The organism is Rhizobium vallis, assembly GCF_003985155.1.
Classification (GTDB): Bacteria; Pseudomonadota; Alphaproteobacteria; order Rhizobiales; family Rhizobiaceae; genus Rhizobium; species Rhizobium vallis.
Window position 1 is genome coordinate 1 of sequence record NZ_ML133701.1, and the last position, 109,289, is coordinate 109,289.

Annotated in this window: 88 protein-coding genes and 15 pseudogenes; 66 read left to right on the top strand and 37 right to left on the bottom strand. The window is 58.4% G+C overall.

Translation table 11 applies throughout. The annotated features are described in order from the left end of the window. Positions 1 to 198, top strand: a pseudogene (locus EFQ99_RS30450) (transposase); the annotation flags it as partial. 489 nt (positions 199 to 687) lie between these two features. Here EFQ99_RS30450 and EFQ99_RS30455 read toward each other — a convergent pair. Next, entirely contained in the window at positions 688 to 1,455 is a 768-nt protein-coding gene (locus EFQ99_RS30455; RefSeq protein WP_004671535.1) for an SDR family oxidoreductase, read from the bottom strand. Positions 1,456 to 1,589: 134 nt separating this feature from the next. Between EFQ99_RS30455 and EFQ99_RS30460 the strand changes: the two genes are divergently transcribed. The 8 genes from EFQ99_RS30460 (at position 1,590) to EFQ99_RS30495 (ending at position 8,935) form a co-directional block, all read left to right on the top strand. Beyond that, positions 1,590 to 2,099 (top strand): flavin reductase family protein, encoded by a 510-nt coding sequence (locus EFQ99_RS30460; RefSeq protein WP_004671533.1) that lies wholly within the window; start codon positions 1,590 to 1,592, stop codon positions 2,097 to 2,099. A gap of 72 nt (positions 2,100 to 2,171) precedes the next feature. Then, positions 2,172 to 2,579 (top strand): carboxymuconolactone decarboxylase family protein, encoded by a 408-nt coding sequence (locus EFQ99_RS30465; RefSeq protein WP_004671531.1) that lies wholly within the window; start codon positions 2,172 to 2,174, stop codon positions 2,577 to 2,579. A 60-nt stretch (positions 2,580 to 2,639) separates the two neighbouring features. Next, positions 2,640 to 3,761 carry an LLM class flavin-dependent oxidoreductase gene (locus EFQ99_RS30470; RefSeq protein ID WP_011053356.1) on the top strand — a complete coding sequence of 374 codons (1,122 nt, stop codon included), beginning with the start codon at positions 2,640 to 2,642 and terminating at the stop codon, positions 3,759 to 3,761. 123 nt (positions 3,762 to 3,884) lie between these two features. Next, positions 3,885 to 5,054 (top strand): ABC transporter substrate-binding protein, encoded by a 1,170-nt coding sequence (locus tag EFQ99_RS30475; RefSeq protein ID WP_004671529.1) that lies wholly within the window; start codon positions 3,885 to 3,887, stop codon positions 5,052 to 5,054. Next, positions 5,054 to 6,349, top strand: a complete 1,296-nt coding sequence (locus EFQ99_RS30480; protein WP_011053357.1) for an LL-diaminopimelate aminotransferase — start codon at positions 5,054 to 5,056, stop codon at positions 6,347 to 6,349. Before EFQ99_RS30475 ends, EFQ99_RS30480 begins: the two co-directional genes overlap by 1 nt. 11 nt (positions 6,350 to 6,360) lie before the next feature. Next, entirely contained in the window at positions 6,361 to 6,759 is a 399-nt protein-coding gene (locus EFQ99_RS30485) for a GFA family protein (RefSeq protein ID WP_010029274.1), read from the top strand. 360 nt (positions 6,760 to 7,119) lie between these two features. Then, positions 7,120 to 7,638 (top strand): NAD(P)H-dependent oxidoreductase, encoded by a 519-nt coding sequence (locus tag EFQ99_RS30490; protein ID WP_004671524.1) that lies wholly within the window; start codon positions 7,120 to 7,122, stop codon positions 7,636 to 7,638. 16 nt (positions 7,639 to 7,654) lie between these two features. After that, complete coding sequence (locus tag EFQ99_RS30495; RefSeq protein WP_170967834.1) at positions 7,655 to 8,935, top strand: bifunctional 3,4-dihydroxy-2-butanone-4-phosphate synthase/GTP cyclohydrolase II; 1,281 nt, start codon at positions 7,655 to 7,657, stop codon at positions 8,933 to 8,935. Between the two features lie 236 nt (positions 8,936 to 9,171). Here the strand turns inward: EFQ99_RS30495 and EFQ99_RS30500 are convergent, their stop codons facing one another. Together EFQ99_RS30500 and EFQ99_RS30505 are read right to left on the bottom strand one after the other, a co-directional pair. Further along, positions 9,172 to 10,278 carry an NAD(P)-dependent alcohol dehydrogenase gene (locus EFQ99_RS30500; RefSeq protein ID WP_004671520.1) on the bottom strand — a complete coding sequence of 369 codons (1,107 nt, stop codon included), beginning with the start codon at positions 10,276 to 10,278 and terminating at the stop codon, positions 9,172 to 9,174. A gap of 364 nt (positions 10,279 to 10,642) precedes the next feature. After that, positions 10,643 to 11,272 (bottom strand): 2,3-bisphosphoglycerate-dependent phosphoglycerate mutase, encoded by a 630-nt coding sequence (locus tag EFQ99_RS30505; protein ID WP_004671516.1) that lies wholly within the window; start codon positions 11,270 to 11,272, stop codon positions 10,643 to 10,645. 255 nt (positions 11,273 to 11,527) lie between these two features. On the opposite strand from EFQ99_RS30505, the gene EFQ99_RS30510 reads away from it, so the two are divergent. The 10 genes from EFQ99_RS30510 to EFQ99_RS30555 all read left to right on the top strand — a co-directional run bounded on the left by EFQ99_RS30510 (position 11,528) and on the right by EFQ99_RS30555 (position 25,763). Then, positions 11,528 to 12,616 (top strand): substrate-binding domain-containing protein, encoded by a 1,089-nt coding sequence (locus EFQ99_RS30510; protein ID WP_004671515.1) that lies wholly within the window; start codon positions 11,528 to 11,530, stop codon positions 12,614 to 12,616. Positions 12,617 to 12,671: 55 nt separating this feature from the next. Then, on the top strand, positions 12,672 to 14,201 hold the full coding sequence (locus EFQ99_RS30515) for a sugar ABC transporter ATP-binding protein (protein WP_170967833.1): 1,530 nt from the start codon (positions 12,672 to 12,674) through the stop codon (positions 14,199 to 14,201). A gap of 12 nt (positions 14,202 to 14,213) precedes the next feature. Further along, a complete protein-coding gene (locus EFQ99_RS30520; RefSeq protein WP_004671512.1) occupies positions 14,214 to 15,155 on the top strand; it encodes an ABC transporter permease in 942 nt (313 codons plus the stop codon). A 5-nt stretch (positions 15,156 to 15,160) separates the two neighbouring features. Then, a complete protein-coding gene (locus tag EFQ99_RS30525) occupies positions 15,161 to 16,159 on the top strand; it encodes an ABC transporter permease (protein ID WP_026188838.1) in 999 nt (332 codons plus the stop codon). Between the two features lie 58 nt (positions 16,160 to 16,217). Next, complete coding sequence (locus tag EFQ99_RS30530) at positions 16,218 to 17,321, top strand: NAD(P)-dependent alcohol dehydrogenase (protein ID WP_004671507.1); 1,104 nt, start codon at positions 16,218 to 16,220, stop codon at positions 17,319 to 17,321. Positions 17,322 to 17,333: 12 nt separating this feature from the next. Beyond that, complete coding sequence (locus tag EFQ99_RS30535; RefSeq protein ID WP_004671505.1) at positions 17,334 to 17,645, top strand: putative quinol monooxygenase; 312 nt, start codon at positions 17,334 to 17,336, stop codon at positions 17,643 to 17,645. Between the two features lie 62 nt (positions 17,646 to 17,707). Further along, the gene (locus EFQ99_RS30540; RefSeq protein WP_004671504.1) at positions 17,708 to 18,973 is read left to right on the top strand and encodes an NAD(P)/FAD-dependent oxidoreductase; all 1,266 of its coding nucleotides are present in this window, start codon (positions 17,708 to 17,710) and stop codon (positions 18,971 to 18,973) included. Between the two features lie 296 nt (positions 18,974 to 19,269). Next, a complete protein-coding gene (locus EFQ99_RS30545) occupies positions 19,270 to 20,235 on the top strand; it encodes a helix-turn-helix transcriptional regulator (protein ID WP_097603313.1) in 966 nt (321 codons plus the stop codon). Between the two features lie 292 nt (positions 20,236 to 20,527). Then, entirely contained in the window at positions 20,528 to 22,789 is a 2,262-nt protein-coding gene (locus tag EFQ99_RS30550; protein WP_008534399.1) for a methyl-accepting chemotaxis protein, read from the top strand. Positions 22,790 to 22,964: 175 nt separating this feature from the next. Continuing rightward, positions 22,965 to 25,763 carry a sensor domain-containing protein gene (locus tag EFQ99_RS30555; protein WP_097603312.1) on the top strand — a complete coding sequence of 933 codons (2,799 nt, stop codon included), beginning with the start codon at positions 22,965 to 22,967 and terminating at the stop codon, positions 25,761 to 25,763. A gap of 747 nt (positions 25,764 to 26,510) precedes the next feature. Here EFQ99_RS30555 and groEL read toward each other — a convergent pair. Then, positions 26,511 to 26,733 (bottom strand): annotated as a pseudogene (groEL, locus tag EFQ99_RS35715) (chaperonin GroEL); the annotation flags it as partial. Between the two features lie 294 nt (positions 26,734 to 27,027). Between groEL and EFQ99_RS30565 the strand changes: the two are divergent. Next, a complete protein-coding gene (locus EFQ99_RS30565; RefSeq protein ID WP_004673402.1) occupies positions 27,028 to 27,948 on the top strand; it encodes an ArdC family protein in 921 nt (306 codons plus the stop codon). Positions 27,949 to 28,058: 110 nt separating this feature from the next. Here the strand turns inward: EFQ99_RS30565 and EFQ99_RS30570 are convergent, their stop codons facing one another. Next, the gene (locus EFQ99_RS30570) at positions 28,059 to 28,241 is read right to left on the bottom strand and encodes a hypothetical protein (RefSeq protein WP_016737443.1); all 183 of its coding nucleotides are present in this window, start codon (positions 28,239 to 28,241) and stop codon (positions 28,059 to 28,061) included. A 768-nt stretch (positions 28,242 to 29,009) separates the two neighbouring features. After that, positions 29,010 to 29,381, bottom strand: coding sequence for a hypothetical protein (locus EFQ99_RS30575; RefSeq protein WP_004673403.1), 372 nt, complete (start codon positions 29,379 to 29,381; stop codon positions 29,010 to 29,012). Positions 29,382 to 29,479: 98 nt separating this feature from the next. Between EFQ99_RS30575 and EFQ99_RS30580 the strand changes: the two genes are divergently transcribed. From EFQ99_RS30580 to virB11, 13 genes are read left to right on the top strand one after another with little or no spacing between them, the layout of a single operon-like run. Next, positions 29,480 to 30,016 (top strand): hypothetical protein, encoded by a 537-nt coding sequence (locus tag EFQ99_RS30580; protein ID WP_040111786.1) that lies wholly within the window; start codon positions 29,480 to 29,482, stop codon positions 30,014 to 30,016. A 3-nt stretch (positions 30,017 to 30,019) separates the two neighbouring features. Continuing rightward, complete coding sequence (locus tag EFQ99_RS30585) at positions 30,020 to 30,688, top strand: lytic transglycosylase domain-containing protein (protein ID WP_097603311.1); 669 nt, start codon at positions 30,020 to 30,022, stop codon at positions 30,686 to 30,688. Next, positions 30,685 to 30,984: a TrbC/VirB2 family protein gene (locus EFQ99_RS30590; protein WP_040111788.1), complete on the top strand. Its 300-nt coding sequence runs from the start codon at positions 30,685 to 30,687 to the stop codon at positions 30,982 to 30,984. The genes EFQ99_RS30585 and EFQ99_RS30590 overlap by 4 nt, the downstream gene beginning before the upstream one ends. Before the next feature lie 5 nt (positions 30,985 to 30,989). Then, positions 30,990 to 31,328: a VirB3 family type IV secretion system protein gene (locus EFQ99_RS30595; RefSeq protein ID WP_040111789.1), complete on the top strand. Its 339-nt coding sequence runs from the start codon at positions 30,990 to 30,992 to the stop codon at positions 31,326 to 31,328. Next, the gene (locus EFQ99_RS30600; RefSeq protein WP_097603310.1) at positions 31,321 to 33,687 is read left to right on the top strand and encodes a VirB4 family type IV secretion/conjugal transfer ATPase; all 2,367 of its coding nucleotides are present in this window, start codon (positions 31,321 to 31,323) and stop codon (positions 33,685 to 33,687) included. Before EFQ99_RS30595 ends, EFQ99_RS30600 begins: the two co-directional genes overlap by 8 nt. Continuing rightward, positions 33,684 to 34,385: a P-type DNA transfer protein VirB5 gene (virB5, locus tag EFQ99_RS30605; RefSeq protein ID WP_097603309.1), complete on the top strand. Its 702-nt coding sequence runs from the start codon at positions 33,684 to 33,686 to the stop codon at positions 34,383 to 34,385. Before EFQ99_RS30600 ends, virB5 begins: the two co-directional genes overlap by 4 nt. After that, positions 34,382 to 34,615 carry an EexN family lipoprotein gene (locus EFQ99_RS30610; protein ID WP_008537008.1) on the top strand — a complete coding sequence of 78 codons (234 nt, stop codon included), beginning with the start codon at positions 34,382 to 34,384 and terminating at the stop codon, positions 34,613 to 34,615. Before virB5 ends, EFQ99_RS30610 begins: the two co-directional genes overlap by 4 nt. 2 nt (positions 34,616 to 34,617) lie before the next feature. Further along, entirely contained in the window at positions 34,618 to 35,550 is a 933-nt protein-coding gene (locus tag EFQ99_RS30615) for a TrbL/VirB6 family protein (RefSeq protein WP_011053372.1), read from the top strand. 41 nt (positions 35,551 to 35,591) lie between these two features. After that, positions 35,592 to 35,873, top strand: coding sequence for a hypothetical protein (locus EFQ99_RS35720; protein WP_081278376.1), 282 nt, complete (start codon positions 35,592 to 35,594; stop codon positions 35,871 to 35,873). 1 nt (position 35,874) lies between these two features. Next, positions 35,875 to 36,546 (top strand): VirB8 family type IV secretion system protein, encoded by a 672-nt coding sequence (locus EFQ99_RS30625; protein ID WP_064820016.1) that lies wholly within the window; start codon positions 35,875 to 35,877, stop codon positions 36,544 to 36,546. Continuing rightward, on the top strand, positions 36,543 to 37,400 hold the full coding sequence (gene virB9, locus EFQ99_RS30630) for a P-type conjugative transfer protein VirB9 (RefSeq protein ID WP_064820017.1): 858 nt from the start codon (positions 36,543 to 36,545) through the stop codon (positions 37,398 to 37,400). Before EFQ99_RS30625 ends, virB9 begins: the two co-directional genes overlap by 4 nt. 8 nt (positions 37,401 to 37,408) lie before the next feature. Next, a complete protein-coding gene (gene virB10 / locus EFQ99_RS30635) occupies positions 37,409 to 38,581 on the top strand; it encodes a type IV secretion system protein VirB10 (RefSeq protein ID WP_064820018.1) in 1,173 nt (390 codons plus the stop codon). A gap of 8 nt (positions 38,582 to 38,589) precedes the next feature. Further along, complete coding sequence (gene virB11 / locus EFQ99_RS30640; protein WP_097603308.1) at positions 38,590 to 39,618, top strand: P-type DNA transfer ATPase VirB11; 1,029 nt, start codon at positions 38,590 to 38,592, stop codon at positions 39,616 to 39,618. Positions 39,619 to 39,661: 43 nt separating this feature from the next. Here virB11 and EFQ99_RS30645 read toward each other — a convergent pair whose 3' ends face one another. From EFQ99_RS30645 to EFQ99_RS30655, 3 genes are all read right to left on the bottom strand, one after another. Next, the gene (locus tag EFQ99_RS30645) at positions 39,662 to 40,240 is read right to left on the bottom strand and encodes a PIN domain-containing protein (protein ID WP_097592260.1); all 579 of its coding nucleotides are present in this window, start codon (positions 40,238 to 40,240) and stop codon (positions 39,662 to 39,664) included. Then, positions 40,230 to 40,751, bottom strand: a complete 522-nt coding sequence (locus EFQ99_RS30650; RefSeq protein WP_064820043.1) for a MerR family transcriptional regulator — start codon at positions 40,749 to 40,751, stop codon at positions 40,230 to 40,232. Before EFQ99_RS30650 ends, EFQ99_RS30645 begins: the two co-directional genes overlap by 11 nt. Before the next feature lie 438 nt (positions 40,752 to 41,189). Next, a complete protein-coding gene (locus tag EFQ99_RS30655) occupies positions 41,190 to 42,380 on the bottom strand; it encodes a DUF1173 domain-containing protein (protein WP_064820021.1) in 1,191 nt (396 codons plus the stop codon). Positions 42,381 to 42,689: 309 nt separating this feature from the next. On the opposite strand from EFQ99_RS30655, the pseudogene EFQ99_RS35725 reads away from it, so the two are divergent. The 6 genes and pseudogenes from EFQ99_RS35725 to EFQ99_RS35225 form a co-directional block, all read left to right on the top strand. Next, positions 42,690 to 42,947 (top strand): annotated as a pseudogene (locus EFQ99_RS35725) (toprim domain-containing protein); the annotation flags it as partial. 324 nt (positions 42,948 to 43,271) lie between these two features. Further along, positions 43,272 to 44,212: pseudogene (locus tag EFQ99_RS30665) on the top strand (DUF2493 domain-containing protein). An 84-nt stretch (positions 44,213 to 44,296) separates the two neighbouring features. After that, positions 44,297 to 44,563, top strand: coding sequence for a type II toxin-antitoxin system Phd/YefM family antitoxin (locus EFQ99_RS30670; RefSeq protein ID WP_004676093.1), 267 nt, complete (start codon positions 44,297 to 44,299; stop codon positions 44,561 to 44,563). After that, positions 44,560 to 44,958: a type II toxin-antitoxin system VapC family toxin gene (locus EFQ99_RS30675; protein ID WP_008536014.1), complete on the top strand. Its 399-nt coding sequence runs from the start codon at positions 44,560 to 44,562 to the stop codon at positions 44,956 to 44,958. The genes EFQ99_RS30670 and EFQ99_RS30675 overlap by 4 nt, the downstream gene beginning before the upstream one ends. 606 nt (positions 44,959 to 45,564) lie before the next feature. After that, positions 45,565 to 45,888 carry a DUF736 domain-containing protein gene (locus EFQ99_RS30685; protein WP_004676095.1) on the top strand — a complete coding sequence of 108 codons (324 nt, stop codon included), beginning with the start codon at positions 45,565 to 45,567 and terminating at the stop codon, positions 45,886 to 45,888. Positions 45,889 to 46,230: 342 nt separating this feature from the next. Continuing rightward, positions 46,231 to 46,398 (top strand): hypothetical protein, encoded by a 168-nt coding sequence (locus EFQ99_RS35225; RefSeq protein ID WP_004676096.1) that lies wholly within the window; start codon positions 46,231 to 46,233, stop codon positions 46,396 to 46,398. 80 nt (positions 46,399 to 46,478) lie between these two features. Here EFQ99_RS35225 and EFQ99_RS30690 read toward each other — a convergent pair whose 3' ends face one another. Further along, on the bottom strand, positions 46,479 to 46,784 hold the full coding sequence (locus tag EFQ99_RS30690) for a WGR domain-containing protein (protein WP_004676097.1): 306 nt from the start codon (positions 46,782 to 46,784) through the stop codon (positions 46,479 to 46,481). Positions 46,785 to 47,286: 502 nt separating this feature from the next. On the opposite strand from EFQ99_RS30690, the gene EFQ99_RS30700 reads away from it, so the two are divergent. Together EFQ99_RS30700 and EFQ99_RS30705 are read left to right on the top strand one after the other, a co-directional pair. Continuing rightward, positions 47,287 to 47,769 (top strand): hypothetical protein, encoded by a 483-nt coding sequence (locus tag EFQ99_RS30700; protein ID WP_004676098.1) that lies wholly within the window; start codon positions 47,287 to 47,289, stop codon positions 47,767 to 47,769. Between the two features lie 154 nt (positions 47,770 to 47,923). Beyond that, positions 47,924 to 48,193: a type II toxin-antitoxin system prevent-host-death family antitoxin gene (locus tag EFQ99_RS30705; RefSeq protein ID WP_008536018.1), complete on the top strand. Its 270-nt coding sequence runs from the start codon at positions 47,924 to 47,926 to the stop codon at positions 48,191 to 48,193. 8 nt (positions 48,194 to 48,201) lie between these two features. Here EFQ99_RS30705 and traG read toward each other — a convergent pair whose 3' ends face one another. Genes traG through EFQ99_RS30720 form a run of 3 tightly spaced genes read right to left on the bottom strand, consistent with a single transcriptional unit; the run spans position 48,202 to position 50,628 of the window. Continuing rightward, the gene (traG, locus tag EFQ99_RS30710) at positions 48,202 to 50,121 is read right to left on the bottom strand and encodes a Ti-type conjugative transfer system protein TraG (protein WP_097603307.1); all 1,920 of its coding nucleotides are present in this window, start codon (positions 50,119 to 50,121) and stop codon (positions 48,202 to 48,204) included. After that, the gene (locus EFQ99_RS30715) at positions 50,118 to 50,351 is read right to left on the bottom strand and encodes a conjugal transfer protein TraD (RefSeq protein WP_012490309.1); all 234 of its coding nucleotides are present in this window, start codon (positions 50,349 to 50,351) and stop codon (positions 50,118 to 50,120) included. The genes traG and EFQ99_RS30715 overlap by 4 nt, the downstream gene beginning before the upstream one ends. Beyond that, on the bottom strand, positions 50,341 to 50,628 hold the full coding sequence (locus EFQ99_RS30720; protein ID WP_012490308.1) for a TraC family protein: 288 nt from the start codon (positions 50,626 to 50,628) through the stop codon (positions 50,341 to 50,343). The genes EFQ99_RS30715 and EFQ99_RS30720 overlap by 11 nt, the downstream gene beginning before the upstream one ends. A 178-nt stretch (positions 50,629 to 50,806) precedes the next feature. Between EFQ99_RS30720 and traA the strand changes: the two genes are divergently transcribed. After that, positions 50,807 to 55,504, top strand: coding sequence for a Ti-type conjugative transfer relaxase TraA (gene traA / locus EFQ99_RS30725; RefSeq protein WP_097603306.1), 4,698 nt, complete (start codon positions 50,807 to 50,809; stop codon positions 55,502 to 55,504). 105 nt (positions 55,505 to 55,609) lie between these two features. Here the strand turns inward: traA and rctB are convergent, their stop codons facing one another. Together rctB and EFQ99_RS30735 are read right to left on the bottom strand one after the other, a co-directional pair. Then, positions 55,610 to 56,080, bottom strand: a complete 471-nt coding sequence (rctB, locus tag EFQ99_RS30730) for an SMa0974 family conjugal transfer regulator (protein ID WP_097592257.1) — start codon at positions 56,078 to 56,080, stop codon at positions 55,610 to 55,612. Between the two features lie 163 nt (positions 56,081 to 56,243). Then, positions 56,244 to 57,257 (bottom strand): class I SAM-dependent methyltransferase, encoded by a 1,014-nt coding sequence (locus EFQ99_RS30735; RefSeq protein ID WP_097603305.1) that lies wholly within the window; start codon positions 57,255 to 57,257, stop codon positions 56,244 to 56,246. A 289-nt stretch (positions 57,258 to 57,546) separates the two neighbouring features. Between EFQ99_RS30735 and EFQ99_RS30745 the strand changes: the two genes are divergently transcribed. From EFQ99_RS30745 to EFQ99_RS30760, 4 genes are all read left to right on the top strand, one after another. Beyond that, positions 57,547 to 58,398 (top strand): helix-turn-helix domain-containing protein, encoded by an 852-nt coding sequence (locus tag EFQ99_RS30745; RefSeq protein WP_210293994.1) that lies wholly within the window; start codon positions 57,547 to 57,549, stop codon positions 58,396 to 58,398. 71 nt (positions 58,399 to 58,469) lie between these two features. Next, complete coding sequence (locus tag EFQ99_RS30750) at positions 58,470 to 59,726, top strand: MFS transporter (RefSeq protein WP_097592254.1); 1,257 nt, start codon at positions 58,470 to 58,472, stop codon at positions 59,724 to 59,726. 2 nt (positions 59,727 to 59,728) lie between these two features. Next, positions 59,729 to 61,135 carry a hypothetical protein gene (locus EFQ99_RS30755; RefSeq protein WP_016737467.1) on the top strand — a complete coding sequence of 469 codons (1,407 nt, stop codon included), beginning with the start codon at positions 59,729 to 59,731 and terminating at the stop codon, positions 61,133 to 61,135. Between the two features lie 379 nt (positions 61,136 to 61,514). Continuing rightward, positions 61,515 to 62,000 (top strand): helix-turn-helix domain-containing protein, encoded by a 486-nt coding sequence (locus tag EFQ99_RS30760; protein ID WP_018247165.1) that lies wholly within the window; start codon positions 61,515 to 61,517, stop codon positions 61,998 to 62,000. A gap of 71 nt (positions 62,001 to 62,071) precedes the next feature. Here EFQ99_RS30760 and EFQ99_RS30765 read toward each other — a convergent pair whose 3' ends face one another. The 4 genes from EFQ99_RS30765 to EFQ99_RS30780 form a co-directional block, all read right to left on the bottom strand. Continuing rightward, entirely contained in the window at positions 62,072 to 63,307 is a 1,236-nt protein-coding gene (locus EFQ99_RS30765; protein ID WP_004668595.1) for a CapA family protein, read from the bottom strand. Between the two features lie 81 nt (positions 63,308 to 63,388). Next, positions 63,389 to 64,231, bottom strand: a complete 843-nt coding sequence (locus EFQ99_RS30770; protein ID WP_011053397.1) for a transporter substrate-binding domain-containing protein — start codon at positions 64,229 to 64,231, stop codon at positions 63,389 to 63,391. A 57-nt stretch (positions 64,232 to 64,288) separates the two neighbouring features. After that, positions 64,289 to 65,038: an ABC transporter permease gene (locus tag EFQ99_RS30775; protein ID WP_016737468.1), complete on the bottom strand. Its 750-nt coding sequence runs from the start codon at positions 65,036 to 65,038 to the stop codon at positions 64,289 to 64,291. 4 nt (positions 65,039 to 65,042) lie between these two features. Beyond that, on the bottom strand, positions 65,043 to 65,708 hold the full coding sequence (locus EFQ99_RS30780) for an ABC transporter permease subunit (RefSeq protein WP_016737469.1): 666 nt from the start codon (positions 65,706 to 65,708) through the stop codon (positions 65,043 to 65,045). Positions 65,709 to 65,950: 242 nt separating this feature from the next. Between EFQ99_RS30780 and EFQ99_RS30785 the strand changes: the two genes are divergently transcribed. Beyond that, a complete protein-coding gene (locus EFQ99_RS30785; protein ID WP_042120104.1) occupies positions 65,951 to 66,862 on the top strand; it encodes a LysR family transcriptional regulator in 912 nt (303 codons plus the stop codon). Between the two features lie 173 nt (positions 66,863 to 67,035). Beyond that, positions 67,036 to 67,213: pseudogene (locus tag EFQ99_RS35730) on the top strand (IS630 family transposase); the annotation flags it as partial. A 209-nt stretch (positions 67,214 to 67,422) separates the two neighbouring features. On the opposite strand, the pseudogene EFQ99_RS30790 reads toward EFQ99_RS35730, so the two are convergent. Both EFQ99_RS30790 and EFQ99_RS30795 read right to left on the bottom strand, forming a co-directional pair. Beyond that, positions 67,423 to 67,533: pseudogene (locus EFQ99_RS30790) on the bottom strand (IS630 family transposase); the annotation flags it as partial. Positions 67,534 to 67,591: 58 nt separating this feature from the next. Continuing rightward, positions 67,592 to 67,786: a hypothetical protein gene (locus EFQ99_RS30795; protein ID WP_010068053.1), complete on the bottom strand. Its 195-nt coding sequence runs from the start codon at positions 67,784 to 67,786 to the stop codon at positions 67,592 to 67,594. 472 nt (positions 67,787 to 68,258) lie between these two features. Here EFQ99_RS30795 and EFQ99_RS30800 point away from each other — a divergent pair, with 472 nt between their 5' ends. The 4 genes and pseudogenes from EFQ99_RS30800 to EFQ99_RS30830 all read left to right on the top strand — a co-directional run bounded on the left by EFQ99_RS30800 (position 68,259) and on the right by EFQ99_RS30830 (position 70,715). Continuing rightward, entirely contained in the window at positions 68,259 to 68,435 is a 177-nt protein-coding gene (locus EFQ99_RS30800; RefSeq protein WP_004668584.1) for a DUF3606 domain-containing protein, read from the top strand. A gap of 884 nt (positions 68,436 to 69,319) precedes the next feature. After that, positions 69,320 to 69,529 (top strand): annotated as a pseudogene (locus tag EFQ99_RS35735) (DUF5372 family protein); the annotation flags it as partial. A 98-nt stretch (positions 69,530 to 69,627) separates the two neighbouring features. Beyond that, positions 69,628 to 70,119 (top strand): ATP-binding protein, encoded by a 492-nt coding sequence (locus tag EFQ99_RS30825; RefSeq protein WP_225882825.1) that lies wholly within the window; start codon positions 69,628 to 69,630, stop codon positions 70,117 to 70,119. Between the two features lie 98 nt (positions 70,120 to 70,217). Then, complete coding sequence (locus EFQ99_RS30830; RefSeq protein WP_010005427.1) at positions 70,218 to 70,715, top strand: helix-turn-helix domain-containing protein; 498 nt, start codon at positions 70,218 to 70,220, stop codon at positions 70,713 to 70,715. A 26-nt stretch (positions 70,716 to 70,741) separates the two neighbouring features. Here the strand turns inward: EFQ99_RS30830 and EFQ99_RS35230 are convergent. Next, positions 70,742 to 70,913, bottom strand: a pseudogene (locus EFQ99_RS35230) (IS66 family transposase); the annotation flags it as partial. 435 nt (positions 70,914 to 71,348) lie between these two features. Between EFQ99_RS35230 and EFQ99_RS30835 the strand changes: the two are divergent. Continuing rightward, complete coding sequence (locus EFQ99_RS30835; protein ID WP_010024976.1) at positions 71,349 to 71,804, top strand: phasin; 456 nt, start codon at positions 71,349 to 71,351, stop codon at positions 71,802 to 71,804. 263 nt (positions 71,805 to 72,067) lie between these two features. Further along, the gene (locus tag EFQ99_RS30840; protein WP_016737472.1) at positions 72,068 to 72,367 is read left to right on the top strand and encodes a hypothetical protein; all 300 of its coding nucleotides are present in this window, start codon (positions 72,068 to 72,070) and stop codon (positions 72,365 to 72,367) included. A 341-nt stretch (positions 72,368 to 72,708) separates the two neighbouring features. Here EFQ99_RS30840 and EFQ99_RS30850 read toward each other — a convergent pair whose 3' ends face one another. From EFQ99_RS30850 to EFQ99_RS30860, 3 genes are all read right to left on the bottom strand, one after another. Next, the gene (locus tag EFQ99_RS30850) at positions 72,709 to 72,927 is read right to left on the bottom strand and encodes a lysozyme family protein (protein WP_037147006.1); all 219 of its coding nucleotides are present in this window, start codon (positions 72,925 to 72,927) and stop codon (positions 72,709 to 72,711) included. Between the two features lie 68 nt (positions 72,928 to 72,995). Beyond that, positions 72,996 to 73,301: a hypothetical protein gene (locus EFQ99_RS30855; RefSeq protein WP_004680432.1), complete on the bottom strand. Its 306-nt coding sequence runs from the start codon at positions 73,299 to 73,301 to the stop codon at positions 72,996 to 72,998. Positions 73,302 to 73,827: 526 nt separating this feature from the next. Next, positions 73,828 to 74,799, bottom strand: coding sequence for a leucine-rich repeat domain-containing protein (locus EFQ99_RS30860; protein ID WP_004680431.1), 972 nt, complete (start codon positions 74,797 to 74,799; stop codon positions 73,828 to 73,830). A gap of 130 nt (positions 74,800 to 74,929) precedes the next feature. Here EFQ99_RS30860 and EFQ99_RS36055 point away from each other — a divergent pair, with 130 nt between their 5' ends. Further along, a complete protein-coding gene (locus EFQ99_RS36055; RefSeq protein WP_280952386.1) occupies positions 74,930 to 75,058 on the top strand; it encodes a hypothetical protein in 129 nt (42 codons plus the stop codon). Between the two features lie 456 nt (positions 75,059 to 75,514). Here EFQ99_RS36055 and EFQ99_RS30865 read toward each other — a convergent pair whose 3' ends face one another. Then, complete coding sequence (locus EFQ99_RS30865; RefSeq protein ID WP_004680430.1) at positions 75,515 to 77,542, bottom strand: type VI secretion system Vgr family protein; 2,028 nt, start codon at positions 77,540 to 77,542, stop codon at positions 75,515 to 75,517. Positions 77,543 to 78,091: 549 nt separating this feature from the next. Here EFQ99_RS30865 and EFQ99_RS36175 point away from each other — a divergent pair. After that, positions 78,092 to 78,229, top strand: a pseudogene (locus EFQ99_RS36175) (CoA ester lyase); the annotation flags it as partial. Between the two features lie 105 nt (positions 78,230 to 78,334). Here the strand turns inward: EFQ99_RS36175 and tssG are convergent. The 7 genes and pseudogenes from tssG to tssA all read right to left on the bottom strand — a co-directional run. Next, a pseudogene (tssG, locus tag EFQ99_RS30870) lies at positions 78,335 to 79,306 on the bottom strand (type VI secretion system baseplate subunit TssG); the annotation flags it as partial. Then, the gene (tssF, locus tag EFQ99_RS30875) at positions 79,270 to 81,156 is read right to left on the bottom strand and encodes a type VI secretion system baseplate subunit TssF (protein ID WP_008536039.1); all 1,887 of its coding nucleotides are present in this window, start codon (positions 81,154 to 81,156) and stop codon (positions 79,270 to 79,272) included. The gene tssF and the pseudogene tssG, both read right to left, overlap by 37 nt. Further along, a complete protein-coding gene (gene tssE / locus EFQ99_RS30880) occupies positions 81,156 to 81,659 on the bottom strand; it encodes a type VI secretion system baseplate subunit TssE (RefSeq protein ID WP_004680427.1) in 504 nt (167 codons plus the stop codon). The genes tssF and tssE overlap by 1 nt, the downstream gene beginning before the upstream one ends. Before the next feature lie 86 nt (positions 81,660 to 81,745). Then, positions 81,746 to 82,279 carry an Hcp family type VI secretion system effector gene (locus EFQ99_RS30885; RefSeq protein WP_004680426.1) on the bottom strand — a complete coding sequence of 178 codons (534 nt, stop codon included), beginning with the start codon at positions 82,277 to 82,279 and terminating at the stop codon, positions 81,746 to 81,748. Between the two features lie 115 nt (positions 82,280 to 82,394). Beyond that, complete coding sequence (tssC, locus tag EFQ99_RS30890) at positions 82,395 to 83,882, bottom strand: type VI secretion system contractile sheath large subunit (RefSeq protein WP_004680425.1); 1,488 nt, start codon at positions 83,880 to 83,882, stop codon at positions 82,395 to 82,397. 2 nt (positions 83,883 to 83,884) lie between these two features. Further along, entirely contained in the window at positions 83,885 to 84,439 is a 555-nt protein-coding gene (gene tssB, locus EFQ99_RS30895; protein WP_016737476.1) for a type VI secretion system contractile sheath small subunit, read from the bottom strand. A gap of 35 nt (positions 84,440 to 84,474) precedes the next feature. Then, positions 84,475 to 85,467, bottom strand: a complete 993-nt coding sequence (gene tssA / locus EFQ99_RS30900) for a type VI secretion system protein TssA (RefSeq protein WP_004680423.1) — start codon at positions 85,465 to 85,467, stop codon at positions 84,475 to 84,477. 93 nt (positions 85,468 to 85,560) lie between these two features. Between tssA and EFQ99_RS30905 the strand changes: the two are divergent. After that, positions 85,561 to 85,917, top strand: a pseudogene (locus EFQ99_RS30905) (IS3 family transposase); the annotation flags it as partial. A gap of 1,248 nt (positions 85,918 to 87,165) precedes the next feature. On the opposite strand, the gene EFQ99_RS30910 reads toward EFQ99_RS30905, so the two are convergent. Continuing rightward, entirely contained in the window at positions 87,166 to 89,073 is a 1,908-nt protein-coding gene (locus EFQ99_RS30910) for a hypothetical protein (protein WP_245436852.1), read from the bottom strand. A 1,355-nt stretch (positions 89,074 to 90,428) separates the two neighbouring features. Beyond that, positions 90,429 to 90,976: pseudogene (locus EFQ99_RS30915) on the bottom strand (transposase); the annotation flags it as partial. Between the two features lie 653 nt (positions 90,977 to 91,629). Between EFQ99_RS30915 and tssK the strand changes: the two are divergent. The 8 genes and pseudogenes from tssK (at position 91,630) to EFQ99_RS30960 (ending at position 103,720) form a co-directional block, all read left to right on the top strand. Further along, entirely contained in the window at positions 91,630 to 92,985 is a 1,356-nt protein-coding gene (gene tssK / locus EFQ99_RS30920; RefSeq protein ID WP_016737477.1) for a type VI secretion system baseplate subunit TssK, read from the top strand. Between the two features lie 7 nt (positions 92,986 to 92,992). Then, the gene (locus EFQ99_RS30925; protein ID WP_210256236.1) at positions 92,993 to 94,213 is read left to right on the top strand and encodes a type VI secretion system-associated FHA domain protein; all 1,221 of its coding nucleotides are present in this window, start codon (positions 92,993 to 92,995) and stop codon (positions 94,211 to 94,213) included. Next, a complete protein-coding gene (gene icmH / locus EFQ99_RS30930; RefSeq protein WP_012489524.1) occupies positions 94,213 to 95,502 on the top strand; it encodes a type IVB secretion system protein IcmH/DotU in 1,290 nt (429 codons plus the stop codon). Before EFQ99_RS30925 ends, icmH begins: the two co-directional genes overlap by 1 nt. A gap of 9 nt (positions 95,503 to 95,511) precedes the next feature. Beyond that, entirely contained in the window at positions 95,512 to 99,117 is a 3,606-nt protein-coding gene (gene tssM / locus EFQ99_RS30935) for a type VI secretion system membrane subunit TssM (protein ID WP_097593478.1), read from the top strand. 296 nt (positions 99,118 to 99,413) lie between these two features. Next, complete coding sequence (locus tag EFQ99_RS30945) at positions 99,414 to 101,030, top strand: hypothetical protein (RefSeq protein ID WP_012489526.1); 1,617 nt, start codon at positions 99,414 to 99,416, stop codon at positions 101,028 to 101,030. Between the two features lie 99 nt (positions 101,031 to 101,129). Further along, positions 101,130 to 101,368 (top strand): annotated as a pseudogene (locus tag EFQ99_RS30950) (SIR2 family protein); the annotation flags it as partial. 823 nt (positions 101,369 to 102,191) lie between these two features. Next, a pseudogene (locus EFQ99_RS30955) lies at positions 102,192 to 102,518 on the top strand (carbamoyltransferase N-terminal domain-containing protein); the annotation flags it as partial. 191 nt (positions 102,519 to 102,709) lie between these two features. Beyond that, positions 102,710 to 103,720, top strand: coding sequence for a LysR family transcriptional regulator (locus tag EFQ99_RS30960; protein WP_012489527.1), 1,011 nt, complete (start codon positions 102,710 to 102,712; stop codon positions 103,718 to 103,720). Between the two features lie 209 nt (positions 103,721 to 103,929). Here the strand turns inward: EFQ99_RS30960 and EFQ99_RS30965 are convergent. Then, a pseudogene (locus EFQ99_RS30965) lies at positions 103,930 to 104,487 on the bottom strand (radical SAM protein); the annotation flags it as partial. 2,252 nt (positions 104,488 to 106,739) lie between these two features. Next, positions 106,740 to 107,627: a hypothetical protein gene (locus EFQ99_RS30990; protein ID WP_008536079.1), complete on the bottom strand. Its 888-nt coding sequence runs from the start codon at positions 107,625 to 107,627 to the stop codon at positions 106,740 to 106,742. A 523-nt stretch (positions 107,628 to 108,150) separates the two neighbouring features. On the opposite strand from EFQ99_RS30990, the gene EFQ99_RS35750 reads away from it, so the two are divergent. Then, the coding region (locus EFQ99_RS35750; protein WP_245441610.1) for a transposase at positions 108,151 to 109,289 on the top strand (1,139 nt) is incomplete at its 3' end.

Sequence of the window (109,289 nt, forward strand, 5' to 3'; positions counted from 1 at the left end):
GAGCACCGGGCAAAGCTGCACTCGACGAATCCAATTGAGCGTCTCAACGGCGAAATCAAGCGACGCACCGAGGTCGTCGGCATCTTTCCGAACGACGAAGCCATCGTCCGTCTCGTCGGCGCACTGCTGCTCGAACAGAATGACGAATGGGCCGTTCAACGCGCCAAGTATATGACGCTTGAGACCATGGCCCAAATGAGATGAGCCCCAAATCAGCCTGCCCCGCTGTGGCACGCTGATATCCCCTTCCGACCCATGTCGGGAAAGCACGGCCATCAGCCGCGACCTACACCACCTCCCGGGACACGATCGTATCACCTTGTATTCCGGACTAAACTTATGCCGACAGCGTTGCGATAGAGGGCATTCGGAACCAGCATGCGGCTATTCCGGAAGGTCGGCACTCGCATGACGTCATCTGACCGACATCGTGGGGTTATTCGACAAAAATTGCGAAATGTCCTTGATCCAGTTTCCGCTGTTAGATCTAGTTGTCGCCGGCAGTCCTTCTCCTTCTCTATCATATTTGCTGGAGCGTGCCGCAAGTCCGACAAGAGCTGCGCCTAGGCCAACAGCTCTGTGCTGTCATTGACGGGTTAGGAACACGTCAATGATCAACGAGGCTGGAGCCTTATACCCGGTGTTCCTGCCTCAAATGTAAGGGCATGACGAGTGCCGCCCTTTCCTTCACTTGACCAGGTGGTTTCCGATCGAGGAGCCGCCATCGACCGTCAGAATGCTACCGGTCGCGAACCTCGAACGATCGGACGCAAGAAAAAGCATTGCTTCAGCAATCTCTTCAGCTGTCCCCATCCGATCCATGACGGCACGGGCGTTGAAATCGCTGCGAAGCTTCGCGGGGTCCTTCGCTTCGGCGAAGATTTTCGTGAAGTAAGGAGAGTCGATTGTCCCTGGAGCGACCGCGTTGACACGAATTCCCTCTTTCGCATGATCCATGGCCATCGCGCGCGTCAGCGAAGATATTGCTCCTTTCGATGCTACGTAGGCAGTCCTGTCCGCGATTGCTGAGGTTGCGGTGTAGGAAGTCGTATTGATGATCGAACCTCCGCCGTTCCGTCGCATAACAGGAATGACGTACTTTGAGCAAAGGAAGATCCCTTTGACGTTTACGGACATAATCCGGTCCCAAGTTTCTTCAGGAATGGTCACCACATTCCCCGTCGTTCCGAACCCGGCATTATTGACGAGCACGTCGACCCGGCCCCACTTTGCGGTCGTCTTCTCAACCATGCTTTCCGCGTCCTTGGCGGACGAGACGTCGACGCGAACACCGAAAGCCTTCGAGCCGATCTCGTTCGCCACACGAACCGCGGCGTCTTCATTGACATCAGCAACAACCACATAGGCGCCGTTCTTTGCGAAAAGCTCGGCTGTCGCACGACCAATGCCGCTGCCGCCCCCTGTGACGATACAAACTCTTTGATTCAAATCCATCGACCATCTCCTCATTTTTGGGTGCCTTAGAAGACATTTTAGCAGACAATCTGTCAATTGTGAAAATCCAGTTGACAGATTGTCTGCTGATCTGTTTATCTAGGCTCGATCGAATTTGGCCGTGGGAGGACAATATGGCCGATACCAGCACTGAGGCGCAGTTGACTTTTAAGGCAGCTATGCGTCGGTTCACATCAACCATCTGCTTGATCACGACCGAACTCAACGGGGTCCGTCATGGCATGGCCGCCACCGCGGTCCAGTCGGTTACCGCGGACCCACCAACTGTTCTTGTCTGCATCAACCAATCGGCTTCGGTGAATCAGCCTTTGAAGATCTCCGGGAAGTTCGCCGTGAACATGCTGCATCTTTCACATGCCGATCTTGTGCCGCTGTTCAGTGGGCAATTGAAGGGTGAAGAGCGCTTTCATTACGGCGAGTGGCTGTCTCTCGACGGCATGCCGGTCCTGTCCGATGCGCAGGCGGCGTTTGTCTGCAAGCTAAAAGATGTCGTTCACGTTGGAACGCATGATGTTGTGCTCGGAGAAGTGCTCGAAGCACGGTTCATCGAGTCAATCGCGCCGCTTCTCTACGAAAACGGTCAACTCGTCAGGTCGTCGTCCATCAGTGGATCGGCCGCATAGTAGGTGGCTTTAACCACCAATCACATCACTCATCGAAAGCCCAAGGGCGGCAAGGAGAAAAGCGTGAGCAATATGGCACCCGCAAGAGAAATTCATGGACGTGAAGTCACAGAGCGCTTTGAGCGCGGACTAAAGACCCGGCGCGAAGTCTTGGGGGGGGGCTATGTTGATGCGTCGGTCAGCAAAGCCACCGACTTCAATTGGCCGATGCAAACCCTCGTCACAGAATACTGCTGGGACGCGATTTGGAATCGGCCGGGCCTGGAGCGCAAGCAGCGCAGCATCCTCAATCTCGGGATGATTTCGGCCCTCAATCGTCCGCATGAGCTGAAACTGCATGTTCGCGGAGCAATCAACAACGGTCTTACCAAAGAGGAAATTCGGGAGGTTTTCCTCCAGGTTTCGATTTACTGCGGTGTTCCTGCGGCCATCGACAGCTTCCGCGTGGCAGCGGAAGTTTTCGACGAGATGGGCATCTAGTTATTCAACGCATTTGAGTGGGCTGAGCATCATCCGTTGCCAGCCCGAGGAGGGACTACAGTGACCGCACAAGACGATTTCCGCGCTGCCGGAAACCCAATGTTCAATGATAACAAGCTCAAGCTCGGCGTATTTGGCACGAATTGCTCGAATGCATGCGCGATTACGCTCGCTGAGACAACGTTCGAACCTACCTTCGACCACAACGTCGAGATTGCAAAGAAGCTTGAGGCAGCCGGTTGGGAATGCATGGTGCCGATTGCACGCTGGCGTGGTTTTGGCGGTCCTTCAAACTTCAATGGCGTGAACATGGATACGTTCACCTGGGCGGCCGCTCTCGCGGCGGTCACCACGAAGCTCCAGTTCTTCTCAACGACTCACATTCCGACGCTAAACCCGATTGTTGCAACCAAGATGGCGACAACAATCGATCACATCTCGAAGGGTCGATACGGCCTCAATCTCGTTACCGGCTGGTTCACTCCCGAAATGGAAATGTTCGGAGTTCCTATGATGGAGCACGACACCCGCTATGAATACGCCACTGAATGGATGGATATCGTCGAGACGCTCTGGAAACGCAATGGCGTTACCTTCGAAGGCGAGTTCCTCAAAGTCAAAGACGCCTTCAGTGAACCCAAACCCTACAACAAGGCGGGTCGCCCGCTCCTGATCTGCGCCGGCGCCTCGGGCAAGGGACTGCATTTCACCGCCAAGTTCTGCGACTTCAACTTCGGCTTCATGCAAGACATGGAATCCGGCGCTGCCTGGGTCAAAAAGGTGAAGGACCTGGCGCGTACTGAATATAACCGTGATCTTGGCACATTCACAGCTTGCCCCGTTATCGTTCGCGAAACGGAGAAGGAAGCAAAGGAATACTACGACTACTACGTCAACCAGAAGGGTGACTGGGAGGCATGCGAGAACATCTGTGAAGTTCTGCAGGTGCAATCTCAAAACCATTCTGCCGAAATGTATCAAAAATTCAAGGAACGCTTCGTCGCTGGCTGGGGTGGATACCCGATCGTCGGCAATCCAGAACAAGTCGCCGACAAGCTCGTGGATCTCAGCAATACAGGCGTCAACGGCGCCTTGCTGACAATGGTCGATTACAACGAGGAACTTCCCTTCTTTAACGACCGTGTCATGCCGCTGCTCAAGCAAGCCGGTCTGCGCAACTGAACCAGTCCTCGGGACGGCGATTGCCGTCCCGACACGAACTCTGCCAGATTCTGGCAGGATTTTCGCGGCTGGCGGCCAAAGGGGCCGGCGGTTGAGCGGAACCACAAGGGGAGGAGGCCCTGAATGCTGAAGAAAATCGTTGCAGCGCTTTTTACGCTGTCGAGCCTTTATCACATGAACGGCGTGGCGAAGGCTGACGGCCTCGATTCGTTGCCGCCGGACCAAAAGGCGCTTTACGAGAATATCGATCCCGCCATTCCGCTCGGGGGGACGGTGTACAAAGATTTTGTTCCAAAACGTCCACCGCCGTGGAAAATTGGTTATGCATCCACATATGCCGGTAATACCTGGCGCGCGAACATCCTGGACGAATTCACCAACGTATTGCTTCCGAGATATAAGGAAGCAGGCCTAGTCTCCGATCTAATCGTCACGCAGTCTGACCTCAAAGACGCTGTCCAAATCCAGCAGATGCGGCAGATGGTTGACGACGGTGTTGATGCGATCGTCATTTGCTGCTCGAACATTACCGCACTTAACAAGACCATAGAGTATGCTCATTCGAAAGGCGTGCCAGTCTTCTCAGTCTCGGGCTATGTCACATCACCCTACGCAATCAATGCCACAGAGAATAACACCGACGGTGGCTACAAGGCTGCTGAATGGCTTGCCAAGGAAATCGGTGAAAAAGGCAACGTCCTGATGGTATCGGGCATCCCCGGTTTCGCATCATCGGACAGCTTCGACATCGGCGCGAAGAACGCGTTCGATAAATTCCCCGGTATCAAAATTGTAGGCACGATAGCTGGCAAATGGACCGACCAGGTCGCCCAGGTTGAGGTTCAGAAGTTTCTTGCCACCAATCTTGCTGAGGTTAATGGCATTCTCGTTCAGTCCGCTTCAGAAAACGGTGTCGTGAACGCAGTACAGCAATCCGGCCGCGACATGATGCCTATCGTGCTCGGGGGTGAGGCTTCGGCAGCCTGCTACTGGCGTAAGAACCCTGATTTCATAAGCAAGAGCTTCCATTTCTGGCCGCCGCGGTCTGATGCCCGCCTTGTGTGGGACGTCATGATGCGAACGCTCGAAGGCCAGGGACCAAAGATCCAGTCGATTCTTCGTCCTGCGCTTCCTTACACCATTGATGACGTGAAGGAAGTGCTGAAGGAAGATTGCGATCCCAATTCCACGGATTGGATCGAGCCGAAGAACAACGGCTGGTGGCCTGCAGACGTCGCTGCAAACTACTTCGAACGTCCTGAAGATCCGTTAGCTTGGCGGCCGAAGAAGTAATGAATGTTCTCCGGAAGGAGACCTCCCAGCCTCCCGCGTCGGTTTCTATAATCGGCGCGGGAGGTATCTGCGATTTGATTGGAAATAGTGTGCTGGACTTTCACAGAATTCAACGTTTGCCGCCTTATGTTTTCGAACAGGTCAACCGTTTGAAAGCAAGCGCGCGAGCGGGCGGCGCCGATATCATTGATCTCGGCATGGGAAACCCCGACCTTCCCACTCCTCAGTCGATCGTCGACAAGCTGTGCGAGGTCGTGCAGGATCCGCGCACCCACCGCTATTCCTCCTCCAAGGGCATTCCGGGGCTGCGCCGTGCCCAGGCCGCCTATTATGCCCGCCGTTTCGGTGTCAAGCTCAACCCGGATACCCAGGTGGTCGCCACCTTGGGCTCCAAGGAAGGCTTCGCCAACATGGCGCAGGCGATCACCGCGCCCGGCGACGTGATCCTCTGCCCGAACCCGACCTATCCGATCCACGCCTTCGGTTTCCTGATGGCGGGCGGCGTGATCCGCTCGATGTCGGTTGAGCCGGATGAGAGCTTTTTCCCGCCGCTGGAGCGGGCGGTCCGGCATTCGATCCCGAAGCCGTTGGCGCTGATCCTCAACTATCCGTCGAACCCGACGGCCCTCGTCGCGACGCTCGATTTCTATAAGGACGTCGTCGCCTTCGCCAAGAAGCATGACATCATCGTGCTTTCCGACCTTGCCTATTCCGAGATCTACTTCGACGGCGCTCCGCCGCCATCGGTTCTCGAAGTGCCGGGTGCAATGGATGTGACCGTCGAATTCACCTCGATGTCGAAGACCTTTTCCATGCCCGGCTGGCGCATGGGCTTTGCCGTCGGCAACGAGCGGCTGATCGCGGCGCTCACCCGCGTCAAGTCCTATCTCGACTACGGCGCCTTCACGCCGATCCAGGTGGCCGCGACCCATGCGCTGAACGGCGACGGTTCCGACATTGCGGAGGTTCGCAACGTCTACAAGCGTCGCCGCGACGTCATGGTCGAAAGCTTCGGGAAGGCCGGCTTCGACGTGCCGCCGCCGGCTGCCACCATGTTCGCCTGGGCAAAGATCCCGGAAAAGTTCCGTCATCTCGGTTCGCTGGAGTTTTCCAAGCTGCTGGTCGAGAAGGCCGACGTCGCCGTTGCACCGGGTATCGGCTTCGGCGAAATGGGCGACGACTACGTCCGTCTGGCGCTCGTCGAGAACGAACACCGCATCCGCCAGGCTGCGCGCAACATCAAACGCTGGCTTAGCGGCGACGAGAAATTTGAAATCAACGTAATGAATCAGTGAAAGGATACCCGATGCCAATCTTCGGATCATGCCAATGCAAAGCGGTAACGTACCAGGTTCAGGAAATTGATGGACCCATGTGGAATTGCTTCTGTCAAACATGCCGGAAGTCACACGCCGCTGATCACAATACCGCTGCGAAGGTGAAAAGCGAGCACTTCAAGATCCTTACAGGCCAAGATACGCTTCATAGCTTCGAATCGACGCCTGGAAAGCTGCGGTGGTTTTGTTCGGTATGTGGCTCGCACGTTTATGCGGAGCGGCCGGCCAGCCCGGAGCTCAAAGTCGTTAGAGCCGGCACGTTCGATACCGATCCTGGAAGTGTGCCGATGTCAAACGTGTGGGTATCGCATGCGGAACCTTGGCTCGCCCATGATCCATCGAAGGCAAGCTCACCAGAGTTCCCGTAAGTGACCGGGATACTACCTGTCGTAACTGAGGTGGAGCCACGGCGACCGTATATCAAGCGGCAACGCCTCATTCCGTGTCCAGGAGGTTCTAACGCAAACGTGCTGGGTCGGTAAAAGCGGCAGGGATTGCAGACAGTAGGTGCGCTTGCACGGCGAGCCCACCCATTGAGAGAATAAAGTCGTACGAGACAGAAGACTTCTGCGAAGCAATCCAGCCTTCGAGGTTGGGAAATTACGGGTTGTGAGGGCTCAGGACACCGCAGGACTATTTTTGCCCCCACGGGTCCTCAACGACCTCCATTGCGGTGTGAGTGAAAATTGTAAGATTGTCTTATGCGAGAATGTTGGGAGTCCTGTGACATGAAAGTTGTTGTAATAACGGGGAATTTATCGCGCCCCTCGAAAACCCGGGCCGTAGCAGACTTCATGGTGGATCGGGTGCGCGCGTCCGGCAACGAAGCAAGCTGCTGGGACCTTGTCGACCTTCATCCGCACCTTGGGGCAACAGTGTTGCCCTCCAGCGCCGCTGAGATTGTTAAAGCGGCACTCAACGATATTTTGGCTAGTGACGTGCTAGTTGTTGGTAGTCCGGTCTACAAAGCATCTTACACTGGGTTGCTGAAGCATTTATTCGACCTTGTCGACATGAAAGCGCTTAAGGGCCGCTATGTGATCCCTTTTGCAACCGGTAAAGCATCGAGTCACAAGCCGCTCGTCGAAGCCTCGATGGAAGCCTTATTCGACTTTTTCGAAGCGCAAATACATAGCCGTTTCATTTTCGCTCTCGATGAAGATTTTCAGAACGATGCTCTTTCTGAGAACCTGCGCGCGCTTGTCGACAGAGAGCTCGATGCCGCGCGTCGCGCCGTCAGCCCATAATAAGGAGGAGGATTCCATGTCTTTTTCGAGCATAGATGAGGCGATCGAGGCGATCGAAGCGGGCGAGATGGTTATCGTGGTCGACGACGAAAACCGGGAGAATGAAGGCGACCTAGTCGTTGCTGCCGAAAAAATAACAGCTGAGCACATCGCTTTCATGATGAAATATGCGAGAGGCCTTATCTGCGTGCCACTTCCAGCCGAACGTCTCGACAAACTCGAGATCCCCCTGATGGTCACACGTAATTCGGACTCACTGCAGACGGCATTTACCGTTTCCGTCGATTGCAAACACGGCACAACGACAGGGATTTCAGCCGAAGATCGAGCAGCAACCGTCAAGTCGCTCATCGATCCGCAGACGCGGCCGGAAGACCTATCGCGACCGGGTCACATTTTTCCTTTGCGTGCAAATCGTCTCGGTGTCCTGGGCCGTCCTGGCCACACCGAAGCTGCCGTGGATCTTGCACGACTTGCCGGCCTGGCGCCGGCTGGCGTAATCTGCGAGATCGCCAATGACGACGGAACCATGTCTCGACTGCCAGATCTCGAGAAGTTCGCAATCGAACATGGCCTGCACATAGTAACGATCGACGCTTTGATTGAGTACTGCAGGAGTCGTGATACGAGGGTAAAGCGTTACGCGCAGTCCTTTATGCCAACGCGGTTTGGGGATTTCAAGGCAATTGCTTATCGCGATAGTTTGACGGGAACGGAACACTTAGCTTTGACACTTGGCGAGTTGTGCGAGAAGGAAGACGTTCTGGTACGGGTGCATTCTGAATGTCTGACAGGTGAGGCGTTCCGGTCCATGCGATGCGACTGCGGTCAACAGCTCGAAATGGCTCTTCGGGCGGTCCAGTTAGCGGGCGCTGGTTGCGTGATCTACATGCGTGGGCAAGAGGGGCGTGGCATTGGCTTAGGAAACAAAATTGCGGCTTACAGCCTGCAGGATCATGGTCGTGATACTCTTGAGGCAAATTGGGAACTCGGCTTCGCATCTGATTCCCGCGAATATAACGCAGCGGCGGATATCATCCGCGACCTCGGTATCGGCAGCGTTCGGCTTCTGACCAACAATCCTACAAAAATAGAGGCGCTGCGAACGTCAGGCGTCATCGTGTCGTCTCGCCAGAGTCTGATCGCCGCATCTAGCGCGTCCAACATCACTTATTTTAAGACAAAGCGCGATCGGTTTGGCCACCTGTTGGACCAGGACACGTCAGCTGAACACGTCGGCCGGAGCAACGTCTTTTCAGTGTTTGGCGCGCAGGTGTTCTCTGGACCCCTTGGATAACGGAGCCGCCCTCGCCACTTACCTGCCGGTGATTGTAGGGGGCCGCCTTTGACCGGCAGAGTCCTAGAGCTTTTGCGTGGGCCCTGCCAGCACATCATTCGTGCAGGCCTATCGGAGTGATGTGGCCCGCGATTGCATCGAAAGCAGCGTTCGACCATATCTCGTCTTGAGCACGGCTGTTCCGACGGATCGCATTTAATCGCGGTCCGTCTTGTCTTTCGAAAAGTCTCGCAAAACTAATGCTTCATGCGAAGGATCGGCTTAATGACTTTGCCGCTCTCGGAATCAGCCATCGCCTCGTTGATCTGGTCGAGGTCATAGAACTGAACCAGTTTGTCGAACGGGAAAAGTCCCTGCTGCCAATACTCGATCAACTGCGGGACGAACTCGGACGGAACGCTTTGTCCTTCGACAACGCCGATCAATGTGCGGCCGAAAAGGAAGTTCCCGATATCGATCGTGCCTTCAGTGCCGAGAGCGGACGAGCCAACGAGACCGCATGTTCCCGGCGTACCAAGGCAGTCGACTGCCTGACGGAAAACTCGCGGCGAACTCGTGCATTCCAAGCTGAAATCAACGCCTGCGGGGACGATCTTCCTGATCGCGGCAACGCTGTCCAATTTGCGGGCATTTATCGTGTGCGTCGCCCCGAGTTCGCGCGAAAGTTCCAGCCGTTCATCGTTCAAGTCGATCACGATGATGGTCGCGCATCCGGCGATTTTCGCGGCCATCGTAGCCGCCATGCCAACCGCACCAGCACCGAACACTGCTATTGACGAGCCGGGCTTCGGCTTGAGGCAATTCAGTACCGCGCCAGCACCGGTCTGAAGCCCGCACCCGAGCGGTCCGATCAACTCGAGTGGAACATCCTTTGCAACCTTCACGGCGTTTCGTTCGCTGGCGATGGCGTAGGTTGCAAATGACGACTGCTCGAAGAAGCAGCCACTAATCTGTTTCCCGTGAGAATCATGGATCGGGCAGGTGCCATCCGGACGAGTGCCGCGGAAATTGCGACCGAAGAAGTCCTCGCAGTAGAAAGGTGTACCGGAAAGGCACTTTTCGCACTTGCCGCAATAGGCGTAGCTCAAAGCAACGTGATCACCGGGCACAAGATCTTTAACTGCGCTCCCGACGGCCTCGACGACGCCAGAGCCTTCGTGTCCCAACACAACAGGTTGAGGTACGTCATATCCCTGGTCCCTGACCACCAGGTCGGTATGACATACCCCCGATGCGACGATGCGGACCAAAATCTCGTCTGCACGAGGTTCCTCAATCCCTATGCACTCCAAGATCAAGGGCTTCGCCTTTTCGCGCGAGACCGCCGCATATGCCTGCTTCATGTAACTGTTCCTCCAAGGCTCACAACGCAATTCGCGCGAACGTACTCATCGTCAGACAATCAGTCAATAATTACTCTATTAAATTAGATCAGTTCAACCGGAGCAGGGCTGCATTTTTGCAAAGTCACGAGTGAACGCTGATTTGAAGTGATCAAAGGGTTCCGATGCATGTTCGAAAGGGAGCATGCGTCTTGTCCCGCTTTGGGCTGAAAGATCGGCAGACGAAAATTTAGTAGCAACGTGTGAGGCGAGCCGGATGGCGTCGCTTGCCGACGTCGAGCCGGTTCTGAAGGCTATCGACAGCTTCGAGACACCGGTATTGCCAAGTTCAACCGACTACAAACGATGCTACTGCCAGCCAGGCTTAACAGACAGTACCAACCAGGACGTTAGTCTTCTCGATGATCGAGAGGTCCGACGCAATCCGGTATACAGTTGGCGCGGCGGTCGGTGACTCAATAGCGAGCGTATCCTGGATCGTGAGGCGTTCGATGCCCTGCTTTAGTGACCTGATCGTATTCCCGTGGGCCACCACAAGAACCGATTTCCCTCTCAACAAGGGGGGGAACGCTTCGCTTATCAAAAAGGGCAGAACCCTCGCGCTTATGTCCCGTATGCTTTCTCCCCCAGGTGGTGGAGTGCTGTACGAGCGGCGCCAAACCTGGACAACATCCTGGCCCCACCGCTCACGTGCCACGTTCTTGTTGATGCCGGTGAGCTGTCCGTAGTCGCGTTCGTTCAACTCGGTTCTCCTGATTGGCTCCAGCAGATCGCCGTTGGTTTCGTTCAAAATCGCTCTGCAAGTGTCGACTGTGCGCAAGAGGGCAGAGCTAAACGCAATATCGAACGAGATGCCGAGGTTCGCGAGCAGTGAGCCGGCTCGCCTGCTCTCAGACCAGCCCTCCTGTGTGAGCGGCACGTCGCTCGTACCCGTGAACTCCCCGCGCGCGTTCCCTTCGCTTTGGCCATGCCGGACAATCACCAGAGTGGACATTCATAACCCTCCCATCGATTTAGCGAACACGAATATTGTCGCACTATCGGACAATCCGTCAAGTGCGACTATGTGCAAGTGAAAACAAAACGATGTCGAAAAAACAAACGTCGAAGTTTATATTTATTGACAGATTGTCTGATAGCTCATACCAATGCACTCCGCCGTATTGAGGAGAGTCCGGCACGGCTTGGGAAGGCAAGGCTCTCGCCTTAACAGACAATGCCGCCCAGAGCGGCCGGAGGAGGAATTTTCATGAAGAGACGTACATTTCTACAAGCGAGCGGGGCAATTGCTGTAGCCGGCACGTTCGGAATGCCGGGGATTCTTCGCGCCGACGACGCGATCAGTCTCCTACCTGACACTTGGCCCTCCGAAGGCGCCAACCCAATTGTCGACGCGGGTAAGTTCAAGAAGTCAGGCCCGTGGAAGATCGGACACAGCCACTACGGCCTCGCTGGTTCAACGCATACCTACCAGACGGCGTTTGAAGCCGAATATGAAATAAAAAAGAACAAGGATCGGATCGCTGATTACCAGTTCCGGAGCGCTGATCTCAATGCCTCCAAACAAGTTGCCGATATCGAGGATCTGATCGCCCAGAAGGTCGATGCGATCATCATCGCACCGCTAACCACCGGTTCCGCCGTCGAGGGCATCAAGAAGGCAAAGGCTGCTGGCATTCCAACCGTAGTCTATCTCGGACGCGTCGACACCGAGGAGTTTACGGTTCAGGTCCAGGGCGACGACTTCTATTTCGGGCGCGTGATGGCTCAGTTCCTCGTCGACAAGCTTGGCAACAAGGGCAAGGTATGGGTTCTGCGTGGCGTCGCCGGGCATCCCATCGATGCAGATCGTTATGCAGGCGCCATGGAAGTCTTCAGCAAGTCTGGACTTCAGATCACGTCGACCCAGCACGGAAGCTGGTCTTATGAGGACTCAAAGAAGATCGCCGAAAGCTTGTATCTCTCCGACCCAGATGTCGCGGGCATCTGGACCGATGGAGCCAACATGTCTCTTGGCGTTTTGGATGCCTTGCAGGAGGCTGGCGCCTCAACGATCCCGCCAATCACGGGCGAAGCACTTAACGGCTGGATGCGTCGTTGGAATGACGAAAAACTTTCCTCGATCGGTCCGATTTGCCCACCCGCTCTGTCTACTGCCGCGCTACGGGCCGCCTTCGCCTTGCTGGATGGGAAGCCGATTCAGCGTAACTGGACGAACCGCCCCAAGCCGATCACCGACGAGACGCTCTCCCAGTTCTATCGCGCAGATCTCACTGATGCGTACTGGGCGCCGACCGAAATGCCGAACGAAAAGCTCCTTGATTATTTCAAGGCTTGATGAACTACGGGCACGATCACTCGTGCCCGTATCCCTGTCGAAGATGGAAATTCCCATGAGCACGCTTGTCGAGATGGTCGGCATCAACAAATCGTTTGGTTTCACGAAAGTCCTTTCGGACGTTCGCTTTTCCCTGGAACGTGGCTCCGTGCACGCTCTGATGGGGGAAAACGGCGCGGGGAAGTCCACCCTGATGCGTATTCTGGCGGGGGTATATCAGCCGGGCGCAGGAAGTGTTCGGCTCCGCGGGGAGGAAGTCAATTTCCGTTCCCCTAAGGAGGCACGGTTGGCGGGAGTGTCGACGGTGTTTCAGGAGTTTACCCTGATCCCCAATCTCACCGTTGCTGAGAACATGTTCCTGGGCCACGAACCTCGTCGCATTGACGGTTCGATCGATAGCGTCGAGGTAGTGAAACGCGCTCGCGCTTTGCTGGCTGACGTATTTCCACAGCTCGACGCAACCGCGATCGTCGAGACACTGACTGTCGCGCAGCAGCAGGCAGTAGAGATCGCGAAGGGACTTACGTCGAACGCGGACGTATTCATCTTCGACGAGCCAACGGCGGCGTTGAACTCGACCGATGTCGCGCATCTTTTCAAGGTTATCCGCGACCTTAAGGCTCAACATAAGGCTGTCGTCTACATCTCTCATCGCATGAATGAAGTCTTCGAACTATGCGACACCATCACCGTCATGAAAGATGGCGCTTGGGTAAGGACTGCAAGAGCGCAGGACTTCAACTTGCAAACGCTGGTAGCGACAATGGTTGGTCGCGAACTTCAGAACTTCTTTCCGCCGCGCTCGCAGGCCACCGGAGCGGCAATGCTGGAGGTTTCGGACTTGCGCCTCGACGACAGCAGCTCGACAGTCACTTTCGTTGTCAGAAAAGGTGAAATCATCGGGCTGGCAGGGCTCGAAGGACAGGGCCAGCGAGAGATAATGCGTGCCATTGTGGGCGTTGAATCGCCAAAGGCCATCGCCGTGTGGCGTGCCGGCCCCGACAACAGCATGCACGTGGTGAATGTAGGGTCAGGGTTCGCTCGCGCGGTCGCATCAGGAATCGGTTTTATCCCTGAGGACAGGAAGCAGGAAGGGCTGTTCCTGCGCCTGCCTATCTACGACAACATCGCGCTGGGAAAACAGCTCAATCGGAATATGGCAAGCGTTGCGTGGCGATCGGCGTCGAGGGTCCGCGAGGTGATCAAGTCGTTACGAGTTGCGGCCGCCGATCCCAATGCGCCCGTAGGTAAACTCTCGGGCGGGAATCAGCAGAAGGTGCTGCTGGGCCGCTGGTTGCTCTCCGGAGTGGACATCCTCGTTATTGAGGAGCCCACGCGCGGCGTCGACGTCGGTGCAAAGGCAGAGATTTACAGATTGCTGCGGGACTTCAGTGATCGTGGCGGTGCGGTCGTGGTTTCGTCGCGCGAGCACGCTGAGCTTATAGGGCTCTGCGACAGCATTTTGGTCGTTCATGACAGGAAGATCGTCGGGCAGATGTCCGCAGAGGGGGCGACCGAGGAAAGAATCCTCGAGACTGCGCTGGGGGCGAGTGCGTCACCGGATCCCCGTGCTGCGGTGCATTGAGGAGGATAACTTATGAATTCATTTGCCAGTCGCCTGAAGCTCCCTTATCGCGCGGGAGCGATCGGGCTTTCCATTGGAACGCTCCTGGTGATGGTTGTCGCCTCGGTAATATTATTGCCGGACTTCATGGATCCGGAGAATTTGTCTAATCTCCTGGCGCAATCGACGGTGCTCGTCATCTCGGCTCTCGGTCAGACGTTCGTCATTCTCACTGGCGGCCTCGACGTGTCGGTTGGGTCCGTCATCAGTCTAACGACGACGATCATGACGCTTGATCTTCCTGAGATAACCCGCGTGCTTATCTGCATCGCGGTGGCGATGGGGTTCGGAGTAGCGAACGGTTACGGTGTCGCGCGCCTCAATGTACATCCAATCATCATGACGCTGACAACAATGGGCATCGGCCAAGGTATCGCGTTGATCATTTTGCCAATCCCAGGCGGGCGCGTGCCGGAGTGGCTTTCCGGCTCGGTAGCCGGATCCATCGGCCCCGTACCTAACTCATTGTTTTGGTTGATCACGGCATCGCTCTTCGCATCCTGGATTCTCTATCGTCGTCCCTTCGGCCTCTACCTCTTCGCTTCCGGCGGCAATGACTTCAACGCACGGATGAACGGTGTTCCCGTCGAGCGCACCATCATCAAAGCGTATGTTCTTTCCGCTCTATTCGCATGCGCTGCGGGGATGTTTCTTGCAGGTCGCCTTGCATCGGGTGATCCTAAGGGCGGCGCTTCATTCGGGATTGAGTCTGTAACGGCTGCAGCATTGGGTGGGGTCCACCTCGCCGGGGGCATCGGAAGCATTGTGGGAACCGTCGTTGGCGCGGCGATCCTCGGGACAGTGAATAATGTGATGAATCTGGCCAACGTCTCTGCATTTCTTCAGTCGGTCGTCAAGGGTGTGTTGCTTCTCGTACTCGTCGTTTCGCAGCGACGCAAAACAATCGGACTTTGAAAGAAATGGACTTCTCGATGACCACATCAGACTCGAAAACTGAAGCACCATCTCGCTCATTGAGGGGTAAGAGCGCCATTTCGTGGATACTCGGGCTACCGCCCGCATACTATGTGCTCGCAATCCTGGTTGCGGTTGCTCCAGCAGTGAGCGCCACGCTCATAAATCCCAACTACTGGTTTGTAATCCTCAAGCAGTCAGCGCCGCTCGGGATCGCGGTGCTCGCCCAGTCGCTTGTCATGCGGGTGCGATCCATCGATCTCTCTGTCAGCGGTATTTTCGCGTTCGCGATTTATCTGGCCAGCTCGGGCCAGCTCAACAACTATCCACCGCTAATGACCGTCCTCATGCCTGTTGTGATTGGGCTAGCTGTGGGGGGTGTAAACGGAATACTCGTAGCATACGTGCGCGCTTCTGCCGTTATCTCCACACTAAGTGTTTCGGCCATTCTGATTGGGATCGTCCAATACATGAGCGCCGGCCGCGCGCCCGGTTCAACGCCAAGCTGGCTTCGAATACTTACGAGCGGCAATATCCACGGCCTTTCCTATTCCGTGGTCCTGTGGATCGTCATCGCCGCCCTGATTTCTATCGCATTTCGCTTTCTCATCGTCGGGCGTTACTTCAGGGCCGTCGGCGACAATCCGAGGGCGGCGGAAACTACAGGAATTCCGTTGGCACGTACGATTTTTGTCTCGCACACGCTCGCGGGCGCCCTGACAGGCATCGCGGCCCTGGTCCAGGTATCCGCGTTGGCGGTCGGCACCATCAAGCCAGGCTTCGACACCTTCATGAATGCTCTCGCCGCCACGATCCTCGGCGGTGTGACGTTCGGCGTCGACCGGGGCGGCGTCGCCGGGCCGTTCGTTGCCGTCGTTGCCTTCAGCTTCCTGTTCGCGATGCTGACCGTCTTCGGCATCCAGGAGCCGGGCAAGCTTATCGTCCAGGGCGTGATCATTGCATTTGCCGCAATCATCTACGGTGCGCGCGCGGGTCGCGTCTAGTCCGTCGGGCCGATCAAGTCATTCCCGTAGCAATTGCGGGAGAACGCAGGAGAATATAATGGTGAAAATCACTGCGGCTGTCGCCGTGAAGCCAAAGAGCCCGCTGGAGTTCCGTGAACTCGAACTGGCTGACCCCGAAGGCAACGAGATCCTGGTTCGCACGGTTGCGAGCGGGATCTGCCACACGGACTTGCTGCTTCGCGACGGTATTTTTGGCCCGCCGGCACCGGTGATCCCGGGGCACGAAGGCGTCGGCGTCGTCGAGGCGGTCGGACCAGAAGTTCAGAGCCTCAAAGTGGGTGATCACGTCGCACTGAGCCAGAGCTCATGCGGATTCTGCGCCGACTGCCGCCGTTCTCACCCAATGAACTGCCAAAATTATACCCAGTACAATCTTACGGGGCTTCGTCCGAATGGTAAGAAGGCATTGCTCTGCGATGAAGTTGGCATTGGCAGCAATTTCGTGGGCCAGTCGTCCTTTGCGACGCATATCCTTGCGACTGAAAACAATGCAGCGCTTTTGCCGAAAACAGACCTCGACCTTACCGACGCTGCGCCACTCGGGTGCGGCATGGCAACGGGTGCAGGAACAGTGATAAACGCGATGAAGCCGGAAATAGGGTCGACGATAGCCGTTTTCGGCGCAGGTGCTGTCGGCATGGCCGCCGTGATGGCCGCCAAAGTTCGTCGGTGCAGCAAGATTATCATCATAGATCTGAATCAGCAGAGGCTAGACATGGCCATGGGGCTTGGTGCCACACATGCGATCAACGGCAAAGATCCCGACGTAGTCAACCAGATCCATGCGCTGACGGGCGGCGGTGCCGACTTCGCGATCGACGCAGTTGGCATCATTCCGGTTATTCTGAACTCGATCAAGTGCACCCGTGCCGGCGGGCACGTTGTCTTGCTCGGCCTCGACGCGCTCGGGAACGACATTCCCATCCCCCTCGATCTAATGGTGTTCAATCGCAAGATCCAGGGTGCGATCCTTGGTGATCAGATTCCACAGCTGTTCATTCCGCAGATGATGGATCTTAATCAGGCTGGGCTTTTCCCCTTCCAAAAATTGATCACCAAGTATCCCTTCGAGAAGATCAACGAAGCGATCGCGGACGCCGAAGCCGGGCGAGTGATCAAGCCGGTCGTCGTTTTCAATTAGGAGCCAGCGCAAATGACATCGAAGAAGTCAGAGGAACAGCACCTTGTCGTTGAATTCAAAACCACGTCCCAAAATCGAAATCGCGTAAAAGAACTCCTTCAGGAATTCATTGGACCCGCCCGCGAAGAGTCTGGTTGTCTCTACTACGACCTCTACCAGCGGTCGGACGATCCGAACACTTTCATCATCTTAGACGGCTGGCAGAATGAGGCGGCTGTCGTTGGCCATGGCGAACATCCTAATGTCAAGCGGGTGCTGGAGCCTCTTCTTCCACTGTTGGTGAGTCCACCGTCGATTAATGTAAATACCCGTATCAGCGACTGATCGGGCGCAATGGCCATTTCTACGAGGCGCGCGCCCCGAGCGCGCAGGTTTGGGGAGACGAAATGGATACGCATCGAGTTGTCGTAGTCGGCGGTGGCTTTGCCGGACTCCAGTTAGCGAAGGACCTCAAGTGTCCCGACACTTCCATAACGATCGTCGACAGGCGCAACCATCACCTCTTTCAACCGCTCCTCTACCAAGTTGCCACGACTGTATTGGCAACCTCGGAGATAGCCTGGCCCATCAGAGCATTGTTCAGAGGACGAAAGGATGTATCGACGCTGCTGGGCGAGGTTGTTGGCGTTGATACCGAGGCACGCGTAGTATCGCTCAAGGATGGGAATGCTATTCCCTATGACACGCTCGTTCTCGCGACAGGTGCAAGGCACGCCTATTTTGGCCGGGACGAGTGGGAGCCGTTTGCGCCCGGGCTAAAGGCACTCGAAGACGCGACGACCATCCGGCGGCGGCTTCTTCTCGCGTTTGAGAAGGCCGAATTGGAGGCTGATCCCGAACGGCGGAAGGCAATGCTCACGTTCAGCATAATCGGAGCAGGCCCGACAGGCGTGGAGATGGCTGGGATTATAGCGCAACTGGCCCAACGAACCCTTGTTGAGGAGTTCCGTAGCATCGACACCAGATCGGCGCGCATCCTTCTCATCGAGGCAGGTCCACGTGTCCTACCCGTGTTCCCGGAAGCACTTTCGAGATATGCCGAGCAGTCGCTAATCAAGATGGGCGTCGAAGTGAGAACAGGCATTCCCGTGACGGCATGCAACGAGAACGGCATCGCGATCGGAGATGAGTTCGTTTCAAGCCGGACCGTCATCTGGGCTGCGGGGGTGCAAGCGTCGAACGCCGCCGCCTGGGTCGGTGCTGAAAAGGACAGGGCGGGTAGGGCGGTCGTGCAGCCAGATCTGACTGTTGGCGGTAAGCCCGAGATTTTTATTATTGGAGATACTGCCTCCGTGAAGGCCGCTGATGGAACACCCGTCCCCGGAGTGGCTCCCGCCGCCAAACAGCAAGGCAAATATGTCGCTTCGGTAATTGAAGCACGACGTCTGGGTACACCCACTCCAAGTGCGTTCAGATATAGGCATCTGGGAAACCTGGCTACCATCGGGCCGAATTCGGCTGTTATCGACTTTGGGAAGATCCGGCTCAAGGGCGGAATTGCATGGTGGATTTGGGGGCTTGCCCATATCTACTTCCTGATAGGTACGAGGAGCAGATTGGCAGTGGGACTAAGCTGGCTATGGATCTTTGTTTCCGGCCATCACTCCGCACGTTTGATCACGCAAAAAGAAACCTTAAAGGATGAGGTTTAGTCGCTAGCGCGAGCACGCCCGAGTCTGCTGGGCCGTGAATGGAGACCATCAAAGGCCAGACATTTGGGAATCGGTTGCAAAGCGATGGTTGGCAGCAGGTAACAATTCTGTCGGAGTTCCATATATAACAATGATTGATCTTCGCACTATCAACTTAGGCGACTTCGACTGCGTCGAATTCACGGCGAGGACTGGCCGCGACAAGTCAATTGCCCTGTCCGCCTGTCGTTAGCGATAGGCGGGCCTCATGCTTGAATACCGTTTCGGGAAGGAAGTGATGATGTGGAGAGTTGAGAGTGTCCCCCTCTAAGATTGACCATTTCTCGCTCAAAGGTACCTGCAGCGAGGAACTCGCGGCAGCGCTTTCGAGGCTTTCCCCGCAATCTGAAGCGCATGTACATGGCGATAAGACGATCGCCTACGATGTACATGCGATTACCAATGGTCCGATTGCAGTTATTGCCGCGCACTACGAGGGCGACCTAACCGTCCAGCACCGGGGACCGGCGGAGGCAAACATCATCATGCTTCCACTACATGGGCGATCGGTCGTTACCGTTGACGGCAGACAAATCCCGTCAGAGGGAACGCGGGGCGTTTTCGTGAACAGTATGTCGGCGAGTACGACCCAATTCATTGGGCCCAGGAAACATTTGGGGCTTAGGATCGCCCATGATGAGCTGACGCGCCGTTTGGGATGTCGGCTCAATACGCCAATAAGAGGCAGCCTCGATTTTTCGCCAGAAATCGACCTATCGGTCGGGTTCGGCTCCCTTTTGGTTCAACTGGTACCAGTGCTGTATGCTGGATTACGAGACGGAACCCTCCTTCAATCACCGATAGCACTTCATCACCTCACTGAAACGACGATGGAGCTTTTGATCGAAGCTGCGCAGCATCGCTACTCATCTGAGTTATGCCGCGTTGCTGAATCACCCTTACCCAAGGCCGTTAAGCGGGCGGTCGACTATATGCGTGCCAATGTTACTCGGCCGCTATCTCTTGAGGAAATCGCAACGGCTTGTGGCGTAAGCCGACGCACTCTTCAAAGCGGTTTTCGCAACTTTCGGAATACGACCCCTCTGGCATTCCTGCAGCACCTACGGTTGGAATTAGTGCATCAGGAACTGATGACAGGCGAACCTGGCCTCTCGGTCACGCAGGTCGCTCTGAAATGGGGCTTCGTGCATAGAGGCAGATTTTCTGCGGACTATCGCAAGCGCTATGGGGTACTTCCCTCGGAAACATTGCGTATATCATAAGCAGATTGCGCCGACCGAGCTACGATCAGCCGGCACGCTCGACCGTCCTCAAGGCTTGCAGCAACAGCACTCTCCAGAAAAGCCGACTGCCTCGGCCCAAGATCTGTCTTGCAGATGATCCCCTGAACGCGACGATGTTCCGATCTGCGCAACGCAGTTCAAGACCACTACAGGAGTTAATCTTATAGTAATTATGCCGAGGTCATCTCACACATAGCGGTCAATGTCGCAATGTTCTGGACCGCGTCGCTAATGGAAGCCGGTGTAATTTATAGTCGTCTATGAGGAACATATGTCGAGACTGCCGCTATCTCTACTTTTAATGATTTTGGCAATTATCCCGTTGACGGCGTTCGTAATCATCGGAGTATCAACATCACTGGGATATTACCGAGAATACTCTACCTTCCGCAGCGCACAAACAACGCAGCGACTTGGGCGGGAAGGCGGATTCCTCGCCCAAGCTATAGCGGCGGAAGCGTTTGCAGGCGCCGACGTGCGTCGGGCAAAGCAAGCTGCATCGGACAGGGCTTTTACAGCGGTCTTTTCCGCTTACGACTCTTGGAAAAAGGCATTCGACGATCCGGCCATAGAACGGGCGGTACAGATCATTCGTGAAAGGCGGGACAATATCGATAGCTTCCGCCGGCGCGTCGATGACGGAACGGCTAGCGAGGCGGAGGGAGCTGTTGCTTTGCGCCCAGCTGCCCTTGCGGGCTTGGAGCTCGTCCGTCGCACTGGGGCGACTGTCAATGATTTGGATTTAGCACGCCAAATTACCGGTTTTCACGCGCTCATGCAGATCACGGAAGCTAGTTTGCTGGAGATCAGGCCCGGCCGAGCCTACGTCAAAAATTCAGCCATGTCCGTCGATCTATTTTCGTCCCTCTTACAGTCAAAAAATCTAAAGCAGCTTTATGTGCCTGCGATGCAGGAATTTCTCCCCGCCGATCTCGTCAAATCTTATGACGACTTCGAGGCCAGCGCCGCAGGCAAGTTCATCGCGGGCGTTCGCGATCAGATGTATGCAAACCAGCCGGGCGTTTCCTTCCCCCCCGAGACGTTGGATCGATGGAATGAAATCACCCAACAGCGGGCTGCTTTGTTGACCGCACTCATTATGCGCACCGGCGACGAGTTGGACGAGATGGCATTTCAGCGTTACGCCGATCTTCGCAATGCCTTTATCGGCTACTCCGGCGCCACGCTTCTGATCATGTCTACGGTACTCATTTTGTGCATTTCGGTCGTTCGGAGAATTTCAAGCTCCATTCGGACTCTGACAAGCCGAATGAAGGCACTCGCAGAAGGCGATACGTCGGCGCCGGTGCCCTTGACGATCCGACGCGACGAGATCGGGGACATGGCGCGTTGCCTTGAGTTTTTCCGCGGCGCGGCCATACAGAAAAGTAACCTGGAGACATCCGCGGAAGCTGAGCGCATTCGTTCTGACCAAGAGAAGCTGGATATTCAGGTAAGGGCGGAAAAAGAAGCAGAAGAGCGCCTCATCCGAGCGACGACGGCATTGGCAACCGGGTTGAAGCGGATGGCGGATGGAGACTTGATTTATGAAATTGAGGAGCCGTTAGCGCCACAGTTTGAAAGTTTGCGCAGGGATTTCAACGCTTCCATTCGTCAGCTCCGGGACGTGCTTGTTACCGTCGGCCATTCAGTCGAAACGGTCACGAATGGCAGCTCGGGCGTCTCGGCCGCATCTGAAAATCTTTCAAGACGCACGGAGCAGCAGGCGGCTTCGCTCGAGGAAACTGCAGCGGCGTTGGAGGAGATAACCGTCAACGTTGCATCGACCACGAAGAGGACGGCTGAGGCGCGCGGAGCCGTCCAACAGATGCGAGATCATGCGGAAATGTCCGGTCGGGTTGTACGCGATGCTATCGGCGCCATGAATCGCATTGAAAACTCCTCCAAGCAGATTTCCCAGATCATCAGCGTCATCGACGCGATCGCCTTCCAAACGAACCTCCTGGCGCTGAACGCCGGCGTCGAAGCAGCGCGTGCTGGCGACGCGGGAAAAGGCTTTGCGGTTGTTGCCCAGGAGGTCAGGGAGCTTGCACAGCGCTCAGCGACAGCGGCAAAAGAAATCAAGGATCTCATCGGCAATTCAGCTCTTGCCGTCGACGAAGGCGTAAGGCTCGTGAGTGAAACCGGATCGGGCCTGAGAACGATTGAAGAGCTTGTGCAGGATGTAAATCTTCATATGGACGCAATCGCAACGGCCTCCCAGGAACAATCGTCGGGCCTGCGCGAGATCAACGGCGCGGTTAACCATATGGACCATGCCACTCAAGAAAATGCGAGCATGGTCGCGGAGATGAATACTGCAGGATCGCACCTCGCTCAAGAGAGCCAAAGCCTAGCCGCACTGTTGAAACATTTCCACTTCAAAGACGAGAGCGGGAAGCCACAGAAGGTCACGGGCGAACTTGGGAAGAGCTTCCCGCCCGGTCAGACAATGGTTGACCGCGGAGACTATCCGATGCGCCGTGGTAACCTGGTGCTCGCGCCTTCGAATGATGATTGGCAAGCGTTCTAAATGATATGGGCGGCGTCGCCGACCACATGCAAATACACGTCTTTGATGATTCTGAATGAGAGCGATATCCCGGTGGGGTAGCGGCATGGTACTCCGCCAAATGACTTGTGCGGTCCTAACAAAATGCTGGCTTGACGCATGATTGCTCAGCCACGTGACAAAGCAGGACAGGCACATGAAACACGTACGTCAATCGGAACGCACATCCCGCCCCGAACAGCCTGTGGAAGTGCAGATGCCGACTGATGCTCAAATCGACCAGGGGCGTGGAGCCTTCCGCAACGCGGTCAATGCCAGCGCTCCGCTTGCCACGGGCACGGCCCCGCCATTTTCGGAAGCCTCCGTTGTCCGGCCATCGCACGGTCACGACGCAGATGTCGCAAGTCTGAAGCAACCGTTTGAGAAGGCTTTCCGGGCGAATCCCCGGCATCCTGCGACAAACATCGACTTGCCATTCAACGCCGAAGAGATGTCCAGTGCCGTCGTACTCGACGCGATCCCGTTACCCGTCTTCTTCAAAAACAGAGATGGGATACACCTTGGTTGCAACAGGGCCTTCGAAAGCTTCTCCGGCCGCTCAAAGGGAGATATTATCGGAAAAACCGTTTTCGATTTGGTGCCCGCACCCATAGCCGAGACGTATGCCGCGTTGGACGAGGCGCTTTTTGCAAATGGCGGTGTTCAGCAATATGAAGCAAAGGCCACCACCGAGAATGGTGGTGTCGTTGATCTTTTACTCAGCAAGACCGCAATCACTGATATCGCTGGTAACAGGATCGGCTTGGTTGGCGCGATGTTGGACATCACAGAGCGAAAACGTGCGGAGCATGATCTCAAAGAGGCTCTTGAATTCGCAGAGGGAATTATTGCCGCCATTCCTGACGTTCTGTTCGAGGTAAATGCCGACGGTCGCTACCTGCAGGTCTGGGCAAGGAATCAGGAGATCCTGGCGCAGCGAAAAGAAGTGCTGCTCGGCAAGCTTGTCCGCGATGTGCTCCCTCCAGATCAGGCCGACATCGCTATGCTGGCTCTTGAAGAAGCCGATGAAACCGGCGCCTCCTACGGTCGTTGTGTCCGTATAGCCCTACCAAACGGCGAATCCCGTTGGTTTGAACTGTCGGTCGCAAGGCGACCAAGCAGCAATCACTCAACCGTCACTTTTCTGGTGTTATCTCGCGATATTACCGAACGAAAGCACGCCGAGGGCACGACTATTGAAGCTCGGGCTCGCCTCCTAAGTGTCCTGCAGACCATTCCGGATATGGTATGGCTGAAAGACGTAACAGGCAAATATCTGTTGTGCAATCATGCCTTCGAAGAATTGGTCGGCAAGGCAGAAGCGGAAATCGTCGGGAAAACGGATTATGACCTGTTTACTCCCGAACTCGCCCAGTTTTTTCGTGACAAGGATGAGGAGGCCATGCAAGCCGGCCGTATTCTCATCAATGAGGAACGGTTTACCGCTCACGAGGACGGTCGATCAACGCTTTTGGAGACTCGTAAGGTTCCGGTATTCACGGGGGGAAAGCTGATGGGGATCCTCGGCGTCGCCCGCGATATCACCGAACTGGACACGTCCCGTAAGAAAATCCATCAGATGGCATTCTACGATTCTCTGACCGGCCTGCCTAACCGGACACTTTTCAATGAACGGCTACGCGAGATGATCGGGGACGCGGCTTCGGCGGGCCAGCGAGCCGGGGTGATGCTGATCGACATGGACCATTTCAAAGCGATCAATGACACTATGGGACATCCCGTCGGTGACGAGTTGCTGCGGCAGGTGGCGACACGCATGAAAAAAGGCGTCCGTGCCAGCGACACCGTGGCGAGACTCGGTGGAGATGAATTTGCAGTCTTGCTGCCCAATGTTCAGGACAATGACGATTTGGCTCAAATTGCCAGCAGAATGCTTGCCGCATTCGGCGAACGCTTCATGCTTTCCGACAGGGAGATCTTTGTATCCTGCAGCATCGGGATATCGGTATTTCCAAATGACGGCGACGCTCCCGACGATTTGGTGAAATATGCGGATTCTGCGATGTATTTGGCGAAGCGCTCGGGGCGTAGCAACTTCCGCTTCTACTCAAAGGATCTCACGATTGGGGCTGAAAAGCGCCTAGCGCTAGAATCAGACCTACGCCTAGCTTTGAAACATGAGCAACTTGAACTCCATTATCAGCCAAAGGTCCTATTGGACAACGGAAAGGTGATCGGTTCAGAAGCACTGCTACGATGGCATCATCCGAAGATGGGAATGATCCCTCCGGGAGAATTCATAGGTGTCGCCGAGGAAACGGGATTGATCATCGATCTTGGACGATGGGTGCTGCATGAGGCGTGTTGCACGGCTGCCGTCATGAATGCAGATGGACTGCCCCCGCACAAGATTGCGATAAATTTGTCTCCTAAGCAGTTTCAATGCCCGCGTTTGTCGCAAACGGTGGCGGACGTATTGCAGGAAACCGGTTGTCGTGCGGAGTGGATCGAGGTTGAAATAACTGAGAGTCTCCTGCTCCATAACTGCGAGGGCGTTTCGACGACACTCTCTCAATTGCATGCGAGCGGAATTTCCATAGCGATCGATGATTTCGGCACCGGCTACTCATCTCTGAGCTATTTGGCTAACTTTCCCATTGATACCCTCAAAATTGACCGGTCATTCATCAATCGATCCGACAAGCGAAGTAGAGAACTGGTCAAGGCAATTCTCTCAATTGCGCGCTGCCTAGGGCAAAATGTAGTCGCTGAGGGCGTGGAGACGGTCGATCAAGAAAAATTCTTGGCTGAAAGCGGCTGCGCTGTGGCACAGGGGTTCTACTATAGCAAGCCCATCCCGAAGTCCGAACTTCTCGCTGCAAACGCAGTGCTCGAGTTCTCTCGCGGTGATTCCCATCTTACGCCGATGCCCGCAGAGGAAGGGGTGGCACTCATGCGCTTGCCTCCCGCATCTGTTGGGACCCGAACCGCGTGAAGCCTACGGCTAACAGCGCGCAGGATCCACGCCACCTGCGGCGCTGTTTATACCGCACTCATCCAACGGAAGCCCAAACTACTCTGGGCGATTGGATAAAACGCGGACCAATAGGAACTACTTAAAACTTCAGGTGCTTTGATGTTCCGAAATATGCAGGCCCTGTACCGAATTGCGCGACGAAACATACGTTGACGTGTTTTCGCTTTCGATTGCCATTGCAAAGACTTGCCCAGTACAATCTACTATTCTGCGTCAATATCGTCAAAAGCATAACCGTGCAAAAGCTCATCCCATTTCCCCATCCGAATAGAAGTTCTGCGGATTTGAAAAGTTCAACTGCGAATTCGAATGGCTCCGGACATTTCGACATCATCCAATCGCTGAAATCGGAACTTCACGATTTGGCTAGTGCCGTAAATCAGTTGGAGGCGCTATGTGAGTCATACCGATCCCAAGCTGATACGTGCTCGCAACCTGACTGAACGACTGAGCGTCCGCGCTTGTCATCGTATTCCCTATGACCCTCTCTGGGCGTGGCGGCCAGTGGTTCGTTGAATCTTGCCAAACGTTCCCGGATCCCACCACTTCCCGAACACGGGAGCTTCAATTCGATCAACTCGAAACTTTCGGCCATTTGAACGGGTGGCGGAAAAAAACGCCAGCGATTGCGCCGTGATTTCGTAATGGTTCTGCCTATTTGCTGAAGGCGGTCGGCCGATTGGAATGCTCCATCAGACCTCAACTTACCGGCAGCAAGGACTGCAGGTTCGATAGCTTCTTTTCGTGGATGAGGATATACGGATCCTCGAACTCTACCCGCATCTTGTCCTGGTTGGCGACGAAGTAGGGGCTGAGGTACGGGTCGAATGCATGCGCGCGAAGACTACGAGTTTGGTCTCGGCGGTCTTGGCTTCCTCGACGAAATGGCACTCTCGTTGCTAACCTTCTCCATTGCGTCGACGAGGAACGGCCGCGCAAGGTCGATGCCACGCTTCGGGTCCATCGATTCATCCCGGACGCTCCCGCCTTGCGTAATAGACTGGATTTTTCATTTCTGCCTGGGTTTCAAACCTGTCTCGCCGTGGTGTTGCTGCATCCCGTCCTGCCCCGGCTTTTGGTCCTGCCAGGCTCGCGCTGCCCGCAACGGCTTTGCCGTCCTTCACTTCGTTGCGGCCCTGCGGGTGCTGGCCGCACTTGCAGCCTGGCTTTTGGACCGCCGTAGCAGGTCGCGATGGCCGCGACCTCGAACGGAGGTTCAGAGATGAACAGGCAGCAATCCAATCAACGATCCGATATCTACAGCCGCATCACCACCAAGATCATCGCCGATCTCAAACAGGGCGTCCGTCCATGGACCAAGCCATGGACGACGGGAGGCTGGACAGCCGAGGTCAGCCGGCCACTGCGCCACAATGGCCAACCCTACACCGGCATCAATGCTCTGCTCCTCTGGTCTGAAGCCATCGCCCGCGGCTTTGCATCACCAAGGTGGATGACGTTTCGCCAGGCAATCGAGCTCGGCGGCGCCGTCCGCAGGGGCGAAACCGGCACGACCGTCGTCTTCGCCAGCTCTTTCATCCGCGCCGAGACGACGGAGACAGGCGCCGAAATCGAACGCGACATCCCCTTCCTCAAAACCTACACCGTGTTCAACACCGACCAGATCACCGGCCTTGATGGCCTTGCCCATTCCATCGCGCCTGACCAGGATTGGATGAGCCGCATCGGTGCTGCCGGCCGCTTCTTTGCCAATACCGGCGCCCTGATCCGCCATGGAGGATCGGCGGCCTATTATGCTGCTGCCCGTGACTACATCCAGATGCCGTGCTTCGACGCCTTCCGGGACGATGCATCCTATGTCGCCGTTCTCAGTCACGAGATGACGCACTGGACCGCTGCACCGCGAAGGCTCGATCGGGATCTCAGCCGCTATGCGAAAGACAGGAGCGAACGCGCCCGCGAAGAGCTCATTGCCGAACTCGGCAGCTGCTTTCTCTGCGCCGATCTTGGTATCGTCCCCGAGCTCGAACCACGCCCCGACCATGCAAGCTATCTCGATGACTGGCTCAAGGTTCTCGGCAGCGACAAGCGTGCCATCTTTTCAGCGGCAGCTCATGCCCAGCGCGCGGTCGACTATCTGCATGACTTGCAGCCGGACCTCAACGAGGAGGAGGCGGCGTGAGCCGTCTCCTTCTTAGCCACCCGGACGCCGCCCACTGCCGCGACCCGACGGCCGCAAGCTCCTATCCCGCGAACCGGCGTCTAAAATCGTCAGGCATTGACCTCGCGCAGCTAGTGGGGCGTGTTCACCGGCATATTGAAGTGACGCGCGAAGTATTCCGACGGCGTCGTCATGCGGCCCGTGGTGAGAACCAGCGCATCCCCTCGACCGTCGATGCTGAAAATCACGCGACTGTGCAGGCTTGCAACCTCCTCCGGCAGATCCTCCCTTAGCATCGCGATGGCGGAAGCCATCGTCCGCCGAGGGCGAACGAGAACGATGTCCCGCGCGAACGAGTCGTCGTGCGTAGCATCGAGAGAAGCGTTGATGACAGCGGGTCGTCGGATGATCTATTTGGAACTAGCAAAAAATATTGCTTTGATAAATTTGCGCTGACAGCTTTGGCCGCGGCCTCAACACGAGCGGGTGCCTGCAGCCGCTGGCGCGCATTGGAAAGATGGAGGCGGACGGTTTGAATGGATAAGTTTCAGTCTCCTATGGATAGCACCGTCACTATCGCCGTCGGATAAAAGCTGCAAACAACGTCTTTCCTGTTTCGTCAGATCCTGCCTGGGATTAGCGATCTCTCCGTCCAAACGCGTTGGACCCGTTCATGAAATCTGTTTTCGCTTGGCGCGTAATGCCGGATAGACACTGGAGAGCCAACCATCGGCGCCCTCACCGGTAGGTCATGTTCCAGCCGAGTTCGCCGGTGCGCAACGCGCTCCATATGCTGAGCGGCGACGGAGATAGGGAACGCACGGGCGGGGGCAGTCGGTCCCGCCTCCCTTGACGGCCGCTATGCTGAGGCTCCTGCGGCTGCCCTTGTTCCGCCCTTAGCGTGGCGAGAATTCCCGAAATCCGCCTCACGGCGCCGCTATGCTGATTTCTCCGATACTCTTCATTGTTTGATTGCAACCCGCCTGCGGACGGGTTGCCTGATCGTCCCTGATGACTACCGGCAGCCATGCGATCGGGCTGGCGGATGATTCGCATCTCACTCCATTAAAGCCGAAGATCAGTCAGTTTAACCCCGCCTCCTGGCTGGCGCGGAAAGAGCTCAGCTTGCTCAGGAGGTCCTGAGAGATCTCGAATTGCCGCGCCGTCCCCCGGCCCATGGCGTTCTTCCCCATCGTCTCCACCAGCATTCCCCGCTTTACCAAAAGGTCGACCGTCTCCTTCACACCGCTGCGTGTTAGCTCGGTAATCTCAATTATATTAGAGAGGGTTAGCTTCTGATGGGCCTGAGTCATCGTATAGAGGATCGTCATCATGCCGATCTGCTTCAGCCTCGCCTGCGGGGTCTCGTCCTCCAGCGGATGGTCGAGGATCTCATGGAGAATGAGTCCCGAGAAGGCAAGGTTGTGCCATTGCGTTTTAATCGCGCTTGTCATGTCATTTAACTATGTTATATACGACAGTATAAACGCGGGCAGGCAGATTGAGTCTCCCGAAACGCAATAGGGCGCCATCGTCTCGAAGGATCCTGTTCATGAAAAGCCTTCTCCTGAATTCACTGCTTACGGTCTGCTTCGTTGCGCCACCCTATCTTATTTTCGGCAGTAACGCGCGGGCCGAGGATTGGGGATGCCAGGTTATCCTATGCCTTTCCAATCCCGGCGGGCCGACGCAATATGCCGAATGCCGGCCGCCGATCCAGAAGCTGTGGCGGGAGCTTGCCGAGGGGCACTTATTCCCGACCTGTAGCGGCGTCGGTTTTCAGAGTTCGCGGCCGGGCTATGAACCCTATTATTGCGATGCGGGGTACAAGCTCACGACTGATAGCGGTCGCGGCGGTCGGCAAGCAACCTGCGTGTCGACATCGCCGCAGCCGGTGAGCAACAGCCTCTGCTGGGATGGGAACGACTATACTTCCCGCGACAATTCGGTCCTGTCGCCACATTGGCAGCGCGTGGACGGGCACCGCCAGTGCATGGGCTATCCGATAAGTCGTCCGAATGTGCGATCGCAGCCGCACTATGTCGATGTCACCATCGACGGCGCCGGTAAACAGCGCGTTTGGTACTGACCGATGGGTGCTGCATTCGTCGAAATCGCGCAAACCTGTGCGCCGATGGTTCAGGTCGAGACGCTGGCCGGCATTGTCAGCCTCGAGAGCCGGTTTCAGCCCTTCGCCATCCGCATCAACACGGGCCCGCCGCTGGCCGCTCAACCCGTATCGAAGGCGGAGGCGATCGAGGTTGCCACGTCCCTGATTGCCGATCGCCAGGATATCCAGATCGGCCTTGGCGGCCTTGGCATCGAGCACCTTCAGAAACTAAAGCTATCCGTCGCCGACGCCTTCGATCCCTGCCGGAACCTCAAGGCCACGGCCACGCTTCTCGACGGATACTACCGCGCCGCATTACGCGCGGGGGATCCGGCTCAGGCCGAAAGGGTGATGCTCCAGTCCTATTATGGCCGCGATGATCCATCCCTCGGCGCCATGGCCAAATATGACGAGCAGGTACGCCAGGAAGCAAAGCAGTTATCGCCAACGCTTGCCTCGCTCACCATTGGCGAACGCGCTGACCAGGACGGGTCGGGCGGGCAGCCACAGGATGAGGTGGTACCAGCACTTCCCGAACCGCCTTTACAACCCTCCCAAGCCGTCGAGGCCCCATCCTGGGACGTGTTCAGCTCAAGGCGGCAATCCTCGGTTCTCGTTTTCCAAAATGATCGATCGGAGCAAAGTGAATGATCTTCAAAGCCAGACTTCGCCCCCTTGCCGCATCCACGCTCATGGCGGCCGCCATTGTCATCTGCCTGGTCGAGCCAGCGTTCGCCCAGGCCGCCGGCATCGAAACCGTGCTGCAGAATATTGTCGACATGCTGACCGGCAATATCGCCCGTCTGCTGGCCGTTATCGCCGTCATCATCATCTGCATCGCCTGGATGTTTGGCTACATGGATTTGAGGCGGGCCGGCTTCTGGATCATCGGGATCGGCGGCATTTTCGGCGCCACCGAGCTGGTCAATACCATCGTGGGGAATTGAGCGCTATGGCGAGCATTCCGAGTCTCGAAGACGACACGTTGTTTCTCGCCTGCACGCGCCCGGCAATGATCGCTGGCGTGACGATGGAGGCGATGGGCGTCAACATCATGCTGACGACCATCCTTTACATCACTGCGGGATCAATCGCCTACGCGCTGGTCGGTATCGTTTTCCATGTCCTGTTTCGCGCGCTCGTCAAGCACGACCACAATATGTTTCGGATCCTCATTGCGTGGATCGAAACCCGTGGCCGCTCCCGCAATACCGCGTATTGGGGCGGCGCCACGCTCTCGCCTCTGAAGCTCACCCGGCGTTATGACGAAAGGGATCTCAGCTTTGTCTAACATTGCGACGCTCCGGTCGCGCGAGCTAGGGCCGGAAACCTTCATTCCCTATGTCAGGCATGTCGACGAGACGACCATTGCGCTCGAATCCCGAGCGTTGATGACAATGATCGCTCTCGACGGCGTTTCCTTCGAGACATCAGACGTCAGGAATCTCAACGGCCTGCACCGCAGCCTGAACACGCTCTATCGCAATATCGCCGACGAGCGACTGGCGCTCTGGACGCATATGGTGCGCCGCCGCGACAATGCCTATCCCGAGGGACGCTTCGCCAATCCCTTTTCCGACGGTCTGAACGCGCGATATCGGGAGCGGATGGTGAATGAAGACCTGTTTGGCAACGATCTCTACCTCACCCTTGTCTGGCATCCCGGGCGGGATCCCGCCGAAAAGGCCGCCAAGCTTCTCTCTCGACTCAGCAAGGCGCGCCGATCCGATGCCGAGCTCGACGGGCAGGCTCTGAAGCATCTGCGTGACCGGGTGGCGGATGTCGCCGCCGGCCTGCAGCGCTTTGGGCCGCGGCAGCTTACCCTCCACGAACATGACGGCATCCTTTTCTCCGAGCCGAGCGAAGTTCTCCACCAGATCGTCGGTGGACGGCGGGAGCCGATCGCATTGACGGAGGGACGAATTTCCTCGGCGATCTATTCCGACCGGGTGATTTTTGGGCGCGAAACCATTGAAATCCGTCACGAGGCCGACAGCCGCTATGCCGGCATGTTCGGCTTCAAGGAATATCCGGCGACGACGCGCAGCGGCATGCTCGACGCTATCCTGACCGCACCTTTCGAGCTCATCCTGACGCAGTCCTTCGCCTTCACCTCAAAGGCCGATGCCCGCACGATCATGGGTCGCAAGCAGAACCAGATGGTCAGTGCCGGCGACAAGGCAGCCTCGCAGATCGAGGAACTCGGTGAGGCGATGGACGATCTCGAATCCAATCGCTTCGTTCTCGGGGAACATCATCTTACGCTTGCCGTCTTCGCTCCCTCGGTCAAGGAACTGACCGATCACATGGCGAAGGCGCGCGCCTATCTCACCAGCGGCGGCGCGGTCGTCGCCCGCGAGGATCTTGGGCTCGAGGCTGCTTGGTGGGCACAACTGCCGGGCAATTTCCGCTATCGCGCGCGCTCGGGAGCGATCACGTCGCGCAACTTCGCAGCCCTTGCTCCCTATCATTCCTATCCGGCGGGCAAGAAGGACGGCAACGAGTGGGGACCGGCGGTCGCCATGCTCAAGACCGCGTCCGGCTCGCCCTTCTATTTCAACTTTCACCACGGCGACCTCGGCAACACGTTCGTCTGCGGCCCGTCGGGTGCGGGCAAGACGGTGCTGTTGAACTTCATGCTGTCGCAGCTCGAAAAGCACGATCCGCATATGGTCTTTTTCGACAAGGACCGCGGCGCGGATCTCTTCGTGCGGGCGGCCGGCGGCACCTATCTGCCGCTGAGAAATGGTGTCGCCACCGGCTGCGCGCCGTTGAAAGCACTGGAATTCACTGCGGAAAACAAAGTATTCCTCACCGGTTGGATCGCCAAGCTGGTCCGATCCGGACCTGGCGAATTATCGATTACCGAGTTGCGCGACATCACCTCGGCGGTCGACGGGGTGGCGGACCTGCCGGTGGAGCGTCGCTCCATCGGCGCCCTGCGCACCTTCCTCAACAATACCGATCCCGAGGGCATTGCCGCACGTCTGCGACGGTGGGAGAGGGGCGGGCCGCTTGGCTGGGTCTTCGACAACGAGGCTGACGATATCGGTATCGGCCCCAGGTTCATCGGCTACGACATGACCGATTTCCTCGACAATGAGGAGATCCGCACGCCGTTGATGGCCTACCTGTTCTATCGCATCGAGCAGCTGATCGACGGGCGTCGCATCATCATCGTCATCGACGAGTTCTGGAAGGCGCTGCAGGACGAAGGCTTTCGTGATCTCGCCCAGAACAAGCTCAAGACGATCCGCAAGCAGAACGGTCTCATGCTGTTTGCGACCCAGAGCCCGCGCGACGCCATCGTATCGCCGATCGCCCACACGATCATCGAGCAGTGCCCGACCCAGATCTTTCTTCCGAACCCGCGCGGCGACCGCGCCGACTATGTCGACGGTTTCAAGCTGACCGAACGTGAATTCGAGCTCATCTCGCGCGAGCTCTCCGTCGAGAGCCGCCGGTTCATCGTCAAGCAGGGGCACAACAGCGTTGTCGCCGAGCTGAACCTCAACGGCTTCGACGACGAACTTGCCATCCTCTCCGGCCGGACGGCCAATGTCGAGCTTGCCGATGCTATCCGTTTGGAGATCGGCGAGGGACGGGAGGATTGGCTTGCCGTGTTTCATCAGAGGAGGAAGACAGCATGATCCGAACAGGAACGATGCGGCCATTATTTGTATCGGCCGCTCTTTTAGCGTCGGCGATGCTGGCGTCGGCCCAGGGCATCCCGGTCATCGATCAGACATCGATCGCCAAGCAGATTGAGAGCATCACGCAGCTGAAGTCCCAGCTCGACGCCTTGAACCAGCAGCTCCAGCAAGCCCAGCAGCTCTACGGCTCGCTGAACAAGATCACCAACATGGCCGACGTCGCCAACCTGCTGAACGATCCGTCGATCCGCAAGGCGCTTCCGCAGGACTTCAACGCAATCGAGGGCCTGTTCCAAGGTTCCGGCAGCGGCGTCTTCGGCAGTTCCGCTTCGAAATTCCTTCAGGATAACTCCAGCTATCGCACCGATGCCGACGATTTCTATGCGCAGGAACTGTCGCGCATCCAGAACCAGAACGCCGGGCAGATGAGCCTCGGCCGGCAGATCTACGATGCGGCGACCAAGCGCATCGGCGGCATCGATGAGCTTCGCCAGAAAATCTCCGGTGCTGCCGACGCCAAGGACATCGCCGATCTGCAGGCCCGCCTCCAGGCCGAAACCGCCTTCTTGCAAACCGACGTCTTGCGCATGCAGGGCCTGCAGATGGTCCAGCAGGCCCAGGTGCAGGTCGATGACCAACGCAAGGCCGAGGACTGGCGCAAGCGCATGGACACGATGGGAGCGGCGCTCAAATGAAGTGGCTTCTTTTTAGCGCGGCAATGCTTTTTCTGGCGGCCTGCTCCCCGCAGGCGGAGAAGATTTACACGGTCGATGAGTTCATGGCGGACGATGCTCTGCTCGCGAAAATCATCGGCGAATGCCGTAACAATCCCGGAGAACTCCGTGATACGCCCAATTGCCGCAACGCCGAGGCGGCCGACGGCAAGCTGCGGCTGGAGCGGATGGGCAAATCGTTGGGAGGCTGACGATGTATCAGGTCTTCAGCTTCGTCGACGGGCAGTTCAAGGCACCGCTCGAGAACTTCATTTCGTCGGGCACCTCCAATATCGCCAGCTGGGTCAGCGGCCCGCTGACGGCCGCACTTACACTTTATGTCGTGCTCTACGGTTATCTCGTTCTGCGCGGCTCCGTGCAGGAACCGATCCTCGAATTCGCTTTCCGAGCGATGAAGCTCGCCATCATCGTCATGCTGGTGAGGAATGCCGGCGAGTATCAAACCTACGTCACCAATATCTTTTTCGATGCGCTGCCGCACGAAATCTCGCAGGCGCTGAACTCCGGCGCGGCGCCGAGCGCCTCCACATTCGACAGCCTGCTGGATAAGGGCCAGAGGTGCGCCAAAGAGATATGGTCGCGGGGTTCGTGGCCTATCGATATCGTCACCGGCGTGGGCGGCCTGCTGGTTATCGGCGCAAGTTTTCTTGTCGCGGCGATCGGTTATATAGTTTCGCTCTATGCCCGGCTGGCGCTTGCCATCGTGCTGGCAATAGGTCCGATCTTCATCGCGCTCGCCATGTTCCAGTCGACCCGCCGATTCACGGAATCCTGGATCGGCCAACTCGCCAACTTCGTCATCCTGCAGGTGCTGGTGGTGGCGATCGGCTCGCTGCTGATCACCTGCATCGACACGACGTTTACGGCGATCGAAAGCTATAGTGACGTGCTTATGCGGCCGATCGCGCTCTGCGCCATTTGCGTTGCCGCACTCTACGTCTTCTACCAACTGCCCGGCATCGCTTCAGCTCTCGCGGCGGGCGGGGCGTCGCTCACCTACGGCTACGGCGCCGCCCGCGATGCGCATGAAAGCACGCTCGCCTGGGCGACATCCCACACAGTCAGAGCGGTCGGCCGAGGCGCGCGTTCCGTTGGCCGCCGCCTGACTCCAGGCCGGACCGAATGACGGCCACCAACGCTTCAGACAATTGAACAGGTTTTTTTGGGATGCTCCGTATCGTTTTATCGTTTTTGCTGACCGCCGGTCTCGTAGGCTGCGGTTCGATTTCCCACCCGTTGCCCAAATGTGATGGTTATTCCCGCCGGCCGCTGAACCGCGCCATGTGGCAATGGCAGGACAGTGGAGGCGAGCAGCCGGCGACCCGGGCCGTTCCCGCTGAGCCGACCAGTCACGCCGCCGCCTATGTGCCGGAACCATCTTCAGCCACACCGGCCGCTTTCGCGCATTTCGATGTCGCGGGCTCCTACCGTCCATGCGAGGGCGAATGACATGGTGACCACGAATAACCTCAAAAGTTACTTCGACAAAGCCCGCCGGTTCGATCAGGACCGGATGATCCAGGTCGAGCGTTCCGCCCGCATCGCTTGGTTCGTCGCTGCTTGCGCCGGCACGCTTGCTGCCGTTTCCGTCTTTGCCGTTGCCGGCCTCACTCCTTTGAAAACCGTCGAGCCTTTCGTCGTGCGGGTCGATAATTCCACAGGCATCGTTGACGTAGTCTCGGCGCTGACGTCGGCCGCCGGCACCTACGACGAGGCCGTCACCAAATATTTCGCGGCCAAATATGTCCGCGCCCGCGAGGGCTACGTCTGGAGCGAGGGCGAGGAGAATTTCCGCACCGTCGCCTTGCTGTCGACGCAGCCGGAACAGACTCGATTTGCCGCAGTCTACCGCGGCAGCAATCCCGATTCCCCGCAGAACATTTATGGCCGCAGCGCCACGTCGCGGATCAACATTGTTTCCATCTCGCTGATCAACGCCAATGTGGCATCCGTCCGCTATATGAGGACCGTGACCCGCGGTGACGAGGTGCGCACCACGCACTGGGTTACGACCCTGACCTTCTCCTATGCCAACGCTCCGATGTCCTCGACCGACCGGCTGACCAATCCGCTCGGCTTCGTCGTCAGCGAATATCGCGCCGATCCGGAGGCCATCAATTGAGACTGCACTTTCTCCTTCCGCTCATTCTGACCACCGGGTTTTCGTCTGCAGCGCTCGCCCTCGAGACGCCGCGCGGCGCCGCGCAGGACAACCGCATCCGTTTCGTCGACTACCAGCCCTATAACATCACCAAAGTCGTCGGCACGCTGCGGTCTTCGGTGCAAATCGAATTCGCCGCCGACGAGGAAATCGCTCATGTGGCGCTTGGCAACAGCGTTGCTTGGGAAGTGGCGCCGGCCGGCAACATCCTGTTCCTGAAGCCCAGGGAAAATCAGCCGGTGACGAATATCTCGGTCGTGACGACACGACGGGACGGCTCGACCCGCAGCTACCAGATGGAACTCACTGTCCGCGACGGAAGCGTTGAAGCCGGTCAGAACACCTTTTTCTATGTGAAATATCGCTATCCCGCTGATGAAGCGGAGCGGCACCGCCAGGAAGCAGCTGCGCGCGCGCAGGCGGCGCAGGCCGGTGAGGCCGATCGCGTGCTTGCCCTTCACGAAGCCTATGGACCGCGCAACTGGCGTTATTCGGCGCAAGGATCCCAAGCGCTCGAACCGCAAGCGGTCTATGACAACGGCAAGGTCACGACCTTCGCCTTCGCCGGCAACCAGGAAATGCCGGCGATCTATATGGAAAATTCCGACGGCAGCGAAAGCCTGGTCTCGAAGTCGGTCGACGGCAATCTCGTCCTTGTTCACGCGATCAGCCGCAAGTTCATCCTGCGCCGGGGCGGCGACGTGCTTTGCGTCTTCAACGAAGCCTACGATCGCGTCGGCATCAATTCCGAGACCAACACGACGTCACCGTCGGTCGAGCGCGTCGTCAAAGTGCCGCCCGGCGCGGCGCAATAGGAGGTGACATGGCCGAGGAAGAGATTGCCCAGATTCCGGGCGAGCGGGCCGAGACGGCGGCCGGTGGCCGGCTCGACAATAACCCCACCCTCAAACGCGGCACTGTCGCGTTGGCGATCGTCGTCTTTGTCGCCTTCGCTCTCTGGTCGATGCGAGGGCAGGACAAACCGTCAGACGGTGCCCAGCCGGAGCGCGTTGTCATCCGGCAGACATCGGATTTCGAACCGGCGAAGGAGCCACAGCCGGTGGCGACACCGCCGCAATTTCAGCTCCCGACGCCTGTCGCCGCCGAGCAGGCGCCGACCGAGGATGACAAGCTGCTCGACGCTGCCCGCCGTGCGCCGGTCATCGCCTATGGCGGCGAGAAATCGCCGGCCACGCGGCGGCAGGATCAGGGCGAGGCGTCGGATCAGGCCTCGAATTACGTGCCGCTCGGCGCCAATCCCGGCGGCTTCGCCTCGCAGGGTGAAAACGAAGACCAGCGCTTCAACCGCTTGCTGACGCCGACGCAGTTGCAGGGATCGCGCGCCGGCACGTTGGGCAACCGCGATTTCATTGTCGCAATGGGGACATCCATTCCTTGCGTTCTCGAGACCGCGCTCTCCTCCGATCAGCCAGGGTTCACGAGCTGCGTCATCAACCGGGACGTTCTCTCAGATAATGGCCGTGTGGTGCTGATGGAAAAAGGCACGCAGATCGTCGGAGAATATCGCGGCGGTCTTCGCCGTGGCCAAAAGCGCCTGTTCGTTCTCTGGAACCGGGCGAAGACGCCGAAAGGCGTGATCATCACTTTGGCTTCGCCGGCGACCGATGCGCTTGGCCGGGCCGGCATCGATGGTTATGTGGACACCCATTGGTGGGAGCGGTTCGGCAGCGCAATGCTCCTGTCGATCGTCGGTGATGCCAGTTCCTATGCCAGCAGCCGGCTGCAGGACAGCGACGTCGAAGCGCAAAATACCACCAGCGCCGGTCAGCAGGCCGCGGCGATCGCCGTCGAGCAGTCGATCAACATTCCGCCGACGCTCATGAAACATCAGGGCGAGTTGGTTTCGATCTTCGTCGCACGCGACCTCGACTTCTCAAGCGTTTATCGGCTTCGCGTGACCGAGCCCCGCAATCGCGTCTACGACCGTGCTGTCCTTGGGGATTTCAGCCCCTCCTCGAAGCTCGTGACAAAATAGGTTCGGCAATGACTGAAGCTGCCGACTCCGGCGTCGTGCGCGAACTGCTTTCGCCACTATCACGCTTCCTACGCGACAAGACGCTCTATGAGGTCGTCGTCAACCTGCCGGGACAGGTCGTCACGGAGGGTAGGGACGGATGGCAGACCTATGAGATGCCCGAACTTTCGTTCGACCGGCTGATGCGTCTCGCTCGCGCCGTCGCGAGCTTCTCCGATCAATCGATCGACGAGACGCGGCCGATCCTGTCGGCGACCCTGCCGGATGATGAGCGGATCCAGATCGTCATCCCGCCGGCAACGACGAAGGGAACCGTCAGCATCACCATCCGCAAGCCGTCCTCCGTGTCGCTGACCCTTGAGGATCTCGATCATGGAGGATTGTTCGCCGACGTTTTGCGGGTCGACGGCGACGCGAGCCAATCGGACCAAAGGCTGTTGGAATACTATCGCATTGGCGCCTACAAAGCGTTTCTCCGGGAGGCGGTGTTTGCAAGAAAGAACATCATCATCTCCGGCGCCACCGGGTCGGGAAAAACAACTCTATCGAAAGCGCTGATCCGCCACATTCCGCAAAGCGAGCGGATTATTTCGATCGAAGACACTCCCGAGCTGGTGGTCCCGCAGCCCAACCATGTTCGGCTCCTTTACTCCAAAGGCGGGCAGGGGCTCGCCAAGGTCGGCGCGAAGGACCTGCTCGAATCCTGCCTGCGCATGCGGCCCGACCGCATTTTGCTGCAGGAGCTGCGGGACGGGACGGCATTCTACTACATCCGCAATGTCAACTCCGGCCATCCTGGCTCCATCACCACGGTCCATGCCGACTCGGCCCGCCTCGCCTTTGAGCAGCTGACTTTGCTGGTCAAGGAGTCGGAGGGTGGTGGGGACCTCGAACGGCACGACATCCGCGAGATGTTGACGATCGCGGTCGACATCATCATCCAATGCAAGCGGATCGACGGCCGGTTTCGGGTGAGCGAGATCTACTATCGAGACGCCGCGACTGACCTCGGCCGCTCTTCGTCGGATCGAGCTTAACGGGTTGCGTCCGGGCCTCAAACAATTCTGTCGGTCTCGACCGTCAGTCCAATTGTGCGGCCTTCTCACGCAGGACCACTGAAAACGCGCGGAGCCCCTGATGGTCCAGTGCATCAATGAATTCGTGAACCGCCGGCACCGTCTTCCGTAAATTCAACCGGCCGCGCCTGATGCTGTCGATCAATGCGCTCGAAAACGTGGAATGGAGGCCCACGAGGAAATTGTCTGGCGACACGCAGGCCACCCCATGAGGCCGAAGGTCCGCGGCTGGGAAATCCTTGAGATTCCACGTGACAATCAGAGAAGCCTTTCCGGCGATGGCTGCAGCTAAAACATGACGATCATCCGGATCCGGTAGCGAGAGGTCGGGGATGAGAATTCGGTGGTTGCCGACATCGGCATCGGGCAAAACTTCCTTGATCCGATCACGGGTCGCTTTCAGACGGGCGAAGGGTATATCGGGTGAGCCGATGGCCAGATTGCGAATCCACTCGGCGTGGATGTCGTCGGTCCAGCGTGCGTCGACGAGACCGTCGAAAGCACACTGGACCAAGACATTACGCAAATGGAAAGGGTAGAGGACGCAGGCATCATAGACCGCGACAGGCGGCTTAGAGGCCATGATTGACGATCAGATCCTCTGTGTCCTCGGCCAGCGCGTCGAGGCTTTTCTGGCGAGCATCGAGCTTGTCCTTGAGCGCGAGAACATCCTTCAACTTGGCTCGGCGGTGCTTGCCGACATAGCGGAAGGGCAGATCGCCGCGATCCATGCGCAGCACCACGAGAGGACGTGAGATGCCGAGGATGGTGGAGGCGTCGGTCGGGCTCAATTCCTGATCTTCCGTGAGCACGGCAACACGCTTGCCGCGCAACAGATGATCGAGGAGTGCTTCGACAGGTGCGAGAGCCGAGGCTGGGAGAGAAAGGGTTTGAAGTTGTCCACCTTCACGGCGAATCCGTAGTTCCAGTTGGTCGCCCTCCGCCAGATTTGGCATAGGCGCGACGGCCTTGCGGTCGCGATCCGACAATTTGGTAAATTGAAGAACATGGCTGGTCATGGCGAACACCTCTGACCATGTATATAGGGCAAGTCGCTTATAACTGCAATAACTGAAATATGCTCCGCTTTCCATCTCCGATTTCTGGGTGCCATAGGAGCGCGCGGCGAACAAGCTCGACCCGCCAACTTGAAGCGTGGGTTACCCGCCAACCGCAAGCGCTCCGCTTTCGATGTGGTCATGCAATGCAAAGGGGGCCGCCTCACCAACTATGCAGAAAAATAGGGCCGCTGGAAAACCAGGGCCCTTTAAGGTGTGAAGGTCAATAACCTCCAGAGGGGAACAGCTGATACGATGGCACTGGGAGGAAAACCATCGATTGCATCAACTGGAGGCAATATGCTCATATTTTGACCGCTTGGTAAACATTTTTTGTGCAGTGCAGCTATGCAGAAATGGCAGAGAGTTCTCTGGGCCGATTTGACCGGGATATAGCTTCACGCAGTCGAGATCGCCCGCTCGATGGCTTCCTTTTAGGGCGTCTACGTCGCTGACCAAGGAGGCTGGTGTGGATTATGGCAGCCGCGGCATTTCGCCGTCGGCTACACGCCAGATCCACGGCGTCATCTCGGCTCTCGCGGCGATCATCTCATTCAATGCAACGTCGTAGTCTTCGTCGGCCTTCGTCGGAACGATGAACATGGCGATCGGCGCTGGCCTTGCCTCCGGTAAGGTCACGGAGGCAATCGGCTGGTCGCGCGAAAGATCGAACCGGAGTCCTTTCACGCTCCTTCGCTTCAGGCTGGAGAGCCGCTCCAGGAGACGCTGTTCATGGATGGTTTCGAACGGGATCCAGTTCTCGTTGACCACCATCAGCGCCACTTCCTCGACCGAAGCTATCCCCGCTCCCGAAATGCCGAACGTGGCGATGACGATGAGATGAAACCCCTCGTTGGATCGCCACAGTTCCAGTTCGGTTTCATATCGGGCATTCAACCGTTTCCACGCCCCCTCATCGAGCATGAAGGGGAAAGGCAGGTGGCGCACCAGCATCTTCTGGCCATCGCGCGCTGAGGAAAATTCCTTTACCTCTCCGACGGTCATCATCAGTTTCCGCGGACCGGGACCGGTTAACTGGGCGCCGGCCAACATAGCCGCACGCCGCGCTGAAATCCCCTCTTTGTCGTCCTGATGAAACACTTCCGGGACAAACAAGATATCGCTGAGAGGGCCGCCGCGGACGATCATCTGCTTTGCCGCGTTCACCAGACTGCTGCGCACGCGCCCCCAGCCGCGTTTCCCGGCCCATAGCGAGGTCCATTCCGTCAGCTCCCCCATGTCCCAGAGATAATGGAGCATCGCCCTGAGCGAGAGCTTCTTGGGCTCGCTTCGCACAGTCTCCGACGGCTCCGAAGGCGATGTCGACGTCGATCGGCCCCCTCGTTTCGACAGCGAAAAATTGAGTTTCAGCGTTGCCGCACCGGTCGCCGCGTCGATTTGGATGGCGTTGCCGATCAACGGCCCGAGGCCGGATAGCTCATACGGCGGGTCGTAAGACGAGCAGCCGGGATCATGCTGCCGGCCTGAGAGCGGCATGCGTTTGATCAGGAATTGGCCATCCATCCGGGCAATGTACATCGGCACCGGCGGTTGCCGACACGGGCAAAGTGGCCTGAGCTTCTGTTCGTAAGCGCGTTCGAGCTGCGGCAGAAACTCTGGAGAACTGTCGTCGAACGCCTGGTTGCCGATCAAAAACTGTCGCACGTCGTTCCTCCCTTGCCTGGCCAAAGGCTGATCGAGCCGTAAAAGGAAGGCGTAGCATGAGCTTCGCGGACTTTACTAGCGCAAAATAGTTAGTATGTAAATGTTACGGCCGCTGGGGCCGATTTCAACGCCAAGGCAGGAAAGAAGATACGTGCATTCCAGCCTCCAAAAATTAAAATTAACGATCATGATAATTAGAAGTCAACGGTGCGTTGATTAGAAGTCAGCCGGTCAAAATGTAGAGGCTGCGCCAGCATGAAGTGAGTTCTAATCGCGTGCTACCCAGCCCTTCGAGCCGGCCGGCACTGAACCGCCGATCACCTTGCCGCCTTCCGACTGCCCGATGGCTGCCGGCGTCTCTACATCGCAGCTGACGCCGATGCGGCCGGCCGGCACGTATCGAGGGATTGAGCTACCGCGCCCAGGCGCTGGGGATCCTGCCGCTAGTGCTTGCCCCGGAGTTCGGCGACTTCAACGAGGATCTGCGCCGGCTCAGTCCGGAACGGCTCATCGCTAATCTCAGGGCGCAGCTCGTTCTGAAACGCTCTGGCCTTTCTGCCCGCATGATCGAGCCGGACGGGGAAGGTGAGGGCGTGAGGGCCTACAGGATGGCAGGTCTCTGCCGGTCGCCGCACGGGTAGGCGCCCGCCCGCGGGCCTGCCGAGAGGCGACCCTTACCATGCGGCGGGCGGGCCTTCAGCGGGTCGCTCAGGTTTCTTCCCCTGGCTTGGGCCGCGTGCGGCCCGCCATTCCTGGCACAGCAAGAAACCTCCCTTCCGCCGCCCGGCGCTTCGCCGCGGCGTCAGGCGCCGCGGTTCCGGCCCGTCTGCCGCGTGGACAGGGATCGCCGTCAGGCCGCGAGAGGCGCGGCCCAAATCCGACGGAGACCATCTGAACCTAAGTCTTCCCATCGACGACGCCTTCGAGCCCCGCCCCGCCTCGTCCCCAACCGACCGTTTCATCTACGAGATGCAGATCTACGGCCATCGCCCCTTCCAGGATGAACCGGACCCGCGTCCGCTGCCGGAGGAGCCGGTCGTCCAGTCGGCGCTGACCGCCATGTTCGATGCTCTATTCGAAATGCTCGGCGATACCCGCCTGGAGCCCGATCTCGAAGACCTCCTGTGGTCGACGGTCAATCTCTTCCACCGCGCCGGCGAGCGCATCCAGCGGGAGCTTCAGCGTAATGAGGATAGCCAACGCAACGGTCAGCGCGAGCAGGACGGCTCGGAGGTCAAGAGTGTCGAGTTGGAGCGCCTCGTTGCCGAAGGCATCACGCTGCTTGAGCGCCGCAATGCCTTCGAGTTCATGCGCGCCTATGCGGGCGACCACTTCGAAGCCAATGCGGCTCGGCATGGCGGCCGCGGACGGGCTCCAAGGTCAGCCACGCCAACATGACCGCGGCGATGATCGACTCCAGAGACTTTCCATCCGCCCGCCGGCGCGCCGAGACCGAAGTGCTGATCCCGGCAGGCACCAAGATCGCCTTCGGCGGCGGCATCGACTACAATGATCACGAACGAATCTGGGCGAAACTCGATCAAGCCCTCGCCAAATATCCCGACATGGTGCTGCTGCACGGCGGCTCGCCGAAGGGCGCCGAACGTATCGCTGCCTGCTGGGCAGAAGCGCGCAAGGTGATACAGATCGCCTTCAAACCGAATGGACGAAGCACGCCAAGGCCGCACCGTTCCGCCGCAATGACGACATGCTCTCGGTCATGCCGGCTGGCGTCGTCATCTTCCCCGGCTCCGGCATTACCGGCAATCTTGCCGACAAGGCCCGCCGACTTGGCATCTCCGTTTTGGCAAGCGGCGGGAGATGGCGCGTAAGCGCCATCTGTCCATACGGCTGAAGGAGATGCTTGCATTTCGCAAAAATTGTGTACACATTTGCCGCTGAAACGGAGCTTCGCCATGACCCAATCTCGGCAGCAGATACCATCTCCCCGCCGTGTCGGCGTGCGGGAATTTCGCGGCAACCTGACGTCTTTCCTCAAGCAGGTCGAAGACGGCCAGCGGTTCGTCCTGACGTCGCATCACAAGGTTGTCGCCGAAATCGGCCCGCCGTCAGCCGGCGTCGTCATGCGGAAACCAGGCGCGTTGCGCGGAAAGATCAAAGTTGCCGATGACTTCGATGGTCTGCCGGCGGATGTTCTGAAGTCCATGGAAGACGGGACGTGAGGCTGCTGCTCGATACACATGCCTTGCTGTGGTGGCTGAACGACGACGAGAAGCTAGGGAACCATGCGCGTCGCCTTATTGGCGATCCCGAGAATGATGTCCTCGTCAGTGCTGTCTCCCTTTGGGAAATCACTGTGAAGCTGCGCATCGGCAAACTTGATGCCGATATCGAAGAGATTGTTGCGATTTTGCCGGATCAAGGTTTCGACCGGCTGGATATCTCGGACGCGCATCTTATCGCTCTCGCTGCTCTTCCACTTCATCACCGCGATCCTTTCGATCATCTGCTCATGGCGCAAGCCGTGGCGGAGGGAGCGTATTTGGTTTCGGACGATCAAAATGTCGCGCTTTATGGCATTCCGTTTGTGACTTGCTCCGATCCTGTTGCCTTGTGATCTCACCGAGCTTGGCTCCGCGGATGAAGCCGGCTCAGATCGTTCCGGTTGCGTGTTTGCCAATGGCGATGTACCTGGCGACCCATCGGCGGCTCAGGTGCTTGGGAGCGGGCACGTTTGGGGAAGATCACTCATTCGACGCCCGCGTGAACAGCTTCACCCGGGATTGGAGCACGGTGTGCAGACGGCAATGCGGTGCCGCGGCGACCTCGCCGATCAGCAGAAATGTTATCGAGGTGCTCACAGCCTGCCGCAGCCGGGAGCGGGCGAGGGTATTGTGTTGATCGACATGCGGGCGAAGCGTCCGTGGAGTGTGCGGCCAATATCCCCCAGTGCTTGGACCGGGAGGCCATGGTTTGTTGTCTCCTTCGATTGCCCCGAACCATTCCCGTTTTATATCGCTCGTATAGACGACCGCCTGCTTTGGCGGCCAACCCCTGAAGGGGTAAGACTCGCCCGAAATTTTTGCAAAATTCGATTTCGGTTCGTTTATCCTGGTGGAAAATAGAATTTTGCAAAATTTTCAGGCGAGCTGACCGCAGCAGGTCGGCCGTCTCTTCGTGCGCCATCGGGAATGGTCCCGAGCAACCGAAGGAGACAACAACCATGGCCACCACGATCGCAACGCTCACGCAGAAGACCGACGGCATCCTCGAAGGCGTCTTCGCCACGATCCGGGTCAACGCCCCGATCGCCATCGTCCCAAATGCCAGCAAGGCAAGCGAAGAAGCGCCCGACTACCGCGTCATTCACCGCAAGACGGGCTTCGAGATCGGCGCCGCCTGGAACCGCATCGCGCGGCAGACCGGCGAGGAATACCTCTCAGTGAAGCTTGAGGCTCCCGAGATCGGTGTGATCTTCGGCAATCTCGCACCGGCACCCGGCGGCGATCCTAGCAAGAAGGTGATCCTCTGGAACAGCCCGAACTGAAGAACAAAGCGAGCGGCCCCGAGCAATCGGGGCCGGCTTCGCCGTATCTCAGGTTTTGCGCGCAATAGCGGGATTGAAAGCGGGCATCGAGCCCGCCTTCAATCCTCCTGTCGTGCCACACGAGACCAAGGACCCTGTCTGCTCAGATACTTGAAGTCTGCCGTGAGGCTCGTGCCGCCTCAAGGACTTCGCGGCCCCTCCTATTTTCAGCCGGCGCCCTGAAGGGCACCGTCAGAAAATCGGTTCCTCCGCTCGCCGGCTCCGCCGGTCGCTGACGCGATCCTTGACCCGGCCCGATCCTCACGACCCCGGGCGTCATCTTTCACATTTCAGGAGACGACGATGACGATTGCACTCGAAATTCAGGTTGAGGAACTGCGGGCCGAGCTCAGAAACGCCGATCCGGCTGAGCGCCGCCAGATCGAAGCGGAGCTGGAGATCGCTCGGGCCGAACTGAGGGTAGCGATCGCCGAGCAGGAGGGCGCCATCGACGCCGCGCCACCCTTCTGAGGCGGCGTTTGCCTCCTCGCCTGGGCCGGCACGCCGGATCGACCGGCGCGTCGACCCGAAGCTGCGCTTCACGCCGATAATTACCGGCAAGGACCAGGAAGACTTCCGCGGACAGCCCGGACCATGGGTTCCCGTCCGACATTTGTGTTCGGCCTATAGCCGCGCGCCCGTTTTGATCGGAGAAGTTCGAGGAACATACGGACTGCATCCTCCTCTCTGTCGAAGTGATGCACCATGGCTTGTCCGATCGTTCCGATGCGTCCCCATCGCCGCGTCAGGCATGGTGTGCCGAACAACGTCGGTTCGATTGCGAGCGCGTAGAAGCGCGCCATGTTTTTCGTCGCGTCCCTGCGTTCGATGTAGAGCTGATAGGGTTGAGTGAGCATGACGGAGAGTCGCCTCTTCCAGCTTTTGCGTCTAACGACACTTATGAATCGGTCGGCCCACACCGATTCATTTTTGTGATGATCGTTGAAGCCGAAGATCATGGATTTGGGCGAGCCGGCCAATCGGCGGCCGGGTGCTATTCGCTCCGCTCACGGAGCCCGAACACCGTCTCCGCCTCCGGTCACGCCCCCTCTCGCGGAATGACGTGAGCGAATTGCCCAGCCGCAGGGCGGCGGTTCTATCCTCGACACCTCCTGCCGGCTCACGCCGGAAACGGTCGCGTCCCCTTCGGGTCCGCGGGTCTCTTCTCTCTCTGACGTCCAATTTTACTCCAGCAAATCCGGCGTCAAGGACGGCGCGTCTCCCCCAATTTTTCCGCTGCTGCGTTTCACTGCGCTCTGGAAAAATCGGTTCCCCCGCTTGCGAGCCGCGTCCCGCGGTCCTTGACCCCTCTTTGCAAGAGAGTGGCCGATCTCCGTCATCAACGAAGGAGATCACATTATGACAACCGATCAGAACCTCATACTCTACACCAAGTTTGCCGGCTTCCGGCTCGTCGTCCTGGCAAACCGCTTCGGCTGCGACAGCGATTTTTCGCGAGAGCTTCACGATCGCCTGGTTGAGGGGCTCGACGCGGCAATCGATCGGATCAGCGTCATCATGGAATTGGAACGAAGTGTTCTCATCGGGGAGGATGAATTCGCCGAATATCAGCTGGAGGGCGAGATCGAGATTTTCGGGCGCTTCACTATCAATCTGCTGGACGAACTCGAAATTGATTACGACACGCATGAATTCCGCGTCAACGGCGGCGATTGGATGAGCGCTTGGGCTGCCGACGACACTGGCGTCGATATCAACTATCCTGAGCTCGTTGCGCTGATTGCGGACGAACTCGGCTCGCTGGCGCCGATCATCAAGGATATCACGTTGGCAACTCGCATCCCGGTCTATGCGGGGCGCGTCGTTTGGTCATGGTGGTAGCAGCACCATCTCACATACTGAGAGGCGACAGACGAGGTTGCCTCTCAGTTGCCGATGGCCCTCAAGTGAGCCGAGGAAGGACGGCTGCGAAGTTTCACAACAATCGCAGTAATGTTGTAAATGCTGTAAATTCCAGCGATAGCAAGGAAGCCCAATGCCGAAGCCAAGCGGGACGTATTCAACCAGTGACCTCTCACGTAAATCCGGCGACATCATCGCCGAGGCGCTGCGTCATCCGGTGACGATCACCCAGCGGAACAAACCCCGGCTGGTTCTCCTCAATATCGAAGATTATCAGCAACTGATCAGGCAGGCAGACCGACGCACCGTCGGCACTATCGAAACGATGCCCGATGAGCTTTTTGCCGAACTCGAAAACGCCGTCGACGCCTATGCCGGCGAGGACGAGGTGGGCCGCTCATAAAACCACGATCATAGCACCGGTTTGACGAAACGATTGACCTTCGCTGCCTGATCCATCTCCTTTCGCCGGAAGTAGATCGCCCGGCCGCAGCGGATCGGACTATGCCCCTGGACGATGATGATCTGCTCGTCCTTCCTCATCGACTGGGTGATCTCGTGCGGCATGATCAGCGGCCGGCGCTGGAAGTTGACGTTCTCGGATCTCCTGGATGCATTGTTCTTCGTGTCCCAGCCGATGTTGCGGGAACTGCCCTTCACCTCCACCGTCATCTCGCCACATTGCGCAGAGAGGTTGCGCGCCGTGTCGAGCGCCTTGATCGCTGCGTAAGAGGCGAAAGCGCAGCCATCGATCCATGACGTCGCGCCATCCTTCCCGAAATGCCGCTCCAACTGCCCGACCGACTGGTACATCAACATCATCGAGATGCCGTACTTGCGGCCGCGGTCGCGCGCCTCCTCGAGCACCCTCATGTAGCCGAGCAGATCGACCTCATCGAGCATGAACAGCGCCCGGCGCTGGAAGGCGCCGTCGGCCTGCACCATGGCGTTGATGAGCGAGCCGATGATCACACGAGCGATGCCCGGATAGGAGCGCAAGATCGATGCGGAGATGTTGAGGAAGACGTCCTTCTTGCCCGAAACGATATCGCTCGGTTTGAAGGCATTGCCGCAGACAAGCGCGGCATAACTGTCGAGCGACAGCCACTGCGTATCCTTCGATGCGGTGGAATAGACGCCGCTGAAGGTCTGCTCGGTCATGTTGGTGAAGACACCCAGAGTTTCGCGGATGAAGTCCGATTGCGAGTTCTCCTGAATGTCGCGCAGCATGGCGAGCACCGAGGGCTCCGGCTCCGAGACGATCTCCCTCAAGCTTCGCAGATTCCGCCGGCCGGCATATTCCGGCGACAGCATCACATGAGCAAGCAGCCCCGTCAGCAGATTGTGCGCCTGACTCTGGAAATAGGAGCCCGTCGAGCTTTCGAAGCGCACGCTCTCCGATAGCAGCATATGCGCGATGCCGACAATATCCTCTTCCTTTTGGCGCGACGTCTCTATCCCGTCAAGCACGTTGAAGCCCATGATCGGGTTTGTGGGGTCGAGCACCATCACCTCGCGCCCGAGCGCATGGGTGCGGTGCTCGACGACCATGGGCGCCACCTCGGTGGAGGGATCGAGGCAAATCAGGGGCCCGGTATATCTGAGCGCCGTCGGCACAACGTTGCTGGTCGTCTTGTATCCGCCCGATCCCGCGAAAAACAGCATGTGGGTGGAATCGAAGTCCTGCTTGTATGTCAGCAGCGGCGCCTTGCCGCCCTGTCCCCATGTGCCGCGATCGTTTGCATCGAAGGGGAGCTGATGAACAATTTCCTTGTCGACCCGATAGCGCTCGCCGACGACGATCTCCCCATCGGGCGGAAACAGTTTTGCGGCCGCTGCCATGGACAGCCAGTCGGCGTCCCCGAACGTTCCGCGCCGGGCGCGGTTGATCTCATCCGGCACGACGACGGAGATGCGGGCCGATACCGCCACTGCCAGGAATCCCGCGACAGCGCCGAGGACTGCGACCATATCAAGATAGGATAGCGCTCGATCCCATGTGATGACCCCGGTTTGCACCGAAGGTCCAAGCCGCGCGAATTCGCGCATGGCATAGGAGGCGGAGACGCCCAGATAACACAGAAGGCTTGTCATCGCGACCGGCCTTCGCCGATGCAGCGGCAAGGCCCAGACGGTCAGTAGCCCGGCGAGCGGCCCGAACAGCAGCGCCGGCACAGGTGCGGCTCGCAGGAACCAGTATTCCATCCTTCCCGGCATGCCGGCGGCGAGCCCAGGCCAACGCCAGCCTGCAATGTAGACTGCAATTGCCGTGACCACGACAGGCGCGAAAACGAACAGCAGGCTCGGATGCGGCTTCCCTCTCGCTATCATTCAGCCACCTCCTCGATACGCGACGGAATGCCGTTCAACGAAGTGATTTTGAAAGCGTCTTCGCCGATATGGCTGAGGCGCCGATGCTCGGGCGAGCCCGGCATCAGTCGCGCCAGTTCGATGAGTCCGCCAAGCAGGAACGCCCGATCCGCCTTCGACAGTCCGGCTTTGATGACGATCCCGCCGAGCAGGATTTTCTCGCGTGTGTCGCGTTTGCGTTCAGCCGTCATGTGGAACCTGGCCCTGCGCTCCAGCGCTGCTATCTGCCGGTCGGCGCGTTTGAGGAGCGGGGCCAGCACCCCCTTTCTTTTCCCCTTTGCGAAATCGCGCGGCGATCTCCTCGATGATCCGGTCGACCTCCTCATCGGCGATCTCCATCTCTGCCAAGCCGGATTTCGTCGCGGCGCGGGCAAAACGCTCGGCCGATTTAACTATCAACAGACGTTTGCGTTCGCGCAGCTTCTCGATTTGCGCATCGAGATCGGAAATCGATGATTTGATCGCCATTCCTGGTTCCTTTCCGGTTCAGATAATCGAACACGAAGCGATTATACTAACTAGAAGACGATAGTAAAGTGAGGTACGTTGCAACGGGAAAGACGGCATCGGCCTTGTCAGGCCGATCTGTTTGAGGGCGCAATATACGTCGCTGTCGCGACGTGCTTGGGCCAGTCTGGAGACGCCAGTGGCGATCATGTTCGTCAGAGCGCAGGTGATCAGTAGGGGATCGGGACGCAGCATCGTCTCGGCTGCCGCCTATCGCCACCGCGCCCGGATGATGGACGAGCAGGCGGGAACGTCGTTCAGCTATCGCGGTGGGGCGGGCGAACTGATGTATGAGGAACTGGCGCTGCCGGATGAGATCCCGGATTGGCTGCGGTCGGCGATATCAGGTCAGTCCGTCAGCAAGGCCAGCGAAGTGTTTTGGAATGCCGTTGACGCCTTCGAGACGCGGGCAGATGCGCAGCTCGCCCGCGAACTGATCATCGCGCTGCCGGAGGAGCTGACGCGGGCCGAGAATATCACGCTGGTGCGCGAATTCGTCCGCGACAATCTCACCTCGAAAGGAATGATCGCCGACTGGGTCTATCACGACAAGGACGGCAACCCGCACATCCACCTGATGACGACGCTCCGGCCGCTGACGGAGGAGGGGTTCGGGGCAAAGAAGGTTCCAGTGCTTGGTGAGGATGGTAAGCCGCTGCGCGTCGTCACGCCGGACCGCCCGAACGGCAAGATCGTCTACAAAGTCTGGGCGGGCGACAAGGAAACGATGAAGGCGTGGAAGATCGCCTGGGCGGAAACGGCCAACCGGCATCTGGCGCTGGCCGGACATGACATCCGCCTCGACGGTCGCTCCTATGCCGAACAGGGCCTCGACGGCATCGCGCAAAAACATCTCGGGCCGGAGAAGGCGGCGCTGGCGAGGAAGGGCAGGGAGCTCCACTTCGCGCCGGCCGATCTCGCCCGCCGCCAGGAGATGGCCGATCGGCTGCTTTCAGAGCCGGAGCTTTTGCTGAAGCAGCTCGGCAATGAACGCTCTACCTTCGACGAGAGGGAAATCGCTAAGGCGCTGCACCGTTATGTCGACGATCCCACCGATTTTGCCAACATCCGCGCCAGGCTGATGGCGTCGGACCAATTGGTCATACTGAAGCCGCAGGAGATCGAGGCAGAGACAGGAAAGGTGTCGGAGCCCGCGATGTTTACCACGCGGGAGATGCTGCGCATCGAATACGACATGGCGCAGTCGGCGCGGGTTTTGTCGGAGCGTCGCGGCTTCGGCGTTTCCGAGCGGAATGTGACGGTGGCGATCGAACGCGTGGAGAGCATCGAGAGCGGCGATCCCAAAACTCCGTTCCGGCTCGATGCAGAGCAGGTCGATGCTGTCCGTCATGTCACCGGTGATGGTGGCATTGCCGCTATTGTAGGCCTTGCCGGCGCCGGCAAATCGACGCTGCTTGCTGCCGCACGTCTTGCCTGGGAGGGCGAGGGACGCCGGGTGATCGGTGCAGCCCTTGCCGGCAAGGCGGCGGAAGGGCTGCAAGACAGTTCCGGCATCAAGTCGCGGACACTTGCCTCCTGGGAACTGGCCTGGGCCAATGGCCGCGATACGCTCCATCGCGGTGATGTGCTGGTGATCGACGAGGCCGGCATGGTGGCCTCGCAGCAGATGGCCCGTGTGCTGAAGATTGCCGAGGAGGCTGAGGTAAAGGTCGTGCTGGTCGGCGACGCGATGCAGCTGCAGCCGATCCAGGCCGGTGCTGCCTTCCGGGCAATTACCGAACGCATCGGCTTTGCTGAGCTTGCCGGCGTGCGCCGCCAGCGTGAGGCCTGGGCGCGCGATGCCTCGCGTCTGTTTGCCCGCGGCGAAGTCGAGAAGGGCCTAGACGCCTATGCCCGCCATGGCCATCTGGTCGAGGCAGGGTCACGCGAGGAAACGATCGATCGCATCGTCTCCGACTGGGCTGCTGCGCGCAGAGAGGCAATCGAGCGATCAACGTCTGAGGGCAGGGATGGCCGTCTTCGCGGTGATGAACTGCTGGTGCTCGCCCACACCAACGACGATGTCCGCAAGCTCAACGAGGCGCTGCGTGAGGTGATGGCCGGCGATAATGCCCTCGGCGAAAGCCGCAGCTTCCGGACCGAGCGCGGGGCGCGAAAATTTGCCGCCGGCGACCGCATCATCTTCCTGGAGAACGCCCGCTTCCTCGAGCCGCGGGCCAAGCACTCCGGGCCGCAATATGTCAAGAACGGCATGCTCGGCACGGTCACCGCGACCGGCGACAAACGCGGCGATCCGCTGCTGTCGGTTCTGCTCGACAATGGCAATAAAGTCGTCTTCGGCGAGGACAGTTATGACAATGTCGACCACGGCTATGCCGCAACGATCCACAAATCTCAAGGGTCGACCGTCGACCGCACCTTCGTGCTCGCCACCGGCATGATGGACCGGCATCTGACCTATGTGTCGATGACCCGGCATCGCGACCGCGTCGATCTTTATGCGGCGAAAGAGGATTTTGAGCCGAGACCGGAATGGGGACGCAAACCGCGTGTCGATCATGCCGCCGGTGTCACCGGCGAGCTTGTCGAAACCGGCGAAGCCAAATTCCGGCCCGAGGACGAGGATGCCGACGACAGCCCCTATGCCGATGTCAGGACGGACGACGGAACCGCCCATCGGCTCTGGGGCGTCAGCCTGCCGAAGGCACTCGAGGAGGCCGGCATCCAGGAAGGCGACACCGTGACGCTGCGCAAGGATGGTGTCGAGCGGGTCAAGGTCCAGATTGCCGTTGTCGACGAGGAGACAGGTCACAAGCATTACGAGGAGAGAGAGGTCGATCGCAACGTCTGGACGGCCAGCCAGGTCGAGACCGCTAGCGCACGACAGGAGCGCATCGAGCGGGAAAGTCATCGGCCGGAACTCTTCAATCCGCTCGTCGAACGCTTGTCGCGCTCCGGTGCCAAGACGACGACGCTCGATTTTGAGAGCGAGGCCAGTTACCGCGCACACGCGAACGACTTCGCCCGGCGCCGCGGGCTCGATCATCTCTCGCTTGCCGCAGCCGAGATGGAGGAAAGCCTTACCCGGCGCTGGGCCTGGATTGCCGAGAAGAGGGAGCAGGTGGCCAAGCTCTGGGAGAGGGCAAGCGTGGCGCTCGGCTTTGCCATCGAGCGGGAACGGCGGGTCGCCTACAATGAAGAACGGAGCCAGACGATGGTCGAAGCGACATCCAGTGACGCGCGAACTGCATCCCACTCCGTCTCGGGCGCAAGTGCTGCTGAAACACGCTATCTGATCCCGCCGGCCACGTCCTTTGTCAGCAGCGTCGAGGAGGATGCGCGGTTGGCGCAGCTTGCGTCGCCGGCCTGGACAGAGCGGGAGGTGATCCTGCGGCCGCTGCTGGAGAAGATCTACCGGGATCCGGATGCAGCGCTCGTCTCGCTGAATGCACTGGCGTCGGATATCGGAGTCGCACCCAGCAGGCTCGCCGACGACCTTGCGGCAGCCCCTGGTCGGCTTGGCCGGCTGCGTGGCTCCGAGCTGATCGTCGACGGACGCGTGGCGCGTGAAGAGCGCAATCTCGCTGTCGCGGCCGTGAAGGAACTGCTTCCGATGGCCCGTGCCCATGCGACCGAGTTCCGCAGGAACGCCGTACGGTTCGAACTGCGCGAGCAGACGCGCCGCGCGCATATGTCATTGTCGATCCCGACGCTCTCCGAACGCGCCATGGCGCGTCTTGTGGAAATCGAGGCGGTGCGCAGCCAGGGCGGGGACGATGCCTACAAGACGGCCTTTGCGCTTACCGCCAAAGATCGATCGGTGGTGCAGGAGATCAAGGCGGTGAGCGAAGCTTTGACGGCCCGCTTTGGCTGGAGCGCATTTAGCGCGAAGGCGGATGTGATCGCTGAACGCAACATAGTCGAGCGCGTGCCGGAGGATCTCACGGATGAACGGCGCGGAAAGCTGATGCGGCTGTTCGAAGCCGTGCGGCGCTTTGCCGACGAGCAGCACCTCGCCGAACGTCGGGATCGCTCAAAGATCGTTGCCGGCGCCAGTGTCGATCTGAGGACAGAGACGGAGAAGGGGGTGGGGAAGGAGAACCTTCCCATTCCCCCGATGCTCGCCGCCGTCACCGAGTTCAAGATCCCCGTTGACGACGAGGCGCGATCTCGGGCTCTTGCTTCGCCTCTCTATCGTCAGCAGCGTGTGGCACTGGCGAACGCGGCAACGACAATCTGGCGCGATCCGGCTGAAGTCGTCGGCAAGATCGAGGAACTTCTCCAGAAAGGTTTTGCCGCCGAGCGCATTGGAGCCGCGGTGACCAACAATCCTGCCGCCTATGGTGCCTTGCGTGGTTCGGATCGCCTGATGGACCGGATGCTGGCCTCTGGCCGAGAGCGGAAAGAGGCGACGCGGACCGTGCCGGAAGCTGCAGCGCGTCTGCGCGCGCTCGGTGCGGCCTACACCAATGCGCTCAACTCAGAACGCCAGGCTATCACGGACGAACGGCGGCGCATGGCGGTTGCCATTCCAGCTCTTTCGAAAGCTGCGGAAGAGGCGCTGGTGCGCCTGACGGCCGAGGCGAGGAAGGACAGCAGAAGGCTCGGCGTCTCCGCCGCGTTCCTCGATCCGGGCATTGGCCGGGAGTTTGCGGCCGTCAGCCGGGCGCTCGACGAGCGCTTTGGTCGCAATGCCCTCGTCCGAGGTGACAAGGATCTTGTCAACCGCGTGCCGCCACCGCAGCGCCGAGCTTTCGCGGCGATGCAGGAGCGGTTGAAGGTCCTGCAGCAGACTGTCCGTCTGCAGAGCAGTGAGCAGATCATAGCGGAGCGGCGCCAAAGGGCTGCTAGCCGCGCTCGCGGCATCAACCTCTGAGACTCGAAGAAAAGCGGGGTGACGAAATGGTTGGTAGATTGGAAAAGCACTACGACCTGATTGTCCCGAGATCGATTTTCCTTTGGGTGGCGAAGTTGGACGAAGCTATTGTTCGTCGCTTCCGCAGCGGTCGTTGTGGAGGCGATTGCAGGTCTCACCAGATCGCGTGTCGTCTGCGTGACGCCACTCTATAGCCCCCTCGGACACGGACGTGGCCAGAAACAAGCCTGCTTCCAGCAGCGCGCGGATGCCACAGAAGGTGACGTGGTCTCGCGCTGAGACCCTGAAGAACAAGCTTTCACTTGTCGGCCTTATGATCGCGCCTCCACCTTCGAAAGCTAGAAACCTGTCAGGTCCCACGGAGACGAGGGATTGGTAGAAGTCCTCGATTTGCGTGCAGATCTTGTCGGCAACGTGCTGCGTGCGCGAGATAGCGACACACGCTTCGGCGACGTGTACGCACTTTGGAACATCTTCCTCATCCGCGAATGATGGCGCTCGTGGCAGGACCAGATGCGCGTTGCCCGGCGGACTCAGCTCAACGAAGTGATGGACTTCGCCAATCGATTTCTTCATGCTGTTCCTGCCTGTTTGGAGAAAAAGGGCTTTTCGAGATGGCAAAGCGCTGAGGGCTGCTCAACGTGATGGAGCGCTTTCTGCTGACGCGAACGTTGTTCCAGTTGAGGCTCGTGAAGACGTGACGCAGTTGCGCTCACGCGACGGTGAAGATGAGGAGCCGCTAAAGGGTCCAGGATCGCCCCGATAGCCGCCTTGCTTCGGATTCCGGGTAAAGGCGGTAAGGAAGGTCCGCATAGACATATTCTGCCGGAATCGCGGGTGGGGACAGCTTCGATAGGAACAGGTCGAGATTCTGCTGACTGTTGCTGGAGACAAGCGTGTAGAAATTGCCGCTGTTCCAGGTGACGAATGAGTGTCCAAAGAACCGGCGTAGTGTTTCGCTCATCTCCGAAAGGGTGACTTCGTTTCGATCCATTCGCGTCAGCACCGTCTCTTCCTTCGCGCGAATATCTGACGCGCTGAAGAAGCGAGCTTTGAAGCTATGGTCCTTCTGGCGTTCCCGCCGGCGATATTCCTCGTCGTCTTCATGCCTGAACTTCTCGACGAACATGAAGAGCCCGTTGGTCTTGAGATGCTGCGAGACGAAACGGATCTGATCGAAGCGATTTGGCGAATACATCTGGAAAGTCGTGTCCTCGAGGATGATATCGAAACCGCTGCCAAACTTTCGGAGCTCCACGTCTTCTTGGACCCTTTGCGATGTCAGATGATGAAATGGTCCGTGAAAAAACATGGCATGAGGAGGAACGCCATAGGCATAGAAGCTTCTAAGGTTCTCGACGTTGGGACTGCATGACAGTGTTTCTATCCTGCCCTTGCCAAGTTCGCCGATCACACGAGCCATCGTCCCCTCGGCTGTACCTAGCGTGTAGAGTTGCAGTTGACCCTTTCTGGCCCGCGCGTATTTGAGGATCGCGCCGCCTATGCGGCACTCCTCTTCGAGGCGGTAGGGTATGCTGCTCAAGTAGTGCTTATCGAATGGACCTTGGCGCAGCGGATGAAGGGCTGAAAAGCGCCTGAACGTCATGTCCACTGGGAACAAGCGGCGATCGAGCTCAGGCGGACGGATAGGCATTCCGGCCTCACCGGATGCGGTGGTCGAAAAAAACTCAGAAAGCTCGTTAAGGCGCGGGGCGCAGTCGCACTCCTCAATGAAGTCGGCAAATTCACGCATGCGAAAGCCTGCCTTTCTCTCGCACCATCGCGTTGTTGGGATTCAGGAGGGAAATCGCGCATCCCGAAAAGATTGTGCCGTCAGCGATGATGTCGGCAGAAGATGATCGCGAACGTCATGTTTTCGCATCCACGATTTTGATTGGTTTTCATGAAATTGACATGAAATTCGACCTGAGGTTAAAGCCTGGCTTGTTGACAACTTGGGGTGAGGTAGGGTCGCTAACACACCGGTTTTTCAAGGGAGCAGCTGTCGAGTGGGGATCATTCCATCAATTCACCCCGAGAGGATGAAGAAGTCACAAGGGGAGATCATCCTTCACCAGCAAGGCCATTGGAGCCATGCCCGCGCAGATGTCGTTCGCCGGCGCAGTCTCGGGCGACAGGTTATCGACGTTGTCGCGGATGACCACCTGATCTTCCTCAACATAAGGGGTACGGCGGCATCCGGCGAAAACTTTCTGGACGGACGAAGAGTCGAGTTCAGTCCGCGTCCAGACGGCTCGCTTGTTTACATTCCGCCCGGTTGCCACTGGAGCGGTTGGGATGAAGGGGATGCTGAGGGTTGTTATCTTATGATAACCGTGACGCAGGATTTTTTTTCAAACCTCACGACTAAGCTGCCGCGCGTCGGCACCTTGCGTCCGGAGCTTGGATTTAGAGATCTGCCGATCCAATGCTTGGCGCGGCAGATTGCCGGAGAACTTTCACACGACGATTCCATGGGGAGTGTGATCGTGGAAGGGCATCTCGCGGCTATCTTCGGACTTCTGCAGCGCCGCTCCGGCACATCTGGCAGATTGTCTCGAGGAGGATTGTCGCCTACCGTTCTCAAGCGCGTGATAGGGCGGATTGAAGCTCACATCGATCGACCTCCAAGCGTGCGCGCTCTGGCTGAAGAGGCGGGATTGACCTACGAGCATTTTTCCCGCGCTTTCAAGCAGTCGCAAGGCTCGACGCCCTATGGCTTCTATAACCAACGCCGTCTTGAACGCGTGACCGACCTTCTCCGCACGACTGCGATCAGCGTGACCGAGATCGCCATCGCCTGTGGCTACTCCAGCGGGAGCCACCTCTCGACCAGATTTCGCCGAGAGACGGGATTTTCCCCTGCCGAGTACCGGGCGCTCTGGAAGGAGTAGCCTGGTTCTGAACTAGAGATAATATCAAATTCGTGAAAGCCGCCAGCTCTTCAGAAGAATAGCATGTCCCCATGAACCTGCCAGTAGGGAGTGTGGATGAAGTGGGCGCAACAAAAAGCAGCGGCATAGGGTGTTATGCCTCTCGCGGCATCTATCTCTTCTGTGTTCTGGCGTCGGCCACTGGCCGGAATGTCTACTTCGTGCTGGCGGCATGGGTTGCGACAGATGTCAGCAAGAGCGCGAGCGCTCTCGCCATCCTTTTGGCGCTCGGCAGTGCCGCCGAGTTGCTCACCAGCAACGTTGGCGGCGTTCTAGTTGATCGATTTGATCGTCGCTTCGTCTGTATCGCTTGCGATTTATCAAGGTTGATCCTCATATTTTCAACGGGTATTGGTCTCATGTTCGGTGACCCACTTAGTGTTCTTTGCCTATCGTGGACCATCTTCGCGTTCATCGACAGAACCTATTCGACTGCGCTGCAGGCCATCATTCCAGACATCGTGCGTCCTAAGAACCTCACTTCATTCAATTCGGCGTCTTATATTGCGATGCAGGCGGGCAATCTCATCGCCGCTATCGTCACCGGGTACAGCTTAACCGCCATCGGGATGAATCTGACGTCGATCTTGCCTGGCGCCTTTTTCGGCCTATCACTGTTGGGGCTGCTGGCACTGCTCGGCCGACAGCCGCCTTCTCGTTCTCGATCGGATTTGCAGGCAAAGAGCATTCGTCGGATGGATCTGTTGCCGACGACCTTCGTCGTTCACCCACTGAAGACCATCGCCGTCATGTATGCGTTGACCTATGCGATGGGCATGCTTGTGAGTGTATTGGGCGCCGCATATGTCACTCGCGAACTCAAGGGGTCGGCGCTAGAGTTCGGTTATCTCGAGGCAGGTTGGGCCCTCGGTTCGATTGCGGGCTGTTCAACCCTTCTTCTCAGAAGGGCGCGTTCGCGACGACAAAGCATCCTCTTCCAGGCGGCGCTTGCTGGCATTGTTCTGTTGGGCTTTCCTGTTTTCCAGAGCTTTTTGTCCGCGCTCGTTCAACTGGTGTTGCTTGGCTTCTGCTACAATGTCACGCGGATCCTGATCGATGTACGGGTTCAATCGACTGTTTCGATTGACATGTTGGGGCGGGCGCGAAGCCAGATCCACACGATCTGTGTTTCGATAGGGCTTCTTGCGTATGGCATCATCGGGACGATCGGAGACGCAATTCCACCTTCGGGGATTTTCGGCCTCTTCGGGGCGCTGATGGTGACCGTCGCGCTCTTCTTTCACTTTAACATGGATCGGGGAGCGCCGGTGGAAAGCCGGTGCGTCTGAGGATGGAGACGTCGCCCAATAGCGACCTGGTTTCAAAAGGTGAGGTGTTGACCCTCATTTTTGAATTATTCCCTTGGTTGCGTCAGTTTGAGCAGGCATCGCTGAACGACTACGCAAAGGCGGCTTTCTCGGTTGGATCGGATCAATCGGGCTGCGTCGCGCGAAGCCAGGCAATGTCTCTATTGCGGTCACGCGTGGCGGCCGTCGCGCAACGTCAGGGTTATTCAGCAGGGGCCGTGACGCGCTTTCAAACCGAAATCGAAGTCGCTCCGGTGCTGCAGTGTGGCCCCCACCTCCACCTGTTGATCGAGCCTGACGCCTTTTACACCCATCTGTTCTCCCTGATGGGACTTCGCGCGCATGGCAGGACATCCTATATCTCCTACGCTTGCTCGACAGTGAAGTTCGTGGAACGCGGTCGCAAGGGTCCGGCCTGGCTCCACGTCGATGGCGATGCAGTCAATGTCTTCGGCCTGTCGCGCAGCAAAATGATCCCCTACAGCATTCTTGGCAGAAACGGCTGCTACAGATTCCATCTTCAAAACGTCGACAGGCCCGGTCATGACTCGGAGGCAATTTCCTGCTTGCGAGACCTTTTGCCTCTTGGCGAATTCCAGTCGGCGGCAGAGGCGATCAAAGCGGCAAATCTTTGCCTCTGGAAGCGGTATTCTGACAGCCAGGTGGACTTTCTTCAGCTTGACGATAGCGACGTTGCCGATCTGGTCGCGGACCACCTTTCCGATGGCCGGTCCTGGCTGCGAGCCTCGTTGATCGAGGACCGAGCATTCGCGATGCGCCTCATCCATTGCATCGATCAACTCGCTGACACGGCTTGGCGAGGCTGGCTGAAAAACTCGACGCATTTTTTCTGGGGCTGCATTGAAGGGCGGCTTTTTCCACTTTGGCTGGATGGCAGGGTCCTCCGGTCGAAGGAGACAGATGATGTCTGTGTTGAATTCTCGCCGCCAAGTCTTGTGGAGGCCCTGAGAACTGGCCGGATCGTTCCGAACCTTCTGCTGATGTTCATCGTAACGTCGATCCTGCCTGGCGTGCGTGTCCTGGGTGGAAGTCGGCATACGATCTATTATCCGTTGATGCGCTGGGCATTCTGCGAGGCGTTGAGGAACAACCATCGTGACACACAGCTTCTCAACGCACTGTCAAAGGACGAACGGCCGGGGGTTTGGGGCCATCGCATCATCTCCTCGCCGTGCGAGCCGTTTTCGCTGCTGAATGCAGTTAGCCGCGGGGGTATTGCAACGCTTCTCGAGCAGTTCGGCAAGATGAGCATTATCGACGCTTGCGGGCCCTTTTCCAGCTTCACCCAGGACCCCCTATGGGCGGAGCTTGCGGTGGCATACTCCTCCCGGAGGGTGGGCAGACACTCCTCGCAATGGGCGTTCCGCTGATCGCACCTCCTTTGGTTTTCTGTCCACTTTACCGCCCGAAGCGTGACCTCTCGCTTTTGAGACAAGTGTCCGCGCGTAAAGCGAAGCTATTGAATCTTGTAAAGAATTCGGTTGCGCGGCGGGCGGATTTCAACTAGGTTTCGCAGCGAGGCAGTACGCGCTGCCTTGGGGATTAGAACCCCCTGTTAGCGGTTGGTGTCGGCCGATTCGGCACCACACTCCTTGACCTTCGGTCGAGGAGCCTGTGGCGTATGTCCAGGTTCCTCGGAACTAAAGGCCACAGGGCCGTCTAGCACGGTGTTCTAACTCCCCGATCAGTGGGTTGAGCGAGTTTTCAGCGGGGGCGCACCGCGTGAAACTCTCCATCGGGGTGACCACCATGAAGCGCTATGTAGCAGCCCAGGTTCGGACTTCGAGACCTGCGCAAGCCAAACAGTCGGATGTTGCACGCGAGTCGGTACATCCAGTCGATCGGCATGTCGGACAGCAAATCCGTATCCGCCGAATGCAGTCGAATGTCTCCCTAGGGGATCTCGGCGCCGGCATCGGGGTGAGTTTGCAGCAGGTACAAAAATATGAAAGCGGTAAGAACCGCGTCAGCGCTTCGATGCTCTACGAGCTTGCCAATTGCCTCAAGATCCCGGTTTCGAGGTTTTTCGAAGGCCTTCCAGATCCCGAAACCACTCAGGGCCAGCAATTCATAACAGAGATCGATGGGAAGATTGCCTACATATCCACGGCGGAGGGACGGCGTCTGATAGACGACGTTTTGCTCCTTTCTCCGCGTGTGCGCAGCCGGGTCGTTGCCCTCGTCAGCTCGATTGTCGATGAAGAGATGGAAGAACACAAGGACGTTTCCCCATAAAAAGACCAACAAGAGCGCGGCCGCAAAAATTGGTCAGCGGTTCGTAGAGTTATCGCCGCATACTGCAGGTTCTAAAAAGCGATCTGGCCAACGTTCTTCTCTCGGTCAAGCACAGTGCCAAAACCGGCACTGCGGTCGGCAAGATCGTCAAGGATGTCTGCCGCCATTCTGCCATCGGCGAGCACAGGGAAGGGGAGGCGATCGCGTGCAGGATTCGATAATGCCTCGGTTCCACCGATCACAATCGGACGCAAGCGTACATTTTCCAGCTGTCCGCTAGATCCAAAATTGCAGGTCGCGATGACGCTCCTCCACACTTCCGGCGGGCTCCATTCCTGTTCGTCCTTTTCCGTATGGAAGAGGAAGTTGCCAAGGCCGTAGAAAATTGGCGTATTCCGATATATCTCAACCCCTTGAAGGACCGGAGCGCCATGGCTGACAAAGAGGCCTGCGCCCGCGTTAACGCAATCGTGCGCAAATTCGCGGACCCAGACGGGGACTTGCTGCCAGTTCGGCTCCCAATGGTGATGATGCAAATACACGATGACGAGCGTGTCGCGGCCCGCTTCTTCCGCGATCGCCGAAAGGTGAGCCCTGGCGCTGTGCCGGTCCATGACGATGCGGCGAGCGGTCTCATCTGATCTGCGAAACACGGTTCCATAGAAATCAATTTCGTCTTGGCCATGAAGATCAGGCGGATCCTCTGGCTGGGCATAATTCGCGCGCTCCAAGGGCGAACTTAGAAGACGCTCCTGAATGGAGCGAAGCAAGTTGAATGTTCCCGCTTCCAGGTCGAATACCCTGGAGACTTTCAGACTATTGATGCCGGGCCTTGCTATCCTGCCCTCAGTTGCGTCCTCGGCGTACATGAAAGACGGGCCTGGCCCGGCATCCATGGCAATCAGCGCGACATTTCGGGATCCGAACGTCATTTTCTGTGCCGTGGAAGCATGATGCTTGTTGTGGCCGATGCCGGCATGCAGGAAATTGTGTGCCGCAACCTCCTCCAGCGTCGAGAGGATCCCCGGCGGTCCAAGATCGAAAGCATGGTTGTTCGCCAGAGCCAGGCTATTGAAACCGAGCTCCTTCAACGCCGCCAAGACATCCGGCGCTGCAGCGCCGAAATAGCTGCCTTTGAGCGGCCATCCACCATGACGACCATAGATAGTCGTCTCGAGATTGGTGAAGGCAACATCGCTTGCTTTGAGGATCTCGGCGATCTCAGCGAGCCGTGGATCGCCGATCGTTCGAAGATCATGACGGATGAGCGACTGGCCGGTGACAGCAATGGAAAAGGGTGCGGACATATGGTCTACCTTCGATCTTTGGGACTGCCGACTGCTCACGCACTATGGCTTCGGGGGAAATGCGTGTCGGAAAGCCAGTGTCTAGTTCGATGTCTGCGGCGAAACATCGATCTTGAACCATTGCTCGCTCAGCCGCTTCAGGGTTCCGTCGCTCGTGGCGGCCTCGATGGCGCTATCGAATGCCGCAACCAGTTCGCCGTCATCTTGCCGGAGCCCGACGCCGACACCCGGGCCCCACAGGCCACCGGAGAGCCGCGGGCCGTAGAGCGTCGCAATCCCGCCATCCGTGCTGTCGAGGAAGGCTTTCCAGGTGAAATAGTCGGCAAGACCGCCATCGATGCGCTCAGCCACGAGATCGAGATGCATGTTGTCCTGGGAATCGTAGCTCCTGATCGTCGCGACCTTTCCGAACAGTTCATTGAGCACCGCTTCCGAATTCGATGATCGCAATACGCCCAAAGTTCTGCCGTTGAGAGCGGCTCGAAGCTCCTCGATCTTTGCCTGCTTTTCAGGGTCGATAGTTGTGAGGTCGAGCTCGGCCAACGTATCCGTGGGCGGAAGATTGAGATCTTTGCGTATGACAACTTGGTTGAAACCTCCGGCGTAGGGCTTGGAAAAAGCGATAGATTTCTTCCGCTTCTCAGTTATCGCCATCCCCGACATGATGGCATCGAACTTTCCAACGGTGAGCGCCGGTATGATTCCGTCCCAGTCCTGAGGCACGAAAGTGCACTCGAACTTCATCCTCCGGCAAAGATCGCGGCCGACGTCGATGTCAAAGCCGGCGAGCTCCCCTTGGGGGGTGATGGCATTCCAGGGCGGCGAAGCACCTTCAGAGGCGATTGTCAGTGTCTTCCTGTCCATTGCTCCCGCGTTGTTGGCGCAGACGACAAGAGACAGGGCAAGCAGAAGTGTTCGTTTCACGACGATGTTCCTTTCATTGCTGAGTTTGATTGTTGGCGTCCGGGATGTGGGCTGGCGTCAAGTTTCAGCCGAGGCGAGAGGCGGCTTTCCGTTCGCTCTTCGAGGTACAGGTTGCGCCGGCGGTGGACGGTTTGCCGTCGGCGTCCAACGCGTCTCCAGCATCTGGAAACCTTGCGTGATCAAGAGGGTAAGCAGCAGATAGAAAGCCCCCGCGGCAATGAAGACCTCGTATGGGGCGAATGTCTCCGACACCAGCTGTCGGGCGAGCCCGGTCACCTCAAGCAGCGTGATGGTGCTTGCAAGGGAGCTTGCCTTCAGCATTCCAACCACCTCATTTGCATAGGCGGGAAGAGCGATCCTGAGGGTCAAAGGGAACACGATAAGACGGGCAGTGTGGAAACGGGAAAGGCCCAAGGCTTTGGCCGCTTCAATCTGCCCACGCGGGACCGCCTGGATCCCGCCGCGCAGAACTTCTGTCGTATGGGCGGCGCTGTTCAGGGTGAAAGCAATGAAGGCGCACCAGAACGGCTCTCGCATCACGGCCCATAGAAAGCTTTGGCGGACGAGGGGAAGCTGGCCAATCCCGTAGTAAATCAGGAAAAGCTGAACCAGAAGTGGCGTGCCGCGGAACGCATAGGTATATGCCAGCACGGGCGCGGAAGCCCACGGATTTGATGATGCCCGTAGGAAGGCGAGCGGGACCGAGACGGCGAAGCCTGCGGCAAGCGATGCGAATGTCAGAACCAGAGTGAGAAGAAGGCCGCGGGGAAGGGTGAGAAACGCTTCAAGCGCGATGGTCATGCTCATTGCCTCAACCTTTCATCGCCGGGAGCGAATAGCGGCGCTCCAATAACCGGAACGAAAGAAGGGACAGGCTTGTGAGGGCGAGGTAGATTGCAGACGCTGCGAGATAGAAGGGGAGTGGAGCGCGCAGTGAGCCTGCGCCTATATAGGCGACGCGCATGACATCCGTCAGCCCGACGACGGAAATCAGCGATGTATCCTTTATCAAGGAGATGCAAAGGTTACAGAATGCCGGCAGAGCGATCGGGATCATCTGGGGAATGATGATCAGAAACCAAATCTGCGCGTTCGAAAGCCCGAGCGCCGCTGCAGCCTCTCGTTGGCCTGGTGCAACCGCGTTGATCGCACCACGGAATATTTCCGCGGCGTACCCGCTGAACACGACGGTCAGTGCCGCGACACCGGCCGCAAATGCATTAATCTCGATGTAGCCACCGGCAATCGCGCTCAAAAGGGCGGTTCCGCCGAAATACGTCAGGAGGATGATCAGAAGTTCCGGAACACCCCGGATGATGCCCGTGTAGGCCCGCATGCACGATGAAACCGACTTACGGGTCGAGTTGCGGAGAACGGCAATAAGCAAACCTAATAGGGTCCCGAAAGCGCAGCTCAAGGCAAACACTAAAAGTGTGTTCTTCAATCCAGATAAAAATTGATCTACAAATGCGTACAATGCAAGTCTCCAATATTCTTGCGAGCGCACCGAAATAGGAAAGGTATTCTCCCGACATATACAAAGGGCTTGCCGAGATTTAACCGAGGGTAGATTGGATTCATTAGCTTAACCGGCGCTCTAAGTTTGGCGTATGTCAAAAATATACTTTGACTTGCCGCCGTCAATTTATAAGATTCAGGAAGTTTTGATAAGCGCAGCTTATGAGGCGCGTCGCTCGACCACGATTGAGATTCCCGGCCATGGACGTCACCGACTCCGGAGTGAAGATCCGCCACCTTCAAATATTGCGGGAGGTTATGCGCGCCGGCTCGGAAAGGCTCGCAGCGCAGATGTTGCGAATAACCCAGCCGGCGGTCAGCCAAAACATCAAGCAGCTAGAGGAGACTGTCGGCTTCGCGCTCTTCCGCCGGGAAAACAACAGACTGGTGCCAACCGTCAAGGCATGGGAATTTCTACGCACAATCGACGCGGCGTTTGCCGGACTTGATCGGATCGGACCGTCAATCGACTTCCTGCGGAACAACGATACGCGAATGATCGGCATCGCGGCGCCAAGCGCTTTCTCCTTCGCGACCTTGCCGAAAGTGGTCAAAAGGATTCGGGAGAGAAGCCGCTCTTACGCCGTTCAGGTGAAATCAGGAACTTATGAGCAGATTGCAGATCATGTGTTAAACGGCCGCTCGGATCTTGGCATCTCCCGATTGCCTCTTGATGAGCGCATTCTTGATTGGGTGCCCGTCGGCTCGGCCACCAACGTATGTCTTTTTCCGGCCAACCATCGATTTGCGGCACAGCAGCTTGTCACTGCCGAAGATCTTGCTAGTGAGGCGATCATCGATATCGACCCGCAAATTGCCTCTCACCAAATGAGCGTCAATGCCCTTCGATATATGGGAACCGCTCCTGACATCGCCGTGGAATATGACGCCAATGGCCATGACATTGGCTATGTCATGGCAGGGATCGGCGTTTCGATTACGAACGAGATCATTGCGAGCGAATATGCTGAATTCGACGTTGCATTCCGCGAATTTCAGCCAGGGGCAACATATCACTACGTCGTCGTTTGGCAAAAAGATCGAAAGCTGAGTGATAGCCTAAGATTTGCATTGGAAGAGATAGTCGCGGCTTTGACAGATCGGGCTGCTTGACGATCGCATCGAGGTATGACCCTCGCACCGTAAAACAGATGTTGCGAGTTCATGCTGAACCGCGAGTTGTGCGCGTAAGCTTAGAGCGGGATGATTTTAGGTAGACCCGTGAGAAGGATTCCCTATGACGCAAATCAGATTCATCCTTCTGGCCGGTCAGGAGGCTGAGCTGGATGGCGAGACCTGTTTCGAATAACCGCGAGAAGTTGTAGAAGCGGTGATACAGGAGGGGTGTGGTGCCGGGCGGCGTCCAAGCGCTTCCGCATTGGCATCAGCATCGCGATCGATTGGGTGCGGCGCGTGACGCGACGGACAGCGCAGCCCGGCAGGATGAGTAGCCACAAGCCGCGAACGGCGGTGGCTTACCTAAGCCACCGAGCAGATAGTTGCGCCATATCGTAGAAGAACATCGCGACAATCGGAACTGCGTCGGTTGGCAGAAGCGGACCGGTTGTTTGTGCGATCATTGGTGCCATGTTCTCTTTAAGTGATTCTGCAGTTATCTTAAAATGGCGGATGACACTTCAATTGGACGCAATATCGACTAGAGCAAATCCTGTTCAATCCGGCTCATATCCAGCAGCCCTGAAGTAGTTTGCGCATTCTGTCGGCGTGAAGCGGAGCATCAATGCGCCTAGGACGTCCCATAGAGCATCGATCTTTCGTTCCGCGCCCTCCGTGGTTGACTGCGGCCCCTAAACCGGGACCGCGTGCCGGTGGCGACGGAAGCTATGAGATCACATGCTCAATGCGCTCGAGGTGGTGCTGAGGCACGATCTGAAGGGGTTCCTCGGCCGCTGCGATTTCCTCGACCGTAAGTCCGGTGGCGATGGCCAGGTCCTCAAGGCTGTAGCCCTTCGCAATCCTGGCTTCGCGGCGACGAGCGGCTGCGGAGGTGTTGTCGGCGGTAGCAAATTGATCCATTCCAAACTCCAAATCACGTTGATGTAGCGGCTGAGGGGGATCTGTCCCCGATGGGTTGGCTCCTTCGTGGTGCCGACTCGGTCAGAGGTTAGCCGCAACCTGCCGAGCCGCTTGGTTTCTCTTCGCAGACGACGCTCTTGCGTGGCTTCCGCCGCGATCTTGTTCTGCGTTCGGATGCCGAGCGCTCCTGCATTAGCGCTGTTGTTCTAGTCCTGCTTTCTATGACAATCAATCCATGGGTTTGCTCATAGGCACACGACGAGCCGTACCAACTGCCTGGGAAGAATTGTCCGCTACTGATTAACTGCGGTCGCAGATATGCCTTGCGCGATCTCATCGTCGAAGTGAACCATCTCGCCCGAGGCCATGTGCAGCGCGTCCGCGACATCGCCGAAGCGCGCCTCACCATAACGGAGGCCGGAACTTATTGAATCGGCGCCCGTTCGTAAGGACCGACATTAGGAGGATCTCAGTGGCAACCACATCCAAAGCCCGCAGCCAGGATCGTGCTCGCGTCGCAGGTGGTCAGGATCACGAGGTGAAGTACGAAGCCCGGAAGGAAGGCATTTCCAAGGAAGCGGTGAAGAAGACCGTGAAGAACGTAGGCAACAGTCGCAAGAAGGTCGAAGCCGAACTCGACCGGCACTAATCCGGGTTGGAGAGTTCAACCGTGAGGGTCCGCAGCCATAAAGTCAGCGGCGGAAACAGCCGCTGAAAGTCTGGCTCCGACGGATCATAACGCAGCGGCGGAAGGCGCCTGACTGCAGGAGTTGACGACCCCGCAGGAAGCGTTTCGGAGCAAGGCTATCGAAGCTGCGGGATACAGCGCCGTCGAGCAAAGCCAAAAGTATTGGGACGCCGGAGCGTTTCTTGCAAGGGGCGGAGCCGCATCGCATGAGGAAGGGGCTGGCGAGCGAACCCAACGAGCTCCAAAGTCGCGATACGCGACGGCGTCGGCTGACTTTACCTGCAGAACAGAATTCAGAGGCCCACAGACCGTGGGGCACCGCGTGCGGACGCCGGTCCCGACCGGTCCGTTCAATCGACTTCTAGAAGCTGCCATCCCGTTTTTGGGACCGGCCAGCATCGTCGATCTTCTCGTGCTCACTGCGCTGAATAGGAAGCGCGGTCGGTATTAAGCCATTCTCCCGTAACGCCAAAGGCGAGCGGCGGAGCGCCGATCAATCGCCCGAGTCGGGTCTCCAGTGTTTGAAACGATGCTCAGGGAAGCGGTCGACGTGAACCTCGCTTAAATCCTGCGGAGTATTCCATTGCCGACATGCCAGTCGATCAGATCCCGAAACAGGCTTAGCGAGTGCCACGTGCATCGTCGTCCCGATGTGGACTGTAGACTAGCTTCCTGCATAGGGCGATGCGATCCTGAGTTGCGTTCATGTGTCCTCTCCTTCGCGACGGAGAGACCCTAAGCTATGCCGACTAGGCGGCTGCTATGGTGCCGGAAACGTTGGCAAAGTCGGTTAATCGGCATAGTTTGCTGGTCAGTATAAACGTGCTTTTGCCGCGCGCGGCAAAATGCAGTTTGAAGCAGCGTCGCGATCGTCGCCCAAGTCCTGCCGCCGCCTTCCGAGCCGGGTTCATAATGCCGGATTTCCGACGTTTGAAGCAAGGGTCACCTATCCCTTCCATCCACTGGTTGACCAAACCGTCTTGGTAACCGGCAGCCATGAGCACGAAGGCGTTCACTATCTGCTCATTCTGGCACACGGTGGTTCATTTCAAATTCCGGCATGGATGTTTGATCCTGCGGCAAGTTCGATCGAGATCGTAGCTGCGCCGCGCCTTTCGGCAACCAAACTCGTTGAACTGCGCGCCAAGCTTTGTTGCCTGACTATTCCGTTGCGGTCGCTGCGGTCGCCGATTGCACATTCAATACTCCGGGAAAGGCGGCGCAGCGATATGTTTGTCGCGGCACGTTCGGCGCCATGGCGGTCGGCAACTGTATCGGGTTCGGCGGCATGCGGGTCGATCGGGCCGTGGCGCAGGAGGTGCTCGAGCGATTGCAACCTCCGGGAATCGAGGCGGCCTTGCGGGCAATGGAGGCGCACACGCAGCGTCATAGCGACAATCAACAGCAACTCGAGAACTTAATCAAGCAAGCACAATACGAGGCTGCCAGGGCGCGCCGCCAGTATGATGCTGTCGATCCGGGCAATCGGTTGGTCGCCGGCGAACTGGAGCGGCGCTGGAATGAGAAGCTGATCCTATTGCGTGATCTCGAGGTCCAGTTCGAGATGCTCTCGACCGACCGTAACACGCCTGCTTTATCGGCCGACGACCGTACAAGATTGATGATGCTCGGTAGCGATCTATAGTAAGGCATGGCACAGGTCCCGACGCGTCTATCGAGACACGCCAAAAGATCATTCGGCTGCTGATCAAAGAAATCATTGTCGATACCGTTGACGACACATTGGCGCTCGTCATTCATTGGCAGGGTGGCGATCACACCCGGATGACGGTGAAGAAAAACAAGATCGGCCAGACCCGCTGGGCAGTTAAGGCTGATGTTGTCGATCTCGTTCGCAACTTGGCGAGGCAGTTGCCCGATTTGTCGATCGCAGCGATCTTGAATCGATCCGGCAAGCGGACAGGGCATGGCGCCAGCTGGACGCGAAGCCACGTCTGCAGTCTTCGCAACATCCACGGCATCTCCGTCTATCGAGAAGGTGAACGGGCCGAACGCGGTGAGAGAACCCTCGACGAGGCCGCCGACATTCTAAAGGTGAGTCGAGCTACCGCCTACCGGATGGTCAGCAGCGGTGTCCTTCCCGCTCGCCAGTTATGCACCGGAGCGCCGTGGATCATCCAGCTTTCCGACCTTCAACACGAAACCGTGCGCCGCGAAGCCGATGCCAGGCGATCCCGGCGTCCGATATCTCAGGATCCGGTTCAAAATCCTCTTTTATAGACATCATCAGATGAGGAGTATGTCGCGCCCTCGTCACCTTCAGCAAACAGGCTATTTTTTCTTAACGCCTGGGGCTTGATTGCCCGCTCAACATGTGGAGTCCACTTCGACGCGGCCGTCTTTCAGGAAGCGCTCGAAGATATCGCGGCGCGATATGGAATAGCGGAGAGCTCCGCGAGTTTTGATTTTCCGGGTAACGCCCCTTAGCCACGAACAGGCACATGATCCTTGGCGCGATTTGAAGTCCACGTGAATTCCCTTGTCCCCAGCGCAACCGTCGACATTTCTCGCAAATGTCGGGCATCCGCCACTTTTGTCAGGTTTGTCGTGATTGGAACGTTTTGTTCGCCGGTCTCTCCGTCAAATACACATCAACCTGCCCTCAACCCGCCCATTGATAAAAGAAAATGATCTTCTTGGCGCGTCGGAGCAGTTGGCATGGTGTTTGCTGATCCCTGGTTACAAGCGGCAGAAAGCAGTCTGCATTATGCCGGTTCATGAAACGAACGGAACGGAGGCCACCTGACCGTTCGTCATCGGATCCGCGTTCTACCAAGCGGCCATGCATCCGCCGGCGGAAGGGTCAATCCCGATGTCACAGCTTGCAACCAACTCAAAGAGAAGGAAAATGCAATGACCAAGATTTCCGAAAGATCCTTTGAAACGATCGAAAACCCGGGGTCATCGTCGCTCAAGGTGCCAGATCAGTTCGGCGCATCTGTTGAAAAGGGGAACAAGAAGGTGACAGAGGCTTTTTTGAAATTTGCGTCCGGCGCTGAAGCGACACAGAAAATGCTGCCTCCGATCCTCGAAACGACAAGTCTATTCGGCAACGAATTGTGGTGGAAGACGATCGCTGCACTGCAGGCCGACGCCGAGGCCAGCTTCTCACATTTGCAAGCTTTGCTGGGCGCGAATTCGCCGTCGCAGATCCTCGAACAGCAGTCGACCTTTTTCCGCAAGCGGGTTGAGACAAGTTTGCAGCACGCCAAGGAAGTCCGGGTGCTCTCAAGCAGGGCGGTGGAGGAAATCTCAAAGCCGGTCAAGGATGCTTTTGACAAGGTGCTGACGGACCTCAAGGCGACGTAAAAGCGGACTCGCACTTAAATCGCCTGGACTGATCGGGGGCGGCCTACCTTATTCATGGACGGAAAAGATGGTGACGGGGACCATCAGGTCGGGAGAGAGCTGGAAAGTGTGTCCTGCGATCTCGATAGCTCCAGCTAACAAGCTCCTGAAAACGGATCGCGGGCGGCCGGCGTGACATATTGGACGGTTTGAACTGGCGAAGAACCCACCATCTTGGTATCTAACCGCGTAGGCGGCAGGGGGCAGGGGGCAGGGAAGTGGTAATGGATTCACGCAGGGACATAGCCGAGCGGGTCATCGCGCGTTGGAAGGCGCGAGGAATCCGGATCGATGAAGACCCGGGTTTCATGGAACTGGTCGCTCTTTGGACGGCAGGGTCGATTGCGTCCGGTGAAATGCGCCGCCGGTATTCGGCGCTCCAGCGCGAGCGGTCGCTGTCCAGGTCAAATCCACTTGATGTGTATCCCTGCGACGAAGGGGCGGAGGTCGATCATCGATCGATTGCGATTCCAGACGACGAACCAGATGAACGGGGAGGTCTCGGACTGCCGGCGCAAGGGTGACTCTTACAAAGGGCTCATCACGCACCATTTCCTGGCGAGCGCGAACTTCACGAAACAGCGGGTCGACAAGCGCTGCGTCGCGTTGTGCATATTCTCGGGAAGAGTCCGAAAAATCCTTGCCACGAGCCGCAATGGCTGGCGGCTCAGCAAGGTAGAAGGTGAGGAGCGGCCGGCGGTACTGAGTCGACATCTTTATCAACTGTGGGCGTGTCGGCTCAGGGCATCTTCAAGCATGGCAAGGCGGTCGCTGCCCGCTATACAGGGTGCATCGCTAATGCCGAGCTTGTCGGCACATCTTCAACGCTGAGTCCCTCAGTCTCGTGCGCCCAGCGTCCGACAAGTTATTGTCTTCCATGGGAGTCCGGCTTGCGCAAATTGCCCCCGATGAAGGTTGGTCCGCCCGGGTCTTCCGCATGGAAAACGCGCGTTGCCTCAAAAACGCCGGTGCGCCATGCATAGGTCGTATCGTCGATCATCTGCGGCAAGACCTCCTGGTTTGTCGGACGGCCATACCATTTGGTGACGATGCGGGCGACTTTGGCGACGAGCGCGGTACTCATGCGAAGGTTCGAGTGTGCATCGAACATCTCCGGCGCCAATAGCATCGAGACCTCGTTTGGGCGAAAGGTTATTCCTTTGCTGCAAAGCCTAGCTCAACGCGGCTGACATCTAAGATCGCCCGAAGGACGTCGATGCCGAATTTGAGGCTTTCCACCTCGACATCCAGCGAGATGCCCTCGGTGACTGTGCCTTTTGCGTTAGCGATTACCACCTCCTCCAGGTCTTCGAACCACTGAGGACTGTTCCCTTTGTGAAGCTTCGATAGTTCCGCAATCGCGACACTAAATGCCGATTGGACCGCGATTAGAGCGGCGCCGAGCTTTCGTTCGTCTACACCCGAGATGCAAACAATGGGGCTGTTTTTCTCATCCATGGGCTGTTCCTCTGCTGGCTCGCCACGAAAACTCTATTTCAACTAATAGGCGACAGAGTCGTCGATCGCCGACGAATGCAAATAGGCCCGTAGGCTGGAGTCTCGGGTAGTTAGATCAACGAATACGCGATGCTGGGGGTGGACCATGTGGAAATGGTGGATGCGCTTGAGGCCTGTTGAAATCTGGGTCCAGCTTCCGAACGTTCCAACCGGCGGCAATGCCTCTAGGCCGTACGCGTCGCACCTCCTGGTACGCGATAGCGGGTAATCCTTTGTACGAACTGGCTCGCATGCAAGGTCGCCCGAAGGACACAAGTGCCGAGCCTGGGCTTTCCGGCCATAGTCTTCAGTGAGACGTCTGTTGCTTCCACAACTCAACATATTCCGGCGAGCGGCATAAACCTGCAAACTCATTGTTTTTGATCCGCACGCGTCATACCTGGCCTGCACCCCACCGCCATGGCTTCGGCAAAAGGCCTTTTACTCAAAACGCAGGGACCTAGTTTGGCCCGTTTGTCAGGCAGCATCACAAAAAGATCTGCGGAAGGCTCGTCCCGCTTTGCGCGCTCAGGTGCGCCCGCAGTCGATCTGGCAGCGGATTGTTATTCAGGTACACTTTGCAATGAGGCGGAAGCTGCGACAGAATGTACGGCAGTGCAGTTCGCCCGTCGCCAAGTCCTCTCAGGTTGTTTCCACGAACGCTAAGCTCCTCCAGCCCCCTCGGCAGGTTAGGGGGCAGGTGGGTCAGTTCATTACTGTCGGTGCTGAGCCACTTTAGGGTGGCCGGGAGGTCCTCGGGTAGGCTAGTCAGTTCATTGTGAGGGACTTCGAGCCTCGTGAGCTTTGCAGGAAGGCGCTCGGGCAGGCGAATTATATTATTGAGTTCGGCGCGGAGATCCGTCAATTCGAGGGGGAGATTCTCCGGCAGGTGCGCGATTTCGTTGCGGGTGACATGAAGCTCCCTGAGCTCAGGCGGCAGGTTATCGGGCAAACTGGTCAGCCGGTTGTGGTTGACGTAGAGATACTTTAGTCCGGAAGGAAGCTCGTTCGGCAATCTGGTCAGCCGGTTGCCGTCGACGTAGAGCGTCTCGAGCATGTCCGGAAGAACCTCAGGCAGCGTGGTCAGCTGGTTGTCGCAGGCAGAGAGCTTTCGCAGACCGGGCGGGAGGTTGTTGGGCAGCCTGCCCAACCGGTTGTCATTGGCGTTGAGCCGCTGGAGGCCGGCCGGTAAGGTGGGGGGCAGTGCCGTTAGGGACAGCGATGTTAAGTTCAGGGGGGCACGAAAATTGCGGGTTTCCGTCCAGGCCTCGATCCGTGCCATTGCCTCGTGCCGGTCCTCGTCCTGCTCCTGCTGCCCGTCTTCCGCCCAGGCCAGTAAAATTTCTTTCAGTGCCGCTTCGCCGGACGAGGAGCCAGTCAAGCCTTCAACCCAGTTAAAGGTGTCTTCACCGCCTTGTTCGGAACTATTGCCAACACCCCCCTGCCTTCTGCCGTACATTGCGTCGTTCCTTAGGTCATTGCGTCACTGCTGATGTTACTTCCGTCGCGACCTTTCCTTCCAATACCAAATTCGTATCCCGTTATGCTTCGGGGGCATGGCCAGCGTCCTCCCTCGAGCTGGACAGCGCATGATTTTTATCGCGACGTTGAACAATCCCACCATTGACATGCTGCGCAAACTCGGCCTGACAGGCATGGCCAGCGCCTATCAGGAACTCGAAACGCAAATAGGAGCGAGACACCTTCGAGCATGGTGAAAGGCTTCGACTGCTGCTCGAGGCGGCCACGCTCCGCCAGAAGCGCTTCGAGGCGAGAGCCCGCCCTGCAAAGCAGCGCTGTAACGCCCAGATCGAGAACGCTGATTTTTGCGCCGCCCGCGCCCTGATCGCAATTTCGTGACGCCGAGTGATAAAGGTATTTCATCCACCAGTTTCAGCTTGGTGGAGACCTAAACCAGACGCATTTGGAGCCGCTTGCGGCCGATTTCGCGTGGCAACTCCATCTAACTGAGGCGCAAGTTCCCGGAACAAACGCTCACGCGCGATAACCTTTCCTCATTTTCGGGCAATCTCGCAGTGTCACGTTGATTTGGTAGGTCAGCTTACGACGCCGAAGCCGTTACGCTTTTTCTCTACGCCTGCAGGGCCCTGCCGACTTAAAGGCAACGACTTCCGGACAGCCGAGGCCCAGAACCAGTTCACCTTGACATCGTGTCACTCGGGCGTAACAGGCGGCAGCCCGAGTGTCGCAATAAGCTTCATTATCGACGGCGTGGGTGGACCCGGTGTCGGCGGCGGCATGGAGACGATGGACCCGAGCCGCGGAGGCGTTGCCATAACGCCAATCATCGTGCCGATAATGGCGATCCCATCGCCGCTGATTTCGATGGCCTGCGGGCCGGTTCTGCCCGATACTACAAGGCGGATCTTGTCGGGTGTTACCTCGACGCGGCTACCTAAGGCCGCTGCGGCAGGGGAGTCGGGCGCGGCGCCGCCCGAGGTCAGGAGGAAGTGTCTCTTGACGTCGATGCTGTAGATATTCCCGACCTCGACGGTATGATTCTTCTGGGCCTTCAAATAGACCTCCTCACGGCCCTGCTTGTCCTCAAAGCGCAGTTCATTGTAGGCATTAGCGGCGCCGCCATCGGTATGCGTCCGGAAGGTCGACCGCGTTTTGTCGGTCGGCAGGGTTTCAGGCGGCAGATTTGAGCCATTGTATACGACGCCGGTCACCAGGGGCGTGTCGGGATTGCCGTGGATGAAATCAACCACGACCTCATGGCCGATCCGTGGGACGACCAGGTTGCCAAAACCCTTACCAGCGAAGTTCTGGGCCACCCGAATCCAGCAGGAGCTGTTCTCGTTCTTTCCGCCTTCTCGGTCCCAGAAGAACTGAACCTTCACACGGCCGTACTTATCCGTCGCGATCGACTCGCCCTCGGGGCCCACGACGACGGCCGTCTGCGGTCCGTGAATCAACCGCGCCGGTGTGCGGCGCCTCGGTCGGTACTGGGTGGTCGCGGGGATAATCTCTACGTTGCTGTGATAGAGGAACCGCTCGCCCTTCCCCCCCACGGTGTCCGCAGTGAGATCGTCCCCCACCTCACCGATGACAGTGAAGTCCTGTCCGACTGCCAGAAAGCGATCGGTGGGTTTCGGGCGGGAACCGACCTGGCCGTAGTAGAAGGGATTTGCCGCCTTGAATAATGACCCGGTCGTTATCTGGCGCGCAGTGCTTTCGATCCGCGCGCGATAAGCGTTGCAGGCGAGTTCCTCGGCACGGATGGTGGCGTAGAAATCGCCATCGCTTTTTTTTGTATACTGGCCTGGATACTCGAAGACCTCCCGCATTGCCGTGCAGCCGCTGCTTGCCGACGAGGTCTCGCCCGTTCTGACCGCCACGCTCTCCCGCGGTCGGGTGATGGCGCTTCCCGTGAGCTTGCATGGCGGAATGCCGCCTGTCCTCACGGGAGGAACACGCGCGACAGACGTCAGTTCTGCCATCGGCTTCTCATGGTCATAGTCCCTGAGAACGACCTTGTTCGGCTGTAGCGATACGACCTCGTCCCAATGCAGGATGACATCTTCTTGGTAAAGACTTCGGGCAGGCCTGAGATTGTGGTGGGTCTCTACGATCTCAGGCGTGCAGGCCATGTGACTCGCGGCGTTGTCGACCAGCACCAGGTCATGTTGGTCCTCAGCATGTTCAAAATAGTAGTAGATGCCGTCCTGCTCCATGAGGCGGCTGACGAAGGCCAGATCCGTTTCATCGTACTGGACGCAATATGGGCGCTGTGGGAACCGTCGGGCGGTCTGATTCTTGAAATTGCCTTTATGTTCTCGAAAAATCGTGGTGATGATCTCGATGCTCGTCTTGTTCTGAAAGACCCGACTGTTAGAGCGATGCTCGAGCAATGAAATCCACGGCCGCACCTGCGCCACGTAGTTGAGGTGCTCGGTATCGTCGAGGCCGAGATATTGGAAGCGCGTAACAACACCGTTGAAGAAGCGGGTTTGCGAGTCCTTGAGCTTAAGGCCGATTGTCAGGTTTTGACCGGGGATCGTAGCAAAGTTCTGAACTGGATTGCGGCTGGCGAGCTTCACCTCGTAGAGGAAAGGTTCCCCCAGCCGCTCGGTGCCACTGAGCCGCCGGAGAGAGATTTCATTCAACTCGGACGCGGCCGAAGTGACCGCAACAAAACGATTGTGCCTTAAGAGACTCTCGATTCTTGACTCGACCATGGTGGTGTGTGTTCCGCAGATTTGATGAGAAGGCGCGGTTGCGCCCGATGGCGTGAGTAGGATGCTGCCGAAGCCATCGGCGAAGATGCCGAAAAGCGTTTATTTCGTGCATCGAAATCGCCGACCGTTGCTCAGCCAAGATGTCTTGCTGGCCCGCATCGTCAGAGCCAAGCGGGGGAGGGCGGGGTGAAGAAAGCGTGTGGGTCTCTTGGAACTCACCCACGCTAAATCCCACCCAAATCTCGCCATGCGGCCTTGTAACATCGATGAGTTGGCGGATTCCGGCGGTGCTAGCGACGACGTGTCTCCTGGAAGATTCAACCAGGCCCAGGGCGCAGCGCCCGAGCGGACAACCACGGTGGTCGAGTTTCGCCGCGATCGTCGGCTCGATAGGCCTCTCCGCTGCTGAAGCCTCAAGGGCGTCAAAATGGCGATAACGTTCCAAAGAGGCGTCACGGCGAATTTTGCAAAGGGCCTTGGCGGTCCCATTGCAGTTTGCGTTGAGCTTACTGAAGAGAGTCGAGCTTCCGATGCTTGTCATAACGGGCCTTCCAAGCCGCCGCCCGCCGTGCCGCCGCACTTGGTATCGAGGTTACGTGGGCCATTCACCCGTTCCAGATCGATCTCGCCAAGGAGATCTTCTCCCCGCCCGAAAAGAAGGTCGAGCGGGCCCGCCGCATCATGGATGTCCGTTTCAGGAGAGTGCCATGCGGCAGCCGGTGGGCCCCGGTCAGTCGGGGTAGTTGTCAAGTCATCGGCGTGCTGGCGCGTTTTCCGCTTGCCCATCCAACTGGACCATCCGAGTCTGCCGCAGCGACCCAACTGCACTTCCGGGACCTGCTCCTGACGGAGAACGAGGTTAATCTCCCAGTCAAGTTCATCTCCAAGGTAGTTGCAGATGATCTCCGCTATCGACTTAAGGCCGGGAGCTGCGGGCAGAAGCGATTCGTAATGAGCCAGGCTGAGGGGACCCACAATGAGTCGGAACCGATGGTGCCACACTCTGACCCTCGCACCTGCAATAGCGTTGCTGTTCAGCGTGCCCGTGGCCGGGTCGCGGCCCAGGAGGCAGAGCGATATGCGGGGCAGATCCACCCACTTTGGGACAAATTCACGGATATCAACCGGCGCCTCGACGAAGCTGGCGAGGATGGCAGCGAGCCCCTCGGCGTTGCGGGTGTGTGAGGCGAGACGGCCGGTGAAGTGGAGTTTGGCCAGATCAGGCATAGCATCCCGCGCGCGCAGGGAGGTCATCCCGAAGCCGGCTAGCGCGCCGAGCTGAAGGGCAAATCGATCTTCTTGTGGCCTGTCATAGCTCACGGTCGGTTCGCCCTCCGCCCATGCGCGGAAGAAGAACGAGGCCATTCGATGATGAAAGGTATCAGCAAATCGGATCAGCGTCTCATCCGCGGCGTTGTGCTGCCGGAGAAGGGCGTACTCCGTCAGATGCAATGGGAGGGGACCGTGGGGTCCAAACAAGCCGAAGGCGTAGGTGGAGATTACGGGGTCGTTCTCCTCGTGCGCAGTCACGCCCGCGATCGATCGAGTCGGAAATGCAAGGGAGGGCTGCTGGGCGATCCGCACGCGATCCAGGCTGGGACCGCTCGATTCTCCCAGCCGAGGCCGATCTGAGCAGATTGCATCGATCCGCCGCAGAGCCTGGAAGAAGTCGCAGGCATGCGGTTCGGCCCTGAGCGAGCTTAGGAAGTCGCCGAGTGCCCCCGAAATCAAAGGATCGCCCGGCGGCCGGCCATCGTCGGCCATCGCATTACCTCCCCGCGCTGTAGCGTCGAGACGACCATCTCGGTGAAGCTGTTGATGGATACGTATTTCGCGAAGAACTGGTTGAGCACGGAGGCGAGCGGAAAGATGCCAACGCCTTCGAAGGCCGCTTCGTCCAGGATGATACCAACCTCAATCCCACGTGCTACGGCGGCTTGTCCACCGCTGGACAATCGCCTGACCGCAGGCCTGGACCGAATCTCCCGGATCCCGTCGATCTGCCGTGAGGCGAAGGCATTGACTGGATCGACGTAGAGGCGGAGGAGTTCACGTAGCGCTTCTGCGCCCCGGTGGTCGTTCCTATCGGAATTGCTGATCGAGAGGTAGTTCAGTGAAAGATGGCTAATTAATCGCCAAGTGATATCGCCATTGGCGAAGGAGTGGCGCGGTCGGCTCGGGGGCGATACGCACCGGGTGGCGGTAACTGGAGCGCCGATTTCCAGGGTGAAGTCTGTCTCGTCCCGGCCGATCGGCAGCAGCAGCGCCAGATCCCGGTTCGAGCACAGGCAGTTTACAGACAAATGCCGGAGTTCCGCCGAATAGGGAGCCGCTTGGCGATCAACTAGAGAAACGAACGTTTCGCTGCCGATGTAGCCAGTCCGCGCGCCATTTAGACGCTGGTGCTCCGACATGAGGCGCTGCTCCCGGCGGATCGCGTAGTATCTGGAATGCTGCTCCTCCTGACCGTGCGCGCTGATGCTATAGAACGGGTAGAACCTCACGGGAGCCGCTTCGTTTTTCGCCCCGTCTCCGCTCATCTCGAGGATCGAGTGGACCTCAAAGTCGAGCGGCCTCATCCTGTCAACAATCACATGATGCTCGGTGTTCTTGTCGCTCACGTGGACGAGATCTGCCTGGCGTTCGAAGAGATTAATCGCGGGCGTTGCGAAGAGAACGATATTTTGGGGTCCGAGCTGTCGTTCCAGCCGTGGCTCGACACGTCTGAGTGCGAAGACGATCTCAAGGGTCTCGGCAGTTGACAGGGCTACTGCGTCTGCCAGCCCGCTAACCTCGACGAACAACGTCCGCTCCGCGAGGGCGAAATACTCCTGTAGGAGACGGTACCCGTCGAAAGAGCGTGGCACCTCGGGCAGGAGAGCACAGCTCGGCTCCAAACCGCGTTGCTGCAGCGCATGAACCGGAATCTTTTCCTGCCAAGGGATAGGCCGGCCGACCGGACGGGCTATGATATTGCATGCGTCACCGAGAAGCTGTTCGGCGAGTGCGGCGCCGATGCCACCGGGGCCTGTTAGGTGCAGTGTGAGAGCCTCTAGTCCGAGTTTATTGAACGGCATGCCATTGGTGGTGCGAAGGCGTAGTCGCAAAGCAGCCTTCGCATCTTGCCGGGCCGGAAGATCCAGTGCGGCGATCTGCCCCGGCGTCGAAAAATAATCGGCAGCGCTCACCACAATTGGCCAGAGATGCACATCATGGGCCGTGCGGAACTCGCAATGTGTGACGGCGCCCGGAGCAAGACGGCCCAAAAGCTTGGTTCCCCGCGGCACGAGGTATCCATTTTCAAGTCGTCCGGCATCCTGGTCGGGCTCGAAACGGACGATCGTCATCGAGGGGAGCGGCGGTAGAAAATGCGGATAGACCATCTCCAGGAGGTGCTGGGTGAATTCCGGAAAGCGAGACTGAAGCTTCAATTGCACCCGCGCCGCCATGAAAGCGAAGCCTTCCAGAAGCCGCTCGACGTAGGGGTCGGCGACCTCCGCTGATTCCATCCCGAGCCGGGCGGCGACCTTCGGGAATGCGCGGGCGAACTCGGCCCCCATCTCGCGCATATAAGCAAGTTCGTCGTTGTACAGTCGCAGGAGCCGGGGATCCATCAGCTTATCTCTGTACCGAGATGAACGCGGGCGGATTCGAGCTCGGAATCTACCTCCGTACGCATCACCATTCGCACCGGCAACGGCTGCGCCCACAGATCGGCTTCGATCCTAAAGCGAAAAGTGCCGCAACCCTGACCATCGTCCAGGACCGTGACCTTCAGGGTGTCCGGTAAGAGACGCGGCTCAAAGCGCTGAAGGCTCTCGATTATCGCTTCGCGCAATGCGCTCTTATCCATCCCTTCGCGAATTTGTCCGCTGAGAGGCCAGGCACCATAATTAAGTGCACTGGCCGCTACGTGAGGGTACGCTTGTAGATCTACGGTTGCACCCAATTGATTGGTGTTCAACAACCAGGAAACATCGCGTAGAATCACCTCTTCCAGTTGGCGAACAGAGAAGCTGCGCTTGTCCTGCGCTTCACACGAGCTGCGCGGCTCATCGTCCGTAAGCCGGTCCAGGAGGGATGGTTGCACGAGATCCCGCTTAACATCTCTGCCCATGTTACAATCTCCAGGTGCAATAGCGACGAGTCGATCCGTCGTTTTCGCGCGCAGCCCCGAATATTCCCGGGTTGCCGATGGCCCCATCAGCCGACGAGCCTATTGAAGTCGGTGCTGTTCGCGATTTGGTTCCAGATGCCCTCGCCGGCTTTGGTAAGAGCGCCTTTTTCATCCTGCCTGTAATAAATGACCTTGCAGGCGCCGAACCGGAATGTGATCGTCTCCTCGGGGGCCTCTTCCGCATAGGACCACTCGACCTTCTCGACTACCAGCATGTTGAAACTCCAGTGCAAGAACAGGTTCGATTCTGATGTAGCTTGTCCGCTCCCCGTCGCTTTGAAAAGTTTCAGTTCGACGCTATTGAAGTGGGCGCCGCGACCACAGGCAACGTACAGAGAGGGCGATGACGTATCCACCTGCTTCTTGATAGTGAAGACCTCGAATTCGGCCTTGCCCGCGCCCGCCCCGGCGGTATGAGGCCCAATGTTCAGCTTGTTTTCGAGTGAAAAGCTCCATTCGTCCGCTAGGGTGATACCGTCCTTTAGAATGATAGATTCGCCCTTGGGCAAAATGCCGTCCTTGGACGCTTGCGTGAATTTTATAACCGCGTCGAACGCCATGATGGACTTTCCTTTTCTCGTTGATCTGATTGGGCCTGGATTGCATCGGCCAGCCCGGGGCAGCTATTCCGGAGTTTTGGCGCCGAGAACGGAGCACAATCATCTGCGGGTTTTCTCAGTCCTTGCGGGCGGATGGCAGGCGCGAGACAAGTCTCAAAGAGATGGTTAGGCCTTCGAGCTGGTAGTGTGGCCGCATGTAAAATCTCGCAACGTAATATCCGGGATTATCTTCGACCTCTTCCACCTTGACCTCGGCTGAGGAGAGCGGCTGCTGTGCCTTACTCTCTTCGCTCCCAAGCTCGGGCGAGGGGTGGACATAGCCCTGAATCCATTGGTTGAGCCACTCCTCGACCTCGTGGCGCTCCTTGAACGTGCCAATCTTGTCCCGGACCATACACTTCAAATAATGTGCGAAGCGGCAGGTTGCGAAGATGTAGGGTAGCCGTGCACTGAGTTCGGCGTTCGCTGACGCGTCGGGGTCTTCGTATTTGACCGGCTTGTTAATAGTTTGAGCGCCAATAAATACGCCGAGGTCCGTGTTTTTGCGGTGCAACAGCGGTAGAAGACCGTTTTTGGACAGTTCGGCCTCACGGCGGTCGCTGATCGCGATCTCAGTGGGGCATTTTAGGTCGACGCCACCGTCGTCGCTGCGGAAGGTATGTACCGGCAGACCCTCGACCAGGCCGCCGGATTCGACGCCACGAATTCTGGAGAGCCAGCCATAGAGCTTGAACGAGCGCGTGATATTTACGCCCATGGCGTAGGCTGCGTTCGTCCAAAGGTATTTCTCGCTGTCGCCGCCGTCTGTGTCCTCCTCGAAGGCGAATTCATCGACCGGGTTGGTTTTGGCCCCGTAGGGCAGCCGGCCAAGGGTGCGTGGTAAGGTCAGGGCCACGTACCGAGAGTTCTCGCTCTCGCGGAACGCCCGCCAAGGGGCATGTTCGGGCGTGAGGAAGATTTTTGTGATGTCACGCGGGTTCGCAAGCTCACGCCAAGAATCCATCTGCAGCAGATGTGGTGAGACGGCAGATATAAGCGGTGAGTGGCTCGCCGCCGCGATCTGCGCCAGTCCCGAAAGCAACTCTACGTCCGGTGGGGTATGGTCGAAATAGTAGTCGGCAATCAGGCAGCCATAGGGTTCACCGCCGATTTGGCCGTATTCGTCTTCGTAAATTTTTTTGAATAGCGGACTCTGATCCCAGGTGACACCCTTATATTTCCGCAGAGTTCGGGACATCTCCACCTTTGAAACTGGGAGAACGCGAATCTTCAACGTTTCATCGGTTTCGGTGTTGATGGCAAGGTGATGCAAGCCCCGCCAAGCTGATTCCACGCGCTGGAAATTTTCGTGATGGAGGATCTCGTTGAGTTGTGCAGAAAGCTTCTGGTCGATCGAAGCAATCATTGCTTGGATAGTCGTGACGACATCGTCGCTGATTAGCGACGTGTTTTGAAGTGCCTGCTCGGCCAGTGTTCGGACGGCACTCTCCACCAAGTCACGGGAGTGGTCCGAGCGGATCTTGAACTCGAATCGAAGCATGCGGGTGAAATCGCCGAGATCAACGGTGGCGACCTGTACATCTGTGGCATCTGCAGGCATCATGATCAGTTCTCCTCTGTGTCTGGGGATGGCAATGGCGGAGCGGCAACCAATGCATCAGGCTTCTCAGTCTCGATGCCATTGCCGAGGGCGCTTAGCAGTGCCGAATCCGCGAGGAAGTGGGTGAGCAACTCTTCGGCACCGTTCTTACCGTCCATATAGGCCAGCAGATTGGAGAGCTCCGTTCGCGCCTCGAGCAGCCTGCTAAGGCTGTCGACCTTGCGCGCCACGGCCGCCGGCGAGAAATCTTCGAGCCGCTCGAACGTCAAGTCGACAGCGAGTTGGCCTTCTCCGGTCAATAGGTTCGGCACCCGCATCACCACCCTGGGCCTCAGCGATCTGAGCCGATCATCGAAATTGTCGATATCGATCTCCATCATCTTGCGCTCCGCGACAGGGGCAAGCGGCTCGGCAGCATTGCCGGCGAGGTCGGACATCACGCCGACCACGAAGGGAAGCTGAACCTTCTTCTGAGAGCCATAGGTCTCGACGTCGTATTCGATCTGTACGCGAGGCGGACGAACCCGCGCGATGAACTTTTGACTACTCGCCTTTGTCATGTGTTCCACTCTCCTGATAGGGAAGATTGCGCACGTCACGTGCCCTCGCCGACCGCCAGACCGGCAATCGAACGGTATTGGGCAACCCCTTCTGGCGCCAACTCTTTGATAAGAGCCATGAAGTCCTTCGAGACAAGTCGCTGCGCGCGCTCCAGGAGGGCTGGCAGCGGGCTCGCGGGCTCATTCACCTGGTACCAGTGGCAAATGCGGCCAAGAATTTCGACAACGTCATCGCGGTTGCGGATCACTTCGGGGTAAGAGGCCTTGCTAGAGTCTGGCAATGGAGATGCCGGGGCTGCAGGCTGGGCCCTTTTCCGATGGGCGTCGACCAGATCCTTGGCCTGGGTGAGTAGCACTATCAGAGGGTCGAATCGAACGGCCTCGTCACTCGCGACGTGCTGCCGAACACTCGCGTCTAGATGGGTGGCGGCTGCCAGGCTGGCGTGGAGACCAGTGCTGATCTGCTCGAGCTGCAGTGGATCGGTGTCGATGAAGGCGTGCTCGATGGTCGAACGATCAATTTCCGTAGATTGGGACCGTAGCGCACCAGCCCAATCGCGGAGCGTGAAAGTCCCGAATTGCCTGGAGGAGGTGAGTGGGACTTGGCGTATTTCTGCCAAGAGCCCGGAGAGATCGCAGAGGCTCGCTAGAGCGTTGAGGCGAACGGTCTGATCTTCGTCATCTTCTGGATCCGGTCGCGGATGTAGCTCTGACCAGTAGAGCTCGACATAGGCCGCGAGCAGCTCAAGCCCCCGACTTAGACCAGAGAAGCCGAACTGACTGAGGGCGGATCGTGTGAGCAAGATTCCGACTCTTAGATCCTTAGTGCGGGCAGAAAGGTCGAGGCCAAGCCGCCACACCTCTGTCCAATCGGGAGCCTCCTCGGTGGCGATGGAGTCGCCTATCTGCTGGTGCGGCTTGCCATGCGACGCTATCTCCAGCTCCAGGAAGCTCAAATCGTAATCGAGAGCATCCCCGCATGCGTTGCCGTCGCTGATCGGTTTTAATAGATGATCTGCATCGAGCATGACCCAAATCCCAGTTTTCCCGACATAAAAGATCGTCGCGCCTCTGTTTCTCAATGTTTAGCAATGAGCAGACGCGATTGCTCATGCACAATCGACATTCGTATATGTCGTGAATGCTTGGGGCGTGAATGCCGCCGCTTCGGATCTTGACGCAGCTATGTGCTGCTCAGGCGCGAGGGACACCTTGTGAACAACAAGAAGCTCTTCCGGGTCCATCGGGAGGAGAAGCTCACGATGCGCAAGCGCCGTGGCCGGAAACGAGCGAAAGGCAAGCGTTGGTGTTGATCCCGCTGGCTGCCAATGATCGTTGGCGCGGGTTCAGGCTTCTGATGGTCGTGAGGAAAGCCGGACTCTCGTCGCCGATACTTCGCTCTCCGGCCTGCGGTCGCCTGTGGACTGGATCGGGTTATCGAGGAGCGTGGCAAGCCAAGCACTCTGGCCTCGGCTAACTAACCCTGCAGAGTTCGCCCAGATCGGCAACCCGCGACGTGATGCAGTGCTGCGCAGCCGGAATGGTCTCCGCACCTAAACCCGCCGATGCCGCCGCAGATGCGCAACCCACCGCTGGAGCGAACCCCAAACTGGATAAACTTGACGGTACAAGCTCAGCCAGATTGAATTAACATCGTCGGGCAGTCGTTGCAAAGGGCAACCTGCGGAGTACCGTTGCAAACGTGAGCCTGAAGGCCTCCAACTACGAAGTCTTCGCGCGGCCGCCTCCGCGCCAGTTGCTGCATAAGGTGGATGGCGTCCTCGGCGATCGCTCTTGGGGGTGTCGGCGCCATCGCGCGTGCAGCGACCCGGCGTCAGTGGTAGAACGGCTCGAGCACTTCAACGGCATTATATCTCCTGCGCTCCGCCGGACCGCCGCACGAGGCATATAGGGCGACAATCTGGATGAGATCCGTATTGACCGCATGTAACGATGCTCCCCGAGATTCGCACGTTGCCTCATTCATTTTGCTCCCAGTTGGAGCGAAGGAGTGGGGTGCGGAGATGGCGGGGTTTCGCAGCGGCCGGCCTCCTTCGTGAGCGCCATTGCCGTTTTCGACGGAAGTCGAAGGTTAATAACCATCGTCGCGGTATTTACTTTTGACAATGGGTGTGATGCGGCTTTGCGTGATCTTCTAAAAAGAATCGAGTCCCGCCGCCAATCCCCCGTTCTATCGCGCACCTACCGCATCCCAACGTGACTGTCGACCCTGCTTCCATTAGTCGTGCAGGGCAACCACGCGGTCTCTCGTGCAGATCCCTGCGATTTCGAATTGACGGACACCGACCCCGTTTGACGGTCGTGGAGTGCACGCACTTAGTCACCCTAGCCGCCCGCGCACTGCAACCCCGCTGTAGCGATCCTTCTACCTCTATGCTAAAGAAAGTTTTGGAAAAACTTGCCTCGTCGCCATCGTTCGACGGCGGCCTTGGCGCCAATCTTGCGAGGAGCGGGCTGATGGTCGCAGCGGCATGCGAGCCGACATTCTGCGCTCCCGACCGTCGAAGACGAGGTCGCTCTCGGCGTGTTAGTCAGCCGGAATGCGCCGGCCGTCGTGCCCCTAAATATCGATCTCGAGCCAGGTATTGGCCTCCAGACTGAAGAAAAATTCGGCGCTCTCACATGCTCATGCAATCCCGTGGTGGACAACCAACGCACATGATGGTGCAGTTCCTAGGGAATGTGGTGATGAGTCATGAGCCGTCCTATATCACCTTGAACGCTGCCCTCCTGGCTATCCGTTTCTTCGAGGCACCCACGATTATGGCGGCATCGGCGGCGCTGAGATCGGGATGGGCCGCCTTCAGTGCGTCTGCCCACGCCCCCTTGCTCTGCCCCGGCAGCTGCGGTGTCTGCCTAGCGATTTCGTCCAGCCTCGCCTGGTCCTGGGCCGACACCGTCTGGAACGCCGTCCTCACGGCGATATCGCGCCTTACGGCACCCACGACTATGGCGGCATCGGCGGCGCTGAGATCGGGATGGGCCGCCTTCAGCGCGTCCGCCCACGCCCCCTTGCTCTGCCCCGGCAGCTGCGGTGTCGCCGCCTTGATCTCGTCCAGCCTCGCCTGATCCTGGGCCGACACCGTCCGGAACGCCGCCCTCCTGGCGATATCGTCCCTAAAGGTGCCCAGGATGGTGGCGGCATCGGCGGCGCTGAGATCGGGATGGGCCGCCTTCAGCGCATCGGCCCAGGCCGCATTGCTCCCCCCCTGCCGCGGTGTTGCCGCCGCGATTTCGTCCAGCCTCGCCTGGTCCTGGGCCGACACCGTCCGGAACGCCGCCCTTTTAGCAATATCCTGCTTTATGGCACCCACGATTACGGCGGCATCGGCGGCGCTGAGATCGGGATGGGCCGCCTTCAGCGCGTCCGCCCAGGCCGCATTGCTCTGCCCCGGCAGCTGCGGTGTCTGCCTAGCGAGTTCGTCCAGCCTCGCCTGGTCCTGGGCCGACACCGTCCGGAACGCCGCCCTCCTGGCGATTTCGTCCTTTGCGGCGCCCACGATGGTGGCGGCATCGGCGGCGCTGAGATCGGGATGGGCCGCCTTCAGCGCGTCCGCCCAGGCCGCATTGCTCCGCCCCTGCCGCGGTGTCACCGCCGCGATTTCGTCCAGCCTCGCCTGGTCCTGGGCCGACACCGTCCGGAACGCTGCCCTCACGGCGATATCGTCCTTTAAGGCGCCCACGATTGTGGCGGCATCGGCGGCGCTGAGATCGGGATGGGCCGCCTTCAGCGCGTCCGCCCACGCCCCCTTGCTCTGCCTCGACTGTCGCGGTGTTTGCCTGGCGATTTCGTCCAGCCTCGCCTGGTCCTGAGCCGACACCGTCCGGAACGCCGCCCTTTTTACAATATTATGCTTTACGGAACCCACAATTATGGCGGCATCGGCGGCGCTGAGATCGGGATGGGCCGCCTTCAGCGCGTCCGCCCACGCCCCCTTGCTCTGCCCCGGCAGCCGCGGTGTCTGCCTAGCGATTTCGTCCAGCCTCGCCTGATCCTGGGCCGACACCGTCTGAAAAGCCGCCCTCCTGGCGATAACCCGCTTTACGGCGCCCACGATGGCGGCGGCATCGGCGGCGCTGAGATCGGGATGGGCCGCCTTCAGTGCGTCCGCCCACGCCCCCTTGCTCTGCCCCTGTAGCTGCGGTGTCTGCCTGGCGATTTCGTCCAGCCTCGCGTGGTCCTGGGCCGACACCGTCTGGAACGCTGTCCTTTTAGCAATATCCTGCTTTACGGCATTCACGATTATGGCGGCATCGGCGGCGCTGAGATCGGGATGGGCCGCCTTCAGCGCGTCCGCCCACGCCCCCTTGCTCTGCCCCGGCAGCTGCGGTGTCGCCGCCTTGATCTCGTCAAGCCTCGCCCGGTCCTGGGCCGACACCGTTCGATACGCCGCCCTCCTGGCGATAACCCGCTTTACGACGCCCACGATTACGGCGGCATCGGCGGCGCTGAGATTGGGATGGGCCGCCTTCAGCGCGTCCGCCCACGCCCCCTTGCTCTGCCTCGACTGCCGCGGTGTCTGCCTGGCGATTTCGTCCAGCCTCGCCTGGTCCTGGGCCGACACCGTCCGGAACGCCGCTCGATTGACGAGATCGCCCGTTGAGGCCCCCACGATTATGCCGGCATTCGCGGCGCTGAGATCAGGCGCCAACGCCAGCGGCCTTTGAGCATATAACGTCTGCCTGCGGCTGGGCCTGGGATCTGCGTCCTTCTCAGTAGTCCGCCTCTTGCGCCCGCCACCGGTCGGATCGCTGGGCTCCGCGGGCACCTCGGACATGGCCGAATGCTCCTCTCTTCCACCCGGCACCTCGGTGGGCCCGGCAACCGCTGAGGCTTCTAAATTCCCAAGGCCATGCAGCCCCCCGCGCTGAGGGCCAGTCTCCAGCGGCTGGCCCTCGACGAGGTGAATAGTGCGATCGGCATTATTGTATTCATCTGTTGTCCTCGTGAGGTTGAACGCGGTCTCTGCCGGGACGACCGGAACTCTCGTCAGTTCCGTCATGTCAGCCATCATTTGCGGGGTTTGTTCTTCAGGGCTTTGAAGCTCGGTCGGCGGGCTTGGCTGGTCGACGCTTAGCCTTTCCACGTAACGCAATACCGAATTCTCTTGCCAGATGTCGTCCGAATTGAAGTTGTCGGCCACTTGATCGACACGCGCCACTGAAGACTGCGCTCTTTGATCCGCTGGGTGCCGGCCCTCATCCGGCCGCGAAGAGCCCTGCCCCTTAGTCCGAGGGTCCCTGTCAACCATGCTCACCCCCCTGGGATATGGCCTTCAGGAAACAAGGGGTCAGCTGTCGGGCACCGACTGCTGACGGAAGGTCAGAATTTATCAGGGGCTCAAGCGACTTAACCAGAGTGCAAGGGGCGCGACTGCGACCATCGACCGCTCCAGCTTGCCGAGCCTCGTTCGGACGCCGCTCAATCACCGTGGGTCCCGTTTTTTGCTGTTGTGGCATGGGGCGGCTCTGCGGAATCGAGCTCAGGTGACGGGAGGCCGGCAGATCCCGAAGACATGGCCAGGCCGTTGATAACTGGTAGCGTAAACGCATCATTGCAGCAGAACCTCAAAAACCACGGAGAAGAGCCCGCGATTCAAACTAGCGCAGTCCCGGTATTGGATTGCATGCACAGGTGATATGCTCGCATCCGGTTAGTGAGCGGCTATGGCGCAGCTCCTGCGTGAACCCATAACGACAGCGGCGATCCTTCGAGAGATGCAGCGACGACCCGTTCTCCAGACCGGAGGTCCGTGCTTGATGTGGCGATCGGCTCGGATTGCTATCAACGCTGACGGCCGCCGGTGCCGCGCAAGCCGGTTACGACGAAACATCGACATGATCTCTTCTATGGTGGGATTGGCCCAACGATACCAGGGTAGTGGCAACTGTCGCCAATTGCGGCGCCAGTGAGGTCGGCCTTCGTCTTCGAACTCCTTGCTGGCTTCCGCTAAACAACGCGGCCTTATCACAAAAGGCTGGGAGATCTAACGATGATCCCGGCATCCGGACTTCTGCGCATTGCCGGCCGGTAATAGCGCGAAAGACTTGCAGCAATCGCAGCGCCGGCGGCACCCGTGACTAGTATCCGCACTGCCTGGCCCGTAACAATGCGCTGTGACCAGCGGAAGCCGATCTCGTGGAAAGACAAGGCATGCTGCGGGCTGATATGATGAAAGACGCCGGCAATGGTGCGGCGGACCCGGGACCTGAAACCTCCCACCGAGTGGACGGCGACTTGGACGAATTCGCGGCTCGAATGCTTTACGTTCTCATGCGTAGCAAAGCTCTTGCCAATCGCCATGAACGCCTCACCGCCCATCAGGCAGGTTGCGGTTCGATCCCTTTCGCCGTCGCGCGCCCTGCATGTATCGAAAGGCCTTTTCGGCCCCGTCCAGGCGGTAGACCGTCCGGATCCATTCTCGGTCGCTCACCGAGATGAAAACGGTCGATCTCCACCGTGCCATCTTGCATGTGCTCGCGCGCCAACATGAGGCGCAGCGCATATCCCATTCGCTAGCTATTGGGCATCACCAAATGTGGAAATGCCTATCTTCGCCGCATGAATGATCCATGCCGCCAGGCTGCTATCCCGCACCTGGCGCGAACCGGGACTGCAACCGGTTCGTGGATCGTGTCCAGGAGGTGGTTGTCTAATCGCTAAACTGGTCGTCAAGGTGCTTTAGGGGCGGCGGCGCGTGAAGACGATGTTGGCGGCGGCACTGCCTCAGCGTATTCAGGAACATTTTCGACGAGGCAATGCGCATCACGTGTCACCTTGCCTGTTGCGCTGCTCTTTTGGCCCCGTACTTGCGGCGCCGGGTCTCAAGGCTTCCGGGCGGTCATTTGCGAGATTCATCCCGTACGAGTGACAGGACAGGCGAATTGGCGCGTTGTAGGTCAGTGTGAACATGAACGACCAATAAGGCTCTGAGGGCAACGGGCTACTGAGCGACAGTCTAGATGAGACCCCTTGCTTGTCGCGCTGCAAGGGGGCTCATGACCAATCCTGATGAGCTTCGGCGCTTGCATATCTGAGCTGTCCCGACACGCGATGCCCTTCTACCAGCGCATTGTTGGATATCAGATGTGCATGCAAGGGGGCAGTGAAGCTCTGCTACTTTTACGGAGAAAGCCGTTCTGTCAGGTGGACGCGAGGCGAGTCTTGAATGTCGTGGAATAATAGGGTCGTCTGGTCGGAGGGCTTGTTCCTCCGCCCGCAGCATTTTCAGCAGGCCGATCGTCACGTCGAACAGCTGGTGCGCAGCAGGACGGCGGTTTTGCATGGGTACGGGTGGGGTATCAGCGAGCTGCGGCTCAATCGAGAGCTGCTTGGTCTCGGTAAGATCGCCATCGAAGCGGCTCGCGGCGTCTTGGAGGACGGGATGCCCTTCAGTATTCCTGACGAAGCCAACCAGCCAACTCCCTACGACGTTCCGCCGGATTTTCGAGATTCGCTTATTCACTTGGCGGTACCGTTTTATCAACCCGGCGCTCTTGAAACCGACGCGCAAGCGGGAATTGACGTACCTATCCGCTTCGCAGTCTCCACTGAGGATGTTGTCGACACCAACGCTGGCGAGCGAGGCAGCGCCTCCATCGACGTAGCGAGGCTGGATTTTCGACTGCTGCCGGACGCGGCAGACCGGTCTGGCTACACTTGCATCCCAATCGCCCGTATCATAGAGGTCCGGGCCGACCGACAGATCATTCTGGACGAAACGCACGTGCCGCCAACCCCCGACTGCGCCAGCTCCCGGGTCCTCTCGAACTACATCACTGAGATCACCGGCCTGCTTCACCATCGTGGTGAAGCTCTGGCCACTCGGGTCTCCCAGTCGGGAACGAACCGGGTTGCAGAGCTCGCGGACTTCCTTCTGCTGCAGGCGATCAATCGGTACGAGCCGTACTTCTGCCACCTGTCCAAGGCCGCCGTTGTAAATCCGGAATCGCTGTATGTTCTCATGCTCCAGTTGGCGGGTGAACTAGCCACGTTCGCCCGCGTCGATAAACGTGCCCCGACCCTTGGTGTTTACAAGCACGACTCTCTCGCGGAGGCGTTTTTGCCAGTGATACAGTCGATCCGGGCTTCGCTGGGTGCAGTGATTGAGCAGACTGCGGTCCCCGTACCGCTGCAGCGGCAAAAATACGGTGTCCATGTGGCTGAGGTGGCCGACCGCTCTCTCTTTACGACCTCGAGCTTCGTGCTGGCTGCTCGGGCTGATATTGAGGTCGAGCGCCTCCGGCGCGAGTTCCCGTCTCAGATTAAGATCGGCCCGGCGGAGAAAATCACGGAACTCGTCAATGTCGCACTGCCCGGCATTATCATCAATCCCCTACCGGTCGCGCCGCGTCAGATCCCCTTCCATGTTGGATTCAGCTATTTCGAGATCGATCAAAATAGCCGCTTCTGGAAGGATATGCCCCAATCCGCCGGCTTGGCGCTGCACGTTGCTGGCGACTTCCCAAATCTCGAAATGGCTCTCTGGGCCATCCGAGCCGGACAGAACCCACATTTGAGTTAGCCCACCAATGCCCCTCACGCTACGTGTACACAGCAATAGATGTAGTTTTCCGGAATATCTCGTGCCGGGCGACGCGGCTGGTGGACTGACTACCAGCCGAGCAGGCAACAGCCTGGTTCTGCCGGATGATCAGCAGATGGTCTCGAAATCCCACTGCTCAATCGAGTGCATGGCACGGCGATACGTACTGATCGACCGAGGCCGCGACGACACATGTCAAAATGACGAGGCGGTGCCGCTTCCGTCAGAGGCGCCGGTCGCCCGGAAAACCAGCGATGTTATTCAGATCGGCGCCTATATGACCGATGTCGTCGCGGTGTCGCCTTCGATATCCATTGCGGAGAGTGCCGCCGAACCGGAGGGACAACTTGCAGCGACAAGTGAGGAGTTGAGTCTTCTTGGCCCCCTCGAAACGGCCTCGTCGCTCCTGGCGGGCAATTGCACCCGGGGTGAAGAAGCGCTGCTGGACCTGAGGGACGGCGAGTTCCTACCATTGCCGTTCTTAGGCACTCGTTTAGACGCGCTGGCGGGCATGATGAGAAGTCCGTGGGATATCTACGCAGACAGTGTGCCAGATCGGGCCCCCATCTTGACGCAACCCAAGGTGGAGCAATCATCTCGCCAAGAATCATCGAGCGGCGGTCACGGCTTTCCTTGCCGCCTGCGGCTTATCATTGGCAGATGTCCGGAATGCCGGCATCGTAAGCGTGCTGGATCGTGCAGGGAAAATGCTTCTGTATTCCGCCGCGCTGCACAGCATACTCTCCGAGCGAGAGCTGGCGAACAATTATTCAGAAATAAGAGTTCCGACGAAAAAACCCTGAGTCTCGTTCCCGATGTCGGCGAGGCGTTGCGCGCAGTTCTGTGCAATGACTCCAGCGGGTCCCTCCGCGGAGACCTGGCCGTTGAGCAAGCCTTCACCGACCGTGGGACGCATGACGTGTCATTCGCGGCTGTGCAGAAGGCTCTGTCCAGCGTCCGTGCACGCTTGTCCCTAGCAGGGATCGAGAAGGCGATGGGGCGGCCCCGTTCCCTTTTGCACCGCAACCATAAGGCGCGAAACCGGAGTGCGTACGTGCGCGTCTTCAATGACGTCGTATCGAGCATCGAAACCGATTTGCTCCGGAGCTTCGGCGCCGACTTCGCGCGCCCAGTGCGAGAGCGTAGTCGACCCGCCCGCCGATCCCACGATGAGAGCGTCCGCTCCGAAGGGAAGTGGGCGGGTTGATGATGGTGATTGAGGAAACGATGCCAAAATCCCAGCCACTCGTCCTCCTTCACGCCGAGGAGCAGTTGGCTGTCCCTTCGCCGTCATCGCCAGTGGCGGACGAACTTACCTGGGAGATGCTTGCGCTCGACCGACTTAATCCACTGGTCGCGGCCGCGGCGGCGCTGCTGGGTCTCAGCGCTCAGCTCAAGAGCAGTGCTAGCCATATCGACGTTGAAGCACTGCGCCTTAGGGTGCTGCGGGAGATCGATGCTTTTGAGCGTCGGATCACGCCGCTCGGATTGCCCTCGCGAGCGATCAAGGTCTGCAAATACGCCCTCTGCGCGACCATCGATGACATCGTTCTGAACACAGCCTGGGGCAGCAACAGCGTCTGGACGACGCGCAGCTTGGTGGGATCGCTGTTCAGCGATACCTGGGGCGGCGAGCGCTTCTTCGATCTGCTGACGCAATTGAAAAATGAACCGGCCATCAATATAGAACTGCTGGAGCTGCTCTACTACTGCATGAGGTTGGGCTTCGAAGGCCGCTACCGCGTCACTGCGGGAGGAGCCGCAGAGCTCAGTGTGCTGTGCGAAGACGTCTACCGCCTGATCCGAGCAGCCCGTGGTGACTTCGAGCGCGAACTATCCCCGCACTGGCGGAGGAACTCAAATAATCCGAAGCCACGCCGCACAATCGTTCCAATCTGGGCCGTCGTAGCGTTTGGGGCAGGATTACTCCTCTCGATCTATACCGGACTCCTGCATGCATTAAATGCCCGCGCCGACGCTGTCTTCAACGATATCGCGACATTGCCGCCGAACGGCGTTGTCAGATCGGCGAGAATCGCATTGCCACCAAAGGTTGTTATGAGCAGCGACCGACTGCGTAACTTCCTCGAGCCCGAAATCCGCGAAGGGCTTGTCACTGTGTCCGAGGACCCACAGCAGATCGTCGTTATCATTCGCGCCTCCGGGATGTTCGATTCTGCTAGTCCGGAAGTGAAGAAAATGTTCCTGCCGCTTCTTTTACGAATTGGTCGTTCTCTGAACGGTGAGTCGGGATCGGTCCTCCTGACCGGGCACACCGACGCCATTCCGGTGCAATCACTCGCCTTCCCTTCAAACGATTCCCTTTCGCTCGCGCGTGCGAGCGCAGCTGCCGAGATTATCAAATCCATGATGGATGACCCAGGCCGCGTGCGAGAAGAGGGCAGAGGGAGCGGAGAACCGGTCGCTTCGAACCACACGCCCGAGGGCCGCGCGCGGAACCGTCGGATTCAAATCATCATCACAAAGACACAATGAAGACAAGCCATGCAGTCAATCAAGAAAGCGCTTAGGTGGCAATGGCTCCGTGTCGGCGGGGCGGCGATCGTATGTGCCTTAATCTTCACGCTCGGACCGCATATCTCGGTCGGAGGATTTGCGCCGCTTGACAGCCTTCGCAGCCAGATCGCGGCATCGATGCTGATTCCGGTCGGATACACCGTGATCTACTTGATCCAGTCCCAGCTTTACAAGGTTCAGGCCTATTTTGAAGACCTCGTCCAATCACGAGTGTCGGGAGCGCTGGACGCGGGTGGGGCCGAGCAGAAGAAGAGAGACCCAAGGCCTTCCGACCGAAGTGTGGGGCAAGCCAGCACGCTTGCTGAAAGAGAGCTGGAGGCGATTCGTCATCGTTTCCGCGAGACCCTTACCACACTCAAGGGGCGCCGCTACGCAGGAGGTATCAGCAGGCGGTGGCTCTATCAGCGGCCCTGGTATGTGATGATCGGTCCGCCCAACTCGGGGAAGACCACAGCAATAGTCAATTCCGGGCTCAGCTTTCCGATGGCGGCGAGGTCCGGTCTGAGAGCCGCCGGTGGGTTAGCGGGTACGGAAAACTGCGACTGGTGGATCACCGATGACGCGGTGTTCGTCGACACTGCTGGGCGCTACACGGTACAGGAGGGTGATGCAGACCGGGACAAAGCGGTTTGGCGTGGCTTGCTTCGTATGCTCAGACGCTCCCGGCCACGGCAGCCGCTGAACGGTGTCTTAGTCACGATCGCAATCAGCGAGCTGAATTCTACATCCGAGGAAGTGCTCGCCGATCGCGCGCGCTGTATCCGTGAGCGGCTCCTCGAAGTGTACAGGGAGCTTCGCCTGCAACTGCCGATTTATGTGCTTTTCACTAAGAGCGATCTGCTGGCGGGATTTGTTGAATTCTTCGACGATCTGGGTCGCGAGGGGCGGGAGGCGGTGTGGGGGTTCACCTTTGCGCAAGAGGCGTCGGAGGACGAAGGCGATCCGATGGCGTTTGCCGCAGCATACGATGCGCTTGTTGGCCGCCTAAACGAAAGGCTGCTTGAACGAATGCAGCACGAAAGCAACCTCCAGCGTCGTGCGCTCATGTTCGGCTTCCCACAGCAGGTCGCTAGCCTCAAGCACCTGACGCAACAGTTCTTGAAGGAAGCCTTTGGCGGGAATTCGTTCCAGGAACCGCTTATGCTCCGCGGCGTCTACTTCTTAAGCGGCACGCAAATTGGCATGCCCTTCGATCGAGTTGCGAACGCCAGATCTCAGACCTTCGAGATCGCTCAGCCGCCCTGTACAGCGCTTCGTGGCCCGGGCCGTAATTATTTCATCAGCCGGCTGCTGCGCGAAGTCGTTTTCGCCGAAGCTGGGCTCGTCGATGCCAATCACCGCTTCGATCGGCGCCAGCGGCGGATCCGGTATGGCGCCTACACGATGATAGCGGCGGTCATTGTTACCGCCAGCGTCTTATGGACGTTCAGCTATATTCGGAATGTTCAGCTGATCGAGAGCGTTCGCCTAATGGCTGGCAGCTATGCCAGAGGGGCTGAAAAGCTGAAGCTCGACCGGGTTGAGAGTGGCGATCTTCGACCCATCCTGCCACTGCTTCAGCGGCTGCGTGATGCCAACGGCGACAGCGCGGGCGGCCGCCTATCAAGTTCGGGTCTCGACCAGAGTAAGAAAATCAAGGTTCAGACGCTCGCGGCGTACCGCCGCGCCGTGAACACCATCCTGCTGCCGCGGCTGATGTTCCGGTTGGAAACCTTATTGGTCGAGCGGCACGACGATGATCAGTTCGTCTACCAGGCGTTAAAGGTTTACCTGATGCTGGGTCAGCAGGGTCCGCTCCAGCGCGCGGTCGTCAAAAACTGGATGGCTGCCGACTGGCGAGTGATGTTTCCGGCCGAAGCCGATGCCGGCCTGCGCAGCGCGCTCGCTGATCACCTGGATGCACTCATGGAAGGGCCGCTGCCCCATAGTGAGCTTAATGGCGAACTGATCGAGAGGAGCCGCGCGAAGCTCCAGACCGTCTCGATGGCGCGCCGCGTCCTCGACATCATCGCGACCAGTCCCGAAGCCTCGCGGGCGCCAACCTGGCGTCTGGCCGACCATGCCGGGCCGCTGGCGCAGGGCGTCCTGGCTCGCAAATCGGGACAGCCGCTCAGCGAGGGGGTTCCTGGCATCTACACGAGGGCGGGGTTTTACGGAACCTTCCTGCGATTGCTGCCGCAAGTGGCTGACGCTGTCGCTGCAGAAGGCTGGGTTCTCGACTCACAGGTAGTCGCGCCGATTGCAGCCGGTGATGTGAGCCAGAAGCTGCGGCGTTCGGCGGCGGATCTCTACGCTCAGGAGTTCGCGTTGCGCTGGGACCAGCTCATTGGCGATATGTCCATCCGCCCGTCTGGGGGTATCGATGACGCGCTGCGCACCTTGAACACGCTGTCCGCGCCGACGTCACCAATGCGCCTGTTCCTTTTCGCGGCGGCGCAGGAGCTAAAGCTCAAGCAACCACCGGCTCCCGAGGACGGCTTGACGAAAGGTGACAGTGTCCCCCAGGGCGAGGTGTTGCCAAGCGAGCTCGAGGCACTGTTCCGGTCTCAACCGGCCGCGGACACGCCTGAAGCTCACGTCCAGCTCTATATGGGCGATCATTTCCGGTGGCTGCACCAGCTGGTCGAAGTGCCGTCGAACAGCCAAGCGGGCGCGCAGGCGCCGATCGACAGTGCTCTCCGGGATCTCGGCGAACTGTATCGCTCCCTCAGCCAGGCGCAGGGGCTGGCGGGTTCGAACATCTTGGAACACAACGGGCAGGCGGGCGTCGCCATCCAACAGATCGAGGCGGGGGCGGCCGATCTGCCCGAACCCATCCGGCAATGGATCCTCGGCCTCAGCCGCCACAGCTCGGACCTAACCGTCAGCGGCATGAGGCGCGGGTTGGCGAGCGGTTGGGCGGGCGGCCCCGGCGATTTGTGCCGACGGGCTACCGAAGGACGGTATCCCTTCGCGAGCGGATCCCGCCGGGATATCCCTTTGAGCGATTTCGCCCGGCTGTTCGGCCGCAAGGCGGAGATCGACACTTTCTTCGCCGAGAACCTTTCCCCATTCGTCGACAAATCCAAAGGTTCGTGGCAGTTTCGGCCAACGAGCGGTGTCGATTTCCCTATCGGCCGCAATACCTTGGCCCAGTTCCAACGGGCAGCCACGATCCGCGACACCATGTTCGATGATGCCGGCCAGGTGTCAGTTGGATTCCTGCTCACCGTCGCCGAGACCGATCCGTTGACAGACCAGGTGGTGGTAGACATCGACGGCCAGCGCCTCGAACATCGACGAGGAACGGCCGCGGCGGCCATGCATTTCCATTGGCCTACGGCCGGCGGCGTCGGCGGCGCTTCCGTCGCTTTCATCGGTTTTCAAGGCGCCACCCTCTCCAAGAGCGGCCATTGGGCGCTGTTTCGCCTCTTAAATGAGGCGGATAAGCAGCCATTGGGAGGAGGGGACCTTATTCAGGTACGACTGGTGTCCGGTCGCCATTGGGCAGTTTTTAACCTCCAGCCTGACAGCGTGATGAGCCCGTTGTCCCGCAATCTGCTGTCAGAATTCCGATGTCCAGATTTCTTATGAACGCCGGGATAGCATCCGACTGGCGCTGGGAAAGCCCTATGGGGTCACGAGACGCCCACGCAGGTCTGCGGCGGGAGAGGTCGGCATGTCGGTTGCCGGCCGGATCGGAGGCGGTCACGGCTGCGACTGGCGGCGATCGTCGCTTGATCTCGGCGCGCCGCTTTCCCGCTCGACTAGACCGCTGGAGAGCGCGGTCACCTCCATCAGGCAGATCTTCGGGAAGTTGGGTGATCAGATCCTGTCCCACCCTATCAACCGACGTACACTGATCTAGAACAGGAAACTGGAGAGATATAATGGCCGGAATGAAGCACAATAGGACAAGAGCGAAGAAATTTCTGCAGTTGATCGACCAGACGAAGAACAGAGCGGATTTGGAGTTCTGCTTTGCGGTCGGCACGGTTGGCGATCTGCGGAAGCCTGCTGTCCTGGTGAGTAAGAAAAAGCTCAATGGATTGGCACAAACTTTGAAAAACATGCCTTTTGAAGATGATGAGGATAGTAGTAAGGAGAACTTTTCGCTTCTGCGGAGAGGCACGGGCAGGATGAACGAAAACGGCGTTATCCTCGTCAAGTTGGCTGATGGTGGAAAGGCCGGGTTCCCGCAGGTCCAAAAGGTGATGAAGAAGTATTTCGTGAACTTCCGCATGAGGTTGCCTGACATGCAGGAAGCAGGAATCTTAACTGAAGAAGACATTCAGCAGTTTGAGATGAACGCCGAGGAGAACTCCCAATTTCTTCCACCCGACGACTCTGAAGAATTCAATCGGCCGATGACGGCGCTCGATAGCGCGGAAGGGAACTCTGCAGGGAGTGTTGAAGAAACTGAAGAGAGAAGCAAGCGTGAAGGCGGGGCTGAGCTCCTGGAGCAGCTTCTCCCGGAAGTGAAGGAGGGCATTGCCGCCGCGGCCGCGACCATTTCCAATCACGCAGTAAGTCTCAGCGCGCAAATTGGCGCGGGACAGACCGCAGAGTTGTCCCATCTGACCACGAAGATCGCGGATTGGCTGCAACGTGTGCTGGCTGCGACGCCTCCGGAAGAGCAGGAGGCAACGCTGCACAACTTCGCCGGCCGACTTCTGTTGATGCTGGCCTATCCTGAGAATCTGCGAAATCTTCAATATGTGGATGACATGCCCGATGGGGCGGGGCAGGGCGAGACAAACGGCGACCGCCGCGAAGAGGTCGTGGTGAATGGGATCGATCTGAACAGAGTTCCAACGGGCGCTCTCGATCAAGACGAGGTAGTAGAGTCCTTGTTCCGTCTGATCAAGGCAAAGGCTCAGGAGCGACAGCTTTCTTATCCGCTAGAGAACGCGAATTCTGAGAGGATTGCGAAGATAGTGTCGTCGCAATGGCCGAAGGAACTAGGCGATGCAGCCCGTAGGCGCGCGGTTGTGGAGCGTCTGATCGCAGCGGTGGTCCCGCGGCTCGGTAACGATGATCAACTTCTGGTCCTTCTTGGCATCGCAGACCAGCCCGAAAGGACCAAATCCATCGAGAACTCGGTCGAAAGTATCATAGCTATATGGCAGGCTCATCTCGACACTGCCTTGACGCTGCGGGATGAGGTAAAGAGCAAGATCAACCAGATGGTCGATGTGGAAGCCCGCGGCGGAACGTGGAGGTATGTCGACGACATCTTCCTGCAGTTCGGAGGAGAGCTTTCAGATCAGCTCTCCGCCATCACCGAACGCAACGGTGAGGCACTGTCGAGCGCGACCGAGCGTGTCCGAACCACAGTCCAGAAGAAGCTCGATTATCTCAACGGCAGCGACATTGTAGCCATGCTTGACAATCCTCCAATCGACATCGGTCCGGGCACTATAGGGCAGACGCTGCGGGAAGGGCTCGCGGCCATCACCGATGGACTGAAGCGCATCGAAACCTCGCGCGCCGCGCCCGCCGCGTAATAATCGCCTGTCTCGATGCCGGCCGACCCACCGGAAGGCCGGGCGAGCAGGCCATCAACGGCCTCATCAGCGACGGAAGGAGTTCCGCCGCTCAGGTGGGTCAGCGAAGCGGTGAAGGAGCGGCGCACCAACAGAGGCTCTTCTTCATCGGCTGCCGCTTCAACGACCAGATGCTGCGCACCTACGCCCGACGGATCATGACGCGATCCAACGCACCACGTTTTGCGGTGCTGGATGCGGCAGCGCCGACCAACAACCAACGCCGTTTCCTTGCAGCAAGCCCGATCACGCTTATCGACGTGCCGACTGGCGAAGCTGCGGCTAGGTTTATCGGCTGAAAACCAGAGTAGAGAAGGAGTGTTGCGGGTACGACGATACACGAGGATTTCGGAGGTCGGTCGTCGGCACCGACGTCGGAGGCGGATTTGCCGTAAACGTTGATCATCACGGCCGCTGTTTGAAAGTGCCGCTCGCCTTGCTATGAATCCACCCATTCCTTTTTGCACGCATTCCATCCACAAAAACGATTTTACTGCTCAAAACGATTGCCCTTAGAAAACGCTGAAGAGCGCTGTGTAGATTATGTGGAGTTCTAAAAAAATGGGTCCTCAGGTGCGGAGACGATGCTGGAAATTCGACCTGGAGCCCTCTGTCAGTTGCCTGGCCTCGATTGTTATCTTACGCTGGTCGTGATCGGGCAGAATCTTCACCGTTGCTTCTCCCGTTTCAGTGCTGATAGGGCTCTCACAAGAAGCACTGTTCCCTGGTCGACTAACCTGTGAGTGCATCTCCCACAATCACTAGAAGCCAGAGCAGGCGCGCTCGCAGCCGCGAGGACTTGGTCTGCGCCTTTTGCAGGGCCACCAAACCTCGTGATGTTTTCTTGCGGCTGTCGGGCCGAAATATGAAGGATTGAGTGATGTGGATAGGTTAGGCAGTTCTGCTGCAAGCGCTTCGGCCCGGGTTTCTGTGCGGCGTCGCAACAATGATCAAGAAGGTTGCGCAGGATCGGTTGTCGGCAATGTCGCCGCGCCGGTCACTAATGGTATCGGCTTCGACCCCGTGAGCTCTAGCTGCACTGTCAAGCGCCACCCTATGAAACTACGAAGGCCGGTGGCCAGGCCAGAGCGACCTACCTTCCGAAACGAACTGGAGAGCAACATGCTGTGTCTAGGGCTCAGTGGCGGTCTAAGCAAAGATTACGAAAATTCGTCCGATCTACCGAGCACCTTTATGCACGATGGGGCTGCGGTTCCCGTTCGCGACGGGCGAGTGATAGCGGCGGTCGAGGAGGAGCGCCTTAACCGGATCAAGCACTCCAACAAGTTACCAATGCGTTCGATTCAATATTGCCTCGCATCTGCAGGTGTTCACCTGAGCGACATCGACCGCATCGCGTATTATGCGACCGAGGCCTATTGCAACGCTGTGCTCGAGCGCGTGCGCCTCTTTCACCCAAGCACCCCAGCATCGGATCCGAGACTGTTGCAACGGGCTCGGGGAAGTCGACACGGGCGCTATATTCCTGTGGGACACCCCGATGTTCCATGTGATCGCCATCGTCACACAGATCTGGCCGCCCCTTGGACGCGTGATGGCACAATGCCATGAGGTTGTCACCCGCGCTCCACCGCCGAGATGAACTCGAAAACGTTGGACCCGGAATTGATTGTTGAGGAATGAACGTCATGAAACGCTATGTAGAAAAAGAGGTGACGGATCAACTCGCTTATAGGCGAAAGATGTTGCAAGATTGGAGAGGAGAGCGCCTCACTGGACACCAGATAAACTTGGCATCAATAGACCTCAACCTCCTGGTCGCGCTCGAGGCTCTGCTCGAATACCGGAACGTGACGCACGCGGGCCAGCACATCGGGCGGAGTCAACCGGCGATGAGCCGGGCACTGGGAAGGCTGCGCGGCATGTTCAATGATGACCTGCTGGTGCGGTCTTCAACGGGTTTGATCCCAACGCCGCAAGGCGAACACTTGGCTCAAAGGCTGCCGTCGGCACTGCGTACGATCCGAGAGATGGTGACAAGCCGCAGCGTAATCTCAAAAGAATGGGGGAGGGGGGCAACGCTGGCGATCCCCGATCATCAAGCTTTGGCTGTACTACCGCGCCTCCTGCCGTGGTTACGCGAGCGTGCCCCTCATCTCGACACACTCGCCTGTTTGCCGTTTGATCGTGCCGTGCGGGGGCTTGAGCAAGGTGATATTGATTTGGCCGTTGGGCATATTGACGTGCAACTGCCTGGCTATTTTCGGCGCAGTCTCTATACAGACCGCTTCGCGTGTTTGTTGCGCCACGACCATCCCGCGCTGGCGCAGGAATGGACGATCGACAACTTCGCGACCTTGCGTCACGCTGCCATCAGTACGGACTCCCCCGACCATTTCGGCCCGATCTACGACCACTTGCCCAACCTGCGAGAGGATCGTAGTCCCATACTTTTTTCCAGCGTTCTCACGGCAGCGGTGGTGGCTTCGGGGACGGATTTGGTATTGCTCGTCCCGCGCCGCGTTGCGACCCAAGTTTCTGCGATGCTGCCGCTTAGGGTTGTTGATCCACCCCTCGAGCCGGCACCGTACAAGGTCATGCTCATCTGGCACGAGCGGTGCCATCACGACCCGCAGCATAAATGGCTGCGCAAGGAGGTCGCCGCAGCGTTGGAGACGGGAGCAGACTGACACAGAAGCGGTGATCGGGATGCTCCCGAAGCATCAAAGAGAGCAAACGGGGATTTTGCGCGGGGAAATGACCAAGAGCTCAGCGCTGCTGCGCCCGAGAGTGCCAGGCATGTTGGACGAATATCGAGACTTGGATGCCTATGTGCTCGCGGGGTCTGCTTGTATCCGGGCTTCTGCTGAGCTGCGGCTCGGCCCTGCAGTGGCGCGGATATCTTCGCGCCGGCTCTCGGATCGACCATTTTGATGGTGATCGTCAAGTGATCAACATTTATGTCAGCAGGCTCGCCGACACGGTCTGGCACTGCCGGACCGTTGGTTGAAAGACACAGCTTGATATCGGGGACCTCTGTGGCTCCGCGTGCAAATGTCGCCTTTGTCTTCTTCCGGTCATAACAGGCATCGCTTGGTCCGGCGATAAAGAGCACGGAAAGCTGAGGGACTTCATTGGCGACCGCAACGACCTTTCGCAGCGCCTGGTCAGGCGTAGGCCGGCTTTCGTTGGCGCAGTATTTACTATTGCAGTAGTTGCACTGGATATTGCAAGCTGGTGCGGCTACGACGTGCATGCGCGCGAAATAGTAGTGCGCTTTTTCTAAATAGCAGGAAAGGTCCGTGATTTTCTCCCAGACAGCCGGCTCGACGTGGTGCGGCTTTGCGGACGAACCGCACAATGACGCGGCGCAAGCAGTGGACTTCGCTGTGGCCAGCAGTTGGTTCATAGTTGTCGTGCTGGTCAGGTTCTTGAGCGAAATCATTGGTGGGGGCATTAAAGGCTCCGTTGCTGCTTAACGTCGCGGTTCAAGAAGCAAGGGCCATGTCAATGAAAATTGCGTTAGTTTTCAATTGGTTAGAGTTTTTTGTCCGGTTCCCTCCATTTGCGACCCGACATAGGGTTGTCAGGCATTCGACAATAGACCTACACCGGTAAAATGGCGGCTCGCCTCGAGTGCTTGAGTTGAGGAGGGCAGGTCGGGCCGCTCGACCACACCAGGCTTAGAACTTTCTTTCACCCCGATTTGATGCCCGCGGATGGCATAACCAGCCTAACGTGGGGTGACGCCGAGAGGCGAGCCGCCTGGCCCCAGATTTCTCCCTCGCGTCGATCAGCCGCTCCCGCTCGGTCAGACGAGCCCGATTGGGAGCCAGGCAGGATCGTTCGGATACAGGCTTTGGAGGAGACTTCGCCGAGACAGGCACCGGCAGCCCCGGCGGCCGCAAACGGGGATCCAGTCGACATTGGGCTCTTTCTGGCGAACTCGTCGATCGCATTGTCGCCGAATGGACCGTTAGCTACCTTCCACACAAGCGCAGAGAGGCCCTGGCTGTTCTTGCAGACAAAATCCAACGCACCAATGGTCCTTGATTGCGCGGGAGTTGCTGTCCTACGCACGCTGTTTGAGTTCACAGACGTTCCCTGGGAAGTGGCATTGCGAGGCCAAGTCAAGCGCCGACGGCGCGAATGTCCGTTCGCAGATGCATAGAACGCCATTTTCAACTCAAGACCAGACTTGCGACGGGCCATGGACCACGAAAATGGGTCGAATTGCATGATCGCGAAACGATCCGCGACTGTCCTATCGGTATTGCCGCGGGATAGACGGGCGGACGAGGCGGGGCTGCGCAGCTCCTTCTGGCCTGATGCGCAGGACGTTCACGGAGCGTACACGGGCTCCGCCGAGGGATTCATTGAGTTCACGCTTGGTGTCTTCAAGACCGAACCGCGCAACATCCACCAGATCACCAACGTTCTGATTGAGTTTATCAGCCCGGCTGAAGCACCTGTCGAGAGCTACTTCACTGCGCTCCAACGAGGGCCGGACTGCGGCCGGATCAAACGTTGCCAGGTTTCTCCTATGTGGTCGATATTGCGACCATTTTCTGAAAAGGGAAGGGGGAGTGGAGAATTGCCGACCGCACAGTGGTCTATGATTGGCTCGAGGAGCAGACACAGCAGGCGGCGTCGCCAGAGTTTGAGCGGTTCGGTTTCAGGCAGCCGATCGGAACATCGCATTCTAACGACCCGGTCTATACGCTCGGAAGCGGCAAAGAGCATGAAAAGCCGAGGCGGAATAGCGGCGCGTTCAGCTGGTGCCGAACTCTTCTTTTCCGGGACGTGGTGCTAACTTGCTGTCATCTGGCTCCTTTAGCGTTAGATCGCATACGCCGGAGCAGGAGAAGCTAATCCATGAAGCAAGCAGACACCCGCCGTCATTACACGCGCTGCAGGCGGGATTGGCCGCGCTCTGGTCGATGCCTTTGCGACAAACGGCGACATTGTCGTTGCCGTGGATCTTCCTGGAAGCGGAACGGTGCGGTGCGGCGTTGCCGCGCGGCCCTGCGATCTTCAATGTGGCCTCGCTGGGCGGGTTGCTGGGCGCCCCAGACGCAACGGCTACGCTGCCTGGAAGGGGCCTGATCTTGATCACGAAAAGTTTGGCATGCGAGTTGGCGTCGCGTCGAGTGGGCCTGACGGCCATAAGAGCTCGGCTATGTGCGCACGCCGATGGTCGAGAACTGGAACGCGCCGACGAGACGGATCTCGCCGCTATTCGCCAACGCGTGCCGATGGGGCCCATGGGCGCGTCCCGATGATGTCGACCGGACCTTGCGGTTTCCGGTCAGCTCGCACGTCGATCATTCATCGACATCGTGTCGGACGGTCGCCTTGGGCTTGGCGACGGGTCCGGATACGAGCGATTCGAGTTCAAGCGCTTCGGTGTCGTTATTCATGAGGCGCCTGGGGAGTACCTGGGTGATCTTTTAGGGGCTCAACCAGAAGGTTTTCGAACCCGACGGCCATTATCAGAAGATACCCCCAACGGCGATATCGTTGCGGACCACCCAGAAGCCAGCCCCGCCAATCTGCATCGCGGCAGGATCGGAGTGCAGCATGAGGCGGGCCGTCGCAGAGAGTCGCAGCAATTATTGCAGTCTCTAATCTTCGCCTGCGTCCTCCCGTAATACAAGGGCGTATCAACTCAGCCGGCGGCGCAAAAAGTCCTCACGATGAGGCAAGCTTTTAGCCGCGGTTCAAATTGAGGTGTTCGAAGTACCAAGACGGGTCATCATCGGATGAATCTGTCTCGACACTGGCGTCACTCGAATGCTCCTCGACACCTGCTTCATCGTCGCTAAGATACTCCACGGTTTTAGAGAGATAACTCCAAGGTTTGTCGGCGCGCTGCCATCCACCCTTGCTATTCTTTGTCCACTTGTCGGGATGTTGCGTAGGGTCGAGCACCCAGCGATTTTCACCCACATTAACGAAACCCATCTGCTCTAGACGGGTTCCCATCTCCGGCGTAGCGGGACGTGACATGATCAACGGCTGTTCGCCGTCGAGTTGAAGTTGATGTTCGAGCAGAATATCGCCTGCGTTCTCGACAAGCGGATGAGTAACGCGAAGGTCTACAATCGACGTGATTCTTCTTCGACCGGGAAATAGTTCCCGCCACGGCTCGTTTTCGATGCTAAATCCATCCTCTGTTCTTAAAAGCCCAACGCTTCGTTCTCCCAGATCATAGCTGAAATATCGCGCGCTGGGCGTATCATTGTCGGTGCCGCCGTAGAGTCGAGCGATGGTAGCCGTACGCAGGGCTTTAGAGGACACGAAGGGCGAGTACTCTTGTGGATTGACGGAAATGTGCTTGATTTCATCACCGTAAAATTCCCTTACTTTTCTGGCAAATGTCGATCTGTCGAGCACCTTAATTGGAGGTTCGGAAGAGAGCGAGTATGGTCGCGTTGGCGACGAAGGCGAAAGAGCATGGGGATCTGGCGTTGATCGGGACGGCATGCCCGTAAGCGTTTGTGCCCCGGTCATATTCTCGATCCACCCCGCCATGGCCCGGGTGCGATCATCTTCCTCGGAAATGTTGTAGCGCAGCGATCGTTCTGAGTTATCCATGGCGGTCTCTCCTGAGAGTGAAAGGTGTGATGAAGCGCATTCTTTTCAGTCGCTTCACATGGGAACGGTGCGCTCACATGTCCGGCCTATAAAGCGGATACGTGACTGCTAGACTCGATGAAGCGGGCGGTGCGCGTTGCATGCGCCGCTCCTGATCCCTTTACCTCAGCCCAAGCCTCGAGGATCCGCGAAAGCGTGGCTCCCTTCGCCAGACCATCGTCGAATCGGCTGACAGTCCGTCGGAGGTGTCTGCGCCGCGGCAGGGCTAAGATTAGCTTGAATGTTAGAGGCGTCTCGGAAAATTTACCGCCCCGCGGGCCTGTTCTGTTTTCACCGTTGTTGGTCTCCAATTGCAGATTACGCATATGCTAGTGCAACCGGACTGGTCGCCATCATGCAAAATCGATATTCTAAAATGCTTTGGAAAAGCGGAGCCACGTGACCCCTTAGGTGGTGAAGGTGACCTGCCACTGCGAATTTCCTCCAGAATTGATTAGAGTCCGGCCCATCAAAGGACGGACGAATGAAGAAGCAGAGGTTTACCGAAGAGCAGATAATTGCGGTACTGAAGGAGCAGGAGGCAGGCGCGAAGGCGGCCGACCTCTGCCGTAAGCACGGGATTTCGGAAGCGACGTTTTACAACTGGAAAGCCAAATACGGTGGTATGGAAGTGTCCGAGGCCAAGCGGCTGAAGGCGCTTGAGGACGAGAACGCCAGGCTGAAAAAGCTGCTGGCCGAACAGATGCTGGATGCGGCCGCGCTCCGCGAGCTTCTTGCAAAAAAAATGGTAGGGCCTGCCGCCAAGCGTGAAGCCGTCACGCATCTGAAGGCCGTGATGGGTCTTTCGGAGCGGCGGGCCTGCCAGATCATATCCGCCGACCGCAAGACGGTGCGTTATCGGTCCTGCCGACCGCCGGAGGTGGCGCTGCGGGCAAAGCTGCGTGACCTTGCAAACGAGCGTCGGCGTTTCGGCTATCGGCGACTGTTCGTCCTGCTTCGACGGGAAGGAGAGCCGTCCGGCGTCAATAGGATCGAGGTTCCAAATTTGATTTCCGGAGGACCGGCATCGATGTACCCAAGACGGAACCAGCCGCGCGATGACGATTCTCGCGAAGTAAGTGAGTGGATCGAAGGCGTGACCGGAGCTTTCGATACGGACGCCTGGATCCGGGAGTACAATTCACAGAGACGAGATGTGGAACAGGATCTGAGCGACTTGCGCCTCGGTTCGCACGACAGTGACGCCGGCGACCGTGTGCCGCGTCGCAGATCCGTGGGCGGTTCGATGCGAGTGACGCCGCAGTCGTTGGCGCCGGAGAACTCGTTGAGCGGCGCCCGCCACAGCATAGACGTCTCTCGGGCGGGCTCCAGCAGCTTGCGATTCGGCGGCTCGGGGAGCAAGACATCGAGCAATATGGCGGAGGCGGGCGAAGTCGCCGCGGCGCCGCAGGGCAAACGCCGCGGATTTACGTCGCGCATGGCGTCAGGGTTCAAGAAGGCGTTCGGATTGAGCAGCGGCAAGACGTCGTCGCGGAGTTCGGGGCAGCAAGACGTCGATGCCGCAACGGAGACTCACGTGGTCTCAACCAAGGCTCGCGTCGGCGCCAAGCGTGGTCGCCCCGCCGACCGGGACATGCATCCCGATGACGAGACCCGCATCAA

Excerpts from the sequence above, each read along its gene's own strand:
- EFQ99_RS35225 (WP_004676096.1), top strand. The coding sequence starts at position 46,231 with ATGACGATTGCACTCGAAATTCAGGTTGAGGAACTGCGGGCCGAGCTC.
- virB5 (WP_097603309.1), top strand. The coding sequence starts at position 33,684 with ATGATCCGAACAGGAACGATGCGGCCATTATTTGTATCGGCCGCTCTT.
- tssC (WP_004680425.1), bottom strand. The coding sequence starts at position 83,882 with ATGATGCCTGCAGATGCCACAGATGTACAGGTCGCCACCGTTGATCTC.
- EFQ99_RS30575 (WP_004673403.1), bottom strand. The coding sequence starts at position 29,381 with ATGACAAGCGCGATTAAAACGCAATGGCACAACCTTGCCTTCTCGGGA.
- EFQ99_RS30520 (WP_004671512.1), top strand. The coding sequence starts at position 14,214 with ATGAATTCATTTGCCAGTCGCCTGAAGCTCCCTTATCGCGCGGGAGCG.
- EFQ99_RS30645 (WP_097592260.1), bottom strand. The coding sequence starts at position 40,240 with ATGGCCTCTAAGCCGCCTGTCGCGGTCTATGATGCCTGCGTCCTCTAC.
- EFQ99_RS30835 (WP_010024976.1), top strand. The coding sequence starts at position 71,349 with ATGACCAAGATTTCCGAAAGATCCTTTGAAACGATCGAAAACCCGGGG.
- EFQ99_RS30480 (WP_011053357.1), top strand. The coding sequence starts at position 5,054 with ATGAATGTTCTCCGGAAGGAGACCTCCCAGCCTCCCGCGTCGGTTTCT.
- EFQ99_RS30495 (WP_170967834.1), top strand. The coding sequence starts at position 7,655 with ATGTCTTTTTCGAGCATAGATGAGGCGATCGAGGCGATCGAAGCGGGC.
- EFQ99_RS30760 (WP_018247165.1), top strand. The coding sequence starts at position 61,515 with ATGAAGCGCTATGTAGCAGCCCAGGTTCGGACTTCGAGACCTGCGCAA.
- EFQ99_RS35720 (WP_081278376.1), top strand. The coding sequence starts at position 35,592 with ATGCTCCGTATCGTTTTATCGTTTTTGCTGACCGCCGGTCTCGTAGGC.
- EFQ99_RS30865 (WP_004680430.1), bottom strand. The coding sequence starts at position 77,542 with ATGGTCGAGTCAAGAATCGAGAGTCTCTTAAGGCACAATCGTTTTGTT.
- EFQ99_RS30795 (WP_010068053.1), bottom strand. The coding sequence starts at position 67,786 with ATGGATCAATTTGCTACCGCCGACAACACCTCCGCAGCCGCTCGTCGC.
- rctB (WP_097592257.1), bottom strand. The coding sequence starts at position 56,080 with ATGAAGAAATCGATTGGCGAAGTCCATCACTTCGTTGAGCTGAGTCCG.
- EFQ99_RS30860 (WP_004680431.1), bottom strand. The coding sequence starts at position 74,799 with ATGTACGGCAGAAGGCAGGGGGGTGTTGGCAATAGTTCCGAACAAGGC.
- EFQ99_RS30885 (WP_004680426.1), bottom strand. The coding sequence starts at position 82,279 with ATGGCGTTCGACGCGGTTATAAAATTCACGCAAGCGTCCAAGGACGGC.
- EFQ99_RS30745 (WP_210293994.1), top strand. The coding sequence starts at position 57,547 with ATGAAGAAGTCACAAGGGGAGATCATCCTTCACCAGCAAGGCCATTGG.
- virB11 (WP_097603308.1), top strand. The coding sequence starts at position 38,590 with ATGACTGAAGCTGCCGACTCCGGCGTCGTGCGCGAACTGCTTTCGCCA.
- EFQ99_RS30775 (WP_016737468.1), bottom strand. The coding sequence starts at position 65,038 with ATGAGCATGACCATCGCGCTTGAAGCGTTTCTCACCCTTCCCCGCGGC.
- EFQ99_RS30735 (WP_097603305.1), bottom strand. The coding sequence starts at position 57,257 with ATGCGTGAATTTGCCGACTTCATTGAGGAGTGCGACTGCGCCCCGCGC.
- EFQ99_RS30840 (WP_016737472.1), top strand. The coding sequence starts at position 72,068 with ATGGATTCACGCAGGGACATAGCCGAGCGGGTCATCGCGCGTTGGAAG.
- EFQ99_RS30460 (WP_004671533.1), top strand. The coding sequence starts at position 1,590 with ATGGCCGATACCAGCACTGAGGCGCAGTTGACTTTTAAGGCAGCTATG.
- EFQ99_RS30515 (WP_170967833.1), top strand. The coding sequence starts at position 12,672 with ATGAGCACGCTTGTCGAGATGGTCGGCATCAACAAATCGTTTGGTTTC.
- EFQ99_RS30625 (WP_064820016.1), top strand. The coding sequence starts at position 35,875 with ATGGTGACCACGAATAACCTCAAAAGTTACTTCGACAAAGCCCGCCGG.
- EFQ99_RS30755 (WP_016737467.1), top strand. The coding sequence starts at position 59,729 with ATGGAGACGTCGCCCAATAGCGACCTGGTTTCAAAAGGTGAGGTGTTG.
- EFQ99_RS30785 (WP_042120104.1), top strand. The coding sequence starts at position 65,951 with ATGGACGTCACCGACTCCGGAGTGAAGATCCGCCACCTTCAAATATTG.
- virB10 (WP_064820018.1), top strand. The coding sequence starts at position 37,409 with ATGGCCGAGGAAGAGATTGCCCAGATTCCGGGCGAGCGGGCCGAGACG.
- EFQ99_RS30465 (WP_004671531.1), top strand. The coding sequence starts at position 2,172 with ATGGCACCCGCAAGAGAAATTCATGGACGTGAAGTCACAGAGCGCTTT.
- EFQ99_RS30475 (WP_004671529.1), top strand. The coding sequence starts at position 3,885 with ATGCTGAAGAAAATCGTTGCAGCGCTTTTTACGCTGTCGAGCCTTTAT.
- tssB (WP_016737476.1), bottom strand. The coding sequence starts at position 84,439 with ATGACAAAGGCGAGTAGTCAAAAGTTCATCGCGCGGGTTCGTCCGCCT.
- EFQ99_RS30650 (WP_064820043.1), bottom strand. The coding sequence starts at position 40,751 with ATGGAAAGCGGAGCATATTTCAGTTATTGCAGTTATAAGCGACTTGCC.
- EFQ99_RS30590 (WP_040111788.1), top strand. The coding sequence starts at position 30,685 with ATGATCTTCAAAGCCAGACTTCGCCCCCTTGCCGCATCCACGCTCATG.
- EFQ99_RS30685 (WP_004676095.1), top strand. The coding sequence starts at position 45,565 with ATGGCCACCACGATCGCAACGCTCACGCAGAAGACCGACGGCATCCTC.
- EFQ99_RS30570 (WP_016737443.1), bottom strand. The coding sequence starts at position 28,241 with ATGGCTTCCGCCATCGCGATGCTAAGGGAGGATCTGCCGGAGGAGGTT.
- EFQ99_RS30485 (WP_010029274.1), top strand. The coding sequence starts at position 6,361 with ATGCCAATCTTCGGATCATGCCAATGCAAAGCGGTAACGTACCAGGTT.
- EFQ99_RS30945 (WP_012489526.1), top strand. The coding sequence starts at position 99,414 with ATGGCCGGAATGAAGCACAATAGGACAAGAGCGAAGAAATTTCTGCAG.
- EFQ99_RS30750 (WP_097592254.1), top strand. The coding sequence starts at position 58,470 with ATGAACCTGCCAGTAGGGAGTGTGGATGAAGTGGGCGCAACAAAAAGC.
- EFQ99_RS30490 (WP_004671524.1), top strand. The coding sequence starts at position 7,120 with ATGAAAGTTGTTGTAATAACGGGGAATTTATCGCGCCCCTCGAAAACC.
- EFQ99_RS30925 (WP_210256236.1), top strand. The coding sequence starts at position 92,993 with ATGCCCCTCACGCTACGTGTACACAGCAATAGATGTAGTTTTCCGGAA.
- EFQ99_RS30535 (WP_004671505.1), top strand. The coding sequence starts at position 17,334 with ATGACATCGAAGAAGTCAGAGGAACAGCACCTTGTCGTTGAATTCAAA.
- EFQ99_RS30525 (WP_026188838.1), top strand. The coding sequence starts at position 15,161 with ATGGACTTCTCGATGACCACATCAGACTCGAAAACTGAAGCACCATCT.
- EFQ99_RS30550 (WP_008534399.1), top strand. The coding sequence starts at position 20,528 with ATGTCGAGACTGCCGCTATCTCTACTTTTAATGATTTTGGCAATTATC.
- EFQ99_RS30705 (WP_008536018.1), top strand. The coding sequence starts at position 47,924 with ATGCCGAAGCCAAGCGGGACGTATTCAACCAGTGACCTCTCACGTAAA.
- EFQ99_RS30510 (WP_004671515.1), top strand. The coding sequence starts at position 11,528 with ATGAAGAGACGTACATTTCTACAAGCGAGCGGGGCAATTGCTGTAGCC.
- EFQ99_RS30960 (WP_012489527.1), top strand. The coding sequence starts at position 102,710 with ATGAACGTCATGAAACGCTATGTAGAAAAAGAGGTGACGGATCAACTC.
- EFQ99_RS30580 (WP_040111786.1), top strand. The coding sequence starts at position 29,480 with ATGAAAAGCCTTCTCCTGAATTCACTGCTTACGGTCTGCTTCGTTGCG.
- EFQ99_RS30700 (WP_004676098.1), top strand. The coding sequence starts at position 47,287 with ATGACAACCGATCAGAACCTCATACTCTACACCAAGTTTGCCGGCTTC.
- tssF (WP_008536039.1), bottom strand. The coding sequence starts at position 81,156 with ATGGATCCCCGGCTCCTGCGACTGTACAACGACGAACTTGCTTATATG.
- icmH (WP_012489524.1), top strand. The coding sequence starts at position 94,213 with ATGATGGTGATTGAGGAAACGATGCCAAAATCCCAGCCACTCGTCCTC.
- tssM (WP_097593478.1), top strand. The coding sequence starts at position 95,512 with ATGCAGTCAATCAAGAAAGCGCTTAGGTGGCAATGGCTCCGTGTCGGC.
- EFQ99_RS30990 (WP_008536079.1), bottom strand. The coding sequence starts at position 107,627 with ATGGATAACTCAGAACGATCGCTGCGCTACAACATTTCCGAGGAAGAT.
- EFQ99_RS30850 (WP_037147006.1), bottom strand. The coding sequence starts at position 72,927 with ATGAGTACCGCGCTCGTCGCCAAAGTCGCCCGCATCGTCACCAAATGG.
- EFQ99_RS30765 (WP_004668595.1), bottom strand. The coding sequence starts at position 63,307 with ATGTCCGCACCCTTTTCCATTGCTGTCACCGGCCAGTCGCTCATCCGT.
- traG (WP_097603307.1), bottom strand. The coding sequence starts at position 50,121 with ATGATAGCGAGAGGGAAGCCGCATCCGAGCCTGCTGTTCGTTTTCGCG.
- EFQ99_RS30555 (WP_097603312.1), top strand. The coding sequence starts at position 22,965 with ATGAAACACGTACGTCAATCGGAACGCACATCCCGCCCCGAACAGCCT.
- tssE (WP_004680427.1), bottom strand. The coding sequence starts at position 81,659 with ATGGGCAGAGATGTTAAGCGGGATCTCGTGCAACCATCCCTCCTGGAC.
- EFQ99_RS30455 (WP_004671535.1), bottom strand. The coding sequence starts at position 1,455 with ATGGATTTGAATCAAAGAGTTTGTATCGTCACAGGGGGCGGCAGCGGC.
- EFQ99_RS30530 (WP_004671507.1), top strand. The coding sequence starts at position 16,218 with ATGGTGAAAATCACTGCGGCTGTCGCCGTGAAGCCAAAGAGCCCGCTG.
- EFQ99_RS30720 (WP_012490308.1), bottom strand. The coding sequence starts at position 50,628 with ATGGCGATCAAATCATCGATTTCCGATCTCGATGCGCAAATCGAGAAG.
- EFQ99_RS30595 (WP_040111789.1), top strand. The coding sequence starts at position 30,990 with ATGGCGAGCATTCCGAGTCTCGAAGACGACACGTTGTTTCTCGCCTGC.
- EFQ99_RS30690 (WP_004676097.1), bottom strand. The coding sequence starts at position 46,784 with ATGCTCACTCAACCCTATCAGCTCTACATCGAACGCAGGGACGCGACG.
- EFQ99_RS30505 (WP_004671516.1), bottom strand. The coding sequence starts at position 11,272 with ATGTCCACTCTGGTGATTGTCCGGCATGGCCAAAGCGAAGGGAACGCG.
- EFQ99_RS30615 (WP_011053372.1), top strand. The coding sequence starts at position 34,618 with ATGTATCAGGTCTTCAGCTTCGTCGACGGGCAGTTCAAGGCACCGCTC.
- tssK (WP_016737477.1), top strand. The coding sequence starts at position 91,630 with ATGTCGTGGAATAATAGGGTCGTCTGGTCGGAGGGCTTGTTCCTCCGC.
- EFQ99_RS30500 (WP_004671520.1), bottom strand. The coding sequence starts at position 10,278 with ATGAAGCAGGCATATGCGGCGGTCTCGCGCGAAAAGGCGAAGCCCTTG.
- EFQ99_RS30670 (WP_004676093.1), top strand. The coding sequence starts at position 44,297 with ATGACCCAATCTCGGCAGCAGATACCATCTCCCCGCCGTGTCGGCGTG.
- tssA (WP_004680423.1), bottom strand. The coding sequence starts at position 85,467 with ATGCTCGATGCAGATCATCTATTAAAACCGATCAGCGACGGCAACGCA.
- EFQ99_RS30565 (WP_004673402.1), top strand. The coding sequence starts at position 27,028 with ATGAACAGGCAGCAATCCAATCAACGATCCGATATCTACAGCCGCATC.
- EFQ99_RS30540 (WP_004671504.1), top strand. The coding sequence starts at position 17,708 with ATGGATACGCATCGAGTTGTCGTAGTCGGCGGTGGCTTTGCCGGACTC.
- EFQ99_RS30610 (WP_008537008.1), top strand. The coding sequence starts at position 34,382 with ATGAAGTGGCTTCTTTTTAGCGCGGCAATGCTTTTTCTGGCGGCCTGC.
- EFQ99_RS30715 (WP_012490309.1), bottom strand. The coding sequence starts at position 50,351 with ATGACGGCTGAACGCAAACGCGACACACGCGAGAAAATCCTGCTCGGC.
- EFQ99_RS36055 (WP_280952386.1), top strand. The coding sequence starts at position 74,930 with ATGATTTTTATCGCGACGTTGAACAATCCCACCATTGACATGCTGCGC.
- EFQ99_RS30855 (WP_004680432.1), bottom strand. The coding sequence starts at position 73,301 with ATGGATGAGAAAAACAGCCCCATTGTTTGCATCTCGGGTGTAGACGAA.
- EFQ99_RS30585 (WP_097603311.1), top strand. The coding sequence starts at position 30,020 with ATGGGTGCTGCATTCGTCGAAATCGCGCAAACCTGTGCGCCGATGGTT.